Genomic DNA, 109,787 nt, shown 5'->3' with positions numbered 1-109,787 from the left:
TCGTCCAGCCGGGTGCCCTCGTCGATCGTGACGTCGGCCGACAGCTTCCCGCGCATCTCCTGGCGGATCAGCGTCGCCAGAGTGTCGATGGTGATCATTTCCGTACCTCGCACATTTCGACGGAACAAACGTTGAGCGGCAGGAATTTACCGCCGAAATTCGCTCGCCTGGAAGACGTGAAGTACGGATTCTTGAACCGCTTTCAACCCGCTGACGATCAGCCCGAAGAACGAGCACCGAACGGCTCAAGGGCCCGTGGAGAAGCTGGTTCGGCGCGCCCGCGCGTGACACACTTCGCGGCCGCGCCGAGAGCGGCGACCGGGGACGACCACCGGCACACACGACTGTGCGGGCGCGCGAAACCCAGCGCGCCCGCACAGTCGACGGGAAAGAGGGAACCCCGAAGGGCTCAGGCGGCCGCGGTCGCCGCCTCGACGAGCACCCGCTCCACCCGGGCGATCAACGACGCCCGGCGCAGGCACCACACCCGGAACGCGCGGCGGTCGTTGTTGTCGAGGGCCGCGTCGATCTGGGCCGCCGTGTTCAGGATGCAGATCTGCAGACCGCTGATCTCGGCACTGGCGTCGGGCTTGGACATCGAACGGCTCATCACGACCACCGCCAACTGGATCGGTGTGGAAATGTCTGTATCCATGGTGGCCGTGTCCGCTCAAGCCGAGCTTGAACCTCACTGAGGTGAGCCGGTCCCGGCCCTGGTCAGCCGGTGGTGTTCTCCGAGGTGACCGGCTCGGCGATCAACCGGGGACGGCGCATCCACGCCCCCTGCGGCCGGGCCAGAAGCTCGGTCAACGGCTCGGGCTTGCCCAGGTGGAAACCCTGCGCCACCCGCACCCCCAACCGGCCCAGCGCGTCGACCTGGGTGGAGCGCTCCACCCACTCGGCGACGACCGAGATGCCCAACCCGCGGGCGATGTCCACGATGCCCTGCACCAGCACGGTATCCCGGCTGCCGTAGTCGATCCCCCGGACGAACTCGCCGTCGATCTTCACCCCGGTGATCGGCAGCTTCTTCAGATGCACGAACGAGCCGAAACCCGCGCCGAAGTCGTCCAGCGAGATCCGGCAGCCGCTGGCCCGCAGCCGCTGCGCCAGGCTGCGCGCCGCCGCCAGGTTCGTCACCGCCGCCGTCTCGGTGATCTCGAACCCCAACCGACCCGGCGCGACCCCGGCCTTGGCCAGCCGCCGCACCACGAAGTCACCGAAATCGCCGTCCTCCAGGGTGCGGCCGGAGACGTTCACGTTGAACCGCAGGCCCGGGTACGGGTGGGCGACCAGCGCGTCGATCGCCGTGCCGATCACCCACCGGTCGATGTCGAGCACCAGGTCACCGCGCTCGGCCGCCGGCAGGAACTCCCCCGGGCTCAGCCTCGGCTCCCGGCCGTCCTCCAACCGCAGCAGCAGCTCGTGACCCACGACCCGGTTGGTGCCCAGCTTGACCATCGGCATCGCGTGCAGCACCAGGCCACCGTTGGCGATGGCGTCGCGAACCCGGTCCATGACCGTCACCCGCATCGCCGTGTCCATGTAGTGGCCCTGCTCGTAGACGGTGACCCGGTTGCGCCCGGCCGCCTTCGACGCGTACAGCGCGAGGTCGGCGTTGGCCAGCACCGCCTGCCAGGTGTCGCCCGAGGTGAACCCGGCCACCCCGGCGCTGACCGTGACCCGCGTCGTCGGACCGCCGCCGGTCAGCGGCAACGCCGCCACCGCCGCCCGCAGCCGGTCGGCCAGCGCGACCGCCGCCTCCTCCCCCGTGTCGGCGAGCACCACCGCGAACTCGTCACCGCCGAGCCGGCCCAGCGCGTGCCCCTCGCCCAGCCGCACCCGCAGCACGTCGGCGATGGCCCGCATCACCTGGTCGCCGGCCGGGTGGCCACGCAGGTCGTTGATGTCCTTGAAGTTGTCCAGGTCCAGCAGCAGCAGCGTGCCGGTGACCCGGTGGGCCAGGCGCCGTTCCAGCTCGCGGGTCAGCGCGCGCCGGTTGAGCAGCCCGGTCAACGGGTCCTCGTCGGCCAGGCGGATCAGCTCCGCCTGCCACTCGACACGCTGCTGGTCCTCGACCCCGTCGGCGCGCCAGCGGCTGACGTCGACCACCCGGTAGAGCAGCTGCGCCTCGGCGAAGACGGTGCACCGCACCTCCAGCCAGCGCTGGGCGGCGCCGTCGGCCGGCGAGGTGACCGCCTGGGACAGCACGACACCCTCGTGGGGCCCGTCCGGCGCGCCGACCAGCAGCGTCGGCAGGGAGCGGTCGCGGCACTGGTCGACGGTCAGGTCGAGGATCTCGGCCATCAGCCGGTTGACCCAGCGCACCCGTCCGCGCAGGTCGGTGACCGCGAACGCCGTGTCCGCGGTGTCAAGCACTGCGTCCAGCATCTCCACCTGGGAGATGCCGTCGGTTGTCATTCCGGAACGCCTCGTTCGCTTGAGGTGACAATAGGGCAGGAAGATTAGCCGAACGGATCTCTCAGCGCAGCCGTTCGAGACCATGTGCGGTTCGCACGACCTGTGCCGCCAGGGTGGTGAGCTCGTGCGGGGCGGCTCCGTCGTCCGCGGCGGTCACCAGGTCCTCGGCGGCACACCGCAGCTGGAACAGGCGGTCCTGTAGGTCGGCGAGTTCCGCCGCGGACAGTACTACGGCGTCGTCGGGCAACCCACCGCGCTGTACCGCGGAGCGTCGTTCGTAGGCGCGTTGCCGGCAGGACTGGGTGCAGTAGCGGCGGGGGCGGCCCACCCGGCCGTCGGCGGCCGGCGGGTCGGGCAGGTGCAGGCCGCACCAGCCACAGTGCCGGGGTTCGGTGCGCGACCGGAGTCGTTGGGGAGCGGTCATCACCGGCGACGCTATCTCGCCATGAATCGTGCACCCATTCGCCACGCCGCTGAGGCAGACTCGGCGGCGTGCGGTACAACGGTGGTGACCATGCCTTCTTCGCCGGCCCCTATCCGCGTGCGTTCGTGCACCGGGGCTGGCACTACGACGAGCTGAGCGGCATGGAGAACTCGCTGTCGGCGTTCCGGCGCGCGGTCGAGGAGGGCTACCAGTACCTGGAGACCGACGTGCACGCCACCAGCGACGGCGTGGTCGTCGTGCACCACGACCCGGTGCTGGACCGCACCACCGACGGCCACGGCGAGGTCGCGCGGTTGCCGTGGCGGACCGTGCGCGAGGCCAGGATCGGTGGTCGCGAGCCGGTGTCGCGGCTGGAGGACCTGCTGGAGGAGCTGCCGCAGGCGCTGCTGAACATCGACGTGAAGGCCGAGTCCGCGATCGAACCGCTGGTGGAGGCGCTGAAGCGGACCGGGTCACTCGGACGGGTGTGCGTGGCGTCGTTCTCCGAGGCGCGGCTGGCGCGGGTGCGGCAGCTGGCCGGCGGGGACGTCCTGACCTCGATGGGCACCCGCGCCATCGCCCGGCTGTGGGCCCACGGCCGGTTACCCCAGTGGCTGCCGCGCGGGCGCGGCGCCGAGCGCATCGCGCAGGTACCGGTGCGTCACGGTCGGGTGACCGTGGTGGACCGGCGGCTGGTGACCGTGGCCCGCAACCGGGGCGTCGAGGTGCACGTGTGGACCGTCGACGACCCGGCGCAGATGAACCAGCTGATCGACCTGGGCGTGGACGGCCTGATGACCGACCGTCCCGGGGTGCTGCGCGACGTGCTGCGGGAACGCGGCCTGTGGGCCACGACCAGCTAGTCCTCCAGCGACTCACCGATCGCCACGGCCTGCTCACGGGTCAGCTCGCCCTCGACACGGTAGGTGAGGTCGTCGCGTTCCCACACCAGCGTCGAGCCGGACAGGCGCGCGGACTGCTCGTGGCTGACGCCGTCGCGGTCGAGGTAGAACACCGGGTGCGGATCCGGCAGCCACACCGCCGGTGAGCCGTCGACCGTGGTGGGTTCGGCGTCGTCGTCACCGAGGAACTTGCGGAACATCGGGTCCAGCCCGCCGGCGAACTGGTCCACCCGCACCCCCGCGTAGATCAACGACACCACCCGGGTCGGCTCCCCCGCCAGCTGAACGGCGTCCGGATCACCGAGCGCGGCCGGCACCCGAAGGGGAAACCCGACCTGGTCACGTGCCAGATCCAACGACACCGTCCGCTCCTGGGGCAACGGCTCCGGCCCCGACGGCAACGGCGGCGCCGGGGCCTGGTTCAGCTCAACTCCCCCGACCCGCAGGAACTCCAACACCGAGGCCCGGACCCGAGGAGACACCGCCATCGCCACCCCCAGCGTGATCAGCAACGCCAGCACGGCCGCCACCAGCCGCGTCACCACCAGGGGCCGCCGAGGCACCTCGTCCAGCCGCCCCAGCACCGCCAGAGCGAGGACGTCGGGATCCGGGCCAGCCGGAACGTGGAGGTGCTCCCCGAGATCACGCAGGACGTCGTCGGTCACCGGATCAGTCACCAGCCACCTCCCTTGCCAGACCCGCCGGCAACACCCGGCGCAATTTGACAATCGCCCGCGACAACCGCGACTTCACCGAGCCACGCGGCCACGCGAGCACCTCGGCCGTCTCCGCCTCCGTGAGGTCGAGGAAGTACCGGCAGGTCAGCACCTGCCGGTCCCGGTCAGGCAGCGTGTTGACCGCCGCCAGCACCGCCGCCCGGGTGGCCGCGCTCACCGCCACCTGCTCCGGCACCACCGGATCGATGTCCGGTTCGACCAGCCGCAACTCCAGCGTCCGGCGCCGTCGGGTCGAGCGGTGCAGGTTGCTGGTCTCGTTGGCCACGATCCGCAGCAGCCAGGGACGGAACGGGGCGCCGTCGCGGAAGGTGGGCAACGCGCGGTAGGCCTTCACGAACGCCTCCTGCACCACGTCCTCGGCGTCGTCCCCCGCGCCGAGAAGGTAGGCGGTGCGGTGGGCGAGCGCGCCGTAGCGGGCGACCAGGAGCGCGTAGGCGTCCCGGTCGCCGGCGCGGGCGCTGGCCACCGCGTCGTGGTCCGGTGTCTGGTTGTCCGTGTCGGTCCTCCTCGGCCACCCGTTGATACACCGCCGGGCCGCGCCCGGTTCCACGTTTTTCTGGAACCGGACCCGGCCCGGCGGTGTACCGATGACATGAGAACGCGACGAATCCTCGTGATCACCGCGACCGCGCTCGCCGCCGCGCTGCTGGCCACCACTCCGGCCCACGCCGGCGGCTGGTCGGAAACGGTGCTGGACCCGCCCCCCGGGCACATCGAGCGAGCCGTGACCTACACGTTCGGTTTCTGGGTCCTCCAACACGGCTCGTACCCCATCAAGGCAGGAAACCTGGGCGAGGTAACGCTGACCGCGACCGACGACGACGCCACGAGGGTCACGTTCCCCGCCACCGAAAGCGCCACCGCAGGCCACTACTCAGCCGAAGTCGTCTTCCCCCACGACGGCGAATGGCAGATCGGGACCGAACACTCGACCCTGATGCCCGATCCGCTGGTCGCCGTGGTCACCGTGCCCGGCACGGTCGACATCATGCCCAGCGAGGTCGCCCACCGCGCCCCCCACGACTGGGGAACCGTGCGCCCCAGCTTCCCACCCACCACCGACAACGCCCAGGTCGCCGCCCCCGAGGGCTACAACCCCGAGGAACCCCAAGCCCTCATCGACCCCGGCCCCACAACCACCACGGCCGCCGCCCCCACCCCCGAAACCCCCGGCGGACCACCGATCGAACTGCTCGTAGCTGGTGGCCTGGCGCTGCTCGCCCTCACCGCCGCCCTCGCGCGCCACCACCGCCGCCGCACACGCGCCTGACCCACCGCAAGGCACTCAGGGCGACACCGACACGCCCTCCCAGGCCGCGCGCCAGGTCAACGGCCCCAACACCCCGGACTCCGTGATCCCGTTGGCCCGCTGCACAGCCAGAACAGCCACCCGCGTCTCCTCGTAGTAACACCCGGTCCCCGCGAAATCGAACCCGTAGGTGTTCATCCGCAACTGCCACACCCGCAACCCGCTGTGACAGTCCCCGTACTCGAACGCCACCCCCGGCCACGCCGGCGCCGCACCCCCGATGTAGGCCGACTCCGCATAGGACGGAACACGCTCGCTTCCGGCATCGGCGTCCTCGCTCAGCCCGTGCAGACCGGCGCAGGTCCACGGCTGCCAACCCCGCATGCGATACAGGTACAGCGCCCGGTAGTCCTGCTCTTCCGGTGTCGCCTCGTGCGGATATCCCGCGCCTCCCACGCTGCGCCAGGTCGCCAGGTCGAACTGGTAGGCCCCGTAGTACCCGCCGGAGGCGACCACGTCGTACCGCCCGCTGGACTCGCACTGGCGCAACGTCTCCCAATCCTGAGAGGACGGATCGGCGCTCGCGGCCGGCCCGCCGACAACGACCGCCCCCACCAGCAGCAACAGCGCCAGACCTCGCGCACCCCACCGTTCTCCGCTCATGATCAGTCACGGTAAGTGGCATTCCCAGGCGTCACAACCGCAACAGTGACCACAGTGTCCCCGAGAGTCACCGCAGTCACTTTTCGTTGTCGATATGCCGCCCCGCCGGGCCTGGTGTGACCGATAAGGTCCGCGTGCCACCCCCCAGTTGGAGGAACGATGAGTGTCGTGGACGAGGGCGCGGAGATGGTCGGCAGTGCGCCCGAACGGCGGCGCGAACAACGCGGCTGGGTCTGGTACGACTGGGCCAACTCGGTGTTCCCCACCTCGGTGGTCACCGTGTTCGGCTCCAACTACCTGGTGGCCGTCGCGACCGACTCGGCGAAGGCGAACACCGCGCTCAACGGGCCACGACCCTGTCTCGGGACCGACGGCCAGGACAGCACGCTGATCAACTGCCAGATCGACGTCCTCGGCTGGCACGTGCAGGCCGGCTCGATGTGGGGCTACCTGCTCGCCCTGGCCGCCATCGTGCACGTGCTCGTCGTGCCGCTGGTCGGCGCGATCTCCGACCGCACCCAGAACAAGCGGCGGATCCTGGCCACCTTCGCCTTCGGCGGCGCGCTGGCCACCGCCGCGCTCGGCCTGGTCTCCGACGGCAACTGGGGCCTGGGGGTCCTGTTCTTCGTGCTCGGCAACCTCGGGTACGGCACCTCGGTGGTCGTGTACTACGCGTTCATCCCGGAGATCGCGACCGCCGACGAACGCGACCGGCTCTCCACCAGGGGCTGGGCCTTCGGCTACCTCGGCGGCGGTGTCGCGCTGCTGCTGCAACTGATGATCTACCTGTTCCACGACAGCCTCGGCATGGCCGAGTCGACGGCCGTGCGGCTGATCTTCGTCATCTCCGCGGTGTGGTGGGCCGGGTTCGCGATCATCCCGCTGCGCGCGCTGCGCACCCACCAGCGACCCCACGGCACCGAGCACGGCGCCGGGTCGGTACTGGTGGCCGGGTTCCGGGAACTCGGTGAGACCCTGCGGGCCGCGCGGGCCTACCCGCTGACACTGGCGTTCCTGGGCATCTACCTGATCTACACCGACGGGATCTCCACGGTCGCCAACGTGTCGGCCCAGTACGGGCGCGAGGAGCTGAAGTTCGACGAGGACGTGCTGATCGTGACGATCCTGATCGTCCAGTTCATCGCGTTCTTCGGCGGGCTGGCGCACGGCTGGCTGGCCAGCCGGCTGGGCACCAAACGCACGATCATGATCAGCCTCGCGGTGTGGGTGCTGGTCATCGGCGCCGCGTACTTCGTCGAGGCCGGCCAGCAGCTGCAGTTCTACGGGCTCGCGGTGGGCATCGGGCTGGTGCTCGGTGGCACCAACGCGCTGTCGCGGTCGCTGTTCAGCCAGCTGGTCCCGCGCGGGCGGGAGGCGCAGTACTTCTCGATCTACCAGATCGGTGAGCGGGTGGGTGAGATCGCCGGGCCGGTGATCTTCGCCGGGGTGGCCGGCGCGACCGGCTCGTTCCGACCGGCGATCATCTCGATGGTGATCTTCTTCCTGGTCGGGCTCGTGCTGCTGTACTTCCTGCCCGTTCGCAAGGCCATCCGGGCAGCCGGCAACCAAGAGCCCACGGTCGTGTAGATAGGGTCCCGAACGTGGAGCCGACGCCGAACTTCGCCGACCCGACCGACGCGCTGTCCTCGGTGCCCGCCGCCGGGTCGCGGCGGGCCGTCCCCGTGGTGGGGCACCTGCGTTTCTACTACGGCCCGATGGACTGCGGGAAGTCCACGCTGGCGTTGCAGGTCGATCACAACCAGGCCCGCCAGGGCCGGCGGGGGCTGCTGCTGGTGCACCTGGACCGGTCGGGCAAGCCACAGATCTCCAGCCGGATCGGGATCACCCGCACCGCGATCGAGGTGCACGTCGAGGTGGACCTGCGGGACCTGGTGCGGCAGCGGTGGGCCTGCGGGGACCGCGTGGACTACGTGATCGTGGACGAGGCGCAGTTCCTCACCCCCGATCAGGTGGATCAGCTCGCCGAGTTGGCTGACGACGTTCAGGTCGACGTGTACTGCTTCGGCATCGCCACCGACTTCCGCAGCCGGCTGTTCCCCGGGTCGCGGCGGCTGTTCGAACTGGCCGACGAGCTGCAGCCGGTCCAGGTGGACGTGCTGTGTTGGTGCGGTCTGCCGGCCCGGTTCAACGCCCGGGTCCAGGACGGTGACGTCGTGCGTGACGGAAACACGGTTCTGGTCGCCGATACCGACGATACGGAACGTGATCTTCACTCTGTGGTCGCCACAACTACTGTGCGTTACCAGGTTCTGTGTCGTCGGCACTTCCGCCTGGGTGACCTGGGGCCTAGTGTGGCGGCACACGGTCAGCTCCAGCTGACCTGAGGGCCAACTCGACCAGGGCGATCCCCCAAGTGGGCGATGCTGGCGACTAATCGGGAGACGCGCGCGTCACGAACCGGTTCGCGGCGCGTCTACTCGGTGGAAACTTGAGTTGGAGGGATGTTGTAGGTCACCCTGAGCAACCGGACGCGGCGGGCGGGAACGAATCGTGGCGGCCGGGCGTTGCTCTTGGTAAGCATGACCCTGGCTCCAGCTGGAGCGGGAGCCGAACGAAAGGACGTCGCGATGGCCGACCGTGTACTCCGTGGAAGCCGACTTGGCGCGGTCAGCTACGAGACAGACCGCAACCACGATCTCGCCCCACGCCGCACCATCCGGTACGCGTGCCCCAAGGACCACGAGTTCGAGGTCCCCTTCTCCGACGACGCCGAGGTCCCGGCGATGTGGGAGTGCCGCCTCCACGGCACCGTGTCCAAACTGATCGACGGCACCGAGCCGGAGACCAAGAAGGTGAAGCCGCCCAGGACGCACTGGGACATGCTGCTCGAACGCCGCAGCATCCCCGAGCTGGAGGACCTGCTGGCCGAGCGCCTGCAGGAGCTGAAGGTGCGCCGCAGCCGCTCCGCCTGAGCGAACCGACCACCGCACCGATCACCGTGAATGCCCCGTCCGGGACCTCGTCCCGACGGGGCATTCACCGTCACGGACGCTTGGTGAACAGCGAACGGACCTGGGTGCCCCGTCGCCGCAGCCCCCACTTGGTCACCCGGATCAGCGCCTCGCGGATGATGTCGCTGCTCATCTTCGACTGGCCGCGCTCCCGCTCGGTGAACGTGATCGGCACCTCGACCACCGTGAACCCGGCCTCGATGGTGCGCCAGGCCAGGTCGATCTGGAAGCAGTAGCCCTGGGAGGCGACGTTGTCGATCCGGATCTTCTCCAGCGCCTCACGCCGGTAGGCGCGGAAGCCGGCCGTGATGTCCTTCACCTTCGCGCCCAGCGCCATCCGCGAGTAGAAGTTCGCCCCCCGGGACAGGACCTGGCGCTGCACCGGCCAGTTGATCACCTTCCCACCGGGCACCCAGCGGGAGCCGATCACCAGGTCGGCGTCGCCGAGCGCGTCCAGCAGCCGGGGCAGGTCCTCCGGGGCGTGCGAGCCGTCGGCGTCCATCTCCACCAGCACCGCGTAGTCCCGCTCAAGCCCCCAGTGGAAGCCGGCGACGTAGGCCGCGCCCAGCCCGTTCTTCTCCGTGCGATGCATCACGTGCACGCGGCCGGCCGAGTCGGCCTTGGCCAGCTCGTCGGCGATCTCGCCGGTGCCGTCCGGGCTGCCGTCGTCGACCACCAGGACGTGCGCCGTCGGCAGCGCGGCGTGCAGCCGGGCCACGATCGGCTCGACGTTGTCCCGCTCGTTGTACGTCGGGATCACCACCAGCACCGGCTCGAGCTGGTCTGCCATGCGTCGTTCTCCTCCTCGTCGGCGCGTGCGCCGGATACGTCGTGGCTACTTGGTGCGTGCGCGGCGCCGGGTGACGATCGCGGTGGCCAGCGCGGCGAGTCCGGCGAGCGCCATGACCCACTCCGGGCTCGAACCGAGTCGATCGGACAGCGTAGTCGTTGACCGTAACGCCACCCGCTCGACCGGAGCGGCGTCGGTGAACATGCCCGTCGCCTGGCTGACCGAGCCGTCGGGACGCACGAACGCGCTGACCCCGCTGGTGGCAGACACGACCACGGTGCGGCCGTGCTCCACCGCGCGCACCCGGTCCATCGCCAGCTGCTGGTAGGTCATCTCCGAGTGGCCGAAGGTGGCGTTGTTGGTCGGCACGGCCAACAGGTTCGTGCCCTCCGCCGACTCGCGCACCACGTCGTTGAACGCCACCTCGTAGCAGGTCGCCAGGCCCACCTTGGCGTTGGCCATGGAGAACACGACGGGCTTGTCGCCCGGCACGAACCGGCCGGCCCGGTCGACCGTCGAGGTGAAGATCCGGAAGAACGAGCGCCACGGCATGGTCTCGCCGAAGGGCTGGAGCTTGCGCTTGGTGTACTGCTCGACCGGGCCGCGTTCGGGGTCCCACAGCAGCATGGTGTTGCGCGGCAGGTCGTCGTCGCCGATGAGCACCGAGCCGACCGCGATCGGCGCGTCGATCGCCCTGGCCGCCCGTTCGATGCCCGCCCAGGCGTCGGCGTTGCGGTAGGGGTCGATGTCCGAGGAGTTCTCCGGCCAGATCACCAGGTCCGGCTGCTCCTCGCGGCCGGCGGCGACGTCGCGGGCCAGTCGCTCGGTGCGTTCGACGTGGTTGTCCAGCACGGCGCGGCGCTGGGAGTTGAAGTCCAGGCCGGCGCGCGGCACGTTGCCCTGCACGATGGCCACGACCGCCGTGCCGTCGTTGGCGTCGGTGCCGACCAGCGGGAGCGCGCCGAAGGCGGCCGCGACCGGCAGGACCGTGGCCAGGGCCGGCGCGAGCACCTCACGCACGGTCCGCTTCCGGTCCACGACGACCCGGCGGATCAGCGCGGCGGCGCCGAAGCCGGTGAGGGTGACGGCGAAGGCGATCAGCGGGGTGCCGGCGACACTGGCCAGCGGTAGGTAGATCCCGTCGGGCTGGGTGAACGCGATGTTGCCCCAGGGGAACCCGCCGAAGGGAAACAGCCAGCGCAGTACCTCGCCGGCCACCCACAGCAGCGCGCCCCAGACCGGCCAGGCGGGCAGACGCATGACCACGGCCAGCGCGGCACCGGACAGTGCCACCAGCAGGCCCTCGGCCGCGCTCAGCGGCAGCCAGGCGACCGGGCCGACGAACACGCCCGTCCAGGCGAGCAGCGGGACCATGTAGCCCAGACCGAACCACAGTCCGTAACCGAATCCGGCCCGTGTGCGACGGCCGTACACGACCAGCGCGAGCGCCGCGAAGGCGATCGGGGCCAGCCACCACAACGTGCGCGGCGGCCCGGACAGGTACAGCAGGAATCCCGCCGAGGCGGCGATGGCTGAGCGCAGGAGCACCCCGGGCAGGACGTGCCTGCGCGCCGGGGGCTGGTCCGGTTCGTCGGACAACGCCGGCGGTTCCGGCGAGAGAGCGGGGGCGACCACCTGGCCAGCGTACGGCGTCCATTGTTGACTCTTCGTCACCCCGACCACCAACGCCGTTCCCGCACCTGGTTTCGAATGCCCGTTCGAGCCGTCGGCGCAGGTCAGCCCGGGGGCCCGGGCGACCGGCGCGGGGGCGGTGGACGCGGGCGTGTCCGGCGTCCGGCGGTGCGCCCGCGATATCCGGATGGCCGGCGAAAAGAATTCCGCGAAAGAATCATCGGGCCGTGCGTCGGACGGGTCGTTATTGGTCCATTGTGGACGGACAGATCAGTCAGGAGTTCGACGGGGAGCGGGAATGCGTGTCGCCGCCTTCAGGGCGTCGGCGCGATCACGGCCGACGTCCACCCATTCGGCCCCGTTCCAGACGCTGTAGGTCCACTGACAGTCAGCGTCCACGTAGCCGGATATCACCCCGGGGACCAGTTCGTTACTCATGCCAGTAAGGATCCTTCAATACAAGGTCATTAGGGAGTACTGTCAACCGGACGGAGGCAACCTCTCTAAGGAGGGTCACCATGCGTGGCGGCTGTAACTGTGGATGCGGCGGTTGTGGCAACAGTGGATGTTGTGGCGGCTCCTGCGGCTGTGGCTGACATCCCCTGACGGGGCACTGATTGGGCCCCGATCGAGCACTGTTCGAGGCATGGTACGTGCCGCCACCAGCGGCGATTCAGTCAGGTTCGATGATGGCGGCACGACCACTCGAACAACTCGAGAACACCTGGAGCGGTATTCTCCCGAACGAAACAATCCGTCCCCATCGGACAAATCGCTCCCTCTATCAAATTGCTCCGATTTCTCCGGCGGGCCCATTTCTTTCTCGCCCCCGCGCATGCCCCCTCTCGGTTGACCAGGTACTTTCTCCCGCGGACGTGCCGACCACGTGATCGTCCGCTCGGTCCCCAACGGTGAACGGAGGGTGCACTGAACGTGGCGCTCCGGTGACGTGCGGCCATACTGCTGCCGACGATCATCGGAGGGAGGGCGTTGATGCGCCTGCGACTCAAGCCCCGGGACACCCGGTTCTTCGACCTGTTCAGCGTGGCCGGCACGAACATCGCCTCGGCGGTCGAGGTGCTGCGCGAGTTCGTCGCCGCGCCGACCGAGGCACGGGCCGACCTGGCCAAACGCATGCACGACGCCGAGCACGCCGGCGACGACGCCACCCACGACATCATCGAGCAGTTGGACCGCTCGTTCATCACCCCGTTCGACCGCGAGGACATCTACCGCCTCGCCGTGCGCCTGGACGACGTCATCGACTACATGGACGCCGCCGTCGACCTGGCCACGCTCTACGACCCCGAGGCCCTGCCCGACGGCGTGGGCCGGCAGGTCGAGCTGCTGGAGGAGATGGCCAAGCTCACCGCCTCGGCCATGCCCCGCCTGGCCACCCTGCGGCACCTGACCGACTACTGGGTCAAGATCAACGAGCTGGAGAACGAGGCCGACCAGGTCTACCGGCGCTTACTCACCTACCTGTTCAGCGGCGAGCTGGAGCCGCTGACGGTGATGAAGCTCAAGGAGATCATCGACCAGCTCGAGTCGGCGGCCGACGCCTTCGAGCACGTGGCCGACGTGGTGCACAGCATCGCGGTGAAAGAGTCCTGATCGGTGGAACTCCTCGCGCTCATCCTGGTCATCGCCCTGGTGACCACGTTCGACTACACCAACGGCTTCCACGACGCCGCCAACGCCATCGCCAGTGCCGTGTCCACCCGGGCGCTGTCGCTGCGCGGGGCGCTGGGCCTGGCGGCCGTGATGAACCTCATCGGCGCCCTGGCCGGCACGGGCGTCGCGGTGACCATCGCCAGTGGGGTGATCGCCACCCCCAGCGGCGACGCCGGCCTGATGGTCGTCGGCGCCGCGCTGATCGGCGCCATCCTGTGGAACATCACCACCTGGTACTTCGGCCTGCCGTCGTCCTCGTCGCACGCGCTGATCGGCGGCCTGGTCGGCGCCGCGCTCGCCTCGGCGACCCAGGTGCACTGGTCGGGGGTGCTGACCAAGGTCGCCATCCCGATGGTGCTCTCGCCGCTGGTCGGGCTCACCCTGGGCTACCTGGTGATGTTGGGCATGCTGTGGGCGTTCCGCAAGGTCAACGCGCACGCGGCCGGGCGGTGGCTGCGCCGGGCACAGATCCTGTCGGCCTCCAGCCTCGCGCTGGGCCACGGGCTGCAGGACGCGCAGAAGAGCATGGGCGTGATCGTGCTCTCGCTGGTCATCACCGGTCACCAGAGCGACTACTCGGTGCCGTTCTGGGTGATCCTGCTCTGCGCGACCGCGCTGGCGGCCGGCACCTGGTCGGGCGGGCTGCGGATCATGCGCACGCTGGGCCGGCGCATCTTCAACCTCACCCCCGCGCACGGGTTCGCCGCGGAGGTCTCGGCGTCGTCGGTGCTGTACCTGACGGCGTTCGTGTTCGCCGCGCCGGTCTCCACCACCCACGTGATGACCTCGGCGGTCATGGGCGTCGGCGCGACCACGCGGCGCTCGGCCGTGCGCTGGTCGGTGGCCGGGGACATCGCGATCGGCTGGGTGCTCACCGCACCGGCGGCCGCGACCATCGCCGCGCTGGCCTACGGAGTGGTCTCGGTGTTCTGACGGAAGTTCTCCGCGTAGCGGGCGCGCTGGAGGGCCTGGGCGTCGTGGTCGCGGGCCTCACGCACGGCCTTGGCCGCGCCCGGCTCGTGACCGTGCTTGACCGCCCGCAGGTCGGCGCTCTCCTCGACGTAGGACAGCGAGAAGTAGGCGCCGACGATGACCAGCAGCAACGCCATCGCCAGGCGCAGCCCGATCGGGCCGGGGACCAGCAGGCAGGCGGCGGACAGCGGCAGGACCAGCACGCTCATCCGGGCGACGTGGCGCCAGACCCAGGTCCTGGCGGTGACGTCGGCGAACACCCAGTCGTGCAGGGAGGTGGGCAGCCGGCCGCCCACGGCGTACCAGAGCCACTGGATCGGGTTCGGTCGTTCAGCCATGTTGCTACACTAACACTTAGTACGCTAATCGTTAGGGTGATACATGAAACAGATTGACCTCGGCGAGGACCCACTCGCACTGGAACGACAGGTCTGCTTCGCGCTGTCGGTCGCCTCGCGCAGCGTCATCGGGATCTACCGGCCACTGCTCGAACCCCACGGCCTGACCCACCCGCAGTACCTGGTGATGCTGGCGCTGTGGCAGAAGTCCCCGCGCACCGTCCGCGACATCGGCCAGACCCTGCGCCACGAACCCGCGACCCTGTCCCCCATGCTCAAACGCCTCGAAGCCCTCGGCTACGTCGAACGCCGCCGCGACACCGCCGACGAACGCCAACTCGCCGTCGGCCTGACCGACGCCGGCCGCGCCCTGCGCGCCGAGGCGGAGAAGATCCCCTACCGGGTCGTCGAACAACTCGGCATGGAGGTCACCGAACTGGAGGAACTGCACACCATGCTCTCCCGCGTCATCGCCGCCACCCGGCCATGCTGACCGTCGGCTCGGTCGTCCTCGGCGTCAGCGACCTCCCCCGCGCCCAGCGGTTCTGGACCCAGGCCCTCGACTACGTCCCCCGCGACACCCCGGAACCCGACTGGGTCGTCCTGCGCCCCCGCACCGGCGCCGGCCCCAACATCTCCCTGGGCACCAGCGAGACACCCGTCCAGCCACGCCCCCGCGTCCACCTCGACCTCTACACCACCACCCCCGAGGCCGAGATCGACCGCCTCCTCGGCCTGGGCGCCACCCAGGTCAACTGGCCCGACTACCCACCCGACGCCGACTTCACCGTCCTGGCCGACCCCGAGGGCAACCGCTTCTGCGTGATCGACACCCGCTAGCCGTCGGCGAGGAGGTGGCGGCGCATGACCTTGCCGGTCGCGTTGCGGGGCAGGGTGTCGACGAACACGACGTCGCGGGGGACGGCGAAGCGGGGGAGGTGGTCGTGGACGTAGTCGCGGATCGTGGTGGCGGTCAGGGCGGCACCCTGACGCAGGACCACGTACGCGGCGAAACGCTGGCCGAACTCGCGGTCGGGCACGCCCACCACCGCCGCGTCGGCCACCTGCGGCAGGGTCAGCAACAGCTCCTCCACCGGTCGCGGGAAGACGTTCTCCCCACCCGAGATGATCATGTCGTCGTCGCGGCCGGAGACGAACAGGCGGCCGTCGGCGTCGAGGTGGCCGACGTCGCCGGTGACCATCAGGTCGTCGTAGCGGCGGTTCGTGCCGCCGCCGGTGTAGCCCTCGAACAGCATGTCGTTGCCGACGCAGATCTGGCCGACGACACCGGGCGGCACCGGCTCACCGTCGGCGTCCAGGATGCCCACCCGGGTCCCCAGCGGGCAGCGGCCGGCCGTCGTCGGCGCGGCCCGCAGATCGGCCGGATCGGCGATGCTCGCCCACGACACCTCCGTCGACCCGTACAGGTTGTACAGCACGTCACCGAACTCGGTGAGGAACGCCGTGACGAACCGCGCCGACATCGGTGACCCGCTGCTGGCCACCACCCGCAGCGACGACGTGTCGTAGGCGCGGCGCACCCTCGCCGGCAGATCCATGATGCGCTGCAACATGATCGGCACCGCGAACAGCGACGTGCACCGGTGCCGCTCCACCAACTCCAGGGTCTGCTCGGCGTCGAACCGGCGCGCGAGCACCAACTGCGCGTGCAGCGGCATCCCCAGCTGCAACGCGGCCAGCCCCCACGTGTGGAACAGCGGCGCGGCGACCAGCATCCGTTCCCCGTCGCGCAGCGGGATCCGCGACAGCACGGCCGCCGCGGTGCGCAGCCCGTGCGGGTTGCGGCGCCGGGCGCCCCTGGGGTTGCTGGTCGTCCCCGACGTCAACACGATGATCTTGCCGGGGGCGGTCGGCGGGCGGACCCTGTCCTGGGACGCCGCGTCGATCAGCTCGTCCACCGTCGGACCGCCCTCACCCCACGTACACACGCGCGGCAGCGCCGGCGGCAGCTCGTGGGTCAGCGGCACGAACTCGTCGTCGAGCAGCAGCACCGCCGGGCGGTGGCTGTGCACGGTCTCGGTGACCTGGGCGGCCGACAGACCGGTGTTGAGCAGCAGACTGTGCGCGCCGAGCTTGCCGCACGCGATCAGCGCCTCCACCAACGCCCCGTGGTTGCGGCACATCAGCGCCACCCGCCGGCCCTGCCGCACCCCGAGCTCGGCCAGCGCGTTGGCCAGCCGCGTGGTGCGCGCGTCGACATTGGCGAAGGTCAACACCCCCAGATCGTCGGCGATCGCCACGGCCTGCGGGACCCGCGCCAGCGCCGCCTGGTAGCCACCGGCGACCGTCGCGCCCCACCGGGCCAACGCGTTGAGCTGTTTGAGAACCCGGTCCGGGCGACCCGGCGCCAGGATGCCCGCGCGGGTCAGCACCTTCGCCACCGCCAACTGCGACTTGCTGGTCGCCGTCTGGTCCAGCCGCGAACGCGACACGGTCAGCGGGGTGCCCGACAGGTGCGCGTCGATCAGGCCGATCGCCCGGCGGGCGCGTTTACGCAGCCAACCGGCGGTGACCACGGTCGGCGGCTGGATCGGCGGCAACGACAACGTCAACGACAACTGGCAGCGGCCATCGTCCAGGTCGGCCAGGCGCAGCGCCACGTGCCCGCCCGGCCAGTGCGGGCTCACCGCCACCAGGTGCTCCGGCGGGCGGTGCACCAGGATCTCGACGTCGTTGCGGTACACGGCACCCTGGCCGACGCACAACCGCATCTCGTAGCGGCTGCCGGCGCCGTGCTCGGCGTGCCCGGCGCGCTCCACCCAGCTGATCTCCCGCACGAACCGGGGCAGGGACTCCAGTTCGCACAGCAACGCCCACAGGCGCTCCCTCGGGTGGTCCAGGACCTCCACCACTTCGACCAGGTCTGCCGCCACCGCGCCCTCCGATCGCCAGCGAACACCCGGAGCCCTCTACCAGCAGCCCGCTCCGTGACGGAGCAAGATCCGGTTGCCGCGAAGCATCTCAGGCCGGGGCGGGAACCACCACGGTCGCGCTCGCCCTGGTTGCCACCAGCGGCGGATCGAGCACGTCGGCCGCCGACGGGCCACGCTCGGGCGCCGCCCGGCACAGCACGCGCGCCTCGAACGCCACGTCGCGGGAGCGGTTGCCGACCCGGGTCAGGGTCGCGGTCACCTCGACCACGTCACCGGCCTGGATCGGCGCCAGGAACTCCACGGTCGAGTAGCCGGCCAGCAGACTCTCGTCGCCGTCGGTGTGGATCGACAGATCCGTCGCCACGTCACCGAACAGCGCCAGCCCGTAGGCGCCGTCGACCAGGTTCCCGCCGTAGTGGGCGTGCGCGTAGGGCACGTACCGGCGGTGGGTCACCGAGAACCCGACAGTTGGACTCATGCGTTCCCCTTCATCGCGTGCACCAGGAAGGAGGCGACCTCGCCGGGGGTGGTGCCCCGGCCGAAGACCCGGTCCACCCCCAACTCCCCCGCCATCAACGGATCGAACCGGGGGCCGCCGGCGATCAGCACCGGCCGCCGCTCGCCCATGGCCTCGTTGAACGCCGCCGACATCTCGCGGGTGTTGAGGATGTGCGCGTCGCGTTGGGTGACGACCTGGGAGACCAGGACGGCGTCGGCCTTCTCCGAGCGGGCCCGTTTCACCAGCTCCGGGACGCTGACCTGCGCGCCGAGGTTGATCACGCGCAGCTCGCGGTAGTACTCCAGGCCCTTCTCGCCGGCGAAGCCCTTGATGTTGAGGATCGCGTCGATGCCCACGGTGTGCGCGTCGGTGCCGATGCAGCCGCCGACCACGACCAGCTTGCGGCGCAACGACTTGCGCACCGCGCCGTTCACCTCCGACGGCGAGAGCAGCGGATACTCGCGCTCCACCACGGTCACCGCGTCCAGGTCGACGATGTGGCTGGCCGAGCCGTACACGACGAAGAACGTGAACGAGTCGCCGATCCCGTGGGAGTGCACGACCATCGCCGGGTCCAGGCCCATCTTGGTGGCCAGCTGCAACGCCGCCCCGTCGGCCTTGGGCCCCGGCGGCACGGGCAGCGTGAACGACACCTGCACCATCCCGTCGCCGGTGGTGTCCCCGTAGGGGCGAACGTGCCGCTTGGTCATTTCGTGGCCCCCTCGGTGTTTTCTGGTCGCTCCCGCCCCTGCGCTGAGCCGGCGTCTTCCCTCTTCGCGTGCTCGGCGCTGGCGCGCCTGCGCGCGCTCATCAGTCCAGACGCCGACCGCTCCGGAGCTCCCGCTCCTTCCAGCAGGTCCGACGCCGGATTCAGGTAGCCGTCGGCCTTCTCGATCACGCCGTCGGCGCCCTTGCCGGCGTCCGGGGGGCGTTTCATCAGGCCGAACGTGCCGTCGGCGATGGCCGGGAGCAGCCCGTCGCGCACGATGCGGTCCAGCAGGTCGACGGCCTCGTCCAGGACCTGGTGGGCGCGCTTGACGATCAGCCCGCCGGGCGCGGGCCGGAAGTCCTCCCGCAGGCCCGCGGCCGCGTTCAGCACGTAGCGGACGTTGCCCAGCGCCAGGTCGCGGTCGGACAGGAACGGCGTCACCACCGCCTCGGTCATCATGCCCACCAGCAGGATCGACTGCCCGGTCAACAGGCCGGCCAGGTTGAAGAACCCGTCGAGCAGGTAGCCCTTCCACACGTCGCCGGTCATGTGCTTGGTCGGCGGCATCCACTTGAGCGGGGCGTCCGGGAACAGCTCCCTGGCCAGCAGCGCGTGCGCCAGCTCCAGCCGGAACGACTCGGGCACCTCCGGGTTGATCTCGAACGCGTGCCCCAGGCCCAGCAGCTCGTCCGGCAACCCGGCCTCGTGCGCGAAGTGCTCGTTGAGCAGCTGGGACACGGTCACCGTGTGCGCGGCCTCGACCGCGTCGGCGGTGGTCAGGTAGTTGTCCTCGCCGGTGTTGATGATGATCCCGGCCCGCGCGTGTACCTGCCGGGAGAACCGCTGGTCGACGAACGTGCGGATCGGGTTGATGTCGCGGAACAGGATGCCGTACATGGAGTCGTTGAGCATCATGTCCAGCCGCTGCAACCCGGCCAGCACCGCGATCTCGGGCATGCACAGGCCCGAGGCGTAGTTGGTGACCCGGATGTAGCGGCCGACCTCCTTGGACACCTCGTCCATGGCGGCGCGCATGATCCGGAAGTTCTCCTGGGTGGCGTAGGTGCCGGCGAACCCGTGGTGGGTGGCGCCCTCGGGCACGTAGTCCAGCAGGGACTGGCCGGTGGAGCGGATGACGGCGATGACGTCGGCGCCGGCGCGGGCGGCGTTCGCGGCCTGCACCACGTCCTCGTCGATGTCGCCGGTCGCCACGATCAGGTAGATCCACGGGCGTTGCGCCGGGTCGCCGTGCCGGGCGACCAGCCGGTCGCGCTGGGCGCGGTTGCGGTCGACGGTCCGCAGCCCGCGGGCGACCGCCGTGCGGCCGGCCTTGGCGGCGCGGCGGGCGTCGGCGCCGGTCGGTACCCGGTACCGGATCTGGCCGGCGGCGGTGGCCTCGGCGAGGTCGGTGAGCGTGGCCAGGTCGTGCTCGCGCAGCGCGTGGAACGCCGGCGTCACCACGCCGTGCTCCAGGCCGCACTGCTCGCGCACGGTGTCGACCACCCGGTTCACCCACGGCACGTCACCGGCCCGGTGGCCGGTGTCGGCGCCGGTGATCCCGGCCAGGCGCAGCGTCGCCCGCTCCACGGCGACCGTGGTGTGCGCCCTGGCGATGTCCACCACCGGCTCGGCGGCCAGCGCCGCCAGCCGCCGCGCGGTGGCCACCACGTCGGGGTCAAGGTCCAGCAACGCCACTCAGCTCACCTCAAACATCGTTGTTCCGTCGCGGACCAGCCGAACACAGCGGCGCTCGCGCCACACCGCGAACGTCGCCGGCGCGCCCGGGGTCAGGTCACCGGTCCAGTCCTGCCCGGCGGCGATCCGCCCGCCCCGGGTGTGCGCGGCGAACGCGGCCGCCTCGTCGATCCCCGAGCCGGGCGTGCGGTGGTGCACCGCCGCGTCGACCGTGGCCCACGGGTCGACCGGGGTGACCGGCGCGTCCGAGCCGAACGCCAGCGTCAGGCCGGCGGCGGCCAGGGTGGCGAACGGGTTGAGCGCGGCGGCCCGCGCACCGAGCCGCTGGGCGTACATGCCCTCGCGCCCGCCCCAGGCGGCGTCGAACAGCGGCTGCACCGAGGCGACGACCCCGAGCCGGGCCAACTCGTCCGCCTGCTCGGCGGTGATCATCTCCAGGTGCTCCAGCCGGTGGCGCGACCCGGCGAGTGCCTGCTCCCCCACGACCTTCTCCGCGCGCCGGAACCCGGCGACGACCTCGGCCACGGCCGCGTCCCCGATGACGTGGAACCCCGCCTGCCGGCCCGCCTCGGTGCAGGCGACCAGGTGGGCGGCGATCTGTTCGGCGTCCAGGTAGCGGGCGCCGCTGGTGTGTGGGGCGTCGGTGTACGGGGCGTGCAGCGCGGCGGTGCGCGAGCCGAGGGCGCCGTCGACGAACAGGTCACCGGCCAGGCCCCGGGCGCCGGGCGGGCACGGGCCGCGTTCACCCCAGTAGCCGACGACCTCGACCGGCGAGTCGAGGGCCAGCAGCTCGTCGAAGTCCTCGCGGCCGGCGATGTCCGGGCCGCCGCACTCGTGCACGCTGGCCACGCCCCGCGACGCGGCGTGGGTCAGGAACGCCCGTTGGGCGGCGTGCCGCTGCTCGGCGCTCAGGCCGGCGCGGGCCGCGCCGCGCACGTGGTGGTGGGCGTCGCGGGTCAGCGGGCCGTCGGGTGACCAGCCGGGGGCGGTGCGCGCGGCCGGGGCCAACTCGACCAGCGCGGTGCTCGCCAACGCGGAGTGCACGTCCACCCGCGACAGGTACACGGGCGTGTCGCCGGCGGCGGCGTCCAGTTCGGCGCGGGTCGGCGGGCGGTTGTCCGGCCAGGCGGTCTCGTCCCAGCCGTGGCCCCATACCGGTTCGGCCGGGGCGGCGGCGACCCGGTCACGCACGGCGTCGAGCACGTCGGTCAGTGAGGTCGCGGCGGTCAGGTCCAGGCCGGTGCGCAGCAGACCGGCGGCGGTGGCGTGCACGTGGGCGTCGACGAACGCGGGTGTCACCAGCGCGCCGGCCAGGTCGACCGTGGTGGTGGCCTGGCCGGGGTAGTCGTGGCCCAGCCAGGTGAGCAGACCGCCGGCCACGGCCAGCGAGGTGGCCGGCGACCCGTGGACCCGGGCGCCGGTGAACAGGGTCGTCATGTCCGGGAAGTGTGCCGTTCACGCCGTTCGAACAGCTCGCGCACCCCCGGCTCGGAGCGGATCAGGTCGATGGCGAACTCGGCGTGTCCCGGCACGTAGCCGTTGCCGATGAGCATCCGCACGTCGGCCGCCAGGCCCTCGGCGCCCAGCGCGGCGGCCGGGAAGGAGGTGGCCATGGAGAAGAACACGATCGTGCCGCCGTCGGCGGTGGCCAGCACCGCGCCGTGCTCACAGCCGGGTACGTCCACACACACCACGGTCACGTCGACCGGGGTGCCGACCGCGTCGGCCACGGCCAGCGGGTCGCGGGCGTCGGCGATCACGACCTCGTCGGCCAGGCCGGCGGACAGCACGTCGTCGGCCTCCCGCTCGGTCGGCACCAGCGCGACCAGCCGTTCGGCGCCGGCGCGGCGCGCGGCGGCCAGCGAGAGGCTGCCCGACTTGCCGCCGCCCCCCAGGACCAGGACCGACGGTGCCGGTCCGGCGGAGCGGACGACCCGGTCGGTGAGCGCGGGGGCGCCGCACACGTCCAGCACCGACAGGGCCAGCTCCTCGGGCAGGTCGGCGGGCAGGGTCGCGGCGATCGAGCGGCCGAACAGCACCGCGGTGCCCCGGCAGGGGACCTGCTCGCCCTCGCCGGACCAGTCGGCCAGCCCGTCCTCGATGCGCAGCGGGGTCAGGGTCAGCGACACCAGGGTCGCGATCCGGTCGCCGACGCGCAGGCCGAGCGGGGACTCCGGGCCGACCTCACGGACGGTGCCGAGCAGCATGCCGCCCGACCCGGTGACCGGGTTGTGCATCTTGCCGCGCGTCTCGACGATCTCCAGGACCGCGCGCCGGACCGCCTCCGGCGAGCCGTGCTGCTCACGCAGCTGACGGTAGGAGGCGGCGTCCAGGTTGAGCCGGCTGACGTCGACCAGGACCTCATCGGGAGACAACCGCGGGTCGCTCGACAGGCGCCACGCTTGTTGCGGGAGCACGCCGGCCGGTTCCACCACGCGGTGCAGCCCGTACGCCGAAGAAGTCACGTGGCCCGCCATCCTTCCGTAGGATTTGCGCTTACACTGGCTTGTGACAGCATATCTTTACGCAACACTAGCGTCGAGGAGAACAGATGACGGCGTCTTCATCGCACCAGAACCCCGCCGCCACCACCGTCTCCGATGCGGTCGAGGAGACGGTGCGCCAACCGTACGAGTACCGGCGCACAGAGCTGGTCGAGCCCGACTGGCGGCGCTTCCCCGGCTGGCGAGAAGTCACCGAGGCCCAGTGGCGTGACGCCCAGTGGCAGCGCGTGCACTGCGTGAAGAACCTCAAGCAACTCCGCGCCGTGGCCGGCGACCTGCTGGAGGAGTCGTTCTACGACGACCTGCTCGACGACCAGCAGCGGCACGCCACCATGTCGATGCTGCTGCCGCCGCAGATGCTCAACACCATGGCGCCCACCGTCGACGGGTCGTTCACCAAGGCCTTCCTGCACGACCCCGTGCGCAAGTACATGCTCCCGGTCGCCAGCGACCGCGACCCCACCTGGCCCAGCCACCCGCACTCCTCACGCGACTCGCTGCACGAGGCCGAGATGTGGGTCGTCGAAGGGCTCACCCACCGCTACCCGACCAAGGTCCTCGCCGAGCTGCTCTCCACCTGCCCGCAGTACTGCGGGCACTGCACCCGCATGGACCTGGTCGGCAACTCGACCTCCCAGGTCGACAAGCACAAGCTGACCCTCAAACCGGTCGACCGCCAGGACCAGATGATCGACTACCTGCGCCGCACCCCCGGCGTGCGCGACGTCGTGGTCTCCGGCGGTGACGTGGCCAACGTGCCCTGGCACCAGCTCGAGGCGTTCCTCATGCGGCTGCTGGACATCGAGACCGTCCGCGACATCCGGCTGGCCACCAAGGCGCTGGCCGGCATGCCCCAGCACTGGCTGCAGCCCAAGGTCGTCGAAGGCCTGGAGCGGGTCGCGCGCACCGCCGCCCGCCGGGGCGTCAACCTGGCCATCCACACCCACGTCAACCACGCCCAGTCGGTCACCCCGCTGGTCGCCGAGGCCGCCCGCACCGCGCTGGAGGTCGGCGTCCGCGACGTACGCAACCAGGGCGTGCTGATGCGCGGCGTCAACGCGACCCCCGACGACCTGCTCGACCTGTGCTTCGCGTTGCAGGGCGAGGCGAACATCCTGCCGTACTACTTCTACATGTGCGACATGATCCCCAACGCCGAGCACTGGCGGGTCGCCGTCTGGGAAGCCCAACAGCTCCAGCACGCCATCATGGGCTACCTGCCCGGCTACGCGACGCCCCGGATCATCTGCGACGTGCCCTACGTCGGCAAACGCTGGGTCCACCAGCTCGCCGACTACGACCGGGAACGCGGCATCTCCTACTGGACGAAGAACTACCGCACCGGCATCGAACGCGACGACCCCGACGCGCTGAGCCGCCGCTACCCCTACTTCGACCCGATCGCCACCCTGCCCAGGACCGGTCAGCGCTGGTGGGCCGACAACCCCGACGGCGGACTCGACCCCGAGTAGCCCGAGCGGCCACGACAGCGGCCACGACAGCGGCCACGACGTCGTCCGGCGGACCGCAGGGGGCCCGCCGGACGACCGCTGTCCGCACTCAGCCGAAGTGGTCCGGGTCCGGACCGGTACGCAGACCCTGGTCCAGGGTGCCGATCGCGGCCATGTCGTCCTCGCCGAGCGCGAAGCCGAACACGTCCAGGTTCTCCCTGATCCGCGCGGGCGTCACCGACTTCGGGATCACCACGTTGCCCAACTGGAGGTGCCAGCGCAGCACCACCTGCGCCGGTGTGCGGGCGTGCCGGCGGGCCACCTCGCCCACCACCGGGTCGGCCAGCAGCTCACCGCCCTTGGCCAGCGGACTCCACGCCTCGGTCACCACCCCCAGCTCGGCGTGCAGCTCCCGCAGCTCGGCCTGCTGCAGGTAGGGATGCAGCTCGACCTGGTTGACCGAGGGCACGGTGCCGGTCTCGGCCACGATCCGCCGCAGGTGCGCCGGCTGGAAGTTCGACACGCCGACCGCCCGGACCCGCCCGCCGGCCAGCAGGCTGACCAGCGCCCGCCACGTCTCGACGTACCGGTCCGAGGACGGCGCCGGCCAGTGGATCAGGTACAGGTCCAGGTAGTCCAGGCCGAGCAGCCGCAGGCTGGTGTCGAACGCGTGCAGCGCCCGGTCGTGGCCGTGGTCGTTGTTCCACAGCTTGGTCGTCACGAACAGGTCCTCGCGGGCGACACCGGAGGCACGCAGCGCCGAGGCGACGCCCGGTTCGTTGCCGTAGGCCTTCGCCGTGTCGATGGCGCGGTAGCCCGCCCGCAACGCCTCGGACACCGCCGCCTCGGTCTCCTCGTTGGGCACCTGGAACACACCGAAGCCCAGTCGAGGCATCGCGACCCCGTTGTTCAGCTCGACGGTGGGAATGTGGCCGGAGTTCATGCCCACTGATGTACCCGCCGGCGGCCCAGCCATTCGGCGCGCGGTGGGTGATCGTCCGCACACGCTCCGAAGTGCCGTCTTCTCGGGGTACCTCACACCCTCTCCCTGGTGAACACTCACCGCGACCGTCGTACACGGTGAGCGACCACGTGTCTACCGAGGAGAGTCGTGTCCATCCGAACAAGAACGGCCGTGCTCGTGCCGGCCCTCGCCGCCAGCCTGATCGGGCTGACAGCGGCGATCCCGGCGCACGCCGCCCCCGCGCCCGACCTCGCCGACCAACTGGAGGCCCTGCCCGGCGTCACGGTGACCGCCGAGCAGCCGCCACCCGCCGAGGGTTACCGGTTCTTCCTGCTGACGATCCGTCAGCCCGTCGACCACACCAACCCCGCCGGCGCCACCTTCGAGCAACGCTTCCAGCTGCTGCACCGCGCCCAGGACCGGCCGATGGTCCTGCACACCACCGGCTACAACATGCCCGAGTACGCCTTCCGGTCCGAGCCGACCGCGTTGCTGGACGCCAACCAGATCTCCGTCGAGCAGCGGTTCTTCAGCCCGTCGCGACCCGACCCGGCCGACTGGGACACGCTCACCATCTGGCAGGGCGCCACCGACCACCACCGGATCGTGCAGACCCTCGCACCGCTCTACACCCAGGCGTGGATCTCCACCGGGGCCAGCAAGGGCGGCATGACCTCGGTCTACCACCGCCGCTTCTACCCGCGTGACGTCGACGGCGTGGTCGCCTACGTGACCCCCAACGACGCGAACAACCGCGCCGACACGGCCTACGACCGGTTCTTCGACACCGTCGGCACCACCCCGGCCTGCCGCACCGCGCTCAAGGCCCTGCAGCGCGAGGCACTGAACCGGCGCACCGACCTGGTCACCCTGTACGACGCCTACGCGGCGGACAACGACCTGACCTTCGACGAGGTCTTCGGCTCGTCCGACAGGGCCTTCGAGATGATCGTGCTCGATCTGGAGTGGGTGTTCTGGCAACACTCCAGCGAGGCCGCCTGCGACACCGTGCCCGGCGCCGACGCCACCACCGAGGAGATCTTCGCGTTCATCGAGACCATCGCCGTCCCGAGCTTCTACTCCGACGAGGGCATCACGCCCTACGCGCCGTACTACTACCAGGCCGCCACCCAGCTCGGCTGGCCGCAGCCGAAGTTCCGCTACCTCAAGGACCTGCTGCGCTACCCGAACCTCTACGTCGCCAACTCCAGCCTGCCGGCCGACCTGCGTGCCCCGCACGACCCGTTGCCGATGTCCGATGTGGACAGATGGGTCAGCCGTGAGGCCAGCGAGATCCTGTTCGTCTACGGCGGCAACGACCCGTGGGGTGCCGAACGGTTCCACCCCGGCGGCCCGGACACGCACACGTTCACCGCACCCGGCGCCAACCACGGCGCCGACATCGAACTGCTCACCCCGGCCGACCGCGCCTCGGCCACCGCCACCGTGCTGCGCTGGGGCGGCGTGGAGGCGGTGACCGCTCCCCTGGCCTCCGCCGCGCTCGCCGAACTGGACCAGCGCGACCCGAGGAACCAGCGCTGGCCGATGTGACCCGTGCCTGCGCCGCTGGCCCCGGTCAGCGGCGCAGGCGGGCCGCCACCAGCAGACCCGACGCCACCACCAGCACCGGCAGCCCCGAGGGCAACACCATCAGCGCGGCCACCACCGTCCAGACGGCCAGCGTCCAGGTCACGTAACCCGGCAACGCGCGCCCCTGCCGCGCCGAACCCGCCAGCACCAGCCCCAGCAGCAGCGTCGGCACCGCGAAACTGCCCACCGACAGCCAGAACCAGGCCAGCGGCTGGCCCATCGTGTCCCCCGGCGACAGCGAGGTCCACAGCGGGCCGCCGGGCACCCAGTCCGGCAGGTGGTCCAGCGATCCGCCGACGAAGAACAGCAGGTGCATGGCCGAAACCACGGCGAACAACCCGCCGGCCCAGACCGTCATCGTGCGGGCACTTCCGGTCAGCGTGTCGGTACTCACGGTCCCCATGATCCACCGACGCGGTCGGGCACCGTCGGTGGGAGTCTCTACACTCGACGCCGATGCGACCGTCTGGATGGCGAGGCTGGTTCGCGCTCGCGCTCGTAGTCGTGCTCTGCAGCGTCTTCGTGTTCGTCGCGTCCCGACCCTCCGAGGAACCGACCCGACCACCCGGCCCCCCGCGCGACGCGCCCCGGGTGATCGTCGCCATGGGCGACAGCACCATCTCCGGCGAGGGCGCCGGCGACTACGAACCCGGCACCGACGGCGAGGACGGCAACTGGTGCCACCGCTCGCCACACGCCTTGATCAACAAGACCGGGATGCGGGCCGTGGACCACGCCTACAACCTCGCCTGCTCGGGCGCACCCTCCGCCCAGGTCGGCCTCGGTGACGCCGAGCAGTACACCGAACCGTCCCAGGCAGAACGCCTCGGCAAGATCGCCGAGAAGGAACGGGTGGTGGCCGTGGTGGTCGCCGCCGGCGCCAACGACGACCCCGCCTTCTCCCACGTCCTCAACTCGTGCGTCGAGGCGTGGACCGGCCGCGGCCAGGCGTGCAGCGACATCATCGGCCCCGAATGGGGAGAACGCGTCGACCGGATGGTGCCCAAGCTCACCGGCGCCCTCACCGACATCCGCTCGGTCCTGCACGACGCCGGCTACGACAACGACGACTACCAACTCGTCGTCCAGTCCTACGCGGCGCCGATCAGCCCGAACGTCGCCGACGGGCTGCAGGACCTGTCCGGCTGCCCGTTCCGGTCGCAGGACCTGCGCTGGGTCGAGGACACCGCCGTGCCGGTGCTCACCGCCGGCGTGCGCCAAGCCGCCAACGAGGTCGACGCCCGGTTCCTGGACCTGTCCCGCTCCGCCGCCGGACGCGAGGCCTGCTCACAGGCCAGCGACCCCGACAGCGAGTGGTTCCGCCGGCTGGCCGTGCAGTGGAACGACCTGCAACACGAGGACCGGGCCACCCACGCACTGCAGGAGTCCTTCCACCCCAACGCACTTGGCCACGCCCAGTTCGGCCGCTGCCTCGGCGAGTTCCTGGCCACCGCCGACCGGGCCGCCGCCTGCCTACCCGGCGACGACGGCGACCTGCACGCCGCCACCAGCGCCGGCTCCTGACCGGCCGCGCGGAGGCGGGGCACGACCGGCGAGGGGAACGTCCGAGCCGCACTGGCGCGGGTGGAACACCTCCACCACTCGCGACCGGGGTTGTCCACAACCCATCGGCCAAACCCGAAAACGCCCCTCTTCTCGACTAGCCTGGAAATCGGGGGGCCCCCGGCGCGCGGCCACTCAGGTGACGCCGAACCACGAGAGGGTCGGTCGCTGGGCTACGGCGACCGGGTCTCGCCGCGTGAACTGGCCGGCGAGTTTCGGACAGTCGCGGTGGTGGGGCCGACCGTGCCGGGGAGTGGGCACGGCCGGCCCGCGCGAACCCCCGACGTCAGCCGGTCAGGGAGATCTGGTCGCCGGTGACCCGCACCGCGCGCTCGGGCAGCGGGCTCGACGCCGGGCCGGCGGTCACCGACCCGTCCGCCACGGCGAACTTGCTGCCGTGACAGTCGCAGTTGATCGTGCCGGCCTGGACGTTGCCCACCAGGCAGCCCTGGTGGGTGCACACGGCGGAGAACGCCCGGAACTCGCCCTCGGTCGGCTGGGTGATCACCACTTCCTGGTCGGCGAACACCGTGCCGCCACCGACCGGGATGTCGGCCGTCGAGGCCAGTCCGGCCGGTACCTCCTCGGTCGTCTCCGGTGGCGCCGGCTGCGTGGTGTCCGGTGTGGTGGTATCGGCCGGGGCGTCGCCGGTGACGATCTCGCCGTCGGCGGTGACCGTGACCTGCTGGGACTCCAGCGGGCTCGGCGCGGGCCCGGCGGTCACCGCGCCGTCGGCCACGGCGAACTTGCTGCCGTGGCAGTCGCAGTTGATGGTGCCGTCGGCGACCTCGTTGACCAGGCAGCCCTGGTGGGTGCACACGGCGGAGAACGCCCGGAACTCGCCCTCGGTCGGCTGGGTGAGCACCAGTTTTCTGTCCTTGAGGATCGTGCCGCCGCCCACGGGAACGTCCTTGGCCAGCCCGAGGACCTCGCCGGTCGGCGGTGCCTTCACCGGTTCGCCGGTGTCGGCCTCGGCCGGACCGGCCGGGCCGCCGTAGCGTGCGCACGCCGACGCCAGGCCGCACACCGCGACCGTGCCGGCGACCGCGGTCCGCCTCGGCAGCACCGGGGTGTTGTCTTTCATCGATCTCCCTGCCTTCAGAAGGACACGCCGTACTCGGTGAAGAACCACACCGAGGAGGTCAGCCACAGCCCGGTGAGCCCGGTGAACACCACACCGCCGACGACCGGCAGCAGCCACGCCGGCTTGTCGTGCTTGGTGAGCACGATCATCTTGCAGACGAAGACGCCGTAGAAGAAGCAGCCGAGCAACGAGTGCACCAGCACCCGGGTGTCGAAGCCCTGGAACCCCAGGGCGTACAGGCAGTGCGCCGCCACCGGCAGCGACACCAGCACCGCCAGGCGCCCCGACCAGCGGTGCAGGATCCCGGCCACCCGGCCGTCACCGTGCACGCCGGGCAGCCGGCCCCACATGGCCAGCGACGAGACCACCTGCACCACGGCCAGCACGAACGCGATCGTGCCCAGCCAGGTTTTGGCGTGCAGCCCGGTGGAGAACCCGGCGAGGCTGAACGCCTGGTTGGTCGGCTCGTGCACCTTGCCGTACACGCCGATGGTGACCATGACCAGCGAGCCGATCGCCAGCGCCATCACCACGCCCCGGTAGCCGCCCCGCTCCGGTTCGTCCTCGTCCTCGGCGACGCCCCACTCGCCGGTGTTCCACGTCGTGGGCATCGCCGAGGGCCTGGACCAGTGTTGGGGTACCGGCTGGGTGGCGTCGCCGTCGGGTACCGGGCCGGTCGGCCCGAATTCCTGGGTCATCACGTACGTTCTCCCGTCTCCCGCTGACGTCGGATCCGCGTCAGAACGTGGTGTTCCCGGCGACCTTGTCCGCCTCGACGCGTTCGCCGCCGAAGGTCACCGCGCCCCTGGCCGGGTTCAGCGGCGGCGCGGGCTCCGACCGGCCGTCGCTGGTGGCGATACCGACCTGGGTGCCGTCGGGCAGGACGATCCAGCCGATCGTGGCCTCGGCACCCTCGCCCCGGTACAGCCCGGCGGGGGACTTCGCGACCGGCGCGGTGAACGGCAGTCGCCGGCCGGCGACCGTGACCGTGCCGGCCAGGTTCTTGCCGTCGAGGGATCCGACGACCCGGTTGGCGCCGTTCTTGGACCGCAGGTCGAGCTTCCCGTCGACGGCGGTGCCGCGCAGCCACGACTCGACCTGGGCGCCGTCGCAGATGTAGGCGGCGGCCTGCTCGCCCTTGATCGCCACGGCGATCGTCATCGGGCCGCCGTCGACCTCGCCGGCGTAGACCGCCTCGGCCGGGAACGCCGGCGCGGCCGGCGGTTGCTCGACCGGAGGTGCTCCGGTGCTGGTCTCCGCGGGTGCCGTGGTCTCCACGGGCGTGGTGGTTTCCGGGGGCGCTGCCGGGGTTTCGGTCGCGGTGTCGGTCGCCGTGTCGGTCGCTGTGGCCGCCACGTCGCGCGCGGCGGGTGGCTGCTCGGCCACGACCAGGCCGCCGACCGAGTTGACCGTCATCATCCCGACGAGCCCACCCAGGACGACCACGGCGGTCACCAGCGGTCCTCGCACTGCCATGCCAACTTCTCCTGTCCCCGCGTCCTGCCGGATGGTCTGGCGCGAAGTCGCGCTCAGCCACATACACGGGCGCCCACCCCGATCGGTTCAAAACTTGTTCCCACCGATCCGCGACACGCCGGCCCGGATCAACCACCCGCGCGGATTTCGGTGTGAGAATCAAGTGGCACAGCTGTTGGCTGACGGGAAGTCAAGGAGGATCCGGTGGCGGAGAACGACCCGGCGCACCTGGACCTGCTCGGCCGGCTCGTGCGGCCGGCGCCGCTGGCCGACTTCGCCGCGACCCTGTGCCGCTGGCTCCAGGACGCGCACGACGCGGCCGCCGAACTGCAACTCCACCGCCGCTCCAACCACCGGGGCGGCTGGAGCAACAACACCAGCTTCGGCACCGACCGCTACCAGTACCTGCTGGCCACCGCCGCCTCACTGGCCAACGACCTGCCCGGCCTGGAGGTCGACTCGGCGTTCCAGTCGGTGCTGCTCAAGCTGCCCGACGCCGGCGTCTACCAGATGCAGGTCGCCTCCGGGCCCGACGGCTCGCTCGCCCAGGCCAGCGACCTGCGCCGCGACCTGCTCACCACCAGCGGCGACCCCGGTCTGCTCTCCCGCCGCGACATCTGGCTCGGCCAGCGCCAGCTGCTGTTCCTGATCTGGTCGGGCACCGAGGACGCCGGGCTGACCGGCGCGTGGATCGGCCAGGGCGAGCTGTACGACAACCACATCGACTGGGACTGGAAGGCCAACCTGGTCGAGGTCGCCGACAGCGGCCAGGTCGGGCCTGTTCCCGCGCCCCGCCGGGCCGGGCAGCTCGACCCGACGATCTTCGACGTGCCGGAGCCGGTCCTGCCGATCCGGCCCCGGTCCCACCGACCAGCCGGCTCGACCGACTGATCACCAGCACACAACGCCATCCGCAGCACCGTCACGTTCCGTACTGGACCACCATGGGTCCAGCCGTACCGCCATGACCGCAGGGAGCCTTGTCGTGATCTCGGACGCCTTCGCCGTGGCGCGGGCGTTCGACCCCGCGCGGCTCACCATGGCCCGGGAACTGGCCGGCCTGCGCAAACGCGAGCTGGCCGAGTCCATCGACCGCACCGCCGCGGCCGTCACCCAGTACGAACTGGGCCAGTCACGGCCCAGCGGTGAGACCATCGAGCGCTGCGCGCGGGCACTGGACGTGCCGGCCGGGTTCTTCACCACCGGGCGACCGCATCTGCGGCTGGACACCGCCCACGCCCACTTCCGGTCGCTGCGCGCGACCACGACCGTCGGGCGCCAGCAGGCGCTCGCGCACGTCGAGCTGCTGTGGGAGATCACCGACCAGCTCGACCGGGTCATCGAGCTGCCCGCGGTCGAACTCGGCCTGCCGCTGGGTATCCCGCCCGGCGACCCGGCGACCACCGCGCGGCTGACCCGCAAGGCCTGGAACCTGCCGACCGGTCCGATCGTGCACCTGGTGCGCAACCTGGAGGCCAGGGGGATCGTCATCGCCCGGCTGCCGGCCGTGGACGCCGAGACGATCGACGCGTTCTCCGCCGCGCCGCACACCCGGCCAATGATCGCCTTGTCCCACAAGGGAAATCCGATGCGCCGACGGTTCTCCGTCGCTCATGAGCTCGGGCATCTGCTGCTGCATCCCGACCCCGCGCCTGGCTCGGGCCACCATGAGCGCGAGGCCAACGCCTTCGCCGCCGAGCTGCTCATGCCGGCCGCCGAGATCGCTGATCTGCTGCCCCGCCCGGCCGACGTCGCCACGCTCAAGGACGTCGCCGACGGCTACGGCGTGTCCGTCACCGCCATGGCCTACCGGGGCAAGGACCTCGGCCTCTACGGCGACTCGGCCGTGCGCCGTGTGCTGGCCACCATCACCCGCCTTGGCTGGCGCACCGACGAACCCGTCCGCGCCGACTATCCCGGTGAGGAACCGGAACTGCTGGCCCGCGCGGTCGAGCTGGCCGCCGCCCACGGCCTGCCGCTGCCCCGGCTGGCGGACAACCTGCGCATCGGGCTGCCCCGGTTGCGCGCGCTGATCGGCCTGCCCGACCGGCGCCCGCGTCTGCGCCTGGTCCAGGACTCACCCGAGGCGGGGCACGACCAGACCTGACTCGTAGGCGGTGACCACCGCCTGCGCCCGGTCCCGCACCTCCAGCTTGCGCAGCACCCGGCTGACGTGCGTCTTCACCGTCTCCTCGCCGACGACCAGCCGGCCGGCGATCTCCCCGTTGGACAGCCCTGCGGCCAGCAGCCGCAGCACCTCGGTCTCCCTCGGCGTCAGCTCCGCCAGCGCGGGCGAGGGCGGTCGGGGCCGCAGCCGGGCGAACTCGCCGATCAGCCGGCGGGTCACGCTCGGCGCCAGCAGCGCCTCACCGGCCGCGACCACCCGCACCGCGTCGAACAGCCGCTCGGCGGTCACGTCCTTGAGCAGGAACCCGCTCGCGCCCGCGGTCAGCGCGTCGTAGACGTGTTCGTCGAGGTCGAAGGTCGTCAGCATCAGCACCTTCGGCGGGTCCGGGGCGTCGAGCAGCCTCCTGGTGGCCGAGATGCCGTCCAGGACCGGCATCCGCACGTCCATCAGCACCACGTCCGGTCCGGTCGCCGCGCACACCGCCAGCGCCCGCGCGCCGTTCTCGGCGACCCCGACGACCGCCAGATCGTCCTGTGTGGCCAGCAGGGCGGCGAACCCGGCCCGCACCACCTCCTGGTCGTCCACCACGACCAGCCTGGTCGTCATACCGGCAGCACCGCCTCCACCAGGAACCCGGTCACCGGCGCGGCTCCGGTGCGCAACGTGCCACCGACCATGTCCACCCGCTCACGCATCCCCACCAGCCCGTGCCCGCCGGTGTCGCCGGCCGGACCCGGTCCGCTGTCCCGCACCGCGATCCGCACCGCGTCGTCGCCGTAGTCCAGCGTCACGTCCACCGCCGCGCCGGGGGCGTGCCGCCGGCAGTTGGTCAGCGCCTCCTGGACCAGGCGGTAGGCGGTCAGCTCCACCCCGGGATCCAGGGCGGTGACCGGGCCGCGCACGATCAGCCGGGTGCTGGCGCCGCCGGCGTGGCGCATCTCGTCGAGCAGTTCCAGCAGCTGCTGCAACCCTGGCTGCGGTGTGCGCCGCGTCGCGGTGTCCGGTTCGGCGTCGGCGCGCAGCACGCCCAGCAGCCGGCGCATCTCGGTCAGCGCGGTCCGCGCGGTGTCGCCGATCTCGCGCAGTCGCCGGGCGCCCTCCTCGGGCAGACCGGCGGTGGTCAGCCGCGCGGTCTCGGCCTGGACCGAGATCATCGAGATGTGGTGGGCGACCACGTCGTGCAGCTCGCGGGCGATCCGCGCCCGTTCGCCGCGTGCGGTCAGCTCCACCAGCGCGTCCTCCACCTCGCGGGCGGCCGCCGTCCTGGCCGCCGCCGCGCGGCGCACCCGCGACCACCGCCGCCGGCCCAGCAGTGCCCACACCACCACCGCGCCGACCAGCCCGGCGGTGAGCGCCCCGTGCAGCACCACCGACAGCACCGCCATCGGCGTCAGCACCGCCGCGACCGCCCCGGGGTGGGTGCGGGCGAACACCAGCGGCACGGTCGCGAACACCGCCACCAGCAGCGCCACGGCCAGCTGTCCGTCCGGGCGCAGCACGGCCTCGACCACTCCGGCGACCCCCAGCAGGGTGCCTACCACGGCGAACGGGTTCACCACGTCATTGTCCCCGGCCGGTGCGGTGGTCCGCGTCCCCCGCCGCGACCGCCGTCGTCCCCCACACGGGGGACGACGGAAACGGCTCCGGCGCGGGACGACTCCCCCGGCCCGGGTTCGTAGTGTTCCGGACCATGCAAGCCACCATCGAGGTCCGCGAGCTGCGGAAACGCTACGGGCCGACCCTGGCCGTCGACGGGATGTCGTTCACCGTCAGTCCCGGCCGGGTCACCGGCTTCGTCGGCCCCAACGGCGCCGGCAAGTCGACCACCATGCGGATGATCCTCGGCCTGGACCGGCCCGACGAGGGCAGCGCCCTGGTCGGCGGCGTTGCCTACCACCGGCTGCCCAACCCGCTGTGCCAGGTCGGCGCGCTGCTCGACGCCGCCGCCATCCATCCCGCCCGCACCGCCCGCGACCACCTGCTGTGGCTCGCGCACGCCGGCGGCCTGCCGGCCAGGCGGGTGGACGAGGTGATCGAACAGGTCGGGCTGACCAGCGCCGCGCGTCGCGCGGCCGGCGGCTTCTCCCTCGGCATGCGCCAGCGGCTCGGGATCGCCGCCGCGCTCATCGGCGACCCGCCGGTGCTGATGTTCGACGAGCCGGTCAACGGCCTGGACCCCGAAGGCGTGCGGTGGATCCGCGGCCTGCTCGGCTCGCTGGCCGGCGAGGGCCGCGCGGTCCTGGTCTCCAGCCACCTGATGAGCGAGCTGGAAGGCAGCGCCGACCACCTGGTGGTCGTCGGCCGGGGCCGGGTCATCGCCGACCGGGCGGTGGCCGACCTGCTGGCGGCGGCCTCCGGCGGCCAGGTCCTGCTGCGCACCGCCGACCGGATGGCCGCGATGACCGTGCTCACCCGGGCCGGCGCGACCGTCGCGGCCACCGACCGGGACGCGGTGACCGTGTCCGGTCTGCCGGCCGAACGGATCGTGGCGTTGCTCGGGGAGGCGGGGGTGTCCTTCTCCGGCATCGCCGAGCACCGCGCCTCCCTGGAGGAGGCCTACATGGAGCTGACCCGTGACGCCGTCGAGTTCGGGGAGGTGTGATGTCCTACCGGAGCACGATGTCCGGCCGGGCCACCTTCGCCGGGCTGCTGCGCGCGGAGTGGACCAAACTGCGGTCGGTGCGCCGCTGGGCGCTGGCGCTGGGCGCGCTGGTGGTGCTGACCGTGCTGGTCGCGCTGCTCAGCGCCGCCGGCTCCAACCGGGTCCGCAGCGACGACGGGGGCGGGGGCGGACAACCGGCGGTCGTCGACAACTCGGTCCAGGACGGCGGGGCGTTCACCCACCGGACCCTGACCGGTGACGGCACCGCCCAGGCCCAGGTCACCGCCCAGGACGCCAGTCACGAGTGGGCCAAGGCCGGGCTGATGCTGCGCGCCGGTGAGGCCCACGGCTCCCCCTACGCCGCGCTGGTCGTCACCCCCGGCCACGGCGTCCGTCTGGTGTCCACGGTGGACGACGAGATCGCCGGTGGTACCGGCGGCGCGCCCCGCTGGCTGAAGCTGGAACGCGCCGGGCCGACGGTCACCGGCTACGAGTCGGCCGACGGGACCGACTGGCGCCAGGTCGGCTCGGTCCAGCTCGACGACCTGCCCCGCGACGTACTCGTCGGGGTCTACGCAGGGTCGGCGCAGCGGGTCGAGGTGGTGCGCCAGTTCGGCGGCGAGTCCGTCGACGGGCGCATGACCACCGGTCGCGCGACGTTCGCCCAGGTCACGGTCACCGGCGAGGGCACGGACGAGTGGCGGACCAGGGACGGCGAGCCCGCCGACGTCGCCGGCCAGGTGACGCTGACCGGCGAGGGGGACCTCGGGCCGGACCTGTTCGCCGAGGACGTCACCAACATGACCCTCACCGGGATCCTGGTCGGGCTGATCGCCGTGGTGGCCGTCGCGGTCCTGTTCGTCACCGCCGAGTACCGCCGGGGCATGATCCTCACGACGTTCGCCGCCACCCCACGCCGGGGCCGGGTCCTCGCGGCCAAGGCCGTGGTGCTCGGTGGCGCCACCCTGGTCGCCGGGACGGTCGCCGCCCTGACCGCCTACCTGATCGCCACGCCGATCCTCGCGTCCAAGGGCATGCCGACCCGCTCGCTCGGCGATCCCGAGGTTCTGCGCGCGGTCCTGGGCACCGGGCCGATGGTGGCGGCGATCGCCCTGTTCAGTCTGGGCGTGGCGGCCCTGTTCCGACGCAGCACGCCCGCGATCGCCGTGGTGCTGCTGCTGTTGCTGGTGCCCCAGATCGTGGCGACCGGGCTGCCGGTGGCGGCCGCGGTGTGGCTGGACCGGCTGACCCCGGCGGCCGGGTTCGCCATCCAGCAGACCGTGACCCGCTACGACACCGCGATCGACCCGCTGCCCGGGTTCGCCGTGCTGTGCTGCTACGCGGCCGTGGTGCTGGCGCTGGCGGCGTGGCGTCTGCGTAGGCGGGACGCGTGAGGCACGCGCTGCGCGCCGAGTGGACCAAGCTGCGCACCCTGCGGTCCAACTGGTGGCTGGCGGTCGCGGTCGCGGTGTTCACCGTGGCCGCCAGCCTGACCACGATGTCCACAGTGGACACATCGAACTGCCCGACCCCGGCCGGCTGCCTGGAGGACGTCCCCGAACTGGCCCTGAGCGGGGTGTGGTTCGGCCAGATCGCGGCCGTACTGCTGGGCGTCGGGGTGATCGGCGGCGAGTACGGCACCGGGCTCATCCGGTCCACCCTGGCCGCCCGCCCCCGCCGCCACCAGATTCTGGCCGGCAAGGCCGCCGTGGTCACCGCGACCGTGTTCGTCGCCGGCACCGTCGGGGTGCTCGGCGCGCTGCTCGCCGGCCGGATCATCCTGCCCGGCAAGGGCTTCACCGAGGACAACGGCTACCAGCCACTGTCGCTGGCCGACCCGGCCACCCTGCGCGCGGCCACCGGCACCGTCCTCTACCTGACCCTGATCGCGCTGCTGTCCCTCGGCATCGCCACCGCCGTGCGGGGCACCGCCGCCGCGCTGAGCACCGTGCTGTCGATCCTGCTGATCACCCCGCTGCTGGTCAGCATGATCGGCGACCCCACCTGGCACGAACGCCTCGACCGACTCACCCCCACCACCGCCGGGCTGGCCATCCAGGCCACCACCGCCCTCGACCGGCTGCCGATCGCGCCCTGGGCCGGGGTCGGTGTCCTGGCCGCCTACGCCGCCGCGGCGGTCGCGACCGGCTGGTGGCTGCTCACCCGCCGCGACCAGTGACCTGGAGATCTCCCGTGTTCCGCCGCACCTTTCTGCCTGCCCTGCTGCTCGTGCTGACCGCCGCCTGCTCCAAGGAGCAGATCGTCCGGGGCACCCCGGTCGACCAGGTCATCGACGAGAACTGGCCCTCGGGCACCGACGGCGTCGTGGTCCTCGCCGACGGAACCGACCTGCTGACCTGCCGTGGACTCGGCTTCGCCGACCGCGAGGCCCGGACCCCGTCGGGCTGCGACACCGTCTACGACATCGGCTCGATCACCAAGGCGATCACCGGCACCGCCATCCTCAAGCTGGAGGCCATGGGCGCCCTGGACGTCGACGACCCGATCTCGGCCCACCTCGGCCCGGTCCCCGCCGACAAGCGCGACCTCACCGTGCACCACCTGCTGACCCACACCGCCGGCCTGCCCGAGTCCCTCGGCGACGACTACGACCCGCTCACCAGGGACGACATGATCGCCGCCGCGCTGCGCGCCCCGCTCACGACCGTCGGCGAGTACCGGTACTCCAACGTCGGGTTCAGCCTGCTGGCCGCGATCATCGAGAAGGCCAGCGGCCAGGACTACGAACGGTTCCTCGCCGAGCACCTGTTCACCCCCGCCGGCATGACCGCCACCGGCTACGTCCTGCCCGACCGCGACCCCACCCGCGTCGCCGTCGAGTACGACGAGCACGGCCAACCGCGGGGCAGGCCCTACGAGCACCCGTGGGCGGCCGACGGCCCGTACTGGAACCTGCGCGGCAACGGCGGACTGCTCAGCACACCGCGTGACCTGTACCGCCTGCACGTCGCCCTCACCGGCGACACGATCCTCGACGACCGGGCCAAGGAACGACTGTTCACCCCCAGGGTCGACAGCGAGGACTCCCAGGCCGGCTACGGCTGGAGCCTGCTGGCGCTGGGCGACGACCGGGTCGCCGCGCACACCGGCGGCAACGGCTGGTCCTACGCCGCGTACGCCCGGTTCCTGGGCTCGGGCCGCATGGTGTTCCTGGTCGCCAACCACGGCAGCGCCGCCCTGGAGGACAGCGTCGTCGACCTCACCAGCGCGCTCGCCACGGTCGAGTACCCGTAACAGGGGCAGGCTCACGGCGCCGCCGCGATGGACGATGGTCAGGTGATCAGCACAGCCACCGACCTGGGCGGCTTCCTCCGCAGCCGGCGCGAACGCCTCACCCCGGACACGGCCGGCATCCCGCCCGGGACGACCCGCCGGCGCGTCCCTGGCCTGCGCCGCGAGGAACTGGCCGACCTGGCCGGCGTCAGCCTCGGCTACTACACGCGCCTGGAACAGGGGGTGAGCGCCAGCGCGTCGGACGCCGTCATCGACGCGCTGGCCTCGGCCCTGCGCCTGGACCCCGCCGAACACGACCACCTGCGGGTACTCGCCGCCCCCCGGCGGCCGAGCCGGCCGCCGGTGCGGCGGTCCGTCCTGCGGCCGGCAGTGCGGGACCTGCTCGGCGCGCTGCCCGGCACCGCCGCGATCGTCATCGACCACCGCACCGACGTGCTCGGCTGGAACCGGCTCGGGCACGCCCTGCTGGCCGGGCACCTCGACGCCGCCGCCCCGGACTCGCCGCACCGGCCCAACCTCGCCCGGCTGCTGTTCCTCGACCCGCACCACCGGGCCCTGTACCGCGACTGGCCGGCCAAGGCCCAGGTCACGGTCGCCGCCCTGCACCAGGCCGCCGCCAGCCACCCCGGCGACCCCGGGCTGGAGCGGCTGGTCGGCCAGCTGGCCCTCGACAGCGCCGAGTTCGCGCGCCTGTGGGCCAGGCGACCCGTCCGCACCTGCGCCTACTACCTGCGCGAACTCGACCACTCGGTTGTCGGCCGGCTGACCCTGCACAACGAGACCGTCACCCTGCCCGACGACGACCAGCGGCTCGGTCTGTTCCACGCCCCGCCCGCCAGCCCGTCCGCCGACGCCCTGCGACTGTTGGAGAACACGTGAGGATCGTCGTTGTCGGCGGCGCCGGCACCATCGGCCGGCGGCTCGTGCCCGTGCTCCGCGCCCGCGGCCACAACGTTGTCACCGCCGGGCGGACCACCGGTGAGCTTCGCGTCGACCTGACCGACCACGCCAGCGTCGAGGCCCTGTACCGGGCGGCGGGCCGGGTCGACGGCGTGGTGTGCGTCGCCGCGCACGGCGCGCCCGACGAGTTCCGGACGCTGACCGTGGACGCCCTGCGGGACAACCTGGCGGCCAAGTTCCTCGGCCAGGTCGACCTGGTGCTCACCGGCCAGCACCAGTGTGCCGACGGCGCGTCGTTCACGCTGACGTCCGGGATCTTCGCCGACCGGCCGTGGCCGGGCGTCACGGGCGGCGGTGTGATCAGCGGCGCCCTGCACAGTTTCGTCCTGTCGGCGGCGATCGAGCTGCCGGCCGGGATGCGGGTCAACGTCGTCAGCCCGACCCTGGTGGCCGACTCCGTCGACACGTTCGACTTCGCCGGCCTGCGGCCGGTCGGGATGCCCGAGCTGGTCGCCCACTACCTCGACTGCGTCGAGGGCGACCGGACCGGCGGGATCGTCCGCGCCTACGGCTGAAGCAGGCTCGTCAGCAGCCGCGTCCGCAGATCCTCGTCGGGCGCGGGTTCGACCAGCACGTCACGCAGCCGCTGCTGCTGGCCCCGCAGCTCGGTCACGGCCGCCTCGGCCCGCTCCCGCAGCCGCCCGATCTCCCCGTCGGCCTCGCTGCGCCGCCGCGCCAGCTCGGTCCGCGCCTGCGTGACCTGGTCCCGGAGCTGTTCCAGCTCGGTCGCGGCGCGCCCGGCGGCCTCCTGTGCCCCGGCGCGTACCTGGACCAGCTGGGCCTGGGCCGCCTCCGCCCCGGCGCGCAGCTCGCTGACCCGCGCGGCGGCCGTTCGGACCTCGGCCTCGACGGTCTCCACCCTGGCCCGCAGCAGGGCGTTCTCCGACTCGGCGACCTCGGCCCTGGCGCGCTGGGCGGTGGCGTCCTCCTGGACGGCGCGCAGCCGCGTCGACGCCTCCTCGGCGCGCTGTCCCTCCGTCACGGCGATGCCCTCGGCGTGGGCCCTGGCCAGCTCCGCCTGCTTGGCCGCGTCCCGGGCCTCCTTCGCCTCGGCGGTGGCCTGGTCGCGGACCGCCCGGTGCCGGCGGACGTCGGCCTTCGCCTCGGTGATCGCCTCGGTGGCCGACTGCTCGGCGGCCTGGGCGGCCGCCACGGCCTGCCGGGTCTCGTCCTCGGCCGCCTCCCGCAGGCCGCGTTCCGTGGCGGCCTGCGCCTCGGCGGCGGTGGCCCGGTCGGTCGCCGAGGTCACCTCCTCGGCGAGCGTGCCCTTGAGGGCCTCGGCGAGCGTGAGCAGTTCACGCAGCGGGTCGACCAGCCGCCCCGCGGCCTCGGAGAAGCCCGACGTGGCGTCGGTGACCGGGGTGGTCTCCGCGCCGAGTGCCTCCACCAACGCGTCCTGCGCGGCCGCCAACTGCTTGCACGTGCGGCCCCCGGGCCAGGCCCGGTCGGGGCAGTAGGCGAACGGCCGGCCGCCTTTCGGCCCCGGCCCGGGCAACGGGGCCCGGCACCGACTGAACCCACACAATCCCGACGCGTCGAGCTGCACTTCCAGCATGATCCACAGTCTAGTAGAGGGTTATATATCTCGTAACTCGGGTTAGAGATTGTTCAACCTCAACATAACTTAGCTACAGAACTGTGCTTTTGTAGCTAAGCTGGGGGACGTGACGATCCTGGGTGGAAACGACCTCGTGCCGGCCGACGACCAGGGCCCCTGGCCCGCCGTCGCGCAGCCACACCGGCTGCTGGGCGAGATCACCGACTGGCTCAGCGGCTACGGCAACCACGCCACCCGCCGCACCTACGCCGAAGGACTGGGCCTACCCACCAGCCCCACCGACCTGCGCGAGTGGATCACCACCCCCGACGGCGACTGGGCCGCCGCCATCACCGCCTACGCCGCCCTGGTCACCACCGCGACCCGACCGGCCACCCACGCCCCACCCCCGGCCCCCCGTGGCCGGTTCCGCCCACTGCACTGGTTCCGCTGGTGCGCCAGCCGGGGCATCGACCCCCAGGCCGCCACCGCCACCCACGTCAAGACCTGGCTCGCCGACCTCGACACCGCCGGCGCCGCGCCCGCCACCCGCGACCGCATGCTCGCCACCGTCAAGGCCCTCTACACCCACCTCGCCGACACCGGCCTGGCCGCCGGCAACCCCGCCGCCCTCAACCGCCGCCGGCTCGGTCTGGTCGCCCCGACCGGCAGCACCGCCAGCACCGTCGTACTCACCACCGGACAGGTCCGCGCGCTGTTCGCCACCGCGTCGGCCACCCGCCGGGGCGCCAGCCTGCTCGACACCGCCCGCGCCACCGCCGTCGTCGGCCTGTTCACCCTCGGGCTGCGGGTCAGCGAACTGTGCGCCCTGGACCGCGACGACCTGCACGTCACCCGGGGCCGCCGGGCGCTGCGGGTCAGCGGCAAAGGCGGCAAGAACCGCGTCGTCTACCTGCACGAGACCGCCGAACGCGCCCTGCTCGGCTACCTGCGGCTACGCGACCACACCAGTACCGAGACCGCCCCGGCCACCCCGGACCGCACGGCCCCGCTGCTGATCACCCGCACCGGCGGGCGCTACCAGCGCCAAGGCGTGTGGCAGCTGCTGCGCCGGATCGCCGTCGCGGCCGGCGAACCGCTGCGCGACGTCGCCGACGCCATGCACCCGCACGCGCTGCGCCACTTCTACGTCACCACCGCCGTCGAGGCCGGCGCGCAGCTCGTGCACATCCAGGCCGACGTCGGACACACCAGCGTCGACACCACCGAGCAGGTCTACAACAACGCCGCGCGCGACCCCGGGCGCAGCGCCGTCGACCTGGTCGGCGACGCGCTCAGGACGTGACCGGGGCGCGGACCACCGCGTCCAGCTCGACCTCGCACCCGTAGGGCAGCTCGGCGACACCGACGACCGTGCGTGCCGGCCGGGGGTGGGCCCACAGGTCGATGAACTGGTCGTTGGCCACGTCACGCAACGAGATGTCGGTGACGAAGTAGGTCAGCTTGACCATGTCCTCCAGGCGGGCGCCGACGTGCGCCATCCGCTCCTTGAGGTTCTCGACCGCCGCGTCGAAGGCGGCCCGGCCGCCCTTGACGACCGTGCCGTCGGGCAGCAGCGGCAACGAGCCGGACACGAAGACCAGGCCGCCGGCCACGACCGCTGGGCTGTACGGGTGATTCGAATCGCTCACGCCGGACACCGTAGCCCGGGGAGTCGCTACCGGAGGCCGGCCACGCCTGGCTAGGCTCCAGGTGTGACGCTCGACAACGAGCTCGCGACGCGTGCCCGGCGCGGTGAGCCGGACGCGGCCGCGCAGCTGCTCGCGCGGATCCGCCCCGGCGTGCTCCGCTACTGCTGGGCACACCTGGGTTCGCTCGGCCGTGGGGACGTCTCCCCCGACGACGTCGCCCAGGACGTCTGCCTGGCCGTGTTCGAGGCGCTGCCCCGCTACCAGGACCGCGGCCTGCCGTTCACCGCGTTCGTCTACCGGATCGCGGCCAACAAGGTCGCCGACGCCCACCGCGCGCCCGCACTGCGCACCGTGGAGACCATCCCCGAACGCGCCGACGAGCGGTGGAGCCCCGAGGACAAGGCCGTGCACGCCGACCTGTCCCGGCGTCTGCTGCCGCTGCTGGACGACCTGACCGAGTCCCAGCGCGAGATCATCGTGCTGCGGGTGGCCGCCGGCCTGTCGGCCGAGGAGGTCGGCGCGGTCATCGGCAAGACCCCGGCGGCGGTGCGGATGGCCCAGGCCCGCGCGCTCGCGCGCCTGCGCGAGTGGGTGCGCGCCACCGACGGGGTGATCGTGTGAGTGTCCGACTCCCGCCCGGGGACCCCCGCCGCGACGACGAACTGTTCGACCGCCTCGGCCGCGGCGAACCCGTCGACGGCGGCGAGGTGGAGCGGCTGCTGTTCCACTGGCGTTCGGCCATGCCCTCGGCCGGCCCGACCGACGAGCGGCTGCTGGACGCGGTGACCGCCGCCGTCGCCCGCCCGTCGCGCGACCGGGGGCGGTGGCGCCGGGCCGGCGCGACCGTGGCCGCCGCGCTCGTGGTGACCTGCGGTGGGCTGACCGCCGTCGCCGCCCAGGCCGGACCTGACAGTCCACTGTGGCCGGTGACCGAGCTGGTGTTCGGCGGTATCGCCGAGTCCCGGGTCGCCCTCGAACGCGCCGACGGCGCGCTGCGGGACGCCAGGACCGCCGTCGACCAGGGCCGCATCCCCGACGCCACCCGGCTGCTCGCCCACGCCGACCACCTGGCCGACAAGGTCGACGAGCCGACCGCCGAACGCATCCGTGAGGACGTGGCCGAGCTGCGCGAACGCCTCGGCCCGGCCGGACGCTCGTCGAAGGCCACCCGCAACGCCGGTGTGCACACCTCGAGCGTCGCCCCGGCGACCAGCACCACCGACGAGGACGAGGACGAGGACGAGGACCGGCGGACGAACACGGCCCCCGACGATGACGACGCGCCGAACGCCGCCCAGCCCTCCGACCGCCCGTCGTCCACGGGCAGGTCCAAACCGAGCAAGCCCTCGTACAGCAGTCCGGACCCGTCGACCACGCCCTCCCGGGGCAACAGCGGCGGCAGTGGCGACGACGACGACGATGACGACTTCGGCGGCGACCCGGACGGGATGACCGGACGCTAGGCCGTACGGCGTAACCGAACTACACCGTTCGTGCGCACTTCACCTGATGGCCGTTGCACGGATGCCCCCTGGCCGATTCACGTGCGTCCGACGTCAGTGCTCTCCCCCCAGCACGACGTCGTGTGGTCGAGCCGAGAATGGTCCTACCGCCCCGTTGGACCGGCTCGACGTCGGTGGTGTCCTTCCCGGCAACCCCACCCGGGAAGGACACCACACCTAGCCGACCGGCGTGACCAGCGTGCCGTCGGTCAGGAACCGCGTCAGGTTCGCCAGCGCCAGCTCCCCCATCGCCTGCCTGGTCTCCCGGGTGCCGCTGGCGATGTGCGGGAACAGCACCACGTTGTCCAGCCCCAGCAGCTCCGGCGGCACGGTCGGCTCGTCGGCGTACACGTCCAGCGCCGCGCCGGCCAGCCGCCGCTCCACCAGCGCGGACACCAGCGCCGGCTCGTCGACGACGCTGCCGCGCGCCACATTGACCAGGTACCCCTGCGGCCCCAGCGCCGCCAGGACCTCCGCCGAGACCAGGGCGCGCGTCCCGGCGCCCCCGGCGGCGGCCACGACCAGCACGTCCACCTCGCGGGCCAGCGCCAGCGGCGAGGGCGCGTAGGCGTACGGGACGCCGGTCACCTCGTGGCGCGAGTGGTAGGAGATCGTCATGTCGAACCCGGTCAGCCGGCGGGCGATCGCCCGGCCGATGCGGCCAAGACCCAGGATGCCGACCCGCCGGCCGGTGACCTTCGTGGTCAGCGGGAACGTCCAGCCGCCGGAGCGGACCAGCCGGTCGGCCGCCGACAGGCCGCGCAACACGTCGATCAGCCCGCCGACCGCCAGGTCGGCCACGCAGTCCGACAGCACGTCGGGTGTGTTGGACACCAGCACTCCCCGCGAGCGGGCCAGGTCGAGGTCGATCGCCTCGTGGCCGACGCCGAAGTGCACCACCGCGCCCAGCCGGGGCATCAGCGCGAACTGCTCGGGCGTGACGCCGTGGCGGGAGCTGGTCATCACCGCGACGACCTGGTCGCCGTGGGTGGCGAGGTAGTCGGGGTGTTCGAACAGCCGCACCGGTTCATAGGGCTCCAGCGCCCGTTCCAGCGACTCCTGCAGTGGGCACACCTGTACGACGGTCCGCGCGTTCATGGTCACCATCGTGGCGCAGTGGGGTCGAAGCCCGGGTACCGGCGCCGGTAGTAGCCGGTGTCGTCGCGGGTGGTGTATCCGCAGGTGAGGTACTGCTCGTGCAGGCGGGCGAGCGCGTCGCGGTCGAGTTCGACGCCCAGACCGGGGCCGGTCGGGACCGTGACGGCGCCGTCGGTGAAGCCCAGCACGCCGGGCTCGACGACGTCGTCGGCGGGGTCCTTCCACGGCCAGTGCGTGTCGCAGGCGTAGGTGAGGTTCGGGGTGGCGGCCGCGAGGTGGGTCATGGCGGCCAGGCTGATGCCGAGGTGGGAGTTGGAGTGCATCGACAGGCCGAGGCCGAACGTCTCGCAGGTGGCGGCCAGGCCGGCGCTGCGGCGCAGCCCGCCCCAGAAGTGGTGGTCGGACAGCACGATGCCGACCGCGCCGGCCGCCACGGCCGGACGCAGGTGGTCGAAGGCGACCACGCACATGTTGGTGGCCAGCGGCATCGGGACCTCCCGGGCGACCCGCGCCATGCCGTCGATGCCGGCGGTGGGGTCCTCCAGGTACTCCAGCACCCCGGCCAGCTCCCGGCCGACGCGGACGGAGGTCGGCACCGACCAGGCCGCGTTCGGGTCGATCCTCAGTGGACGGTCGGGGAACGCGGCGCGCAGCGCGTGGACCGCGGCGATCTCCTCCTCGGGCGGGAACACCCCGCCCTTGAGCTTGAGCGCGCCGAACCCGTACTCGTCGACCAGCCGGCGGGCCTGCGCGACGATCCCGTCGGGGTCCAGCGCGGCGCCCCACTCGTCCTCGGTGTCGCCGTGGCCGGCCCACTTGTAGAACAGGTAGGCGCTGAACTCGACGCGGTCGCGGACCGCCCCGCCCAGCAGGTCGGTCACCGGGCGGCCGGTCGTGCGTCCCTGGATGTCCAGGCAGGCGACCTCGAACGGCGAGAGGACCCGGTCGGCGGTGGCGGCGTTGACCATGCCGGCGGTGCCGTCGCCGCCGGGTCCGCCGGCCGGCAGGGCCGCGATCCGCCGGGCGATCCGGTGGACCTGCCACACGTCCATGCCCCGGATCGCGGCGGCGGCCCGGTGTAATCGGTCGAGGTGCACGGCGTCGCCGTAGGTCTCGCCGAGGCCGAGGACCCCGTCCTCGGTGAGCACCTCGACCACCGCGCGCAGCGCGAACGGCTCGTGCACGCCGACGGCGTTGAGCAGCGGCGCGTCGCGGAAGGCGACCGGCGTGACGCGGACCTCGCGGATCGGGTCACCGGGCATGGCGTGGCGCCTTCGCCGGCTCGGGGCGGGTACGCGAGACCAGCCGCCACCCCAGCCAGAACGAGCTGACCAGGGCGAGCCCGGCCACCAGCGGCGCCTTCACCTCGGCCGGCGCGTCCAGCTGACGCAGCGCCAGCGCCAGCAGGATCAGCACCGGGCCCTGGATGACGAACGCGGGGAACGCGGCCCGGGAGCAGGCTTTCGCCAGCCGGCCGTTCTGGGTGAGATGGCGTTGGGCCAGGCCCAGCAGCCAGATCGAACCGGTCACCACCAGGATCCCTTCGACGATCGCGGTCGCGGCGGCCTGCCAGGTCCAGCCACCGAGGAACGGTCCGATGTCGGCCGCCAGGTCGGTGATCCCGACGGCGATACCCAGGATCGGCACCAGGCAGACGGTGATCACGGCGATGGTGGTCGAGGAGCGGCGGATCTTCTCCGGCACCTCCCGCGCCCACCCGTGCCGCGCACAGATCAGGCCGAGGACGAACATGAACACGCACTGCGGCCACTGCCACAGGTGCAGGTCGAAGATCTGGCCGCTCTTGGCCGGGAACACCAGGCGCACGAGGAACGAGGTGACCGCGATGCCCAGCGCCATCACCATCAGCAGGCCCATGCCCGGCGGCGGCGCGTCCTCGTCGGGCGGGGACAGGGTCCGCCACACCGCGTAGACCAGGGAGAAGATCAGCAGCACGAACGCGAACCACAGCGACCCGGCGTCCAGCAGCGGGTACCGGTGGGTGACGACCCACCAGACCGACTCGTCGTGGCCGGCGACCCGGTAGGCCAGCCACATCGTCAGCGGCCACACCAGCAACGCCGAGGCGGCCCAGGGCAGCCCGAGCCGCAGCAGGCGGTCGGCGGTGAAGCGGGACAGGCCCTTGCGGCGCAGCGAGGGCGGCGTGAACAGCCCCGCCAGGAAGAAGAAGCCGCCGATGACGAACAGCCCGGACGGCCCGATCAGCGCGGCCAGCACCAGCTCGACGCCGGGAGCGAAGGACACCTCGTTGACCTCGTCGTAGGGCCACCCGCCGACGGTGGTGTAGCCCAGCAGGGCGTGTGCCCCGATCACCCAGGCCACCAACGCGGTCTTCACGTTGTCGACCTGAGGCAGTCTGCTTCCGCTCACCCTTCGACTGTCGCCGACATCCCCGGATCTTGTCCACTCCAGCAGGGCCGCACCACCGGGCGTTTCCCGCGGCTGGGCACGGGTACCCACGCACAGTGGGTCGGCAGGGTCAGGCCCGCCACGAACGCGCGATCGTGCCGCCGCCGGTCGGGTGTGATGATCATCGCTGTGCGACAGGCTCAGTCCTCGCCCAGGGCGGCGGTGATCGGGTCGGCGCGCAGGCGTTGGCCCTGCTCGAAGTTCCGCAGTTCGGCGGCGGTCAGGGTGCGGCTGACGATCGGTGTGCCGGCCCGCTCCGGGGTCGTGACGAAGGCCGTCGAGCCGATGGTCAGGACCGCCCCGGGCACCGGTCGCAGAGCGGCCAGCAGCCGGGCGGCCGCTCCAACCGGGACCTCGGCGGTGGCGCCGGTGCGCCGACGCCACCAGCGCCGCCACGGGCGCCGGCCGGCCGAGAGCAGCTCGATGTCCCCGGCGACCTCGCGGAACGCGCGCTCGAACGTGGCGACGGCGGCGGGGTCGTCGGTGTCGAGGTAGTGGAAGCCGTGGTCGGCGGACCTGGCGAGCCGGGCGATCTCGCGGCCGGCGGCCAACTCCCCCGGGTTCGCACCGGCGACCGAGATCACCGCGCCGGGGACCTCGCCCAGTTCCGGCCACTCGGCGGAGTGGCCCGGCACGGTGTGCTCGGCCAGCCGGCGCGCGGACTCCGGGTCCAGCGGGCCGAGGGCGACGGTGCGGAACGGGTCGGGCCAGTCCGGCGCACGTGAGGTGACCAGCACGTTCACCAGGTCGCGGTCGAGCAGTACCGGCCAGAGACGGTCGCGGACGGTCGGATAGTCCGGGGCGCCGTCGACCACCAGCAGCGCCGGGCCCTTGGGCCGGGTGATGGCACGCAGCTGGTCGTCGGCGAAGCGCGCGGGGGTGGACCACAGCACGTGTTCCCAGCGGCCGCGGTGGGTCCGGACGAACCGGGCGGCCAGCGCGGACTTGCCGATCCCGTCCTCACCGGTGACCACGGCCGCGCGGTCGGCGAACAACGCCGTGTGCAGCCGCGCCAGCTCGCTTTCCCGGCCCACGAAAGGATCCGTCGTGGGAGGCGGGCGCCGCACGTGGTTGGGCCGCACCAGCCCGGTGTGCGTACCGTCCAGGGCCGCGCGGAGCCGGTCGGCGGCCGTGGCGAGCGGGACACCGGTGAGGTCCACGGCCGGCAGGTGGCCGAGCGGACGCGGGTAGGACGCGGGCCGGTCGTCGACGTGCACCGGCAGGAGCGGGGTGCCGGTGCGGTGCGCTGCGGCGACGGCCTCGGCGAGAAAATCCGGCCCGGTTCGGGAGAGCAGCACCACTACCTGTTCCGCCGCCCGGGTTTCGCGGTCGATGATGGTGGCGACGTCGAGGAAGTTCGCGAGCCCGTCCTGGAGCCGGGACACCGGGTGCCCGGTGTTCCGCGCCACGTCCGCCACCCAACCCGACCATGACTCGTCGACGCGGGAGTTCACGATCAGCACGTCGGCGCCGGTCACCCCCGGATGATGTCATCCCGACGGGTCGGCGGTCACGTACCCGGTCACCTCGGTTCGCGTCCGGTGGTGTAAACCCGAGCGAGTGGCAGTGGAGCAGGGAATGGATGCAGGGCAGGTTGTCGCGGGTCGGTACCGGCTGACCGAGCGACTCGGTGGCGGTGGCATGGGCGTGGTGTGGCAGGCGCATGACGAACGGCTTCGGCGGACGGTCGCGGTCAAGGAGGTGTTGCTGCCGCCCGCGTTGGACGAGTCGCGGCTGGGCGAGATCCGCCGCCGGACGATGCGCGAGGGCCGGATCGCGGCGAAGTTGCACCATCCTCAGGTGATCGCCGTCTACGACGTCATCGAGGACGACGACCGCCCCTACATCGTGATGGAGTACCTGCCGTCGACGAGCCTGTCCCAGGTGCTGTCCGAGCGGGGAACGCTGCCGCCGGCCGAGGTCGCGCGGATCGGTGCGCAGGTCGCGGCCGCGCTGGCCGCCGCGCACGCCCGGGGCGTGGTGCACCGCGACATCAAGCCAGCCAACATCCTCGTCGGTGAGAACGACACGGTGAAGTTGACCGACTTCGGGGTCTCGCGGGTGGTCGAGGACGTCACCGGGACCAGCACCGGCACGTTCGTCGGCACGCCGGCCTACCTGGCGCCGGAGGTGGCCCGGGGGCAGGACGTGACCTTCGCCGCCGACGCGTACTCGTTGGGCGCCACGCTCTACACGGCGGTGGAGGGCCGGCCGCCGGCCGGGCGCAGCGCGAACCCGATGCTGTTGCTGCACCGGATCGCGTCCGGGGAGTTCACGCCGCCGAAGAAGGCCGGCCCGCTGACCGGGCTGCTGACCAGCCTGCTGGCCGCCGATCCCGCGCAGCGGCCCAACGTCGCCGAGGTGAGCGCACGGCTGTTCGAGATCGCCGAGGGACGGGAGGTGCCCCCGGTCGCCGTACCAGCCGCCGTGCCCGTGGCCGCACCCGCCCCGGTCGCCGCGCCGGAGCCGGCGACGGCCCCGGCGGCTCCCGCCGACCCGCCGCCGGCCGGGCGGCGGCGGTGGCGCCCGATCCTGGCGCTGGCCGCGTTGTGCGTGGTGGTGGCGGTGACCACGACGCTGATCACCCTCAACGCCACCGGCAACGATGATCCGCCGGCCGACGAGAACGCCTCCGGTCAGGCCCCCAACGTGCCGGCGGCCTCCGACGACCCGCCGGCCGGAACCGACGAGGACGAACCGTCCACTTCGGACAACCAGACGTCGGAGCCAGCCACGCCGCCGACCTCGGCGCAGGCCCCGGCGACCTCCGGCGCGCCCCCGGCCAAGGAGACGCCCGCGCCGCCGGCCGACCCGGCCTCGGCGATCACCTCCTACTACGCGCTGATGCCCGGCGGCCTCGAACAGGCCTGGACCCGGCTCACGCCCAAGTTCCAGACCTCACCCGCCGGCGGCTGGAGCGGCTACACCGGCTACTGGGGCACCGTCGCGTCCGTGCGGGCCTCGGCGGCCAGCGGCCAGGGCTCGACCGCCGAGGTGACGCTGGACTACGTGTACAAGGACGGCCGCCGGATGCGGGAACGCCACCGCTACGGGCTGGTCAACCAGAACGGCACCTGGCTCATCGACACCGTCACCCACCTGTAGGCGGCTCAGCCGGGTGGGCGAGTAGCTCCAGCACCCTGATGGTTGGTTGGGACGTGACCGACTCCCGGACAAACACGGACCGGGCGGTGCCCCGGGCCGGTGGCAAGCCGGCCCGGGGCCGGGGGCGGACCGGCATCCGCCCCCGCACCTCGGCTAGCCGCGCAGTGCCCGCGCCACGGCCGCCGCGTCGGCACGCAGAAGCGCCTTGGCCTCCGCGTCGGGTACCAGCAGTGCGACCGAACCGCTGAACGCGTTCAGCAACTGGATCGCGCGGTCGGTGCGCCCGGCCACGACCTCGCGGCGCGCCTGGTCGAGCTGGGCCTCCAGCACCAGGCCGGCCAGCCAGCCGACCTGGTTGTCGGCCTGCAGCCGGTCGAGCATGGCCTGCAGGTCGGTGACCGACGTGCCCACGGTGAAGGTGATCGTCCGTTCGGTCACGTGCCCCGCGGTGTCCGGCGCGCGCACGACCAGCGTGTGCTCGCCCAACGCCAGCCCTGGCAGCGCCACGGTGGCGCCCTTGGCGACCGGTTGGCCGTCGAGCGTCGCGGCGACCTCACCGACACCGGACCCGTCGTCGGTGGCGGTCCAGTCGACGATCCGGTCCTCGCTGTGCCCGTAGGTCACGCCGTCGGTGAGGCCGGTGACCGCCAGCGCGGGTGCGGTGGCGTCGACCTTCACCTCGACCTGGCCGACCGGTGAGCTGTTGCCGGCGCGGTCGGCACCCCGGTACTCGACGGTGTGCGTGCCGTCGCCGGGGACGGTGAACGGCTCGGTGTAGGCGGTCCAGTCACCGCCGTCGATCCGGTACTCGGTGGTGGCCACGCCCGAACCGGCGCCGTCGTCGGCGGTGAGGGTCACCGTCGGCGCGGCGAGGTGCCAGCCGGACTCGGCGGGCTCCGGCGAGACGACGGCCGCCACCTCCGGTGCCGCGGTGTCCACACCGGACACCCGGAACCAGTCGAAGTCGACGGTCACCGGGCCCTGGGTCTGCTGTGGTCCGATGGCCATCAGGCCGAACTTCGGGTTCGGGATCTCGTTGGTCACCGCGTCACCCAGCGAGGTCCACTCGGTGCCGCCGTCGCTGACCCAGCCGCTGTAGGAGTTGCCGGACTTGGTCAGCTTCAGGTGCCACCAGCCGCTCTCCGGGCCCGAGCCCAGGGTGACCGACCGGTTGCCGCCGTTGCCGAACTGGCCGTCGTTCTCCGACACCAGCTCCGCCCGCAGGTCGACGGTCGAGCCGGCGCCGTTGAACGCGACGACGTCGAACTTGACGTAGTCGTCGTCGCTGCCGTGGACCATGAGCCCGGCGAGTTGGTACCGCTCGTGCAGCGGTGCCCGCAGCCGGGTCTCCAGGGTCCAGTCACCGCCGGGGGCGGCCCGCAGGACGAAGTTGTTCGGGTCGTCGTTGGCGCCGCCGTTGATGTCGCCGGGCAGCGTGTCCACGCCGAGCACCCCGTCGGCCATCCGCATGGCCGACAGGTCGGGCCGCAGCACCGAGTCCCACCGGCAGCCGTCGAGCCGGTCGCCGTCGAACTCGTCGCTGGGATCGACCGCGGCGTCGGGGTCGGCGCACTCGATCGGCGGCATCGGCGGCGTGCTCACCACCACCTGGGTGGCCACCGACTTGGCGCGGCCGGCCGCGTCGGTGACGGTCACCTCGGCGGTGTAGGTGCCGGTCTCGGTGTAGGTGTGGGTCGGGTTGGCCTCGGTGGAGGTCGTGCCGTCACCGAGGTCCCACGCGTAGGTGAACGGTTCGTCACCCTCGGGGTCGGTCACGGTCGTGGTCAGCTCGACCTCCAGCGGCGCGGGGCCGCTGGCCGGGGTGGCGTTCACCGCGACGTAGGGCGCTGCGTTGCTGGACACGCCCTTGCCGACGAAGTCGAACGAGTCGACGGTGAACTGGTTGTCGGCGGTGGTGCGGAACACCGCGTGCAGGTTGATCGTGCCGCCGGGGTCGGTCACCTCGGCCGGAGGCACGGTGACGTACCCACCGCTGGCCGGGACCGGGATGGTCGCCACCAGCGCGCCGTCGGGGGCACCGGCCCGCAGTTCGATCGAGCCGCCGGCGCTGGCGCCGTTGACCCTGGCCGCGATGCCGTCGATCTGGTGCAGGTTCACCGGGGTGAAGGCGATCCAGTCCCCGTCGGAGATCTCCCCGACGTGTTTGCCGGCCTCGGCGGCGGTGTCGGCCTGCACGGCCGTGCCCGACGAGGAGCTGTGGTACTCGGCCTGCTTGTGCTTGGGTTGGAGCACCGCCAGGTCCCGGCCGGTGAGCGCCGGCTGGCCGTTCGCGCCGCCGTCGGTGTAGCTGGACTCGGCGGTGTAGAACACGTTCGCGTCGGCGTGGCCCTCGTCGTGCTGGGTGGTGAACTCGCCGGCGCACGCGTTGATCGTGTCGATCAGGTGGTCGTGCGCGTCGTGGCCGAGCGAGACCCGCAGCACGGCCGAGTCGCAGTCGGTCTGCTCCTCGGGGTCGGTGATCGTGGAGTCGAACACCACCGTGTCACCGAAGTCGAAGAAGCCGCCGTGGACGGGCGCGGCCAGGTCGACGGTCGGTGCGGTGTTGCCGACGGTCACGGTCATGTTGGAGATCCCGGTCTTGCCGCCCGGGTCGGACACCGTGAGCTGGACGTTGTACACGCCGTTCTCGGTGAACACGTGGCTCGGGTTCGCCTCGGTCGAGGTGTCGCCGTCGCCGAAGTTCCACGCGTAGCTGACCTGCTCGCCCTCCGGGTCGCTCGACTCGTCGCCGGTGAAGGTGACCTCCAGCGGCGCCTGGCCGCTGGACGGGCTGGCCGTGCCGTGCGCGACCGGCCGGCGGTCGCCCCGGGTGTAGTCGATGCGGTAGACGCCGGAGTCGGGGTTGTCGCGGCCGTAGCCGCCGCCCCACTCCACCATGTACAGCGCGCCGTCGGGGCCGAACTTCATGTCCATCGGAGCGAGTGGCGTGTTGGACACGTACCACGGGTCGATGGTCAGCAGGCCGCCGTCGGAGTCCTGGTTGAACAGGAACATCCGGTTGCGGGCCCATTCGTAGAACAGTGGCTTGCCGTCGTAGAACTCGGGGAACTTGGTGTCGGAGTCGAGCTCCGGGTCGTACTCGTAGCGCGGGCCGGCCATCGGGGCCTCGCCGCCGTCACCCATCTCCGGGAACTCGTTGCCGTTGGCGCCGTTGCCGTACCAGACGGTCGCCGGCTTGGCCGACGGCAGTTCGGTGAGGCCGGTGTTGTTCGGCGAGTCGTTGACCGGGTTGGCGCAGTCGAACTTGGCGCCGGAGGTGTTGGTGGCGAAGTCGAAGTCGTTGAACGGGATCCCGTTGCCGACGCAGTACGGCCAGCCGTAGTTGCCCGGCTCGGTGATCACGTTCCACTCGACCAGCCCGGCCGGGCCACGGTTGGCGTTGTCGCCGCCCGCGTCCGGGCCGTAGTCGGCCATGTGGAGCGTGCCGTCGGAGGCCACCGAGAACCGGAACGGGTTGCGGAAGCCCATGGCGTAGATCTCCGGCAACGTCTTGTCGGTGCCGGGCGCGAACATGTTCCCCTCGGGGATCGTGTACGTGCCGTCCGCCTCGGGGTGCACGCGCAGGATCTTGCCGCGCAGGTCGTTGGTGTTCGCCGAGGTCTTCTGCGCGTCGAACAGGTCACGGCCGTCGCGCTCGTCGATCGGCGCATACCCGCTGGACTGGAACGGGTTGGTGTCGTCGCCGACGCCGATGTAGAGGTTGCCGCCCGGACCGAACTCCAGGTAGCCGCCGGTGTGCCCCGGCTCCTCGCGCCGCGACGCCGGGATGTCGAGCAGCACGACCTCGCTGGCCCGGTCGACGGTGTCGCCGGTGACGGTGAACCGCGAGACCCGGTTGATCTCCTCGTCGCCCGGTGGCGAGTAGTAGACGTACAGGTGTCCGGTGTCGGCGAAGTCGGGCGCGACCACCAGCGAGGTCAGGCCGTCCTCGCCGCCGGCGTACACCGGCAGGTCCAGCGCGGTGGTCACGGCGCCGGTCTCCGGGTCCCACAGGCGGATCTGGCCGAGGATCTCGGTGTAGAACACCCGCCCGTCGGGCGTGATGTCCAGCGCGGTGGGCGCCTTGGTGGTGTCGTCGAGGGTGACCTTCTCGAACCCGGCGTCCATGGTGGCCGAGCAGTCGGCCGGCACGGCCCCGGCCGCGGTCTGGATACCGCCCAGGACGTGCTGGCGGAACAGCGGCTCGGAGTAGGAGGAGATCGCGTGGCCCATGGCGGTGGCCCACACCCGGCCGCCCTCGGCGTCACGGCACCAGGAGATCGGGTGGTCGGTGCCCATCGCCTCGCCACCGGGGTCGTAGGTGTCCTCGTCGACCTCCAGCAGCGAGTGCACCTCGCCGCGCATGGTGGGGTGGAAGTTGTACCACTCCTCGGGCCGGTCCCAGCGGTCCGGCAGATCCTTGGTGGAGGGGTGCACGTCGTCGATGCGGTGGGTGGTGGCGGTCAGGCCGCCGGCGGAGTGCGCGGTCATGTGCGCGCCGCCGTTGACGAACTCGTCCCACCACGGGAAGTCCGCCTCGATGTTCATGTCGGTGGCGTTGTGCACCGCGGCGATGCCGCCACCGTTGTTGACGTAGGTGCGTACGGCCTGGCGCTGGGCGTCGGTGTCCCACACCATGCCGCCGTTCTGCACCATCACCACCACGTCGAAGGTGGCGAGGTCGGCGTCGTTGAAAACCGTCGAGTCCTCGCTGTGCACGACCTCGAAGTTGTTCTCGGTGGCGAGTTGGGTGACCATCTCGACGGCGGCGGGGATGGAGTCGTGCCGGTAGGCGCCTTGGGCGACCTTGGTGAACAGCAGCGCCCGGAACTCCGGGTCGGCCTGGGCGGCGGCGGCCGGCGTGAGCCCGCTCAGCAACACGCTCGCCGACAGCACTCCGAGGGCGGTCCGCAAAAGGGGTCTGTGCATCGTTGCTTCCGTTTCGCGTGAATGTCCACTACGGCGTGCCGGCGCCGTCGAAGGGCGAGGGGTCAGAGCGCGCGCATCACCTCCCGCAGGTGCGCCAGGCCGGTGAGGGCGAGGTCGTCCTGGGTGGGGGCCAGCGGCCGCCAGATCGACGCGGCGGTCGCGATGGTGGCGTTGTCCCCGGTGAACGACTCGATGCACAGGGGGCCGGCGTAGCCAGCGCCGGCCACCGCGCCGAGAATTCCCGGCCAGTCGAGGTGGTCGGCCCCCGGCGCGCCCCGGTCGTTGCCACAGACCTGGACGTGCGCGATCCGCCCGGCGGCGGACGAGATCGCGCCGGTGAGGTCGGCCTCCTCGATGTTCTGGTGGTACAGGTCCAGCCCGACCCCGCAGTGCGGCAGGTCGCCGATGGCCTCCAGGGTCTGGGCGACGGTGTTGAGCAGGCTGGTTTCGTAGCGGTTGAGCGGTTCCACGGCCACGGTGACGCCGGCCTGGCCGGCGTGCTCGACGACCGGCGCGAGGTGCTCGCGCAGTTCGGCGTAGGCGGCGGCCCGTTCGGCCACCGTCATCCGCCAGGTCCGGCCGACCGAGGCGTACGCCGGCCCGGCGATGACCGTGGACCCGACGGCGGCGGCCGCGTCGACGACCCCGCGCAGGTAGTCCTGGGTCGCGGTGACCGTGGACCGGTCGGTGCCGACCAGTTCGCGACCCGGCGGCATGACCAGGCACACGGTGGCCCCGAGCCCGAGGTCACCGAGCACCATGGCCGCGTGCGCCGGCGTCCAGTCCCCCGGGTTCTCCACGGGGAGTTCGAGCACGTCGAACCCCCACCCGGCGACCTTCCGGGCCAGCTCGACCAACATCCGGTCGGTCAGCGGTGAGGTCCACACCCACGTGTTGACCCCTACGGGACTCACTTCCAGGGGCCTGGGTAGCCGGGCATGTTCTCGCAGCCGCACATGGCGTAGTGCAGCGGCGGCATGTCCTCGGCGACGTAGGTCTCCACGTCGTCCTGGGTGATGGTCGGCTGCGGGAGGACCCACTCGCTCGGGACCTGCTCGCCGTTGAGGATCTTCAGCGCGGCGATGACCGGGGTGCGCCACTGGTAGGTCGGGTAGGTCGGGGCGACGGCGGTCAGGCCCTCGTCGACCCACAGGCGCAGAAAGTCCTGCTGGTCCTCGCCGACGAAGGCCGGCACGTCGACCCCGGCGTCCTGGAACGCCTCGATCGCGGCGACCGAGGTGGCGCCGGCGTCCATCCACACGCCGTCGATCTGGCCCTCGCGCTGGATGTAGTCGGAGACGATGCTCTTGGTCTTGGCGGCGTCGCCGTCGGTGAACTCGACGCCCACCACGTCCAACTCGCTGTCGGCGAAGATCTCGTTGGCCGCCGCCCAGCGCTGTTCCAGCACGTCGACGCCGGGCAGGATGCGCAGGGCGAGGATCTTGCCGCCCGCGTCGACCTTCTCGGTGAGGAACTCCGCGCCGTTGGCGCCGAAGGCGAACCCGCCGATCGGGTGGATGAACGTCACCGGGCAGTCGGTGTTCACGCCCCGGTCGAACACGATCACCGGCACCCCGGTCGCGCACGCCGCCTCGACCGCCGGGGTCAGCGTCGCGGTGGTGTTCGGCGAGATGATCAGCGCGCTGCAGTTCTGGCCGGACAGCGACTGGATGTCGCTGATCTGCTTGTCGTCCTTGGCCTCGGCGTCGAGCACGGTGAACTTGGTGATCTCCTTGTGCTGCTCGACCTCCTGCTGCATGGTGCGGAAGCCGACCTGACGCCACGGGTTGTCGACCGCCGCGTTGGAGAAGCACAGGTTGTAGCCGCCGCCGGGCTTGGCGAACTTCGCGGTGTCCACCAGCGCCGGTTCGATCATCTGCTCCCACGGCTTGTCCGCCGGGCCGTCGGCGCTGGCCTCGCGGAAGGCCAACTGGCGGTCGAACTCGGCCTGGTCGAAGAACTCCGACTTCGCGGCGTCGGTCGCCGACGACCCGCCGCCCCCGCCCCCGTCCTCGGCCGGCAGTTCGCTGGAGCACCCGGCGAGCACGAGCGCACCCACCGCCGCCACCGCGAGCAGTGTCCTGTTCATCGTCATGATCTCCTCGCCAACCTCTAGGGGGTGGATGCGGGCTGTCTGGGGTCCCGCGGTTCGCTGGTTGTGGTGGCTCGTCGTGGACGGAGCCGGTGTCGCAGCCCGGAGCCGAGCGAGGCGTAGGCGACCGCGGCGATGATGATCACGCCCTGGACGGCCGACTCCAGCGCGCCCGCGACACCGAGCAGGTTGAGCAGGGTGAACAGGGCCTCCAGCGACAGCGCGCCGGCCGTCGCGGCGACCACCGAGCCCCGGCCGCCGCCCAGCAGCACCCCGCCGAGCACGACCGCGGTGATCGCCCGGAACTCCAGGCCCTGGCCGACCTGGGCGGAGACGCCGGCGAACCCGCCGAGCAGGATCGCCGCGAGCGCCGCCAGGCCGCCGGAGAGCACGAACGCCAGCAGCCGCAACCGGTCGACCTGCCCGCCGGACAGCCGCACGGCCTGCTCGTTGTCGCCGACCGCGACCAGCGCGCGGCCGGTGCCGCCGCGCATGAACACCGCGGCCGCGACCAGCACCACCAGCAGGATCAGCACCGAGTACGGCACCTCACCCAGCAGCGGCACGTCGACCGAGCCCCGGCCGAACTGGCGGAACGCGGTGGACAGCGCGCCGCGCGGGGCGCCGTCGGTCCACAGGAACACCGCGCCGTCGAGCACCAGCAGCATGCCCAGCGTCACGATGAACGACGGCACCAGCAGCTTCGTCGTGATCAGGCCGTTGACCAGTCCGACCAGCAGCCCGAACGCCAGCACGAGCACGATCACCCAGGCGGTCGCCGACTCGTCGCCGCCGATGAGCCGGGCGGCGATCACCACGCCGGCGGTCACCAGGGCACCGACCGACAGGTCGAACCCGCCGGAGACGATCACGAAGTACTGGCCGATCGCCAGGATCATCAGCGGCGCGGCCCGTTTCAGCAGGGCCAGGTAGCCCTCGACCGAGTCGTAGGCCGGGCCGGCGATCGCCAGCCCGATCAGCAGCGCCACCAGCACCGCCAGCACCGGCGCGGTGCCCTCGGCCAGTCGCGGTCGCCAGGCCGGTCGCTTCATCGGGGCCTCCGCACCATGCCGCGTGCGTACAGGGCGACCGCGGTGATCAGCACGACGCCGCGCACCACGTCCTTGAAGAACGGGTCGACGGCCAGGTCGTCGAACACGGTGTCCAGGGTGGCCAGGATGAACACGCCGCCGATGGTGCCGACGATGCCGCCCCGGCCGCCGGCCAGCAGCGTCCCGCCCAGCACGACCGCGGCGATCGACTCCAGGTCGAACCCGGCGTCGGTGCCGACGTAGGGCGCGCCGGACCCGAGCCGGCTGGCCAGGTAGATGCCGGCCATCCCGGCGGCCACCGAGCACAGCACGTGCGCGGTGACGATGGTGCGGCGGGTGTGCACGCCGGACAGCCGCGCGACCTCGACGTCCCCGCCGACGGCGTAGATGTGGTACCCGGGCCGGGAACGGGACAGCAGCCACCAGCAGGCGCCGGCCACCCCGAGCATCAGCAGCGCCGCGACCGGCACCGGGCCGACCCGGTCGTAGCCCAGGTGCTGGAAGGTGCGCGGCACGTCACCGGCCGGGCCGGTGTAGTTCTGTTCGAGGTAGCCGCGCAGGATCAGCGCGACGCCCAGGGTGGCGATGAACGCGTTGGCCTTCAGCACGGTGATCACCAGGCCGTTGACCAGCCCGACGACCGCCGCGACGGCGAGCGCGAGCAGCACCCCGGGCACGATCATGCCGCTCTGTCCGGCCATCGTCTCGGCGGCGACCAGTGAGGTCAGCCCGACCAGGTAGGCCACCGACAGGTCCAGCGAACCGGTGAGGATGACGATCGTCTGCCCGATGGCGACCAGGCCGAGCGCGGTGGCCCTGGTGAAGATGTTGAGCAGTCCCGCCTGGTCGAGCAGCACGCCGCCCTGGAGGCCGACCAGCACGCTGCCCACGACCAGCAGGGCGACCAGCGCCACGTAGACGATCACCGTCGGCGTCAGGGTGAACCGGCGGGTGCGGGTCTGTGCCGGGACGGACCTGACCGGTAACGGTTTCTCGGTCGTCGAGCTCACGCGACCTCGCCGATCCCGTGTCCGGTGGCCAGCCCGACCACCGCGGCCTCACTCGCACCCGCCGGCAGCTCCCCCGCCGGGCGGCCCTCGTGCATGACCAGGATCCGGTCGCTCATCCCGATCAGCTCCGGCAGTTCGGAGGAGATCATCAGGATCGCGACACCGCGTCCGGCCAGCGCGCGCAGCAGCTGGTGCACGGTCTGCTTGGCGCCGACGTCGATACCCCGGGTGGGTTCGTCGACCAGCAGCACCTTGGGGTCGACGGCCAGCCACTTGGCCAGGACGACCTTCTGCTGGTTGCCGCCGGAGAGGAACCGGACCTCCTGGTGCTCGCCGCGCGCGACGACCTCGACCGACTCCAGCAGCGCGGTGAGGTCGGCGGCGACCCGGGACCGCGCGCCCCGCAGCGCGGAGCGGCGCACCAGCAACGTGTTGTCCCGCACCGACTGGCGCAACGCGAGCCCCTCGCCCTTGCGGTCCTCGGTGACGAACGCGATGCCGTGGCGCACCGCCCCGCGCGGGCCGGCGATCCGGCGCGCGACGCCGTCGAGCTCGACCGTGCCGGTGGTGAACGGCTCCACTCCGAACACCGCCCGCGCGACGGCCGAGCGGCCGGACCCCTGCAGCCCGGCCAGTCCGACGATCTCGCCGGCGCGGATCTGGAGGTCGAGGTCGCGGACGCGGGCGTTGCCGCCGCCGGTGATCCGCAGCCGGGTCTCGCCGAGGTCCTCGGGTCGCGCGCGGTCGGGGTACAGCGCGCTGAGGTCGCGGCCGACCATGTGGCGCACCAGGTCCTCCGAGGTCAGCTCGGCGGTGGGCGCGCAGACGACGAACGCGCCGTCCTTGAGGACGGTGATCCGGTCGCTGAGGTCGAACACCTCACGCATCCGGTGGGACACGTAGAGGATCGCGATGCCGCGTTCGCGCAGCCGGCGGACCAGGTCGTAGAGCAGCTCGACCTCGTGGTCGGCCAGCGCGGCGGTCGGTTCGTCCATGGCGAGCACGGTGGCGTCGGTGGCCAGCGCCTTGACGATCTCCACGACCTGCCGCTGGGCGACCGGGAGCGTGGACACGGCGGCGGTGGGGTCGATGCCGTCCTCGCCGAGCCATTCCAGCAGTTCGCCGGTCTCGCGGACCATCCGGCGGCGGTCGACCCGCAGGCGGCGCACCGGTTCGCGGCCCAGGTGGACGTTCTCGGCGACGCTGCGGTGCGGCAGCAGGGTGAACTCCTGGTGGATGATCCCGATGCCGGCGCGCTGCGCGTCGGCCGGGCCGGCGAAGGTGTGCGCGACGCCGTCGATCTCCACCCGGCCCTCGTCCGGGCGGTGGACCCCGGCGAGCACCTTGAGCAGTGTGGACTTGCCGGCGCCGTTCTCGCCCATGAGCGCGTGCACCTCGCCGGGCGCCAGTTCCAGGTCGACTCCGCGCAGCACCGGCACACCGAGGAACGACTTGCTGATCCCGGTCAGCCGCACGCTGGTGCCGGTCATGGCGCGACCTCCACCCAGGCCCCGTCGGCGGCCGACGAGGTGAGGACCGCGTCGGTGACCCGGACCGCGCGCAGGCCGTCGGCGAAGGTCGGCAACCCGTCGGGGGACTCGCCGCGGACGGCGGCGTAGGTGTCGGCGACGAACGCGTCGAAGCAGTCCTGGTAGCCCTGGGCGTGGCCGGCGGGGACCCGGACGTAGCGGGCGGCCGAGGGGTGCAGGGTGTCCGGGTCGCGCAGCAGGACCTGGCCGCCCTCGCGCCGGCCGACCCACAGCCGTTCGGGGTCCTCCTGGTCGAAGGCGAAGCTGGCGTCGGTCCCGGACAGTTCCAGATGCAACCGATTCTTGCGGCCGGCGGCGACCTGGGAGACGACCAGGGTGCCGAGCAGGCCCCGGGTCGTGGCGAACAGGACGGCGGCGAGGTCCTCGGTGGGGGGCGTGCGCTGGCCGTCGCGGCCGTGGACCACGGCGGTGCGGGCGCTGAGGCGGGCGATCCGGTCGCCGGTGACGAACTCGAACAGGTCCGACCAGTGGGAGCCGATGTCGCCGAAGGCGCGGGACGCGCCGCCCTGGCCGGAGTCGATGCGCCAGTTCTCGTCGGTGGCCCGGGACAGCCAGTCCTGCAGGTAGCCGCCGGTGACGGTGGTGAGGGTGCCGGCCTCGCCGGCGGTGAGCCGGGCGCGCAGTTCGCGGACCATCGGGTGGAAGCGGTAGACGAAGGGCACGGTGGCGATCCGGTCGGTGGCCGCGCTGACCAGCCCCCCGGCCTCGGTCACGCCGGTGGCCAGCGGTTTCTCGCAGACGACGTGGGCGCCGGCGGCGAGCGCGGCGGCGGCGAGCGGGGCGTGGGTGACGTTGGGGGTGCAGATGTGCAGCACGTCGATCTCGGCGGCGTCGAGCAGTTCACCGACGCCGGGGTAGCCGCGTTGGGCGCCGATGGCGGCGGCGGCCGCGTCGGCCCGCACGGGGCTGGAGGCGGTGGCCGCGACGACGGTGGCCCCGGCGCGGCGGGCGGCTTCGGCGTGGACCCGCCCCATGAACCCGGCTCCCACGACGCCGACTCGCAGCGTCCGGGACTCCGCCCCCAACCCTCGTCCGGAGGCTGTTAGGTGGGTCACAGACATACGGCGAACGTAATCGGTACTTATGGCGCGTGTCAATCAAAAGCCTCCTGATGGTCTGACCAATTGCGACGATTGGCACGTGCAACGGTGGTTTCCGCTGGCAGAAGTCAGCCCGTTGGGTTTAATTGACGGATGCAGGACGGGCACGCAACCACGACATCGCCTGGGTCGACGTCACCAGGCGAGCTGCTGCGCCTGCTGCGCGACGGACAGGCCCGCACCCGCGCCGAGCTGGCGACCGAGACCGGGCTGGCCCGCTCGACGGTCCGCTCCCGGCTGGACGCGCTGATGGACGCCGGCCTGGTCTCCGACTGGGGCAACGACGCCACCACCGGCGGCCGCCCGGCCAGCCGGTTCGTGTTCAACGCCAGTGCTCGGGTGGCCCTGGCCGCCGAGGTCGGCGCGACCCACGCCACCGTCGCGGTCACCGACCTGACCGGCGAGCCGCTGGCCAGCGAGACGCTGACGCTGGACATCGCCGACGGCCCCGACGCGGTCCTCGGGCTGCTCACCGAGACCTGGCGGCGGATGCGCTCCGAGCACGCCATCACCGCGCCGGTCGCCGGCGCCGGCATCGGCCTGCCCGGCCCGGTCGAGCACTCGACCGGCAAGCCGACCCACCCGCCGATCATGCCCGGCTGGAACGGCTACGACGTGCCGGCCAGGGTGCACACCGAGTTCCCGGTGTCGGTGCTGGTCGACAACGAGGTGAACCTGATGGCGCTCGGCGAGCACGCGCGGTGCTTCCCGACCGAGCAGAACATGATCTTCGTGAAGGTCGCGACCGGCATCGGCTCCGGCCTGATCAGCAACGGCCAGCTGCACCGGGGAGACGTCGGGGCGGCCGGCGACCTCGGCCACATCCTGGCGCCCAGCGCGGGCGAGGTGCCCTGCCGCTGCGGCAACAGCGGCTGCCTGGAGGCGGTCGCCAGCGGTCCGGCGGTGGCCGCGAAGCTGCGCACGGCCGGCATCGAGGCGCAGACCAGCACCGACGTCGTGTCGCTGGTGCACGGCGGCAACCTCACCGCCGGCCAGCAGGTCCGCCAGGCCGGCCGGGACATCGGCGAGGTGCTCGCGGCGGTGGTGAGCCTGTTCAACCCGTCGCTGATCGTGGTCGGCGGCCAGCTCGCCCAGGCCGGCGAGATGCTGCTGGCCGGGGTCCGCGAGTCGATCTACCGCCGCTCGCTGCCGCTGGCGACCGAGCACCTGCGCATCGTGCCGTCGCAGGCCGGCGCGAACGCCGGTGTCCTCGGCGCGGCCGCCATGGTGGTGCGCCACGCCCTCTCGCCCATGGTCCTGGACCGCGAGCTGGTCTGAGTTCCTGGTCAGGGACGGGCGCGTCCGCCCCTGACCAGGAACGGCTCAGAAGGCCGTGTTGGCGAACCCGTGCTGGGCCACCTTCGACATCATCGACATCCACACGCTGCTGGTGGTGTGCGGGTCGCCGGTGACGGCCAGTCGGGACTTCGCGGTGTTGAACGCGCTCGTGGTGAGCGGCCCCCAGATGCCGTCCACGGCCAGGCCGGAGTTCATGAAGTTGTTGCACATGGCCTGGACGAACTTGCAGTCGCTGGAGGACCCCTTCACGCACCGGGGCGGCAGGTCACCGAAGTCGGAGTGGATGTGGTCGGCGTGGGCGGAGTTGTACCAGCCGTCCAGCGCGTACCGGAACCGCCGCCGGCACACGGCGTCGACGGCGATGTAGCGGCGGCGGATCGACTGGGTTCCCGAGGCGTGCGCCTGGTCCAGCGGGGAGCAGGTGGTGCCGCCCGACCAGCGCACGTGGTCGAGGTCCATGGCGGTGCCCGCGCCGTGCTGGCCGGCCTTGTTGACGTAGAAGCCGGCCGACACCAGGTAGGACACGCTGCCGTAGCCCGAGGACAGGCTGCGCAGGTCACGCACCCAGAGCACGAGCCGGTCGTAGAAGGCCTGGGTGACGTACCACGTGCGCGGGGTGGTGTTGCCGCGGTTGGAGCGCCAGTAGTAGACCGGGGTGCCGTCGATGGTGCTGAAGCTGATCATGTCCGTCCTCCTCAGACCGTCGCCGACACGATGCGTCCGCCGGCCAGCCAGTAGGACTGGTCGCCGATGACACCGAGGGCCCTGGCCTCACCGGCCACCGGGACCGGCCGGCGGCCGGCACCGACGACACCGGTCAGCGCGCCGGAGCCGCCCATCGCGTTGCCCACCCAGCGCACCCCGGCGCCGGTGACGGCCAGCGAGCGGATGGAGGTGTCGACCAGCCCGGAGCTGGCCGTCCAGGTGACCCCGTCCGGCGAGGTGGCCAGCACACTGCCCGCCGAATCCACTGTGGACACGATCCAGCCGCCGGGGTCGCCGGCGGCCGCGGTGGCCGTCCACTCGTCGGTGTGCTCCAGACCGTTGACCGGTGAGACCTCCCAGCGGTTGTCCTTGTACCGCACGGCGATCCGTTGGCGCGGCGCGCGTTCGAGGGTGAGCAGCGAGCCCATCGCCAGCGCGTCGTGCTCGCGCACGGCCAGCGCGGTGAGGTGCCCGTCGAGTCCGCTCAGGCTGGTCATGGCCTGCCAGTCGAGCCCGTCGCGGGATTCCCAGACGGTCGGGATCGAACGGTCGCCGTCGGCCACCGCGCCGACCGCGATGGCGCCGCCGGGGCCGCCCGCCAGGTCGAGCACGTCGGCGCCGTCCAGTCCGGTCGTCGGACGGCTGGAACCGTTGGCGGCGACCAGAACCCAGCCCTGCGACCCCCGGCCGAGGGTGTACACCGAGGACCCGAACCGGGCGACGCCCACGGCGGTGTCGACCTTGGCCGCCGCCGAAGCGGAAGCCGACGTTGACGCGGCGGCGTTCGTCGCGGTGACCGCGCCGGTCGCGACGGCGGCGCCGATGGTGGTGACCGCGCCGACGAAGGTTCGTCTGGTCAGCCGGGATCGCGGTTGCTGCGGGGATGACATGTGTTTGCTCCTCGCGTTGGATGGCCCCGCGGACCGGTGTGCAGGGATGGGGCCGGAGAGCGTGGTCCGCTAGGGAGATCGAACCGCGCGCCGTGGTTCCAGGCAACAGACTGACCCGATGTTTTGTAAGGGAATTTTTAACCTTCCCAACTGGCCGTGTGCCGGGAACAGGGCGAGTACGGGGAGGCACAGCTGCTCTCGCAGACAGTTGTCGAGGGCAGCTGGTGAATCGCGAAAAATCTGGCCGCCGCCAACCACGATCGGCTGCGCCGGATGGACACCATCGACGAGTTCGACCTGATCCCCGCCGCGACGTCAGGGCCGTGGCCGCCCGGATCGGGCCGGACCATCCGCTGGTGGCGGCGGCGTGGGACTTGCTGGAGAGTCTGGAGACCGACATCGACCTGTTCGAACTGTGAGAGGGTGCCGGCAGCAGATCACCAGCAGGGAGGCTGAGCAGCACCGATGACCATCGACCTCACCGTCGCCGACGGGATCGCGACGATCACCATCGACTCGCCGAAGACCCGCAACGCGCTCAATCCGACGTCGTCCCGTCAGCTCGTGGAGGTCTGTGACCAGGTGGCGGCCGACCGGTCGGTCGGCGCGGCGATCGTGCGGGGCGGCGGTGGGACGTTCTGCTCCGGCGCGGAACGGGAGGTGCTGGCCAGGGCAGGTGAGGACCCGGCCGATCCGGAGCGGTTCGCCGAGCTGGGGGCGGTGTACGACGCGTTCGTGCGGGTCGGGTCGCTGCCGGTGCCGACGATCGCGGCCGTGCGCGGTGCGGCGGTCGGCGCGGGGGTGAACCTGTTGCTGGCGACCGACCTGCGGGTGGTGGCGACCGACGCGCGGATCCTGGCGGGGTTCACCCGGATCGGTATCCATCCTGGCGGCGGGCACTTCACGTTGCTCGGCCGGCTGGTCGGCCGGGAGGCCGCGGCGGCGATCGGGATGTTCGGTGTGGAGGTGTCCGGGGCGCGGGCGGCACAGCTGGGGTTGGCGTGGGAGGCGGTCGACGACGAGGCGGTCGACGCGCGGGCCCGGGAGCTGGCGGCCTCGGCGGCGCGTGATCCGGAGCTGTCCCGGCGAGTGTTGGGGTCGCTGCGCGCGGAGCTGGACCCGCCGGGTGTGTCGTGGCCGGCAGCGCTGGAGTTGGAGCGGGGTTCGCAGATGTGGTCGTTGCGTCGCCGCGCCACCACTAAATGATCACTACGCGTGACACTTTCGTTCAATAGGAGCGAAAGTTGGTTTGGTGTGAACAAAAGACCCTGGCACTTTTGTCGTTATGACGGAAAGATGATCTGACGTTGGCTGCTCCGTGCTCTTCGAGGAGGAAGAATGCACTTACGGTCGCGTCACCGGCGCAGACGAGGGCTCGTCGCCCTGCTCTGTGTCTCCCTCGCCGGATCCATCTCCGCGCTCACCGCCCCTTCCGCCTCGGCCCAGGACCTGCCACCCCAGGAACCCGGTGTCACGCTGCGGACCTACGACGTGCAGATCCCGTTGGACAACGTCTGCACGCTCAAACCGGGCCAGACCCCCAACGTCGACAAGCTGATGCCGTCGATCGACTGGACCACCGGCGAACAGTTCGGGTTCGAGAGCAACTTCGTCACCCACGCCCTGGCCAACATCAACATCCCGTCCGACGGCACCTACACCTTCAGGCTCACCAGCGACGACGGGTCCATGCTCTACATCGACGACCAGCTCGTCATCGACCACGACGGCCGGCATGCCGAGTTGTCCAAGGACGGGTCGGTGTCGCTGACCGCCGGCTACCACTCGCTGCGCACCGAGTACTTCGAGGTCGGCGGCGAGCAGGTACTGCGCCTGGAGTGGCGTCCGCCGGGCGCCGGCGCCTTCGAGGTCGTGCCGAACACCGTGCTGAGCACCGACGCGGGCGTGGTGCGGGTGACCGCGCCGGGCCGCAAGGAGTGCGAGGGCTTCACCGACACCCCCGGTGACGGCCTCCCGCTGACCGAGGTCAACCCCAACTACACGCTGACCAACCTGCGCCCGGAGGGTTTCCAGCCGCAGGTCTCGGCCATGGACTGGACCGAGGACGGCCGGCTGGCCATCGCGACCTGGGGCGGCAGCCTCAACACGCTCGGCGAGGTCTACCTGCTGGACAACGTCACCGGCGCCACCGACCCCAGCCAGGTCACCTACACCAAGGTGGCCGAGGGCCTGCGCGAACCGATGGGCCTCAAGGTGGTCGACGGGACGATCTACGTCTCGCAGAAGCACGAGTTGACCGAGCTCAAGGACCTCGACGGGGACGACGTCGCCGACGAGTACAACACGGTCGCCACCTGGCCGTTCAGCGGCAACTTCCACGAGTTCGCGTTCGGCCTGCTCTACCGCGACGGGAACTTCTACCTCAACCTGTCGGTGGCCATCAACTACGGCGGCGCGACCACCGACCCGCAGCCGGCCGTGGACCGGGGCACCAGCATCATGGTCAACCGGGCCACCGGGAAGGTCAGCTACGTCGCCGGCGGGCTGCGCACCCCGCACGGCATCGGCTGGGGTCCGCGCAACGAGGTCTTCGTGACCGACAACCAGGGCGGCTGGCTGCCCGCCTCGAAGCTGGTGCACGTCAAGCAGGACCGGTTCTTCAACCACTACACCAACCCCGACGGCCGCTGGGACGCCAACCAGCCCACCAAGCCGGTGCTCTGGATGCCGCAGAACGAGATCGCGAACTCGCCGAGCGCACCGATCACCCTGAAGTCGGGGCCCTTCGCCGGGCAGCTGCTGATCGGTGACGTGACCTACGGCGGGTTGCAGCGCGCGGCCCTGGAGAAGGTCAAGGGCGAGTACCAGGGCGCGCTGTTCCGGCACACCCAGGGCCTGGAGGTCGGCCTGACCGAGGTGAGCGTCGGCCCGGACGGGTCGCTCTACGTCGGCGGTCTCGGCGCGGACGGCAACTGGGGTCAGGAGGGCAAGCTCAAGTACGGCCTGCAGAAGCTGACCCCCAACGGCGCCAACACGTTCGACATGAAGTCGATGAACGTGACCCGCGACGGCTTCCGCGTCACCTACACCCAGCCGCTGTCGGACGAGACGGTCGCGGCGATCGCCGAGGACCCGGCGAAGGCCTACCAGCTCGACCAGTGGCGCTACGTGCCGACCGAGGCCTACGGCGGCCCGAAGGTGGACGAACAGACCCTGCGGGTCGCCTCGGCGCAGGTCTCCCCCGACCGCCGGACGGTGACCCTGGCGGTCGACGGGCTCAAGGCCGACCGGGTGGTGTACCTGCGTTCGCCGCGTCCGTTCTCGGCGGCCAGCGGTGAGCAGCTGTGGAGCACCGAGGCGTGGTACACGCTCAACACGCTGCCCGGCCCGCCGCCCAAGCAGGTCTTCTACGAGGCCGAGGAGGGCTACCGCGAGGGTGGCGCCGGGCTGGACAACGAGCACGCCGGCTTCTCCGGCGTCGGGTTCGTCGACCAGTTCGGCAACCAGGGCGCGTCCACCACGATGCACGTGGAGGTCGACGACCCGGCGACCTACGACGTGGCGCTGCGCTACTCCAACGGCCCCAACCCGTTCCAGGGCGACAAGACCGTGAGCGTGTACGTCAACGGCCAGAAGGTCCGCCAGACCGTGCTGCCGACGACGGTGACCTGGAAGCAGTGGGCGACCAAGACCGAGAAACTGCGGCTGCGCAAGGGAGTCAACACGATCCGGTACCGGGTCGACGAGGGCGACACCGGGCACGTCAACCTCGATCTGATCAGCGTCCGCGAGCCGGGCGAGCGGATCACCCTGTTCAACGGCGGCGACCTGTCGGAGTGGCAGCACACCGACGGCCGCCGGGCCAGCTGGCCGCTGGTCGAGGGCGGTGCGATGGAGGTCTGCTGCGGCGACCTGCGGACCAGGCAGGCGTTCGGGGACTTCCGGGCGCACGTGGAGTTCCGGGTGCCGCTGCTTCCGCCGGACGTCGTCGGTCAGGCCAGGGGCAACAGCGGGGTGTACCTGCAGGAGCGCTACGAGGTGCAGATCCTCGACTCCTACGGTGACACGACGCTGGCCGACAACGAGGCCGGCGCGATCTACACGAAGAAGGCGCCGGACGTGAACATGGCGACGGCGCCGGAGACCTGGCAGACCTACGACATCTGGTTCCGGGCCGCGCGCTACGACGCGGCGGGCACCAAGGTCGCCGACGCCAGGGTGACCGTGCGGTGGAACGGGACGGTCGTGCACGACGACGTCGCGATCGACGGGGTCACCGGGGGCAGCATCCCCGAGTCGCCGTCGACCGGGTCGATTCGCCTGCAGGATCACGGAAACACCGTGCAGTTCCGGAATGTCTGGATCGAGCCGCTGAGTTGAGCCGGCCGTGGGGCCCGGCGCCGCCGGGCCCCACGTGATCCGCCGCACAACCACGGTCCGGTTGAGACGTTGACTGATCGTCGCTCGACCGGCCGTCGGTAACCTCGGCAAAGCACTCGCTTTAATTCCCGAGGTTCCCCGGAGGCCGCCGACCATGCCCAACGCCCCAACCACGTCGAGGGCGAACACCGTCGTGGCGGTCCTGGCCTTCGCGGGCATCGTCGTGTCGCTGATGCAGACGCTGGTGATCCCGCTGGCCCCGGAGTTCCCCCGGCTATTGGACACCTCGCCGGCCAGTGCCGCGTGGGTGATCACCTCGACGCTGCTCGCGAGCGCCGTGGCCACGCCGGTGGTCGGGCGTCTGGGCGACATGTACGGCAAGCGTCGCATGCTGCTGACCAGCCTCATGGTGCTGGTGAGCGGTTCGGTGGTGTGCGCGCTGGCCGACTCGCTGCTGCCGATGATCGTCGGTCGGGCGCTGCAGGGACTGGCCGGCGGCGTGATCGCCCTGGGCATCAGCATCATGCGCGACGAACTGCCGGCCGAGCGACTCGGCTCGGCCACGGCGATGATGAGCGCCTCGCTCGGTGTCGGCGGTGCGCTGGGCCTGCCGGCGGCGACGTTCCTGGCCGAACGCGCGGACTGGCACCTGCTGTTCTGGGCCGCCGGCGGAGTGGGTGTGCTGGTCACGCTGCTGGTGCTGGCCCTGGTGCCGGAGTCCCCGGTGCGCAGCGGCGGGCGGTTCGACGTGGTGGGGGCGGCCGGGTTGTCCACGGCGCTGCTGTGTCTGCTGCTGGCGGTCTCGCAGGGCGCGACCTGGGGGTGGACCAGCCCGCTGACCACCGGCCTGTTCGCCGCGGCCGTGGTGGTGCTGCTGGTGTGGGGGTGGTGGGAGCTGCGCACGCCGCGGCCGTTGGTGGACCTGCGGACGACCGCGCGCCGCCAGGTACTGCTGACCAACCTCGCCTCGGTGGTGTTCGGGTTCGCGATGTTCGCGATGGCGCTGGTGGTCCCGCAGATCCTGTTGCTGCCGGCGGAGACCGGCTACGGCCTTGGCCAGACGATGCTGGTCGTGGGTCTGGTGATGGCGCCCAACGGGTTGATCATGATGTTCATGGCGCCGCTGTCGGCGTGGATCTCGCGGACCAGGGGCCCGAGGACGACGCTGATCATCGGCGCGGCCGTGGTCTCGACCGGCTACGCGCTGGGCATCGGGCTGATGTCCACGGTGTGGCAACTGGTGCTGGTGTCGTGCGTGATCGGCGCGGGTGTCGGCCTGTCCTACGGCGCCATGCCGTCGTTGATCATGGCGGCGGTCCCGGTGTCGGAGACCGCCGCCGCCAACAGCCTCAACACGCTGATGCGCGCCATCGGCACGGCGACCTCCAGCGCGGTCGCCGGGGTGATCCTGGCCCAGCTGACGACGTCGTTCGGTGCGGTCGCGGTGCCCTCCCAGGGCGGTTTCCGGCTGATCATGGCCATCGGCGCGGTCGCCGCCCTCGGCGCGATCGTGGTGGCGGCGTTCATCCCCGGCCGCGCCGGGCCGGCCCGGTCAGACCGTCAGACAGAACGGGTGCCCAGCGGGATCGGCGAAGACACGAAAGGTCTCGCCACCGCCGGGTAGCCGGGTCGCCCCCAGCTCCAGCGCGCTGGCCTGCCCGGCGTCCAGATCCGTGACCAGGACGTCGAGGTGCGCCTGCTGGGGCGCGGCGGGATCGGGCCAGCGCGGCGGGTTGTAGTCGCTGATCTGCTGGAACAGCACGTTGACGTCCTCGCCGCTGATCATCGCGCCTTCCGGTCCGTCGTAGGTGAGCTCCATGCCGAGCAGGGCGGCGTAGAAGCGGGCGAGGCCGGCGGCGTCGGGGGCGTCGATGGTGACCGCGAACAGCACGACCCGCTCGCCGAGCCCGTCACACTCGCACAGGTCGAACGGGTGACCGGCGGGGTCGGCGAGGGTGATCCAGGTGGGGCCGTCGGCCAGGTGGGTCGCGCCGAGGGCCTCGGCGCGACGCGCGGCGGCCTGGTGCCCGGTGACCTGCAGGTCCAGGTGGAACTGTTGGGGCCACCGCTGCCCGGGCCACTGCGGCGGCCGGTGGTCGGGCGCGCGTTGGAAGGCGACCTCCTGGCCGTCGTCGGCGCGCAGGGTGATCCAGTCCTCGACGTGGCGCACGGTGCGCCAGCCGGCGAGTTCGGCGTAGAAGGTCGCGAGTCGTTCGATGTCGGCGGCGTCGAGCGCGACGCCTGCGAGGTGCCCGGTGGCGGTCATGGGGGTCATCGTGCCCCCGGGCACCGACAACAGCAGGTCAGAACTCCACCGGCAGGGTCCGCAGGCGCTGACCGATCGGTGGGGTGGCGACCAGGACCGGGTCCTCGTCGGCGGCCGGGCGGATGTCCGGGAAGCGGTCGAGCAGCAGCCGGAAGCACTCGTCGGACTCGACCCTGGCCAGGGCGGCACCGAGACAGTAGTAGCCGCCCATCCCGAAGCCGAGGTGCCGGTTGTTGGTACGGGTGATGTCGAACCGCAGCGGGTCGGGGAACACCGCCGCGTCGTGGTTGGCGCTGTAGACCGACAGGAACACGTGCTCGCCGGCCGGGAGCTCGTGGCCCGCGACGGTCACCGGGTGGATCGTGTCGCGGATGACCGAGCCCACCGGGCCGGCGTGGCGCAGCATCTCCTCGATGGCGTGCCGGGTCAGCTCCGGCCGGGAGCGCAGCAGGTCGAGCTGGTCGGGGTGGTCCATCAGCATCCGCAGCCCGGCGGAGATCAGGTTGGCGGTGGTCTCGTGCCCGGCGAACAGCAGCAGCACACAGTTGGCGACGATCTCGTCCTCGTCGACCACCCCGTCACGTTCGGCGGCGACGAACATGCTGATCAGGTCGTCGGTGGGGTGTTCGCGGCGGTCGGCGACGATCTCGCGCAGGTAGTCCTGCATCTCCAGGACGTTGCGCTGGCAGACGAGCAGCTCCTCGACGGTGCCGTTCTGGAACACCACGCCGATGTGCTGGGACCACTCGCGCAGCCGGTGCCGGTCGTGGGCTGGCATGCCGAACATGTCGGCGATGATGTTGGCGGGCAACGGATAGGCCAGGTCGGCGATGACCTCCATCCGGCCCCGGCCGGCCACCGCGTCGAGCAGTTCACCGGTCAGTTCCCGCGCGCGGGGGCGCAGCCCGTTGACCGTGCCCGGGGTGAAGTAGCGCTTGAGCAGTTGTTGGAAGCGGTGGTGGTCCTCGGGGTTGGTGTGGCCCATCCACCGGTCGACCGACGCGCGCAGGGGCCGCAGGGCCTGCTGCTGGTCGGGTGACAGGCGGTGGAAGACGTGGGTGGCGTCGGCGGCGTGCAGCCCGTCGTCGCGCATGGCGGCCAGGACGTGGTCGTAGCCGGTCACCAGGTAGGCGTCGAACGCCGGCACCCAGCTCAGCGGCGTCCGCGCGCCGAGTTCCAGGAGCTGGGCCAACGGGTCCGGCGCGGTCAGCAGGTCGACGGAAGGCACGGTGGCGGTCGGGTTCCCCATGAGGCCAGTGTGCCGAACTTCACGATCGCGGGGGGATCATCGCCACCGGCGCCGGCAGGGGGTCGAACGAGACGCGGGTCGCTCCAAAAAGGTCCCGAGTCGCTGCATGTACGGCGGGCCGGGAGCGTCCATAGTGTTGGTCGCATGGTCCCCAACGGGCGTGATCGCCGATCGTTCACCGAACTTGATTCGCTGACCAGACGCCGTTTCCTGACCGCCGCGGGCGGCGGCGCGGCCGGGCTGGCCTTCACCCTCGGGCTCCCCGCGACGACCGCCGGCGCCACCCCGGAACGCGGTCGCCGGGAGTACCCGTTCACCCTCGGCGTGGCGTCGGGTGATCCTCTGCCCGACGGTGTCGTCCTGTGGACGAGGATCGCGCCTCGGCCACTCGAACCGCACGGTGGGCTCAATCCGAACGAGACCGTCGCCGTCACCTGGGAGGTGGCGTCGGACGAGCGGTTCGCCAGGGTGGTACGCCGGGGCAGCGCGCTGGCCAGGTCGGCCTACTCGTTCTCCGTGCACGTCGATGTTCGCGGTCTGCGGCCCGGCCGGCACTACTGGTACCGGTTCATGGCGCACGGCCACGCGAGCGAGGTGGCCCGCACGCGGACCGCGCCCGCCGACTCGGCGGTGGAGCCGATGCGGTTCGCGTTCGCCTCGTGCATGAACTACCGCGCCGGGTACTTCCAGGTCATGCGGGACATGGCCGACCAGGATCCGGACGCGGTGTTCTTCCTCGGCGACTACATCTACGAGTACCCGGTCGTCCAGTTGCCCACCGGTCGCCAACTGCCCGACCTGCCGCCGGAGGTGGTGCCGGAGACGGTCACCCTCGAGCAGTACCGGTTGCGCCACGCGCTCTACAAGTCCCAGCCCGAGGTGATCGCGGCGCACCGCTTCACCCCGTGGGTGATGATGTGGGACGACCACGAGGTGTCCAACGACTACCGTCGCGACACCGAGGCGGAGTTGCTGCGGCAGGCGGCGGGCTACCGCGCGTACTGGGAGCACATGCCGCTGCGGCAGCCGCAGCGACCGGTCGGGCCGAGCGCCCGGCTGCACCGGCGGTTGCGGCACGGGGCGATGGCGCAGTTCGACATGCTCGACGCACGCCAGTTCCGCACGCCGGAGCTGGCGTCGGGGACCATCCCCGACTCGCCGCAACGCCGTGACCCGGCGCGCACGATCCTCGGCGAGGAGCAGGAGAGCTGGTTCGCCAGGGGCCTGGGTGCCGAGCCCGCCCGGTGGAACATCGCACCCCAGGGCGTGCTGATGGCGGTGGTGAATACGGCCAACACGACCCAGGGGCCCCCTCCCCCGACGTACTCGTCCGGGAACTGGGACGGCTACCAGGCGTCCCAGCAACGGCTGCTGGACGCGGTCTCGGCGGCGCGGGACGCCGAGCGGCTGCGCAACTTCGTCGTACTCACCGGCGACGTGCACTGCGGCTACGTGTCCAACCTGTTGTCCGACACCACCGATCTCGGTTCGCCGAGCGTCGGTACCGAGTTCACCAGCCTGTCGGTGTCCAGTGCCCAGGACTTCGACCCGGTGGCCAACGAGCGGCGGCAGGTCCGCACCGTGGTGAACCCGCACATGCGGTGGGCCGACCTGCACTGCGGGTACGTGATGGTCGACCTGGACACCGAGCGGATGGCGGTGGAGTTCCGCGCGGTGGACAAGGTGAGCCGGCCCGAGGACCCGGTGTACCCACTGCGCCGGTTCACGGTCGCGGACGGGGTTCCCGAGGTCCAGCCCGGCTGATCACCGCTCCCGCTGCCGCCACTGTCCTGGGGCCACGCCGACGACGGCCTTGAACTGGCGGCTGAAGAAGAACACGTCCGGGTAGCCGTAGTAGCTGGCCACCGCGCCGATCGACTCGTCGGTGGTGTCCAGCCGGCGTGCCGCCGCGTGCACCCGGCTGGACACCAGCCAGCTCCGGGGCGACTGCCCGAACGTGGCGCGGAAGCGGCGGGCGAAGGTGTCCTGCGGCAGGCCGGCGACCGCGGCGAGTTCGCCGATCGCCGGCCTGCCCGCCGGGTCCGCGCGCGCGTGCGCCACCACGTCCGCCGTCTGGGTGTCGCTGAGTCCGGTGGCTCCGGTGGGGGCGGCGAGCATCCGTGACAGGGTGGCAACGAGCAGGGAACGCGCGCACAGGGTGGCCAGCTCGCCGCCGGCGTCGAGTTCCCGGACGGCGGCGTCGAGCAGTGGCCGCAGCGCCCAGGAGTTGGGCACCCGCAGGAACGGGGACACCGTCTCGGGTGCTCCGGCCGCGCGCGGCCGGAGCCGGTAGGCGATGCTCGGCGCGTTCACCACTTCGAGGGTGACCGCCACGTACGGCGGTACCCACAGTGCGTCGCCGGCGGCGAGCAGCACCGAGCGCCCCGACACGACCGCCCGACAGCAGCCGGCGACCAGCAGGCACACGAGGTGTTCCGGTTCACCCGCGCGATGCTGCGGTTCGACCGGCCCGTAGCCGTGGTCATCGAACAGGCCGCCGTCGTCGGACCTGGCCAGGGCGTCCAGCCAGTCCCGGGTGGACCGCCGGTTCCCGATCACCGCGCGGTGTCGCTCCACCTCCCGGCCCGGGCCGGCGTCACACCAGGCCCTCGACGGCCTTCTTCGCGTCGCGCATCGCGTCGGCCGGTGACGACTTGCCGATCAGGGCTGCCTGCACGTGCTCGGACACCGCGTTCTCCATCTGGGCGTACTGCGGAAAGCGCCAGAACGGGTTGGGGGTCGCGGTCGCGGTGACGCGCTCGTTGAACTGGGTGGTGAACTGGTCGCCGGCGACCTCGGGCGCGGCCAGACCGGTGTCGGTCGTCGGCGGCAGCGACACGTCCTTGAAGTAGCCGGCCGCCGCGGTGGGGTCGGAGGTGGCCCACTTGGCGAACTTCGCGGCCGACGCCGCGCCCTCGCCCTCGACCACCACCAGGATGTGTCCCCACTGCTGGGCCTGCGGGGTGTCGCCGGCGGCGACGACCGGTCGGGGGTGCGGCGCGATCTTGTTGATCAGCTCCTTGTCCGGCGACTGCTTGGCGACCACGTCCTTGCCGACCAGCGCGTCGTCGTACATCGCGGTCCGGCCCTGGGAGAACAGGGTGCGCGCGTCGGTGCGTTCCACGTCCGCCGCGATCAGCTTGCGGTCGTACAGGCTCTTGTACCAGGTGAGGGCGTCCACGCTCGCGTCGTCGCCGATGGTGATCTTGTCGCCGTCGATCAGTGAGCAGCCGAAGGTCTGCATCCAGATCAGCATGTCCTTGAGCTGCGCGACCTTGGTGGACGCGGCGTAGGGCAGGACGCCGGTCGCGGCGATCTCGACGAGCAGCGCCTCGAAGTCGGACACGGTCTCGGGCAGCGCGTCCGCGCCGACCTTGGCCAGGATGTCCTGGTTCACGATCATCCCGATCGCCGCGGTGGTCCACGGCAGGCCGTACTGTTTGCCGTCCAGTTGGCCGGTGCTCAGCGCGGTGTCGGTGTAGTCCACGCCCTGCGCCAGCGGGCCGAGGTCACGTAACTTCCCGAGCGCGGACACCGCGGACAGCCACGCGATGTCCAGCTGGGCGACGCCGGTGAACTGGCCGCCCCTGATCTGCAGCAGAAGTTGGTTGAGGTAGTCGGGGAAGGCGATCGGCAGGCCGGTGATCGTGCCGCCGTTCGCCTTCTGGTACGCGTCGACCAGATGCTGGGGGCCGATCTTGGAGGCGTCGTCGGCCAGGCTCCAGGACGCGAAGGTGAAATCCTTGGCCTCGGGATCGCCCGACGGGGTCGAGCCGCCCCCGCCGCTGGGCGCGCACGCGGACAGCGCGACCGCGCCGGTGCCGAGCCCGAGCATCCTCAACAGGGCACGTCGGTCGTAGCTACGTTGCATGGTGACCTCCAGGAAGAACTGTGGGCCTCAGCCCTTGACGGCACCGGCCGCGATACCTCCGACGAGGAAGCGCTGCAGCGCGATGAAGGCGACCACGACCGGGATCGACGTGATCAGCGACGCGGCCATCAGCGGGGCCCATTCGGCCGCCGCCTCGCCGACGAACGTGTTGACCAGGCCCGGCGGCAGGGTCTGCCGCTCGGGACCGGCGAGGGTGAGCGCGAAGATGAAGTCGTTCCAGCCGCGCACGAACGCGAACAGGCCGGCGGCGACGAGTCCCGGCGCGGAGATGGGCAGCACGATCGAGTGCACGATCCGCCAGCGGGAGGCGTGGTCGATCTGGGCCGCCTCGATGATCCCGTCGTCGATCGTGTCGAAGAATCCCTTGAGCATCCACACGCACAGCGGCAGCGTGAACGTGGTGAACGAGAGCACCAGGGCGGCGTAGCTGTTGAGCAGGCCGTACAGGTCGAACAGGCCGTAGAGCGTGACCAGCAGCAGCGACTGCGGGAACAGCTGGGAGGCCAGCACGAACGACATCAGGGACTTGCGGCCGCGGAAGCGATGCTTGGCGAACGCGTAGGCCATGTACGCGGCGACGATGACGCTCAGCACGGCGGTGATCAGTGAGACCACGACGCTGTTGACCAGGTAGGTCAGCAGTTGCGGGTTGTCGACCAGGCGGCGGAAGTTCTCCAGCGTGAGGTCGGTGGGGATCAGCTTGGGCGGGTACTGGAAGGTGCTCTGGGTCGGGGTGAACGAGGTGGCCAGCAGCCAGTACACCGGAAGCAGCGCGAACGAGCCGAACACCACGACGGCGATCCAGGCGGCGAGCCGGCCGCCCGCGCCCTGGCGACGAGCGCGGCGGCGCGCGGGTGGCGTCCTGGGCCGCGCCGGTGTGGTCGGGTCCTGGGTGGGCGAGGTGACGGTCATCGCGCACGCTCCGGGTCGGCGAATCGGACGTACACGGTGACCAGCAGCATCAGCAGCACCATCCAGAGCAGTCCGATGGCACCGGCCTTCCCGAGGTCCAGCCCGTGGAAGGCGGTCTCGTACACCGCGACGGCGAAGGTGCGGGTGGTGCCGGCGGGGCCGCCGCCGGTCATCACCCAGATGATGTCGAAGTGCTGGAAGTTCCAGATGAACTCGAGCAGCAGGACGACGCTGATGATTCCGCGCAGGTGCGGCACGGTGACCGAGAAGAACCTGCGGATCGTGCCGGCGCCGTCCACCTTGGCGGCCTCGTGGAGTTCGGGGGGCACGGTCTGCAGGCCGGCGAGCAGCATGACCATGACCCACGGGAAACTCGTCCACGTCTTGGCGATGATCAGCGCGACCATGGCTGAGGTCTCCTGGGACAGCCAGGCCTGGGGGGAGTCGATCAGGCCGAGGCTCTGCAGGACACCGTTGAGCACGCCGTAGTTGGAGTTGAAGATCCACAGCCAGAGGAACGACACCACCACGCCGGGCACCAGCCACGGCACCAGCAGCACGCCCCGCAGCACCCGTTGGCCGCGGATGCCGGTGTTCAGCGCCAACGCCAGGCCAAGACCGACCGCGAAGGGCAGCACCGTCGCGCCGACGGTGAACCACAGGGTCTGGTTGAGCAGTTGCAGGAAGTCGCCTTCCAGGACCGAGGCGATGTTGGCGGTGCCGGCGAAGGTGCGCCCGGGTAACACCAGGCTCTGTTCGAAGAAGGCCGTCACCAGCGCGGCGATCAGCGGGTACAGCACGATGGCCAGCAGCAGCGCGAGCCCGGGAAGTACCAGCATCACCACGAAGGCGCCGTCACCGAGGCGGCGGCCGGTGTGCCGCTGACGGGTGGTGGTCATCGGCTCGTCGCCCGCGACGGGGCGTGTTGGGGGCCGACGTAACCGAGGTCGAGGCTGATCGCGTCGGCGGTCTCGACGACGATGTCGGCCAGCGCCTGTTGCCGGTTGGCCAGGTCGAGCGCGGACAGCGGCCCCGAGACCGACAGCGCGGCGGCGACCTCGCCGTGCTGGTCGAGGATCGGCGCGGCGATGCACGCCCGGCCAAGGGCCAGTTCCTCGATCTCCATCGTGTAGCCCCGCGCGCGCAGGGTGGCCATCTCCTCGTCGAGCGCGTCGTGGTCGGCAACGGTGCGCTCGGTGAACCGCGGCAGCTCGTCACCGAGTAGTTCCCGGCGCTGTTCGGGGGTGGTGTGGGCGAGCAGGCACTTGCCGAGCCCGGTGGAGTGCAGTGGGTTGTGCTGTCCGGCGAGCATGAACGGTCTCGGCGCGTCCCGGCCCTCGAAGTTGCACAGGTAGAACAGGGTGTCGCCGCGGCGTTCGGCGACGTTGGCGCCCAGGCGCAGGTCGGCGGCGAGGTTCTGGGCGCGTTGGCGGGCGGCGCGGTGCACGGGGTGGTTGTTGAGCACCGCGGCGCCGAGGGTCACCAGCGCGGGCCCGAGGCGGTACATGCCCAGTCCGTCGCGTTCGACGAGGTCGACCGACTCCAGCGTGGCCAGCATCCGGGAGGCGGTGGACTGGCTGAGGTCGGCGCGCTTGGCCACGTCCGCGGTGCGCAGGGGGCCGCCGGGAAGGAACGTCGACAGCACGCCGGCCGCCTTCTCGACGCTCTGGTTGGTGCCGGACTCGGCCATTCACGCACTCCACATCGTGTGACTCGGCTTGCAGTGACCGGATGGTTCACCCGCAGAGTGGGGATTGTCAAGCAATGAATGAATGCTAAGTTCCACCCTGTGACTGACTTAGCGCCATCGCGGATCAGCCAGGACACGCGGGACCTTGTCGCCCGACCGCTGTGGAGCGGCTACGAGTTGCGGGCGCGGCTCACCGTCGCGGCCCCGCCGAGCGGATCCCTCGACTGTTGGGTCGACGTGCTGTTCGACGCCGAGGACCACGACACCTGTTACGCCCTACGACTGCGCGAACTCAACGGCGTGCGCTACCTGTCGCTGTCGCGGCGGGCCGACGGGCAGGCACGAACCCTGCTGGACATGGTGTTCGGGTACAGCTTCGACGTGCCGGTGGACCTGCGGCTGGTGGTGGACGGCGCGCGGATCGGCGTCCTGGTCGACGGCACCGCGGTCGGCGCCGTCAACGACGTGCACCGGCTGCGCCACGACGCGATCGGGTTCACCGCCCACAACACCAGCGCCACCGTCGAGGCGGTCGAGGTGGTGCGGCTGCACGACGACCCGCTGCCCTCGGTCACCCCGGCGCACCCGGGCGACCAGGGACGCCCGCTGGGCCACGCGCCGGGCCCGCACATCGCCAACGAGCGCTACCGCGTGGACTTCGGCACCGCGCGCCGGCCCGACGGCGAGACCATCACCGCGGCGCTGTCCATCCGCGACGGTGAGCGGTGGGTCGCGGTGAACGACGAGCTGGACGGGCTCGGCGAGTGGTTCGTGCTCACCGGCGACCACGGTGACCGCGCGGACCCGCACGGATCGCTGTCGGGGCAACGGCTGCGGTTCACCGAGCTGGAGCGGATCGACGACCGGACGGCCCTGCTGCGCGCCCACCCCGCCGGGTACGAACAGGTCACCCTCACCTGGTCGCTGGCCGCGACGCACCCGCGGGCGACGGTCGCGATCACTCCGCTGGCCGACGGTCACCACGTCGTGGCCTACCACGCCTTCGCCGGGATCGCCAACAACACCGCGATCGCCGAGGTGCTGTGCGGCTCCCTGCGCCATGCCCGGATCGTCGGCGGTCCCGAGGCGGTGGGCGCGAGTGAGCTGACCGCGCCACTGTGCCTGGTCGAGTCGGCGGGAGTGACCACCGGGTTGTTCGTGCCGGCCGAGGAACTGACGCTCGCCGACGAGGTCCACAAGGACCCCGACGACCAGCCCTTCGGCATGACGCTGCGCGGGCCCGGCGGGGTGCGCCCGACGGTGTTCCTGCCGCACTACGGGCGACGCGCGGCGCTGGCCGCGGGCCAGACCGCGCGGTTCGAGGTCGGCTGCGTGGCCGTGGCCGCCCCGCTGTACGACACCTACCGCGAGCTGCTGGTCGGCGAGTACGACTACCGCGCCTACCGGCACAACGTCTTCGGCGCCTCGCTCACCGACACCGTGCACAACCTGGTGGATCTGCTGGGCAGCGAGTCCGGGGCCGACGACTCGGTCGAGTACCGGGGTTCGCCGTCGGGGTGGTGGAGCCGGGCGAAGGGGTTCATCGACATCGAGAACGACCAGGCGGTGCGGACCACCACCACCTCGGTGCTGCTCTCCGCGGCCTACCTCACCGCGGACCTGGACCTCTACCACCGGCGGGCCCGGCCGACGATGGAGTTCCACCTGTCCCGCAACGCGTACGGCTGGACACCCAAGCAGGGCTACGACGTGTACGCCGACACGAGCAAACACCAGCTCGGCGCCACCCCGTTCGGGGTGACCGCCCTCGGCGCGTTGCACACCATGACCCGCGGCCGCAGTCCGGCGATCGGCGCGCTGGCGATGCGCGACATCGGCGCGGACCACGACTACTGGCTGCGCCGCGCCCCGATGTGCGTGCCGCTGGCCGCCTACCGGCTGACCGGTGACGTGGCCCATCTGGACCGGGCGCGGGAACTGGCCGACGACTACGTGGCCGCCGTCGTCGACACACCGGCGACCGAGCCGCTCGACGCCCACGACTTCGCCATCTACTACTGCGCGGACTGGGTGGGCCTGTTCGAGTTGGCCGAGCAGACCGGTGAGCGGCGGTACCTGGACGCCGCGCTCACCGAGGCACGCCGGTTCGTGACCCAGCTGTTCGTGCGGCCGGTGCACGAGGGCCGGGTCACCGTCCCGGACCAGGAGGTCTTCCACGACCGGCAGATCGAGCTGAGCCGGTGGTGGGACCCGGCGGCGCTGTTCGACTATCCGCGCACCGACATCGACCCCGAGGAGGTCGACGCCTGGCTGCTGTCGATCACCGGCCTTGGCTTCGAGGCGTTGCAGACCTACCGGTACAGCGGGCCGAACCTGAACCCGGCCTGGGCCGCCCACCTGCTGCGGCTGGCTCATCGCGCCGGTGACGACCTGCTGCGCGACATCGCCCACAACGCGGTGGTCGGCCGGTTCACCAACTACCCCGGCTACTACTTCCGCCAGCACACCGTGCACCACATGAAGCCGGACTTCCCGTTCACCGGGCCCTTCGACAACACGACCATCTACCACCACCACGCCCCGGCCCAGCTCGGCATGGCGATCGACTACCTGTTCGCCGAGCACGAGACCCGCTCCGACGGCGCGGTCAGCTTCCCCGCGGCGTTCGAGGAGAACTTCGTCTGGTTCCGGTTCCGTGTGTACGGGCACCGGCCCGGCCGTTTCCACGGTGAGCACGGCGTGTGGCCGTGGCTGCCGCGTGACGTGGTCTTCCTGGACAACCCGCTGGTGGACTGGATCGCCGGGATCAGCGGTGACCGGCTCTGTCTGAGCCTGGCCAACTCCTCGGCGGACCCGCAGCGGGTCGCGGTGCGCGTCGATCTTCCCGTCGACGGCGCGGTGGGCGTGGAGCTGATCACCGGCGAGGTCCGCCGCGCGGTACCGGTCACGGCGCCGGAGGTGACCGTGGAGGTTCCCGGGCACGGTGTTGTCGGCCTGGTGGTCACCGGCCTGCGGCTGCCGAGGGTGCCGACCCACCTCGACGCCCCACCGGTCGAGGACACCGGGGAGAGCTACCACTTCGACGGCGGGGACCGGGGTCTGCTGCTGTCGCGGCCCGACGGCGCCGGCGCCGACGCCTACGTGCAGTCGACCCGTGCCGTGCCGGCGCTGCTGCGGTACTCGGTCGACGGGGGCGCCTGGTGCGAGGAGCTCAAGGACGTCAGCCCCGCCGAGTGGACCGTCCCGGTGGCCGGACAGTCGTTGCGCTACCAGATCGTCGAGGCCGACGGGACGGCCACCGACGTCGTCGAACTGCGGGTGCCCGCATGATCATCGAACGCGTCGAGACGTTCCCGGTGAAGGTCCGCGCCCGCGAGGCGTACCTGGGCGGAACACCGGAGTCCGGCTACCACGTCCGGCCGCCGTGGCGCAGTCTCTACTCCGACCGGTACGAGACCCTGCTGGTGCGGCTGGTCACCGCCGACGGCACCGAGGGGTGGGGTGAGGCGCTGGCACCGGTGGGCCCGGAGGTGCCGGCCGCCGTGGTGGACCGGCTACTCGCGCCGGTCCTGCTGGGCGCGGACGCCACCCGCCCGCGCCCGCTCGTGCGTGCCCTGCAGGAGCTGATGCGCGAGCGCGGGCATCTGACCGGCCACCAGGCCGACGCGATCGCCGCGGTGGACATCGCTGTGTGGGACCTCGCCGCGCGGTGCGCGGGGGTCGCGGTCACGACGTTGCTGGGCGGCGCGTTCCGCGACAGCGTCCCGGTCTACGTGTCCGGGCTGCCCAAACCGAACGACGCCGAGCGCGCCGAACTCGCCGCGCGCTGGGCCGACCGGGGCGCCACCGCGGTGAAGCTGCACCTGGGGCACGGCATCGCCGCCGACCTGGCCACCGTGGACGCCGTGCGCGCGGCGGCTCCCGGGCTGCGGGTCGCCGTCGACGCGCACTGGGCCTACACCGTCACCGACGCGTTGCGCCTGGCCGAGGAGTTGGCGCGGCGGGACGTGTGGTTCCTTGAGGCCCCGCTGGCTCCCGAGGACATCCGGGGCCACGCCGAGCTGGTGGCCCGCTCGGCGGTGCCGATCGCGGTCGGTGAGACGCTGCGCAACCGGTTCGAGTTCGCGCAGTGGCTCGACGCGGGAGCGTTGCGGATCGCGCAGCCGGACGTGGCCCGCACGGGGATCACCGAGCTGCTCGCCATCAGCGAGCTGTGCGCGGCCCGTCACGTGCCCGTGGCACCGCACCACTCGGTCGGGTTCGGGGTGGCGCTGGCCGCCGGCGTGGTGGCGAGTGCTGCGGTGGAAGGGCTGCTCACGTTCGAGTTCCAGCCGACGTCGGTGGAGGTGGGCGCCCGGGTGCTCACCGAGCCGTTGCCCGTCGATCCCGCGGCGGTTTCGGTGCCGACCGGGATCGGGCTGGGCATCACCGTCGCCGGCGAGTCCGTCCACCACCTCGTGAAGGAGTCCTGACGTGTCCCAACAGCTCCGCGGGCTTGTGCCGATCCTGGCGACGCCGTTCACCGCGAACGGCGAGCTGGATCTGCCGAGTCTGCGCCGCCTGACCGAGTTCCAGCTCACCAGCGGTGTGTCCGGGACGGCGGTGTTCGGGATGGCCAGCGAGGGGTTCGCGCTGACCGCGCAGGAGCGGCGTCGGATCCTGGCGACGGTCGTCGAGGTGGTGTCCGGTGCCGTGCCGGTGGTCGCCGGGGTGAACGCCACCTCCACCGTGACCGCCCTGGAGCAGGCGCGCGAGGCCGCCGACGGCGGCGCGACGACGTTGATGGTGTTGCCGCCGTTCATGGTCCGGCCGAGCCCCGCGCAGCTCGTGGACTTCTTCGGTGAGGTGGCGGCCGCGACCGACGCCGAGGTGATGGTGCAGGACGCTCCCGGTGTGACCGGGGTGGCGATGCCGGTCCCGCTGGTCGCGCAGATCAGCGCACTGTCGGGGGTGACGTCGGTGAAGGTCGAGGCGCCGCCGACGGCGTTGAAGGTGTCCGGTCTGCGGGCCGCGCTGCCCGACGGGGTCGCGGTGTTCGGCGGCCAGAACGCCCAGTTCGTGCTGGACGAGTACGCGCGGGGCGCGGTGGGCACCATGCCGGCCTGCGAGTTCCCCGACCTGTTGGGTCCGGTGCTCGCCGCGTGGGAGAACGGCGAGCAGGCGAAGGCCCGCGCGGAGTTCACCCGGCTGCTGCCGCTCATCGTGTTCGGTCTCCAACCGGGCGCGGCCTGGGCGGTACACAAGGAGGTGCTGGTGCGGCGGGGCCTGATCGCCACGGCGTGTGTGCGGCGGCCGGCCAGTGACCTGGACGACCAGGCGCGCGCGTCGCTGGACACGATCCTCGACGACCTGGAGCTGGGTGTGGGCCGATGACGGGTCGGGGGGTGCTGGTGGTCGGTGCGTCGTCGGACATCGGGCGGGCGATCGGCCGGTGGTTCACCGATCGCGGCGACCGGGTGTTCGGTGTGTCGCTGGAGGCCGGTACCGATCCCGGCTACGTGCGGATGGTCGCGGGTGACTGTGCCGATCCGGCGGTCGCGGCGGCCACCGTCCGCGCGGCGGCCGCGGAGCTCGGCGGGTTGGAGGTCGTGGTGTGCGCGGCGGCGATCATGCCGGTCGCGTCCGCTCGGCGGACCACCGACGAGCAGTGGCGCGCGGCGTTGGGCGCGACACTGGACGGGGCGTTCTACGTGTGCCGGGCCGCGTTGGGTGTCCTGGGCCGGGGAGGGGCGATCGTGTCGGTGAGTTCGGTGAACGCCTCGCTGGCGGCGCCGGGCCTTCCGGCGTACGCGGCGGCGAAGGCCGGGCTGGAGGGCCTGACGCGCCAGCTCGCGCTGGAGTACGGGCCGGCGGGGATCCGGGTGAACGCGGTCGCTCCCGGCATGATCGGCAACCCCGACCTGCCGGCGGTGGCCGAGGGGTATCCGTTGCGCCGCACGGGTACGCCGCGCGACGTCGCCGAGGCGGTCGGCTTCCTCGCCTCGCCGCAGGCCGGTTTCGTGACCGGCGCGGTGGTGCCGGTCGACGGCGGCCTGTCGATCAGTTCGCCGGCGGCGTGGCTGCGCCCGGACCTGCGGCGTCGGTGGCTGGACGATGCCGGGGACCAGCGGGAATGAGTCCGGGCGGACGGGCGGGGTGGGTCGGTACCTGGGCCGCGTCGGCGTCGGGCACCGACCCCGGGTACGCGGGCCGGACGGTGCGGTGTGCGGTGCGCGCCAGCGTCGGTGGCCGGGCGGTGCGGGTGCGACTGACCAACGCCCTGGGCACCGGGCCGCTGCGGCTGGCGTCGGTCACCGTGGCTCTCGGCGTGCCGGGCACCGCGGCTGCGGTGGCCGGCACGGTCCGCGCGCTCACCTTCGGCGGTTCGCCGCCGGTCGTCGTCCCGGCCGGCGGCCAGGTGTGGTCGGATCCGGTGGCGCTGGCCGTGCCCGACGGGGGTGATCTGCTGGTCAGCGTCTTCACCGGGGAGTGGACCGGGCCGGTCACCCACCACGAGCACGCTCACCAGACCAGCTTCCTGTCCGGTGCCGGCGACCACACGGCCGACGAGTCCGGCGCGGTGTTCACCGCGACGATCGCGTCCTGGCCGCACGTGTGCGGCGTCGACGTGCTGGGCGAGGCCGTCGGCGCGGTGGTGGCCTTCGGTGACTCGATCACCGAAGGCACCTGTTCCACCCCGGACGCCCACCGTCGCTGGCCGGACCACCTGGCGCGCCGGCTGATCGCCGAACCGGGCCCGACACGCCTGGGGGTGCTCAACGCCGGGATCAGCGGCAACCGGCTGCTCACCAGCGTCACCAGCCCGAACGCGTTGTCGCGGTTGGACCAAGACGTGCTGTCGGCGCCCGGCGTGCGTGCGGTGGTGGTCCTGCTGGGCATCAACGACATCATCGGCGAGCCGCGTCACCGTGACCCGGCGCCGGTCGTCGCCGCGCTGGGTCAGGTGGCGGCCCGGGTGCGGGCACGTGGCCTGGTCGTCGTGGGCGGCACCCTGGTTCCCTGCGGGGGCGCGGAGAACCACACGGCCGAACTCGAGGGGGTGCGCCTGGCGGTGAACGAGTTCGTCCGCCACGGCGGCGCGTTCGACGCGGTCGTCGACTTCGACGCGGCGCTCAGGGATCCCGCCGCAGCGGGCAGGATGCGCCCGCGCTACGACTCCGGTGACCACCTGCATCCGGGCGACGCCGGGTACCGCGCGATGGCCGAGGCGGTCGATCTGGCCGTGTTGGCGGGCTCACCAGGTGGGGTGGGCGCTGACGCCGCCGTCGACGACGAGGTTGTGGCCGGTGATCCAGGTGGCGAGCGGGGAGGCCAGGAACACGCAGGCGTTGGCGACGTCGGCGGGGGTGCCCAGCCGGGTCAGCGGCGCGGCGGTCCGCCAGCGGTCGACGCCGGCCGGCCAGTCGGTTTCCAGACCGGGTCGGTCGATCAGCCCGGGTGAGACGGCGTTGACCCGGATGCCGTGCCGACCGTATTCGAGGGCGGCGGCCCTGGCGTGCATGACGAGCCCGGCCTTGGCGCTGCTGTAGTGGGCGTGGCCGGGCGCGGGCTGCAGGGCCTCGATGGAGGCGATGTGCACGATCGAGCCGCCGTGGCCGGTCATGATCCGCGCGGCGGCCTGGGTGCACAGGTGTGCGCTGGTGAGGGTGGTGTCGAGCATGGCGCGCCAGTCGGCGGCGGACAGCTCCGGCAGCGGCCGTACGGGTTGGATGCCGGCACAGTTGACCAGGGTGTCGAGCCGGCCGGCCCAGTCGGCGGCGGCCCGCACGAGGTCGGCGCAGGCGTGCTCGTCGGTGAGGTCGGCGGTCAGCGCGGTCGCGGTGGCGCCGAGGTCCTCGATCCGGCGGACCACGCTTTGGGCGCGGTCACGGTCACGGTGGTAGTGCACGGCGACGGCGCTGCCCGCCTGGGCGAAGCGCAGCGCGATGCCGGCGCCGATGCCGCCGCTGGCCCCGGTCACGAGGGTCGCGGTGCCGGTCAGGTCGGGCAGGGCGGGGTCAGGCATCGGTGGTCCCTGTCAGGCGCAGCGGGGCGTGTGGGCGGCACAGCGCGCGGATCCGGTCGGCGACCCTCGGGTAGGCGGCGCACAGCTGGTCGGCGTCGCCGCCCTCGTAGTCGGCGTCGACGAAACCGGGGGCCATCGTGGTGCCGCACAGTGCCCAGCGTCCGCCGGCGACGACCTGGGCGCCCATCCAGGTTCCGGCGGGCGCGGTGAGTTGGACGTGCTGGCCGGGCCCTGGTCCGAGGGTCTCGACGCGGTCCTGGCCGTCGGGGCCGAGCAGCAGCACCTCGACCGGGTCGCCCCGGTAGAAGTGCCAGATCTCGTCGATGGGCAGCCGGTGCATCGCGGAGAACAGGTCGGCCTCGTTGGCCAGCAGCAGGGTGATCGCCGAGCCGGCTGGCCGGCCGGTGGCGTCGGCCGGGCCGGCCCAGGTGCGGCGGAACAGCCCGCCCTCCACGGGCAACGGTTCGAGCCCGTGGCGGGCGGCGAGCGCGGCGATCTCGTCACTGAGCTGTTCGGGGGGCACGGGTCGATCCTGTCATCACCGCGGGCCCGGTGTCCTTGTGAGGACCCCAGGCCCTGAGCTACGTTTTCATCCGATCACTTCCGTCACAGGAGGACCGGATGCGCAGCGTTGCCACCACCTTTGCGCGCGATGTCGGCTTAGTCATCAGATCTATCGGCCGACGCGCTCGAAAAGCGACCGCTCTGACAGCGGTGCTCGCGACCAGTGTCGCGCTCGCCCCGCCCGCGGCCGCCCATCCACCACCGTCCACCGTCCCGGACTACGAGCCGACGCTCGAGTCGCTCAACAGCCACCCCACCCCCAGCTGGTTCAACGACGACAAGTTCGGCATCTTCATCCACTGGGGTGCCTACTCGGTGCCCGCGTGGGGGCCGCGCGGCAGCTATGCCGAGTGGTACTGGTACTACCAGAACCAGCAGGGCTGGCCGACCAACGGCCACCACCGCGAGACCTACGGCGAGCAGGCGGCCTACGACAGTTTCATCGACCAGTGGAAGGCCGAGAAGTTCGACGCCCAGGACTGGGTGAAGCTGTTCAACGACGCCGGCGCGAAGTACTTCGTGCTGACCTCCAAGCACCACGAGGGCGTGTCGCTGTTCGACAGCCAGGTCTCCGGTCGCGACACCGTCGACCTCGGCCCCAAGCGTGACCTGGCCGGCGAACTGTTCGACGCGGCCGAGGAGGACGGCAAGCTGCGGTCGGGCTTCTACTACTCGCTCTACGAGTGGTTCAACCCCAGCTACACCGGCGTGCCCGCACGCAACGCCTACACCGGCGAGGAGATCCCCTACGTCGGCGCGCCGGTGGTCGACGACTACGTGGACGACTACATGCTCCCGCAGCTGCGGGAGCTGATCGGCCAGTACGACCCGGACATCCTGTGGTGTGACGGGCAGTGGGACAAGCCGGCCGAGTACTGGCGGATGAACGAGCTGGTCGCCGAGTACTACAACCAGGCCAAGAACCGCCCGTCCCCCAAGGACGTCGTGGTCGCCAACCGGTGCAAGATCGACACCGGGGCGCTGGACAGCACCGAGCTGGACTTCCAGACCCCGGAGTACACGGTGAAGCCGGACATCGACCCCAACAAGTGGGAGTCCAGCCGGGGCATCGCGCACTCCTACGGCTACAACGCCAACGAGCCGGAGGAGGACTACCTGACCTCCGACCAGCTCGTCGACTCGCTGGTGGACATCGTCAGCAAGAACGGCAACCTGCTGCTCAACATCGGCCCGAAGGCCGACGGGACGATCCCGGAGCTGCAACGCCAGCGGCTGCTGGACATCGGGTCGTGGCTGGACATCAACGGCGAGGCGATCTACGGCACGACCTACTTCAACCACGCCGAGGAACGCGGCGGCCCCGACGACGTGCGGTACACCGTCAAGGACGGCACCCTCTACGCCACGGCGCTGAGCTGGCCCGGCGAGGAGCTGACCCTGGGGTCGGACCTGCCGGTGGACCACAGCACGAAGGTCACGCTGCTCGGTTCGGACGGCGCGAGCCTGCCCTGGCACCGCGACGAGCAGGGCCGGGTCGTGGTGAGCACCCCCGAGGCGGGCGCGGACGCGACCGACAGCGAGCACGCCTACGTGTTCCGGATCTCGACGCCGGGTGTCCACCAGGTGCTGCGCTCGCGCGCGGAGCTGCCCGACGAGGTCGCCCCCGGGGTGACCACGGACGGCACGCTGACGCTGACCAACACCGGCCGCTCGCGGGCGCCGGCGGCGCGGCTGTCGGTCGAGAGCCCGAAGGGCTGGCGGATCAGCCCCGGTTCGACGGTGGTCGACCCGCTGGCTCCGGGCGCGGACAAGGAGCTGCCGCTGCGGGTGACACCGCCGGCGGGGGCCGAGCTGGGTTCCTACGAGATCGACGTGACCGTGCGGTGGGGGCGGATGAGCACCACGACGACGGTGCCGGTCGAGGTGGCGCCGCCGAACCTGTCGCGGGGCAAGCCGGCGACCCAGCAGTCGACGGCGTATGACTCTCCGGCGAGCCGCGCGGTCGACGGGAACACCGAGGGCAACCACGGTGCGGGTTCGGTGACCCACACGGCCGAGCCGTCGAACCAGGCGTGGTGGCAGGTGGACCTCGGCGAGGTCCATGATCTGGCCTCTGTGGACATCTGGAACCGCACGGACTGCTGTTCGGAGCGGTTGTCGGACTACTGGGTGCTGACCTCGGACAGCCCCATCACGGCCGACTCGCTGGAGGACGCGAAGGCCACGCCGGGTGTGAGCGCGGTGCACCTGTCCGGCCAGGCCGGGCGCCCGTCGGTGGTGGAGCTGCCGCCGGGTAGCACGGGCCGGTACGTGCGGATCCAGCTGGCGTCGCCGAGTGATCCGTTGTCGCTGGCCGAGGTTCAGGTCCGCGGCCGGTAGGGGAACTGTGCGGCTCCGGCGTCGCGGGACGCCGGAGCCGTTCCTCACGGCCGGTAGGGCTCGACGGTCTCCGCGGCCGCGCCGATCACGCCGTCGGCCGCCCCTTCGGCGGCACCGGTCACCCCTTCGGTGACGCCGGTGGCGGCGTCGGTCAGCCCGGTGGCGGCGTCGGTCGCGCCGGCCACGGTCTCGGTGACGCCGCCGGTGACACCCTCGACGGCGCCGGTCACGGTGTCGGCGTTCGGCACTTCCGCACCGGTCAGCTCAGTGACCTGCTCACCGGCCCCTCCCAGCAACTCAGCAGCCTTCTCCCTGACAGCGTCGAACAAACCCATGAAGTTGACCTTTCGGACATACTATACGAACAGTTAAGATTCGGACACTACGCGCAGTCGTCGTGTGGGTCAAACGCGCCCAGGGGTAGTTTGTGTCGATGGCGCGTCTGCATGTCGGCTGCGCGATGTGGACGCACAAGTCGTGGCCAGGCCGATTCCTCCCGAAGTCACTGCCGCCCGGAGAACGCCTGCGCGCCTACGCCAGCTGGTGCAACGCCGTCGAGGGCAACACCACCTTCTACGCCACGCCCACCCGGGCCACCGTCGAAACCTGGGCCCGGCAGACGAACCCGGACTTCCGCTTCGTGGTGAAACTGCCCAAGGTCGTCACCCACGAGCGCCGCATCACCGGCGTGGATGTCGAGATGCGCGCGTTCCTCGACGCCATCGACCCCCTCGGCGACCGCGCGGTCCTCTGGACCCAGCTACCGGCGTCGTTCGGCCCCACCGACGTCGACACCCTCGCCCGGTTCCTGCGCCGGCTACCGGCCGACCGTCGCCGCGCCGTCGAGGTCCGCCACCCGGACTTCTTCCACTCCCCCCGGGAGATCGCCCACCTGGAGTCGACCCTCACCGCCCACGACACCGAGTGGATCCCGTTCGACACCACGGCGTTCTTCGAGCGGCCGCCCACCAGCGAGGCCGAACACGACGCCTGGGCCAAGAAACCGCGGCTGCCGCGCCGCACGCGCGCCCTCACCGCCCACCCGGTCATCCGCTACCTCGGCCGCGACTCCGCCGAGGACACCGCCGCCGGCTGGCGCCCGTGGACGAGTGTGGTCGCCGGCTGGGTGCGGGAGGGCCGCTCCCCCACGGTGTTCGTCCACACCCCCGACAACACCCACGCGCCGGCCCTCACCCACCGCTTCCACGAGGACGTCCGCGCGCTGGTCCCCGACCTCGCCGCCCTCCCCGAACCGGACCCGATCGAGCCGGCGACCCTGTTCTGACCGGGTCACCGGGTGGACAGGCCGAGGGTCTTGCCGGACGAAGGGCCCACCACCGTGCCGGTTCACCGTGGCCGGAGCGTGGCCGAAACGTGGTCGGGTCAGCCGTCGCGACGGTGCAGGGTCGCGGTCGCGACGCCCAGCGCGGCGGCGGTCCACGCGGCGGTCGTTCCCAGGCCGCCCCAAGGGGTGTCGGGGTTGAGGCCGAGGCCGGGGGTGGTCGACAGCAGGAGCTGGTGCCAGTACGGGTCGGCGATCGCCTGGGCGAGAAGGGGGATCAGGTGGAGCAGGGCGAGGAGCAGGCCGATGCTGGTCGCGGGGTCGCGCACGACGGCGGCGATTCCCAGGCCCAGCAACGCTGTCAGGGTGAGGTGTGGGGCCGCCGGGAACACGCCGAGCGCTCCGGTCGCGGCGACCAGGCCGGCGACGACCGTGGCCTTGGCGGCGAGAACCCTGCCACGGCGCGGTGTCGCGGTGAAGGTCGTAAGGATCAGGCCCGCGCGGTACTCGTCGGTGATGGTCCGGACGGCCAGGATCGCCAGGGGGGCCTGGCTGAGCGCGGCGCCGGTGAGGGAGTGGCCGGTGAGGCGCCCGGCCGTGATGACGGCGAGGGCGGCGAGCAGCAGCCACCACGGGGCGGCGACGGTGCGGATCTTCGTCCACTCCGCGTGTAGCGCCGGCCTCACGCGTCTCTCCGGCGGAGCACGGCGGCGGCGACGGCCAGGGCCACCGCGGTGTAGGCCGCGAGGACGGCCAGGCCGGCCCACGGTGGCAGCGGGTAGTAGTCGTTGTAGGGCGTGTACACGCCGCTGACCTGGTGGTAGGGCACCAGCGTCTGCTGGACGGCGAAGGCCGCGGCCGGGGTCACGGTCGTCAGCCAGTGGGCGGCGTCGGGCGGCAGGAACGGGAGTTGGGCGACCAGCAGGTAGGGCAGGACGACGAGCGTGAGGACCGTGGTGACGGCGCCGCGCCGGAACACGGTGGCGACGGCCACGGCCAGGATCGCGGTGGTGGCGAGCAGGGCGGCGGTGCCGAGTTCCACCCGCAGCTGGGTCCACGGCGACACGGGAAACACGTACACGCCGCTGGCCCTGGCCAGCGTCGAACCCAGGGGGACCGCGACGGCCGACCCGGCCAGGCCGGCGACGAACGTGACCGCCCCCAGCACCACGGCCTTGGCCGCGAGCACCCGACCTCGGCGTGGGGTCGCGGTCAGGGTGACGCGCATCAGGTCGTCGCGGTACTCGGTGGAGACGAACTGGGAGGCCAGGACGATGACGGCGACCAGGGCGGCGAACGTGCCGGTGAGGATCTCGCGGAGGGTGCCGCCGCTGCCGAGGCCGTCGCGGACGGCGGGGGCCAGGTCACCGGCGCCGGTCACGGTGAGGCGGCCGGCGGTCTCGGTGAACGACCCGATCGTGCCGCGCGGGTAGCCACCGAACGTGGCGGTTCCGGCGCCGATCTGTTCACCGGTCCAGTGCCCGGGCGGGACACGGACGTCGTCGAAGACGGCGGTGGACGCGCTAGGAACGGTGCCTCTCCCCCGCACGACCTGGGGGGAGGCGACGAACAGGCCGACGCGCGCGTCGCGGCCGGGCACCTGGGCGGTGCCGACGGTCGTCCAGTGGGTGCCGTCGGCGGAGGTGGCGCCGGTGACGGTGTCGCCGTCGCGGTCCAGGCGCAGCCAGCGGGCCGGGGCGGCCGGCACGTCGTGGACGAAGTCGTGTTGCAGTCGGACGCCGTGGTCGCCGGTCAGCATGATCGCGGCGTAGCGCGAGCCGGGGCGGGTGCCGTCCTTGACGATCAGTCCGGCCTTGGCCCACGGCGCGCCGTCGGGGGCGATGACCGACGCGGAGATGGTGCCGTTCCCGGGCAGGGAGCGGTGCACGAGGTAGAAGCTGTCGGTGACCGGCCCGCCTTCCGGGCCGACCGGCACGGGCGGGGCGTTTCGCTGGTCGGTGCTGATGCCGGTGAGCACCGCGACCGCCACCACCATCAGGGCCGAGGCGAGCAGGCCGGCGACCCAGGCGCGGACGGTGCGCAGCTTGGTCCACTCGGCGTGCGGTGTCACGGCGTCGGGGTGCGGTACTGGACCGCGTCGCGGGTGAGTTCCAGGTAGGCGTCCTCCAGGGTGGCGCGGTGCGCGGTGACCTCGGCGAACGGGATCCCGGCGCCGGTGAGCAGCCGCACGACCTGGTCGGGCGGCAGGCCGGCGACGGTGGCGGTGTCCTGGCCGGTGGCGGTCACGGTGGCGCCGGCGCGGGTGAGGGCCGCGGTCGCGGACGGCCGGTCGGTGGTGCGTAGCGAAACCCGGCGCCCGGCCACGGCGGCGATCAGGTCGGCGACGCGCGTGTCGGCCACGACCCGGCCCCGGCCGGCCACGACGAGATGGTCGGCGGTGTCCTGCAGTTCGCCCATCAGGTGGCTGGAGACCAGGACGGCGCGACCGCGGGCGGCCAGTGAGCGCAGCAGGCCGCGCATCCAGATGATGCCGTCGGGGTCCATGCCGTTGAACGGTTCGTCGAGCAGGACGGCCGGCGGGTCGCCGAGCAGGGCGGCGGCGATCCCGAGCCGCTGGCGCATGCCCAGCGAGAAGCCGCCGGCCGCGCGCCGGGCGGCGGCACCCAGACCGACCTGGTCGATCACCTGGTCGACGCGTCGCGCCGGCAGGCCCTGGGAGTGCGCGAGCCACAGCAGGTGGTTGCGGGCGCTGCGGGAGGGGTGCGGGGCGGTGGCGTCCAGCAGCGAGCCGACGTGGGTCAGTGGGCGGCGCAGCTCGCGGTAGGGCTTTCCGTTGACCAGCGCGGTTCCGGCGTCGACGGCGTCCAGGCCGAGGATCACCCGCATCGTGGTGGACTTCCCGGTGCCGTTGGGGCCGACGAAGCCGGTGACCAGGCCGGGCCGCACGGTGAAGGTCATGCCGTCGAGGGCCTGGGTGGATCCGTACCGCTTGCGCAGCCCGGTGACGGCGATCCCGGTGGGTGGTGTCATGCGGTTGTTGTAGCCAGGGGCGGGTTCCGGCCCGGTCTCGTCGGTTGCGACCTGGCCGCGACCCGCCGACTGGCATCGTGGGGGCGGTGAGGCGCGGAACGGGCGGTGAGCCGAGGTGAGGGTCCTGGTGGCCGAGGACTTCGAGGTGCTGGCCCGCTCCATCGGCACCGGTCTGCGGCGGGAGGGGATGGCCGTGGACGTCGTGCTGGACGGTGCCTCGGCGCTCGACCGGCTGGCGTTGACCCGCTACGACGTGGTGGTTCTCGACCGGGACCTGCCGGGTGTGCACGGCGACGACGTGTGCCGGCGGATCACCGCCGACCAGCGCGGCACCCGGGTGCTGATGCTGACCGCCGCCGGCACGGTCGAGGACCGGGTCGAGGGGCTCGGCCTCGGCGCCGACGACTACCTGCCCAAGCCGTTCGCGTTCGCCGAGCTGATCGCGCGGGTCCGGGCGTTGGCCCGCCGGGCGGCCGCGCCGCTGCCGCCCACCCTGTCCTGCGGCGACATCACGCTCGATCCGGCGCGCCGCGGCGCCACGCGGGCCGGGCGGCGCCTGGACCTGAGCCCCAAGGAGTTCGCGCTGCTCGAATGTCTGCTCGCGGCGCCGGGGGTGGTCCTGTCGGCCGAGGAGCTGCTGGAGCGGGTCTGGGACGAGGCGGCCGACCCGTTCACCTCGGCGGTCAAGCACACCATGCACCGGCTGCGGGCCAAGCTCGGCGACCCGCCGGTGATCGTCACGATCCGCGAGGGCGGCTACCGGATCGGGCCGCCCGATGGCTGACGCGCTGCCCCGGCGGTCCCTCCAGGCGCGGCTGACCCTGTTCTACGCCTCGGCGGTGTTCGGGGTGGGGGTCGTGGTGCTGGCGGTGGTCACCGTCCCGCTCGCCGGTCTGCGGTCGACCGTTCCGGCGCACAGTGCGGCCACGCCCGCGTTGACCGGCAACGGCGACGGGATCGGCCCGCGGGCGCTGCTGGCCGGCGCGGTCGTGGCGCTGGTCGTGCTCGTCCCGCTGTCGGCGGCGGTGGGGTGGGTGGTGGCCGGCCGGTTTCTGCGCCCGCTGCGGGCGATGACCGCCACGGCCAGGGCCATCTCGGCCGGGAACCTGCACCGGCGGCTGGATCTCGGGGCGCCGGCCGACGAGCTGACCGAGCTGGGCCACATCCTCGACGACCTGTTCGCCCGCCTGGAGACGTCCTTCGACGCCCAACGGCACTTCGTGGCCAACGCCTCCCACGAGCTGCGCACCCCGCTCGCCGGCCAGCGGACCCTGCTGGAGGTCGCCCTCACCGACCCCGACGCCGACGCCACCACGCTGCGCGCGGCGTGTGAGCAGGCCCTGGACCTCGGTGGGCACCAGGAGCGGCTGGTGAGCGGGCTGCTGGCGCTGGCGACCAGCGAACGCGGCGTGGCCCGCCGGGAGCCCCTGGACCTGGCCGGTCTGGCCGCCGGGGTGCTCGCCGCGCGCCGCGAGGTCGCGGTCGGGCGCGGTATCGAGGTCGTCGAGCGGCTCACGCCGTCGTCGGTGGCCGGGGACGTGGGTCTGGTCGAGAGCCTCGTCGCGAACCTGGTCGACAACGCGTTGCGCCACAACCATCCGGGCGGGCAGGTGGAGATCACCACGCGGGGCCGGGCGGTCACGGTCGCCAACAGCGGTCCGGTCGTCCCGCCCGAGTAGCTGCCGCGCCTGCGTCGGCCGTTCCAGACCGGCCGGCGCGGCGACGGCTACGGGCTGGGCCTGGCGATCGTGGACGCCGTCGCCACGGCCCACCGCGCCACGCTCACGGTGTTCGCGCGGCCCGGCGGTGGACTGTCGGTGACCGTGAAGTTCCCGTCCTGACACGGTTGCTGGGAGTTTCCTGGGAGATCGGCACCGTTCGCGCGGGTACGGGCCGTCACGTCCAGGGAACCGTCATCCGCGGTGGCCAGCCTGGGCGGCATGAGCGACACGATCGAGGCCACCGGCCTCACCAAACGCTACGGCGACCGGCTCGCCGTCGACGGGCTGACGTTCACCGTCGAGCCCGGCCGGGTCACGGGTTTCCTCGGGCCGAACGGGGCCGGCAAGTCCACCACCATGCGCCTGGTGTTGGGGCTCGACGCCCCCACCGCCGGGACGGTCACGGTGTGCGGGCGGCGGTATCCGGACCTGCCGCGCCCGCTGCACACGGTCGGCGCGCTGCTCGACGCGCACGCCGTCCACCCCGGGCGCACGGCCGTGAGCCATCTGCTCGCGCTCGCGCAGACCGCGGGTCTGGGACGCGGCCGGGTCGAGGAGGTGCTCGGTCTGGTCGGGCTGGCAAACGTGGCCGGCCGGCGGGTCGGCACGTTCTCCCTCGGGATGGCGCAGCGGCTCGGGATCGCGGGCGCGTTGCTGGGTGACCCGCCGGTGCTGATGTTCGACGAGCCGGTGAACGGGCTGGATCCGGAGGGCATCCGCTGGGTGCGCACCTTCATGCGGGGTCTCGCGGCCGAGGGCCGCACGGTGCTGGTGTCCAGCCATCTGATGAGCGAGATGGCGTTGACCGCCCACCATCTGCTGGTGATCGGCCGGGGGCGGCTCATCGCCGACACCGGTATCGACGAGTTCCTGCGTGAGCACGGCGACGAGGCGGTCCTGGTGCGGGCCGGCGAGCAGGACCGCCTCGCGCGGGTGTTGCGCCGCACCGGCGCCGAGCTTTCTGCCCACGACGACGGGCTGCTCGTGCGGGGGCTGACCGCCGGCGACGTCGGCAAGCTCGCCGCCGGCGAGGGCATCGCGCTGGAGGAGCTGTCCGCGCGGCGGCGTTCGCTGGAGGACGTGTTCATGGCCCTCACGGGCGATGCCGTTGAGTACGGGGTGGAGTACGGGGTGGGCGCGTGAACCTGCTCCGTTCCGAATGGACCAAGTTCCGTGGGCTGCGGTCCACCTGGATCACGGCCACGGTGACCGTGCTGGCCGCGGTCGGGGTCGGGTTGCTGGCCGCCAGCGGGCAGGCCCGCCAGTACACGCCGGACACCGAGGACTGGGATCCGACGGCGGTCAGCCTCACCAGCCTGTTCGTCGGGCAGCTGGCGATCGGTGTGCTGGGGGTGCTGGCGATGAGCGGCGAGTACGCGACCGGGCAGATCCAGCCGTCGGTGGTCGCGGTGCCCCGGCGGGGGCGGCTGCTCGCGGCGAAGGCGGGCGTGTTCGCGGTGGTCGCTCTGGTGATCGGGCAGGTCATCGGCTTCGTGTCGTTCTTCGGCGGGCAGGCGTTGATCGCGGCGGCGGGCGTGCCGCACGCGTCGATCGGCGAGCCCGGGGTGGTGCGGGCGGTGCTCGGCTGCGGGCTGTACCTGGCGGTGCTGGGGCTGATCGGGTTGGGGTTGGCGACCGCGCTGCGCTCGACGGCCGGGGCGATCGGCACGCTGGTCGGGATCACGTTGCTGGTGCGGGCGGTGTCCCGGGCGCTGCCCGAGTCGTGGGCGGAGTGGATGGAGCGGTACTGGCCGACGGCGGCGGGCGAGCGCATCACCCACGTGCTGACACCGGCCGGTGTGCTGACGCCGTGGGCGGGGTTCGCGATCCTGTGTGCGTTCGGCGCGGTCGTCGGGGTCGCCGGGTACACGCTGCTGCGCGTGCGGGACACCTGACGTGGCTGCGGGCGTCGTGGGGTCCTGGCAGAGTCGGCGGACATGAACCTGCTCGTGGTGGAGGACGACCCGACGTTGCGGGAGCTGCTGGCGGCGAGCCTGCGGTTCGCCGGGTTCGCGGTGTCCACCACCGCGAGCGGCACCGAGGCGGTGCTGCTGGCCGCGACCCGCCGGCCGGACCTGATCGTCCTGGACGTGATGCTGCCCGACATCGACGGGTTCGACGTGCTGGCGCGGCTGCGCGCCGGGGACTCGCCGGGCCGGGACGTGCCGGTGCTGTTCCTGACGGCGCGGGACACCGGCGAGGACAAGGTCGCGGGGCTCACCGGGGGCGGCGACGACTACGTGACCAAGCCGTTCCGGTTGGAGGAGCTGATCGCCCGGATCCGGGCGATCCTGCGCCGCACCACGCGTTCGGCGCGGGAGGTGCTGGTCGTCGGTGACCTTGAGCTGGATCCGGTGGCGCGGCTGGTGACCCGGGGCGGGGAGCCGGTGTCGTTGTCCCCCACCGAGTTCACGCTGTTGCGGTTCCTCATGGAGAACCCCGACCGGGTGCTGGAGCGCGCCCGGATCCTGCACCACGTGTGGCGTTACGACTTCGGCGGTGACGCGAGCATCGTCGAGTCCTACATCAGCTACCTGCGGCGCAAGGTGGACAACCGGGAGCCTCGGCTGATCCACACCGTGCGGGGTGTCGGGTACGTGCTGCGGGGGCCGCGGTGAGGCGGCTGTCGCTGCGTTCCCGTGTGCTGGCGATCGCGATGACGCTGCTCGTGGCGGGTCTGGCGGTGAGCGACGCGGTGATGCTGGTCGCGTTGCGCGGGCCGCTGGTGGAGCGGGTGGACACGCAGGTGGCGTTGGCCGCGAACGTGCTCGCGGCGGTGCCGGAGTCGTTGGTCGAGCGGGTGGGCGCCACCGCCCCGCCCAGCCGGGGGGTGGCGCCGGCCGGCGACATCTATCTCGCCTATCTCACCCCGTCGGGGCGGGTTTCCCTGTCCCTGCACGGCGAGCGGGCCCCCGCACTGCCCGATTTGGACAGTGCGGGGGTCGCCGCGCTGGACGGCCGGTCGTTCGAGGTGCCGGGGTGGCGGGTGTTGGCGCTGCCGCGCCGCTCGGGTGAGGGCAGTGTGGTGGTGGCCGGCGCGTTGTCCCAGGTGGACGACACGGTGAACCGGGTGCTGCTGCTGGGTGTGCTGGTCGGCGGCGGGCTGCTGGTGGTCCTGGCCGGGGTCGGCTGGGTGTGGGTGCGGGCGGGCCTGACCCCGTTGCGGCGCATCGAGGAGACCGCCGCGGCGATCGCCGGCGGTGACCTGTCGCGACGGGTGCCGGCGGCGGGGTCACCGGCCACGGAGGTCGGCCGGTTGACCGCGGCGCTCAACGGGATGCTCGCGCAGATCGAGTCGGCCGTCGCGGCGCGGGCCCGTTCGGAGGAGCGGCTGCGCCGGTTCGTCGCCGACGCCAGCCACGAGCTGCGCACGCCGCTGGCCGGGATCAGCGGGTTCACCCAGCTGTACCGGATGGGCGGCGCGGAGATCGAGGCGACCATGGACCGCATCGAGCGGGAGTCCCGCCGGCTCAATGACCTGGTCGACGACCTGTTGCTGCTGGCCCAGGTCGACGACCACGGCCTGGTCCTGCGCCGCGCCCCGATGGACCTGCGCACGTTGGCCGCCGACGCCCTGCACGACGCCCGCGCCCTGGACCCGTCCCGCGAGGTGACCCTGACCGGCCCGGGCGGCGGGGAGCCCGGGCCCGCCCCGGTCGAGGGTGACGAGGCGCGGCTGCGTCAGGTGGTGTCGAACCTGGTCGGCAACGCGGTCGCGCACACCCCGGCCGGTTCGCCGTTGCGGATCGGGGTCGGGAAGGCCGGCGGCGCCGCGATCCTGGAGATCGCCGACTCGGGTCCCGGTCTGCCGCCCGACCAGGCGCGTCAGGTGTTCGACCGGTTCTACCGCGCCGACACCAGCCGTGCCCGCGACCACGGTGGCGGCGCCGGTCTGGGTCTGGCGATCGTGTGGTCGCTGGTGACCGCGCACGGCGGCACGGTCGAGCTGGTGACGGCGCCGGGCGAGGGCGCGACGTTCCGGGTGGTGCTCGACGCTCAGGGGTGAGTCCAGCGCTCGGACTTCCACGGGACCCAGGTGGGGCCGGCGAACCGGACGAGGGCGCCGTCGACCTTTCTCGGGGGGACGGGGCTCGGTCCCAGGTCGTACAGGAAGATCCGTTCCCCGTCCCGGGCGCGGGTCACGTACAGCGCGTAGGTGTGGTCGAGGTCCGGGGTCCGGTGCACCGTGACGCGCTCGATGTCGTCCCAGGACAGCGACAACGGTGGTTCGTCGAAGCGTTCGATCCCGGCGGGGCCGATCCGCAGGCGCCGGTCCGTCGCCGGGTTCGATGGTCCGCGTCTGATCCGGAGAACCACCACGACGGGGAGGTGGACGAGCAGGGAGAGGCCCGCCAGTGCCCCGCCCACGATGTACAGCGGCACCCAGCCGGTGAGCAGGGCGGGCAGCAGGAGTATCGCCCCGCCCAGCAGCATCGTCGCGCCGAGCACGACGTGTGCGAGGTCGGCGACCACCCTGTCCCGGTCGACCCTCGCCGTCTCCAGCAGGTACCGCGAACCGGTGGGGTGGGGCGGGGCGAGGTGGCGCAGCAGGGTGGTGTGGCGGAACTGGTACACCCCGCCGTCCTGACGCAGCAGTCCCCGGTCGCGGGCTCCGTCGAGGAACCGCAGGGTTCGCCAGGGCAACCGGCCGGTCATCGCGAGGATGGTCCGCAGCAGTGTCCAGCGGCCCCACGGGGAGGACAGGAACACGCCCTCGACGACGGTGGTGGCGACGACGACGGCCACGGTGGCCCGGGGCAGGTGGTCCAGGACGCGCGCCGCGACCGGGAGGAACAGGACCGCGAGGACGGCCGAATCCACCACGAGCGCGCGGACCAGGAACACCTGACGCTCGTGGCGCATCAGCACGCGGGGGCTGGTCACGCCCGAGTCGGCCCGCGCGTGGAGCACGGCTGTGGCGGGCAACGCGACGAGGCACACCGCCACGGCGGGCAGTGCCGACGGGGCGGTCAGTCCGACGACGACCAGCACGGTCAGGGCGAGCACCCCCCAGGCGGTGGCCGTCCGCCGGCCCCCGGTGGTCCGCGCCCACCGGCCGGCCGCGCGGGCACGGTCTCGCAGGCTCGCGCCGGTGGCGGTCCAGGAGACGTGCGCGACCCCGACCAGCAGCAGGAACAGGTAGTTCGCCAGGCCCCACACGGACAGGAAGGCCAGCGCCGTCGCCATGGCCCGCGAGATCGTCGCCACCGGCGACGGCTCGCCGGTCCACAGCGACAGGCCCACGGCAACGGGCAGTTGCAGGGCGATCAGCCACAGCACCGGCCAGACCGCGACGCGCCGGTCGACCTCCCGCCAGTTGATCTCCGGGGTGCTCGCGCCACAGACGCGGGTGGCGAGTAACGTCAGCCAGCGCCGGGCCTGGTCGGGGCGCCACCGGGGACGGTCGCCGGGACGGTCGCGGTACACGGCGGGGATCAGCCCGGCGACCAGAGCCTCGGTGACACGGTCGGCCGGGCCGGTGTCGGCGAGGGCGATCAGGTCTGCCGGGTCGGTGTCGGGCCGGTCGTGCACGGTTCGGGCCAGCCACACGGCCCAGGGAGTGGACAGGGCGCGCGCCAGCGGACCGTCCAGGTCGGCGGCGAGCCGGTCGAGCACCGGTGTCCAGGCGGGCAGGCGTTGCGGTTTCACGGTCCGCCACAGGTACGCGGCGACCGTGTCGGACGACAGGGGATCGGCCTCGATCACGGCGGCCGACCCGATGGGGCCGGCCTGCCGCACCGCCTCGGCATAGTCGACGGTGCGGCAGGTCAGGATCAGCTGGGCGTCGGGTCCCAGCGTGCCGTTGATCTCCTCCAGGGCCTGGGCCTGCCACCGCCGGTCCACCTCGTCCAGGCCGTCGAGCACGGGCAGCACCCGCCGTTGGGAGACCAACTCCGGGAGTTCGTCGGCCAGCGCGGGATGCTGGGCGGTCAGGCGCGTGGTGATCCACTCGGGCAGGCGCTGGCGGGTCGGGTCCCACCCGGCCAGCCCCACCACGACGGGGACCGGGTCGCCCGTTCGCCGTTCCTGGATCAGCCGCAGGGTCAGCAGGGTCGCGAACGTGGTCTTGCCGGCGCCGGCCGGGCCGAGCACGACCAGACGCGGCCGGGGCAGTCGCCGGAAGGCTGCGGCGAGGTGGGCCGGGTCGTTACCGGAGACCTGGCCCTGGATGTTCTCGTGGTGGTCGGCCAGGTCCGCGGGTCCGTCCCGCCAGTGCACCGGCAGCGGCGTGGGCCGGAACAGTCCCTGGTCGGTGGCCTCGCGTGTCAGTCGCTCGTCGGTGGCCCTGGCCAGCCGCTGCGGCGCGCTGTCGGCGTCCGGCGGCGGCAACGAGAAGGTGACGGTGTTGTTGACGCCGTCCCGGTCCGAGGGCGGCTCGCTCACGGTTCCAGTATGGCTGACCGGTGCCCATCGCGTTGCGGTTCAACGGTTGTCGCCGATCAGGGCGAGGAACTGGTCGTGCAGGTGGCCGTTGGTGACCAGGACCGTGCCGTCGCCGGACAGGACGGGCCGCCCGGTGGTGTCGGTGACCCGGCCGCCGGCCTGGTCGACCAGCAGCGGGAGGCAGGCGAGGTCCTCGTAGGCCAGGCCGGTGGCGAGGATCGCGTCGGCGCGGCCGGTGAGCAGGCGTTGGACGGAGTGCACGCCGTCGCGCGGGCGGCACTGCCGGTGCAGGGCGGTGATCAGGGTCGTCGGCCAGGCGGCGAGGCCGTGGACGCAGACCACGGCGCCGGCGAGGTCGGTGCGGGTGCTCACGGCGGCGGGTGATGCCGGGAGTCGCTGGTCGCCGGTGAGCAGCCAGGCGCCCAGGCCCCGGCCGGCGGCGGTGACCAGGTCGCTGGCCGGCAGGGCGGTGACGGCGATGGCCGGGCCGTGGGCGTCCTCCAGGGCCAGGTCCACCGAGTAGAGCGGCACCCGGTGGAGGAAGTCGTGGGTGCCGCTGATCGGGTCGATGATCCAGCGGCGGCCCGAGGTTCCGGTGTGCGGTGGGCGTTCCTCGCCGGTGACGCCGTCGTGCGGGTGGTGGCGGCGCAGGTGCTCGCGGAGGTGGTCCTCGACGGCGAGGTCGGTGGGGGTCGCCACGCTGCCGTCGGGTTTGTGGTGGACCTCGCGGGTGCTGGCGTGGAACGCGTCGGCGGCCAGGCGGGCGGCGTCGCGGACCAGGCCGATGGCCTGGTCGAGTTCGTCGGCGGAGGCGGGTGGGGTCATGGCGGCCATCGTCGGGCCGAGGGCGTCCGGACGTCATTGATGTAGCGTTGTGCTACATGATCGAGTTCGTGTTGCGCGAGGCGGACCTGGTGGGTGTGCGGTTCGCGATCTCGCCGCTCAACGAGCTCACGCTGAGCCTGCGGGTACTGCGCGACCCCGGCCGGTACCCACTGCACCTGCCGTGGAGCCGCCGGCTGGCCGACCTGCGCCCGGAACTGGACCTGGGTGTGCTCGGCGCGCTGATCAACCCGCGCGGCTGGACCCCGGACTTCCTCAGCCCCCGCCCGGACACCCCGTTCACCCGCCTCGACGACGAGTTCGACCGGATCCTGGCCACCCCGCCGCGCGTCGTGCGGCGGGACCTGACCGCCATCCACGGCACACCGCCCGCCGTGGCGGACGGGCGGCGGGCACCCGAGCGCATCGTGGCGGCGCTGCGCGGCTACTGGGAGGCGGCGCTCTCGCCGCACTGGGAGCGGATGCGGTCGGTGTTGGAGGGCGACGTGGTGCACCGGGGCCGGGTGCTGGCCCAGGCCGGGCTGGGCGCGATGCTCGACGGCCTGTCCGAACGGGTGTCCTTCCAATCGCCGGTGCTGCGGGTGCGCATCCACGGTGCGCCGCCGCGCCGGGTGGACGTCGCCGGCAGTGGGATGACGTTGCTGCCCAGCCTGTTCGCGCTGCACACGGCGGTGCCGGTGGACCCGGCGGGGCCGCCGCTGCTGATCTACGCCGCGCGGGGCACCGGCACCCTGTGGGAGACCCACCGTCCGCGTTCGGCCGCCGCGCTGGCCGGGGTGCTCGGCCAGGTACGGGCGGACCTGCTCGACGCCCTGGGCGAGCCGGCGTCCTCGACCGAACTCGCGCGCCGCACGGGCGTGACGACCTCGGCGGTCAACCAGCACCTGCGGGCGCTGCGCGCCGCCGGGCTGCTCGTCGCGCACCGCCACGGCCGGCACGTGCTCTACGGGCGCAGCGAACTCGGCGAGGCGCTGCGGCTCGCGGCCGCCCGGTGAGGCGGATCGATGTCATGCTGATCCTCGTTCCCTGCGCGCCCGCAGCGACGGCAGAACGGGGTGGTTCGCGATGTCCGAATCCGTCAACGCCGATTCCAGCGAAACCGAGTCCAGCAGCGCCGATTCCGTGGGTGCCGAATCGGTCGGTGCCGTCAGAACGCGGGAGGAACGGCGCGTTCTCGCGAGCACGCTCGCCGGCACCACCATCGAGTGGTACGACTTCTTCATCTACGCCCAGGCCGCGAGCGTGGTCTTCGCCCCGCTGTTCTTCTCGCCGCTGAGCGAGCAGTCCGCCGGGCTGTCCGAGCTGGTCTCGCTGGCCACGATCGGGATCAGCTTCCTGTTCCGCCCGCTGGGCGCGGTCGTCGCCGGGCAGTTGGGCGACCGGTTGGGCCGCAAGCGGATGCTCGTGCTGACGTTGCTGCTGATGGGCGGTGCGACGACGCTGATCGGTCTGCTGCCCACGCACGCCGATCTCGGTGTCGCTGCGCCGGTCCTGCTGATCCTGCTGCGGATCGTGCAGGGTTTCTCGGCCGGCGGCGAGTGGGGCGGGGCGGCGTTGATGGCCGTCGAGCACGCCCCGACGCGGCGGCGTGGCCTGTTCGGCGCCTACCCGCAGATCGGTGTGCCGATCGGGCTGATCCTGGCCAGCGGCGTGCTGTGGCTGGTCAGCTCGACCACCACCGAGGACCAGTTCCTGTCGTGGGGGTGGCGGATCCCGTTCCTGTTCTCGGTCGTGCTGATCGTCGGCGGGTACGTCATCCGGCGCATCGTGGAGGAGAGCCCGGTCTTCCGGGAGATGCTGGAGCGCCGGGCGCACTCCTCGGCCCCGCTGCGGGACCTGTTCCGCTCGCACACCCGCAACGTGGTGCTCACCGCGCTGATCTTCGTGGCGAACAACGCCGCCGGCTACCTGCTCATCGCCTACTTCATCGGCTACGGCACGTCGCTGGGCCTGACCCGGCCCAGTGTTCTGGCGGCCACGATCGCCGGCGCCGTGGTGTGGCTGGTGTGCACGCTGTGGGCGGGGTCGCTGTCGGACCGGATCGGCCGTGTGCGGACCTTCCAGATCGGCTACGCGGCGCTGTTCGTGTGGATGATCCCGATGTTCCTGCTGATGGAGACCGGCCAGCTGGCGTTGTTCGTGGTGGCGGTGGTGGTGCTCTCGTTCGGGCTCGGCCTGTCCTACGGTCCGATGTCGGCGATGTACGCCGAGATGTTCCCGCCGCAGGTCCGCTACTCGGGGGTGTCGATCGGCTATGCCCTGGGCGCGATCCTGGGTGGCGCGTTCGCCCCGGCGATCGCGCAGGCGCTGGTGGGCTGGACCGGGACGGCGGTCGCGGTCGGCGGCTACATCATGGTGTTGTCGGTGGTGTCGCTGGTGGCGGTGTCGCTGGTCCGTGAGCCGCGCGGGACCGAGTTGGGGACGCGGTGACCGCTCAGGCGATCAGGTCGGACAGTTGGGTGTGGGCGAACGTGCCGGTGGCGGCGTCGAACAGGTAGACCCGGGCGGCGGCGACGTCGACGTACATCCCGGTCAGGCGCAGCGCGCCGCGTTTCTCGGCCTGGGCGACCTGCGGGTGGCGGCGCAGGTTGTCCAGTTGCTGGAGCACGTTGTGCAGCGCGAGCCGGTCCTGCGGGGTGTCGGGTTCGGTCCCGTCGAGGGTGACCGGTGGCCGGTCGCGTTGGCGCAGGGTGCTGGGTTCGCCGTGGCGCAGCCAGTGCGCCAGCAACGGCATCTCGTCCGGCATCTCGACGGGCGTGTCGGCCGGGGTCTGTTCGCGCAGGGCGGCCATCGCCCCGCACGCGGAGTGCCCGCACACCACGATCTCCCGCACGCCCAGGCCGGTGACGGCGTAGTCGATGGACGCGCCGACGGAGGTGTCGTGGTCGGTGGGCACGAGGTTGCCGACGTTGCGGACGGTGAACAGGTCGCCGCCGGTCAGCGGGTCGGGCAGGGCGCGGGCGTCGGAGCAGGTGAGCAGCAGGGTGCGGGGCCGGGCATCGGGGTGAGGGGCGGACAGTTCGGTGCGCTGGTCGGGGACCTCGACGCCACTGCCCAGGGTGCTGTCCAGGGTGCTGTCCTGGGCCATCCAGTCCGACCAGGGCGCGAGCCAGCGCGGCAGGGCCGGTCGGGCGTGGTGGCGGCGGATGGTCGGGGTGTCGGTCTTGCCCTTGGCGAACCAGGGGTGGCCGATCTCGTCGACGCGGACCCGGCCGCCGCCGCGTTCGTGGGCGTGCTGCCAGTTGGACAGGCAGTCGAACGCGGCGTGGTCGAGGTAGTCGACGACCAGCGCGACGGTCACCGTGCTGCCCGGCGGCAGCGAGGTGAGCACGGCGGAGAGCCGGGGGACGGACAGGAACGTCAGCGCGCCCTCGATCACCACGCGCCGCCGGTCGCCGTCGCCCTCGGCGTGGATGCCCGACCACATCGTGCGCCGCAGGGTGAGCGCGAGCGAGCAGGCGATGCCGGCCAGCACGCCGGTGAGCAGGTCGACGGCGACCACGCCGACGAGGGTGACCAGCAGCAGCCACAGGTTGCCGTGTTTGCGGATCTCCTTGACCTCTTTGAGGTTCACGAGTTTCGCGCCGATGTAGACGAGCAGCCCGGCGAGGGCGGCGAGCGGGATGGCGCCGATCAGGCCGGCCAGTGCCACGGTGAACAGCAGCACCCACACGCCGTGCAGGATCGCCGAGGCCCGGGTGCGGGCGCCGGCGGCGACGTTGGCGGAGCTGCGCACGATGACGCCGGTGACCGGTAGGCCGCCGAGCGAGCCGGAGGTCATGTTGGCCACGCCCTGGCCGACCAGTTCGCGGTTGAGGTTGGCGCGTGGCCCGTCGTGCAGCCGGTCGACGGCCACGGCCGAGAGCAGGGTCTCGACGCTGGCGATGAGCGCGACGGTGAGCACGGCGAGACCGAGGTCGAACCAGCCGCCGTCGGGCAGCCGGGCGACGAGGCCGATGTCGAGGATGTCCTCGGGCAGGGTCACCCGGTCCACCGACAGGCCGGTGACGGTGGCCAGCACGGTGACCGAGGCGATGGCGGCCAGTGGGCCGGGCACCCGGCGCAGGGTGGCGGGCAGCCGGCCCCAGCCCAGGAGGATGCCGATCGTCAGCAGGCCGAGCATGGCGGCGGCGTCGTGGTGGGCGGCGATCTGTTCTGGCAGGCCCAGCAGGTTCTCCACCGCTGAGCTGTTGGCCTCGCCGCCGAGGACGACGTGCAGTTGGCCGAGCACGATCGTGACGCCGATGCCGGCGAGCATGCCGTGCACGATGGCCGGGGTGATGGCCAGGGCGGCGCGCGCGATCCCGCTGAGTCCGAACAGGATCTGCAGCAGTCCGGCGGCGACGGTGATGCCGCAGGTGGCGGCCCAGCCGTAGCGGGTGATGGTTTCGGCCAGTACCAGTGTCAGGCCGGCGGCTGGGCCGCTGACCTGCAGCGGTGCCCCGCCGAGCGCGCCCACGACGATGCCGCCGATGACGGCGGCGATCAGTCCGGCGACGATCGGTGCCCCGGACGCGAGCGCGATCCCGAGTGACAGCGGGACGGCGACCAGGAACACCACGAGCGACGCGGACAGGTCGTGACCGAGGGTCGTTCCGCGTAGACCGGCCCACCGCGCCATGGCGCTCCCTTCTCGGTGTGGTCGATACCTCCTATGAGACAGGAAGACGCCCGAGAATGTCCGCAGTGGATTTAAGATTCCCCCCATCGGGTTCGCGGTCACGCTCCACCGCTGTCGCATGGGAAACAACCGTTGTATATCCCCGAATAGAGTGGATTCGTTCACCTACCCCCGCGCACTGACCGTGACGACATCAGGGTGTCGTCCGGGGAGCGGCGGGGGTGAGCCAGTCGAGAACCCGTTGTTGGCCCTCGCGCCAGTGGGTTTCCAGCAGTTCCGCGGCGCGGTCGGTCTCGCGGGCCTCGAGGGCGGCCAGGATGTCCCGGTGCTGCTGGTCGGCGTGCTCGCGGGTGGGGACCTCGCGCAGGTGGGCGAGTTCGTAGCGGGAGAGGTTGACCCGCAGTTGGCCGATCATGGCGTGCAGGTGTTCGTTCCCGCTGGCGGCGACGATCGTGGCGTGCCACCGGGTGTCGAGTTTCCAGCGGCGGATGGGGTCCTGGCAGCGTTCCAGTTCGGTGAGCGTGCCGCGCAGTGCCTTCACGGTCGGTTTCGGGACCGGGATGGCGGTGCGGACGGCCAGCGCCTCCAGGCCGGCCAGGATCGGGTACAGCTCCTCGACCTCGCGG

Annotated in this window: 98 protein-coding genes and 1 pseudogene (1 of these 99 only partly in view); 45 read left to right on the top strand and 54 right to left on the bottom strand. The window is 72.1% G+C overall.

Translation table 11 applies throughout. From position 1 onward, the window contains the following. Positions 1-409 precede the first annotated feature (409 nt). From BLA60_RS30455 to BLA60_RS30445, 3 genes are all read right to left on the bottom strand, one after another. Entirely contained in the window at positions 410-655 is a 246-nt protein-coding gene (locus tag BLA60_RS30455) for a hypothetical protein (RefSeq protein WP_154814730.1), read from the bottom strand. Between the two features lie 62 nt (positions 656-717). Further along, complete coding sequence (locus BLA60_RS30450) at positions 718-2,391, bottom strand: putative bifunctional diguanylate cyclase/phosphodiesterase (RefSeq protein ID WP_154814738.1); 1,674 nt, start codon at positions 2,389-2,391, stop codon at positions 718-720. Between the two features lie 91 nt (positions 2,392-2,482). Further along, positions 2,483-2,845 carry a hypothetical protein gene (locus tag BLA60_RS30445; protein WP_075136461.1) on the bottom strand — a complete coding sequence of 121 codons (363 nt, stop codon included), beginning with the start codon at positions 2,843-2,845 and terminating at the stop codon, positions 2,483-2,485. Positions 2,846-2,913: 68 nt separating this feature from the next. On the opposite strand from BLA60_RS30445, the gene BLA60_RS30440 reads away from it, so the two are divergent. Continuing rightward, positions 2,914-3,708: a glycerophosphodiester phosphodiesterase family protein gene (locus BLA60_RS30440; protein ID WP_075136460.1), complete on the top strand. Its 795-nt coding sequence runs from the start codon at positions 2,914-2,916 to the stop codon at positions 3,706-3,708. Here the strand turns inward: BLA60_RS30440 and BLA60_RS30435 are convergent. Together BLA60_RS30435 and BLA60_RS30430 are read right to left on the bottom strand one after the other, a co-directional pair. Beyond that, complete coding sequence (locus BLA60_RS30435) at positions 3,705-4,424, bottom strand: hypothetical protein (RefSeq protein WP_154814729.1); 720 nt, start codon at positions 4,422-4,424, stop codon at positions 3,705-3,707. The two genes, BLA60_RS30440 and BLA60_RS30435, sit on opposite strands and share 4 nt — an antisense overlap. Next, on the bottom strand, positions 4,417-4,950 hold the full coding sequence (locus tag BLA60_RS30430; RefSeq protein ID WP_075136487.1) for an RNA polymerase sigma factor: 534 nt from the start codon (positions 4,948-4,950) through the stop codon (positions 4,417-4,419). Before BLA60_RS30430 ends, BLA60_RS30435 begins: the two co-directional genes overlap by 8 nt. Positions 4,951-5,076: 126 nt before the next feature. Here BLA60_RS30430 and BLA60_RS30425 point away from each other — a divergent pair, with 126 nt between their 5' ends. Continuing rightward, complete coding sequence (locus BLA60_RS30425) at positions 5,077-5,754, top strand: hypothetical protein (RefSeq protein ID WP_154814728.1); 678 nt, start codon at positions 5,077-5,079, stop codon at positions 5,752-5,754. Positions 5,755-5,769: 15 nt separating this feature from the next. On the opposite strand, the gene BLA60_RS30420 is transcribed toward BLA60_RS30425, so the two are convergent. Beyond that, entirely contained in the window at positions 5,770-6,396 is a 627-nt protein-coding gene (locus BLA60_RS30420) for a transglycosylase family protein (protein ID WP_075136457.1), read from the bottom strand. Positions 6,397-6,555: 159 nt separating this feature from the next. On the opposite strand from BLA60_RS30420, the gene BLA60_RS30415 reads away from it, so the two are divergent. The 3 genes from BLA60_RS30415 (at position 6,556) to BLA60_RS30405 (ending at position 9,329) form a co-directional block, all read left to right on the top strand. Beyond that, positions 6,556-7,983 (top strand): MFS transporter, encoded by a 1,428-nt coding sequence (locus BLA60_RS30415; RefSeq protein WP_075136456.1) that lies wholly within the window; start codon positions 6,556-6,558, stop codon positions 7,981-7,983. 14 nt (positions 7,984-7,997) lie between these two features. Next, positions 7,998-8,741: a thymidine kinase gene (locus tag BLA60_RS30410; protein ID WP_075136455.1), complete on the top strand. Its 744-nt coding sequence runs from the start codon at positions 7,998-8,000 to the stop codon at positions 8,739-8,741. Between the two features lie 243 nt (positions 8,742-8,984). Further along, on the top strand, positions 8,985-9,329 hold the full coding sequence (locus BLA60_RS30405) for an RNA polymerase-binding protein RbpA (RefSeq protein WP_075136454.1): 345 nt from the start codon (positions 8,985-8,987) through the stop codon (positions 9,327-9,329). A 70-nt stretch (positions 9,330-9,399) separates the two neighbouring features. On the opposite strand, the gene BLA60_RS30400 is transcribed toward BLA60_RS30405, so the two are convergent. Both BLA60_RS30400 and lnt read right to left on the bottom strand, forming a co-directional pair. Next, positions 9,400-10,158 (bottom strand): polyprenol monophosphomannose synthase, encoded by a 759-nt coding sequence (locus BLA60_RS30400; RefSeq protein WP_075136453.1) that lies wholly within the window; start codon positions 10,156-10,158, stop codon positions 9,400-9,402. Between the two features lie 45 nt (positions 10,159-10,203). Continuing rightward, positions 10,204-11,793 carry an apolipoprotein N-acyltransferase gene (lnt, locus tag BLA60_RS30395; RefSeq protein WP_084735409.1) on the bottom strand — a complete coding sequence of 530 codons (1,590 nt, stop codon included), beginning with the start codon at positions 11,791-11,793 and terminating at the stop codon, positions 10,204-10,206. A gap of 990 nt (positions 11,794-12,783) precedes the next feature. On the opposite strand from lnt, the gene BLA60_RS30390 reads away from it, so the two are divergent. Both BLA60_RS30390 and BLA60_RS30385 read left to right on the top strand, forming a co-directional pair. Beyond that, the gene (locus BLA60_RS30390) at positions 12,784-13,404 is read left to right on the top strand and encodes a DUF47 domain-containing protein (protein ID WP_075136452.1); all 621 of its coding nucleotides are present in this window, start codon (positions 12,784-12,786) and stop codon (positions 13,402-13,404) included. Between the two features lie 3 nt (positions 13,405-13,407). After that, a complete protein-coding gene (locus tag BLA60_RS30385; RefSeq protein WP_075136451.1) occupies positions 13,408-14,397 on the top strand; it encodes an inorganic phosphate transporter in 990 nt (329 codons plus the stop codon). On the opposite strand, the gene BLA60_RS30380 is transcribed toward BLA60_RS30385, so the two are convergent. Beyond that, a complete protein-coding gene (locus BLA60_RS30380; RefSeq protein ID WP_075136450.1) occupies positions 14,373-14,774 on the bottom strand; it encodes a DUF5313 family protein in 402 nt (133 codons plus the stop codon). The genes BLA60_RS30385 and BLA60_RS30380 overlap by 25 nt on opposite strands. A gap of 43 nt (positions 14,775-14,817) precedes the next feature. Between BLA60_RS30380 and BLA60_RS30375 the strand changes: the two genes are divergently transcribed. Together BLA60_RS30375 and BLA60_RS30370 are read left to right on the top strand one after the other, a co-directional pair. Beyond that, complete coding sequence (locus tag BLA60_RS30375) at positions 14,818-15,267, top strand: MarR family winged helix-turn-helix transcriptional regulator (protein WP_075136449.1); 450 nt, start codon at positions 14,818-14,820, stop codon at positions 15,265-15,267. Further along, positions 15,261-15,614 (top strand): VOC family protein, encoded by a 354-nt coding sequence (locus BLA60_RS30370; RefSeq protein ID WP_075136448.1) that lies wholly within the window; start codon positions 15,261-15,263, stop codon positions 15,612-15,614. The genes BLA60_RS30375 and BLA60_RS30370 overlap by 7 nt, the downstream gene beginning before the upstream one ends. Here the strand turns inward: BLA60_RS30370 and BLA60_RS30365 are convergent. The 6 genes from BLA60_RS30365 to kdd form a co-directional block, all read right to left on the bottom strand. Beyond that, positions 15,611-17,668 (bottom strand): AMP-binding protein, encoded by a 2,058-nt coding sequence (locus BLA60_RS30365; RefSeq protein ID WP_075136447.1) that lies wholly within the window; start codon positions 17,666-17,668, stop codon positions 15,611-15,613. The genes BLA60_RS30370 and BLA60_RS30365 overlap by 4 nt on opposite strands. A gap of 88 nt (positions 17,669-17,756) precedes the next feature. Next, positions 17,757-18,146 carry a 3-aminobutyryl-CoA ammonia lyase gene (gene kal, locus BLA60_RS30360; RefSeq protein ID WP_075136446.1) on the bottom strand — a complete coding sequence of 130 codons (390 nt, stop codon included), beginning with the start codon at positions 18,144-18,146 and terminating at the stop codon, positions 17,757-17,759. Further along, positions 18,143-18,877, bottom strand: coding sequence for a lysine 5,6-aminomutase subunit beta (gene kamE / locus BLA60_RS30355; protein WP_075136445.1), 735 nt, complete (start codon positions 18,875-18,877; stop codon positions 18,143-18,145). The genes kal and kamE overlap by 4 nt, the downstream gene beginning before the upstream one ends. Continuing rightward, entirely contained in the window at positions 18,874-20,571 is a 1,698-nt protein-coding gene (gene kamD, locus BLA60_RS30350; protein WP_084735408.1) for a lysine 5,6-aminomutase subunit alpha, read from the bottom strand. The genes kamE and kamD overlap by 4 nt, the downstream gene beginning before the upstream one ends. Further along, positions 20,572-22,008 (bottom strand): amidohydrolase, encoded by a 1,437-nt coding sequence (locus BLA60_RS30345; protein ID WP_075136444.1) that lies wholly within the window; start codon positions 22,006-22,008, stop codon positions 20,572-20,574. It lies immediately after the preceding gene. Beyond that, a complete protein-coding gene (gene kdd, locus BLA60_RS30340; protein ID WP_245812232.1) occupies positions 22,005-23,036 on the bottom strand; it encodes an L-erythro-3,5-diaminohexanoate dehydrogenase in 1,032 nt (343 codons plus the stop codon). Before kdd ends, BLA60_RS30345 begins: the two co-directional genes overlap by 4 nt. An 86-nt stretch (positions 23,037-23,122) precedes the next feature. Here kdd and BLA60_RS30335 point away from each other — a divergent pair, with 86 nt between their 5' ends. Further along, positions 23,123-24,547: a KamA family radical SAM protein gene (locus BLA60_RS30335; RefSeq protein ID WP_075136442.1), complete on the top strand. Its 1,425-nt coding sequence runs from the start codon at positions 23,123-23,125 to the stop codon at positions 24,545-24,547. A gap of 88 nt (positions 24,548-24,635) precedes the next feature. Here the strand turns inward: BLA60_RS30335 and BLA60_RS30330 are convergent, their stop codons facing one another. Then, entirely contained in the window at positions 24,636-25,469 is an 834-nt protein-coding gene (locus BLA60_RS30330; protein ID WP_075136441.1) for an aldo/keto reductase, read from the bottom strand. A 168-nt stretch (positions 25,470-25,637) separates the two neighbouring features. On the opposite strand from BLA60_RS30330, the gene BLA60_RS30325 reads away from it, so the two are divergent. Further along, a complete protein-coding gene (locus tag BLA60_RS30325; protein WP_245812230.1) occupies positions 25,638-27,041 on the top strand; it encodes a S28 family serine protease in 1,404 nt (467 codons plus the stop codon). A gap of 25 nt (positions 27,042-27,066) precedes the next feature. Here the strand turns inward: BLA60_RS30325 and BLA60_RS30320 are convergent, their stop codons facing one another. After that, positions 27,067-27,474, bottom strand: coding sequence for a hypothetical protein (locus BLA60_RS30320; protein ID WP_154814727.1), 408 nt, complete (start codon positions 27,472-27,474; stop codon positions 27,067-27,069). Positions 27,475-27,536: 62 nt separating this feature from the next. On the opposite strand from BLA60_RS30320, the gene BLA60_RS30315 reads away from it, so the two are divergent. Beyond that, the gene (locus tag BLA60_RS30315; RefSeq protein ID WP_075136439.1) at positions 27,537-28,604 is read left to right on the top strand and encodes a GDSL-type esterase/lipase family protein; all 1,068 of its coding nucleotides are present in this window, start codon (positions 27,537-27,539) and stop codon (positions 28,602-28,604) included. 325 nt (positions 28,605-28,929) lie between these two features. Here the strand turns inward: BLA60_RS30315 and BLA60_RS45805 are convergent, their stop codons facing one another. Genes BLA60_RS45805 through BLA60_RS30300 form a run of 3 tightly spaced genes read right to left on the bottom strand, consistent with a single transcriptional unit; the run spans position 28,930 to position 31,203 of the window. After that, a complete protein-coding gene (locus BLA60_RS45805; protein ID WP_084735405.1) occupies positions 28,930-29,727 on the bottom strand; it encodes a Rieske (2Fe-2S) protein in 798 nt (265 codons plus the stop codon). A gap of 14 nt (positions 29,728-29,741) precedes the next feature. After that, positions 29,742-30,425, bottom strand: a complete 684-nt coding sequence (locus tag BLA60_RS30305) for a DUF6529 family protein (RefSeq protein ID WP_245812228.1) — start codon at positions 30,423-30,425, stop codon at positions 29,742-29,744. Positions 30,426-30,465: 40 nt separating this feature from the next. After that, complete coding sequence (locus BLA60_RS30300) at positions 30,466-31,203, bottom strand: hypothetical protein (RefSeq protein WP_154814726.1); 738 nt, start codon at positions 31,201-31,203, stop codon at positions 30,466-30,468. Between the two features lie 204 nt (positions 31,204-31,407). Between BLA60_RS30300 and BLA60_RS30295 the strand changes: the two genes are divergently transcribed. Next, the gene (locus BLA60_RS30295; protein ID WP_075136438.1) at positions 31,408-32,094 is read left to right on the top strand and encodes a hypothetical protein; all 687 of its coding nucleotides are present in this window, start codon (positions 31,408-31,410) and stop codon (positions 32,092-32,094) included. A 94-nt stretch (positions 32,095-32,188) separates the two neighbouring features. Next, positions 32,189-33,310 carry a helix-turn-helix domain-containing protein gene (locus BLA60_RS30290; RefSeq protein WP_162293031.1) on the top strand — a complete coding sequence of 374 codons (1,122 nt, stop codon included), beginning with the start codon at positions 32,189-32,191 and terminating at the stop codon, positions 33,308-33,310. Here the strand turns inward: BLA60_RS30290 and BLA60_RS30285 are convergent. Both BLA60_RS30285 and BLA60_RS30280 read right to left on the bottom strand, forming a co-directional pair. Further along, the gene (locus tag BLA60_RS30285) at positions 33,281-33,937 is read right to left on the bottom strand and encodes a response regulator (RefSeq protein ID WP_075136437.1); all 657 of its coding nucleotides are present in this window, start codon (positions 33,935-33,937) and stop codon (positions 33,281-33,283) included. The two genes, BLA60_RS30290 and BLA60_RS30285, sit on opposite strands and share 30 nt — an antisense overlap. Next, positions 33,934-34,887, bottom strand: coding sequence for a sensor histidine kinase (locus BLA60_RS30280; protein WP_075136436.1), 954 nt, complete (start codon positions 34,885-34,887; stop codon positions 33,934-33,936). The genes BLA60_RS30285 and BLA60_RS30280 overlap by 4 nt, the downstream gene beginning before the upstream one ends. Positions 34,888-35,021: 134 nt before the next feature. Here BLA60_RS30280 and BLA60_RS30275 point away from each other — a divergent pair, with 134 nt between their 5' ends. Genes BLA60_RS30275 through BLA60_RS43755 form a run of 6 tightly spaced genes read left to right on the top strand, consistent with a single transcriptional unit; the run spans position 35,022 to position 40,663 of the window. Next, complete coding sequence (locus tag BLA60_RS30275; protein ID WP_075136480.1) at positions 35,022-35,933, top strand: ABC transporter ATP-binding protein; 912 nt, start codon at positions 35,022-35,024, stop codon at positions 35,931-35,933. Next, entirely contained in the window at positions 35,933-37,327 is a 1,395-nt protein-coding gene (locus BLA60_RS30270; RefSeq protein WP_075136479.1) for an ABC transporter permease subunit, read from the top strand. The genes BLA60_RS30275 and BLA60_RS30270 overlap by 1 nt, the downstream gene beginning before the upstream one ends. After that, positions 37,324-38,112, top strand: a complete 789-nt coding sequence (locus tag BLA60_RS30265; protein WP_075136435.1) for an ABC transporter permease — start codon at positions 37,324-37,326, stop codon at positions 38,110-38,112. Before BLA60_RS30270 ends, BLA60_RS30265 begins: the two co-directional genes overlap by 4 nt. A gap of 14 nt (positions 38,113-38,126) precedes the next feature. After that, complete coding sequence (locus BLA60_RS30260) at positions 38,127-39,188, top strand: serine hydrolase domain-containing protein (RefSeq protein ID WP_075136434.1); 1,062 nt, start codon at positions 38,127-38,129, stop codon at positions 39,186-39,188. Positions 39,189-39,230: 42 nt separating this feature from the next. After that, on the top strand, positions 39,231-40,067 hold the full coding sequence (locus BLA60_RS43760) for a helix-turn-helix domain-containing protein (RefSeq protein ID WP_245812226.1): 837 nt from the start codon (positions 39,231-39,233) through the stop codon (positions 40,065-40,067). Further along, on the top strand, positions 40,064-40,663 hold the full coding sequence (locus BLA60_RS43755) for a short chain dehydrogenase (protein ID WP_075136432.1): 600 nt from the start codon (positions 40,064-40,066) through the stop codon (positions 40,661-40,663). Before BLA60_RS43760 ends, BLA60_RS43755 begins: the two co-directional genes overlap by 4 nt. On the opposite strand, the gene BLA60_RS30245 is transcribed toward BLA60_RS43755, so the two are convergent. Next, positions 40,654-41,703: a coiled-coil domain-containing protein gene (locus BLA60_RS30245; RefSeq protein WP_154814724.1), complete on the bottom strand. Its 1,050-nt coding sequence runs from the start codon at positions 41,701-41,703 to the stop codon at positions 40,654-40,656. The genes BLA60_RS43755 and BLA60_RS30245 overlap by 10 nt on opposite strands. A 109-nt stretch (positions 41,704-41,812) precedes the next feature. On the opposite strand from BLA60_RS30245, the gene BLA60_RS46305 reads away from it, so the two are divergent. Next, the gene (locus BLA60_RS46305) at positions 41,813-42,991 is read left to right on the top strand and encodes a tyrosine-type recombinase/integrase (protein WP_075136430.1); all 1,179 of its coding nucleotides are present in this window, start codon (positions 41,813-41,815) and stop codon (positions 42,989-42,991) included. Here BLA60_RS46305 and BLA60_RS30235 read toward each other — a convergent pair. Further along, complete coding sequence (locus BLA60_RS30235) at positions 42,981-43,337, bottom strand: RidA family protein (RefSeq protein WP_245812225.1); 357 nt, start codon at positions 43,335-43,337, stop codon at positions 42,981-42,983. The two genes, BLA60_RS46305 and BLA60_RS30235, sit on opposite strands and share 11 nt — an antisense overlap. Positions 43,338-43,400: 63 nt before the next feature. On the opposite strand from BLA60_RS30235, the gene shbA reads away from it, so the two are divergent. Next, entirely contained in the window at positions 43,401-43,958 is a 558-nt protein-coding gene (gene shbA, locus BLA60_RS30230; RefSeq protein ID WP_075136428.1) for an RNA polymerase sigma factor ShbA, read from the top strand. Then, entirely contained in the window at positions 43,955-44,800 is an 846-nt protein-coding gene (locus tag BLA60_RS30225; RefSeq protein WP_075136427.1) for a hypothetical protein, read from the top strand. The genes shbA and BLA60_RS30225 overlap by 4 nt, the downstream gene beginning before the upstream one ends. A gap of 216 nt (positions 44,801-45,016) precedes the next feature. Here the strand turns inward: BLA60_RS30225 and BLA60_RS30220 are convergent, their stop codons facing one another. The 4 genes from BLA60_RS30220 to BLA60_RS43750 all read right to left on the bottom strand — a co-directional run bounded on the left by BLA60_RS30220 (position 45,017) and on the right by BLA60_RS43750 (position 49,845). Next, entirely contained in the window at positions 45,017-45,937 is a 921-nt protein-coding gene (locus tag BLA60_RS30220) for a 2-hydroxyacid dehydrogenase (RefSeq protein WP_075136426.1), read from the bottom strand. Positions 45,938-45,939: 2 nt separating this feature from the next. Continuing rightward, positions 45,940-47,199 (bottom strand): glucarate dehydratase family protein, encoded by a 1,260-nt coding sequence (locus BLA60_RS30215; RefSeq protein WP_075136425.1) that lies wholly within the window; start codon positions 47,197-47,199, stop codon positions 45,940-45,942. Further along, positions 47,189-48,328: an acyltransferase family protein gene (locus BLA60_RS44335; protein ID WP_162293030.1), complete on the bottom strand. Its 1,140-nt coding sequence runs from the start codon at positions 48,326-48,328 to the stop codon at positions 47,189-47,191. Before BLA60_RS44335 ends, BLA60_RS30215 begins: the two co-directional genes overlap by 11 nt. Before the next feature lie 179 nt (positions 48,329-48,507). Next, the gene (locus BLA60_RS43750) at positions 48,508-49,845 is read right to left on the bottom strand and encodes an AAA family ATPase (protein WP_075136423.1); all 1,338 of its coding nucleotides are present in this window, start codon (positions 49,843-49,845) and stop codon (positions 48,508-48,510) included. A 100-nt stretch (positions 49,846-49,945) separates the two neighbouring features. Between BLA60_RS43750 and BLA60_RS30200 the strand changes: the two genes are divergently transcribed. Further along, positions 49,946-51,472 carry a serine/threonine-protein kinase gene (locus BLA60_RS30200; RefSeq protein ID WP_075136422.1) on the top strand — a complete coding sequence of 509 codons (1,527 nt, stop codon included), beginning with the start codon at positions 49,946-49,948 and terminating at the stop codon, positions 51,470-51,472. Positions 51,473-51,625: 153 nt separating this feature from the next. Here the strand turns inward: BLA60_RS30200 and BLA60_RS30195 are convergent, their stop codons facing one another. From BLA60_RS30195 to BLA60_RS30165, 7 genes are all read right to left on the bottom strand, one after another. After that, complete coding sequence (locus BLA60_RS30195) at positions 51,626-56,401, bottom strand: ThuA domain-containing protein (RefSeq protein ID WP_084735395.1); 4,776 nt, start codon at positions 56,399-56,401, stop codon at positions 51,626-51,628. A gap of 62 nt (positions 56,402-56,463) precedes the next feature. Next, on the bottom strand, positions 56,464-57,315 hold the full coding sequence (locus tag BLA60_RS30190; protein ID WP_154814721.1) for a sugar phosphate isomerase/epimerase family protein: 852 nt from the start codon (positions 57,313-57,315) through the stop codon (positions 56,464-56,466). Then, entirely contained in the window at positions 57,312-58,490 is a 1,179-nt protein-coding gene (locus tag BLA60_RS30185; protein ID WP_075136477.1) for a substrate-binding domain-containing protein, read from the bottom strand. Before BLA60_RS30185 ends, BLA60_RS30190 begins: the two co-directional genes overlap by 4 nt. Positions 58,491-58,513: 23 nt before the next feature. Continuing rightward, complete coding sequence (locus BLA60_RS30180; RefSeq protein ID WP_075136420.1) at positions 58,514-59,545, bottom strand: ABC transporter permease; 1,032 nt, start codon at positions 59,543-59,545, stop codon at positions 58,514-58,516. After that, positions 59,542-60,483 carry an ABC transporter permease gene (locus tag BLA60_RS30175; protein WP_075136476.1) on the bottom strand — a complete coding sequence of 314 codons (942 nt, stop codon included), beginning with the start codon at positions 60,481-60,483 and terminating at the stop codon, positions 59,542-59,544. The genes BLA60_RS30180 and BLA60_RS30175 overlap by 4 nt, the downstream gene beginning before the upstream one ends. A 68-nt stretch (positions 60,484-60,551) precedes the next feature. Then, positions 60,552-62,045 (bottom strand): sugar ABC transporter ATP-binding protein, encoded by a 1,494-nt coding sequence (locus tag BLA60_RS30170; RefSeq protein ID WP_075136419.1) that lies wholly within the window; start codon positions 62,043-62,045, stop codon positions 60,552-60,554. Then, entirely contained in the window at positions 62,042-63,166 is a 1,125-nt protein-coding gene (locus BLA60_RS30165) for a Gfo/Idh/MocA family protein (RefSeq protein WP_075136418.1), read from the bottom strand. Before BLA60_RS30165 ends, BLA60_RS30170 begins: the two co-directional genes overlap by 4 nt. A gap of 132 nt (positions 63,167-63,298) precedes the next feature. On the opposite strand from BLA60_RS30165, the gene BLA60_RS30160 reads away from it, so the two are divergent. Then, a complete protein-coding gene (locus tag BLA60_RS30160) occupies positions 63,299-64,483 on the top strand; it encodes an ROK family transcriptional regulator (RefSeq protein ID WP_075136417.1) in 1,185 nt (394 codons plus the stop codon). Positions 64,484-64,528: 45 nt separating this feature from the next. Here the strand turns inward: BLA60_RS30160 and BLA60_RS30155 are convergent, their stop codons facing one another. Beyond that, the gene (locus BLA60_RS30155) at positions 64,529-65,188 is read right to left on the bottom strand and encodes an extensin family protein (protein ID WP_075136416.1); all 660 of its coding nucleotides are present in this window, start codon (positions 65,186-65,188) and stop codon (positions 64,529-64,531) included. Positions 65,189-65,199: 11 nt separating this feature from the next. Further along, positions 65,200-66,099 carry a hypothetical protein gene (locus tag BLA60_RS30150; protein WP_075136415.1) on the bottom strand — a complete coding sequence of 300 codons (900 nt, stop codon included), beginning with the start codon at positions 66,097-66,099 and terminating at the stop codon, positions 65,200-65,202. Positions 66,100-66,564: 465 nt separating this feature from the next. On the opposite strand from BLA60_RS30150, the gene BLA60_RS30145 reads away from it, so the two are divergent. The 3 genes from BLA60_RS30145 (at position 66,565) to BLA60_RS30135 (ending at position 72,064) form a co-directional block, all read left to right on the top strand. Then, on the top strand, positions 66,565-67,305 hold the full coding sequence (locus BLA60_RS30145; RefSeq protein ID WP_075136414.1) for an enoyl-CoA hydratase-related protein: 741 nt from the start codon (positions 66,565-66,567) through the stop codon (positions 67,303-67,305). Between the two features lie 132 nt (positions 67,306-67,437). Beyond that, entirely contained in the window at positions 67,438-70,440 is a 3,003-nt protein-coding gene (locus tag BLA60_RS30140) for a 3-keto-alpha-glucoside-1,2-lyase-like domain-containing protein (RefSeq protein WP_075136413.1), read from the top strand. A 154-nt stretch (positions 70,441-70,594) separates the two neighbouring features. Beyond that, entirely contained in the window at positions 70,595-72,064 is a 1,470-nt protein-coding gene (locus tag BLA60_RS30135) for an MFS transporter (RefSeq protein ID WP_075136412.1), read from the top strand. Here the strand turns inward: BLA60_RS30135 and BLA60_RS45795 are convergent. Next, positions 71,993-72,706 (bottom strand): VOC family protein, encoded by a 714-nt coding sequence (locus BLA60_RS45795; protein ID WP_075136411.1) that lies wholly within the window; start codon positions 72,704-72,706, stop codon positions 71,993-71,995. The two genes, BLA60_RS30135 and BLA60_RS45795, sit on opposite strands and share 72 nt — an antisense overlap. A 37-nt stretch (positions 72,707-72,743) precedes the next feature. After that, on the bottom strand, positions 72,744-73,955 hold the full coding sequence (locus BLA60_RS30125; RefSeq protein ID WP_075136410.1) for a cytochrome P450: 1,212 nt from the start codon (positions 73,953-73,955) through the stop codon (positions 72,744-72,746). Between the two features lie 144 nt (positions 73,956-74,099). On the opposite strand from BLA60_RS30125, the gene BLA60_RS30120 reads away from it, so the two are divergent. Beyond that, positions 74,100-75,719 carry an alkaline phosphatase D family protein gene (locus BLA60_RS30120; RefSeq protein ID WP_075136409.1) on the top strand — a complete coding sequence of 540 codons (1,620 nt, stop codon included), beginning with the start codon at positions 74,100-74,102 and terminating at the stop codon, positions 75,717-75,719. Here BLA60_RS30120 and BLA60_RS30115 read toward each other — a convergent pair whose 3' ends face one another. Genes BLA60_RS30115 through BLA60_RS30095 form a run of 5 tightly spaced genes read right to left on the bottom strand, consistent with a single transcriptional unit; the run spans position 75,720 to position 80,449 of the window. Beyond that, complete coding sequence (locus BLA60_RS30115) at positions 75,720-76,514, bottom strand: helix-turn-helix domain-containing protein (protein WP_154814720.1); 795 nt, start codon at positions 76,512-76,514, stop codon at positions 75,720-75,722. 37 nt (positions 76,515-76,551) lie between these two features. Beyond that, entirely contained in the window at positions 76,552-77,826 is a 1,275-nt protein-coding gene (locus tag BLA60_RS30110; protein ID WP_075136407.1) for an extracellular solute-binding protein, read from the bottom strand. Between the two features lie 27 nt (positions 77,827-77,853). Then, entirely contained in the window at positions 77,854-78,759 is a 906-nt protein-coding gene (locus tag BLA60_RS30105; protein ID WP_075136406.1) for a carbohydrate ABC transporter permease, read from the bottom strand. Further along, on the bottom strand, positions 78,756-79,658 hold the full coding sequence (locus tag BLA60_RS30100) for a carbohydrate ABC transporter permease (RefSeq protein WP_075136405.1): 903 nt from the start codon (positions 79,656-79,658) through the stop codon (positions 78,756-78,758). Before BLA60_RS30100 ends, BLA60_RS30105 begins: the two co-directional genes overlap by 4 nt. Continuing rightward, on the bottom strand, positions 79,655-80,449 hold the full coding sequence (locus BLA60_RS30095) for an IclR family transcriptional regulator (protein ID WP_075136404.1): 795 nt from the start codon (positions 80,447-80,449) through the stop codon (positions 79,655-79,657). The genes BLA60_RS30100 and BLA60_RS30095 overlap by 4 nt, the downstream gene beginning before the upstream one ends. A 99-nt stretch (positions 80,450-80,548) precedes the next feature. On the opposite strand from BLA60_RS30095, the gene BLA60_RS30090 reads away from it, so the two are divergent. The 5 genes and pseudogenes from BLA60_RS30090 to BLA60_RS45790 form a co-directional block, all read left to right on the top strand. Continuing rightward, positions 80,549-83,740: a hypothetical protein gene (locus tag BLA60_RS30090; RefSeq protein ID WP_154814719.1), complete on the top strand. Its 3,192-nt coding sequence runs from the start codon at positions 80,549-80,551 to the stop codon at positions 83,738-83,740. Continuing rightward, on the top strand, positions 83,737-84,882 hold the full coding sequence (locus BLA60_RS30085; RefSeq protein WP_075136402.1) for a mandelate racemase/muconate lactonizing enzyme family protein: 1,146 nt from the start codon (positions 83,737-83,739) through the stop codon (positions 84,880-84,882). The genes BLA60_RS30090 and BLA60_RS30085 overlap by 4 nt, the downstream gene beginning before the upstream one ends. A gap of 1 nt (position 84,883) precedes the next feature. After that, positions 84,884-85,783, top strand: a complete 900-nt coding sequence (locus BLA60_RS30080) for a dihydrodipicolinate synthase family protein (RefSeq protein ID WP_075136401.1) — start codon at positions 84,884-84,886, stop codon at positions 85,781-85,783. Next, the gene (locus BLA60_RS30075) at positions 85,780-86,526 is read left to right on the top strand and encodes an SDR family NAD(P)-dependent oxidoreductase (protein ID WP_075136400.1); all 747 of its coding nucleotides are present in this window, start codon (positions 85,780-85,782) and stop codon (positions 86,524-86,526) included. The genes BLA60_RS30080 and BLA60_RS30075 overlap by 4 nt, the downstream gene beginning before the upstream one ends. Then, positions 86,523-87,611, top strand: a pseudogene (locus BLA60_RS45790) (SGNH/GDSL hydrolase family protein); the annotation flags it as partial. The gene BLA60_RS30075 and the pseudogene BLA60_RS45790, both read left to right, overlap by 4 nt. A 33-nt stretch (positions 87,612-87,644) precedes the next feature. On the opposite strand, the gene BLA60_RS30065 reads toward BLA60_RS45790, so the two are convergent. Beyond that, positions 87,645-88,415: an SDR family NAD(P)-dependent oxidoreductase gene (locus BLA60_RS30065; RefSeq protein WP_075136398.1), complete on the bottom strand. Its 771-nt coding sequence runs from the start codon at positions 88,413-88,415 to the stop codon at positions 87,645-87,647. Then, complete coding sequence (locus tag BLA60_RS30060) at positions 88,408-88,938, bottom strand: cupin domain-containing protein (protein ID WP_154814718.1); 531 nt, start codon at positions 88,936-88,938, stop codon at positions 88,408-88,410. Before BLA60_RS30060 ends, BLA60_RS30065 begins: the two co-directional genes overlap by 8 nt. A 191-nt stretch (positions 88,939-89,129) precedes the next feature. Here BLA60_RS30060 and BLA60_RS30055 point away from each other — a divergent pair, with 191 nt between their 5' ends. After that, positions 89,130-91,319: an alpha-L-fucosidase gene (locus BLA60_RS30055; RefSeq protein ID WP_075136397.1), complete on the top strand. Its 2,190-nt coding sequence runs from the start codon at positions 89,130-89,132 to the stop codon at positions 91,317-91,319. 44 nt (positions 91,320-91,363) lie between these two features. On the opposite strand, the gene BLA60_RS30050 is transcribed toward BLA60_RS30055, so the two are convergent. Then, positions 91,364-91,654 carry a hypothetical protein gene (locus BLA60_RS30050; RefSeq protein WP_075136396.1) on the bottom strand — a complete coding sequence of 97 codons (291 nt, stop codon included), beginning with the start codon at positions 91,652-91,654 and terminating at the stop codon, positions 91,364-91,366. A gap of 125 nt (positions 91,655-91,779) precedes the next feature. Between BLA60_RS30050 and BLA60_RS30045 the strand changes: the two genes are divergently transcribed. Then, a complete protein-coding gene (locus tag BLA60_RS30045) occupies positions 91,780-92,604 on the top strand; it encodes a DUF72 domain-containing protein (protein WP_075136395.1) in 825 nt (274 codons plus the stop codon). 98 nt (positions 92,605-92,702) lie between these two features. Here BLA60_RS30045 and BLA60_RS30040 read toward each other — a convergent pair whose 3' ends face one another. Genes BLA60_RS30040 through BLA60_RS30030 form a run of 3 tightly spaced genes read right to left on the bottom strand, consistent with a single transcriptional unit; the run spans position 92,703 to position 95,592 of the window. Continuing rightward, the gene (locus tag BLA60_RS30040) at positions 92,703-93,287 is read right to left on the bottom strand and encodes a hypothetical protein (RefSeq protein WP_075136394.1); all 585 of its coding nucleotides are present in this window, start codon (positions 93,285-93,287) and stop codon (positions 92,703-92,705) included. Beyond that, positions 93,284-94,672: an ABC transporter permease subunit gene (locus BLA60_RS30035; protein WP_075136393.1), complete on the bottom strand. Its 1,389-nt coding sequence runs from the start codon at positions 94,670-94,672 to the stop codon at positions 93,284-93,286. The genes BLA60_RS30040 and BLA60_RS30035 overlap by 4 nt, the downstream gene beginning before the upstream one ends. After that, the gene (locus tag BLA60_RS30030; protein WP_075136474.1) at positions 94,669-95,592 is read right to left on the bottom strand and encodes an ATP-binding cassette domain-containing protein; all 924 of its coding nucleotides are present in this window, start codon (positions 95,590-95,592) and stop codon (positions 94,669-94,671) included. Before BLA60_RS30030 ends, BLA60_RS30035 begins: the two co-directional genes overlap by 4 nt. 115 nt (positions 95,593-95,707) lie before the next feature. Between BLA60_RS30030 and BLA60_RS30025 the strand changes: the two genes are divergently transcribed. The 7 genes from BLA60_RS30025 (at position 95,708) to BLA60_RS30000 (ending at position 101,319) form a co-directional block, all read left to right on the top strand. Then, positions 95,708-96,376, top strand: coding sequence for a response regulator transcription factor (locus tag BLA60_RS30025; protein WP_075136392.1), 669 nt, complete (start codon positions 95,708-95,710; stop codon positions 96,374-96,376). Next, positions 96,369-97,271 carry a sensor histidine kinase gene (locus BLA60_RS30020; protein WP_211288898.1) on the top strand — a complete coding sequence of 301 codons (903 nt, stop codon included), beginning with the start codon at positions 96,369-96,371 and terminating at the stop codon, positions 97,269-97,271. Before BLA60_RS30025 ends, BLA60_RS30020 begins: the two co-directional genes overlap by 8 nt. Next, positions 97,272-97,433 (top strand): sensor histidine kinase, encoded by a 162-nt coding sequence (locus BLA60_RS46455; RefSeq protein ID WP_342744788.1) that lies wholly within the window; start codon positions 97,272-97,274, stop codon positions 97,431-97,433. It begins immediately after the preceding gene. Positions 97,434-97,532: 99 nt separating this feature from the next. Beyond that, positions 97,533-98,456 carry an ABC transporter ATP-binding protein gene (locus BLA60_RS30015; protein ID WP_075136473.1) on the top strand — a complete coding sequence of 308 codons (924 nt, stop codon included), beginning with the start codon at positions 97,533-97,535 and terminating at the stop codon, positions 98,454-98,456. Next, a complete protein-coding gene (locus BLA60_RS30010; protein ID WP_075136391.1) occupies positions 98,453-99,208 on the top strand; it encodes an ABC transporter permease in 756 nt (251 codons plus the stop codon). The genes BLA60_RS30015 and BLA60_RS30010 overlap by 4 nt, the downstream gene beginning before the upstream one ends. A 42-nt stretch (positions 99,209-99,250) precedes the next feature. Further along, positions 99,251-99,931 (top strand): response regulator transcription factor, encoded by a 681-nt coding sequence (locus tag BLA60_RS30005; protein ID WP_075136390.1) that lies wholly within the window; start codon positions 99,251-99,253, stop codon positions 99,929-99,931. Continuing rightward, positions 99,928-101,319, top strand: coding sequence for a sensor histidine kinase (locus tag BLA60_RS30000; protein WP_211288897.1), 1,392 nt, complete (start codon positions 99,928-99,930; stop codon positions 101,317-101,319). The genes BLA60_RS30005 and BLA60_RS30000 overlap by 4 nt, the downstream gene beginning before the upstream one ends. Here the strand turns inward: BLA60_RS30000 and BLA60_RS29995 are convergent. Next, a complete protein-coding gene (locus BLA60_RS29995; protein ID WP_075136389.1) occupies positions 101,310-103,697 on the bottom strand; it encodes an NACHT domain-containing protein in 2,388 nt (795 codons plus the stop codon). The genes BLA60_RS30000 and BLA60_RS29995 overlap by 10 nt on opposite strands. 39 nt (positions 103,698-103,736) lie before the next feature. Beyond that, complete coding sequence (locus BLA60_RS29990; RefSeq protein WP_084735392.1) at positions 103,737-104,522, bottom strand: inositol monophosphatase family protein; 786 nt, start codon at positions 104,520-104,522, stop codon at positions 103,737-103,739. 56 nt (positions 104,523-104,578) lie between these two features. On the opposite strand from BLA60_RS29990, the gene BLA60_RS29985 reads away from it, so the two are divergent. Next, positions 104,579-105,535 carry an ArsR/SmtB family transcription factor gene (locus BLA60_RS29985; protein WP_075136387.1) on the top strand — a complete coding sequence of 319 codons (957 nt, stop codon included), beginning with the start codon at positions 104,579-104,581 and terminating at the stop codon, positions 105,533-105,535. Between the two features lie 70 nt (positions 105,536-105,605). Then, entirely contained in the window at positions 105,606-106,970 is a 1,365-nt protein-coding gene (locus tag BLA60_RS29980) for an MFS transporter (protein WP_084735390.1), read from the top strand. 4 nt (positions 106,971-106,974) lie between these two features. Here the strand turns inward: BLA60_RS29980 and BLA60_RS29975 are convergent, their stop codons facing one another. Both BLA60_RS29975 and BLA60_RS29970 read right to left on the bottom strand, forming a co-directional pair. Then, entirely contained in the window at positions 106,975-109,161 is a 2,187-nt protein-coding gene (locus BLA60_RS29975; RefSeq protein WP_075136386.1) for a SulP family inorganic anion transporter, read from the bottom strand. Between the two features lie 193 nt (positions 109,162-109,354). Next, positions 109,355-109,787, bottom strand: partial view of a GntR family transcriptional regulator gene (locus tag BLA60_RS29970; RefSeq protein WP_211288896.1) — the 3' portion only. It continues 281 nt past the right edge of the window; 433 of the gene's 714 nt are visible here — the last part of the coding sequence; the start codon falls outside the window, past its right edge; its stop codon occupies positions 109,355-109,357.

This window comes from Actinophytocola xinjiangensis (genome assembly GCF_001921215.1).
GTDB lineage: Bacteria > Actinomycetota > Actinomycetes > Mycobacteriales > Pseudonocardiaceae > Actinophytocola > Actinophytocola xinjiangensis.
This window is presented reverse-complemented; position numbering and strand designations above follow the sequence as displayed.

Excerpts from the sequence above, each read along its gene's own strand:
- BLA60_RS30455 (WP_154814730.1), bottom strand. The coding sequence starts at position 655 with ATGGATACAGACATTTCCACACCGATCCAGTTGGCGGTGGTCGTGATG.
- BLA60_RS30450 (WP_154814738.1), bottom strand. The coding sequence starts at position 2,391 with ATGCTGGACGCAGTGCTTGACACCGCGGACACGGCGTTCGCGGTCACC.
- BLA60_RS30445 (WP_075136461.1), bottom strand. The coding sequence starts at position 2,845 with ATGACCGCTCCCCAACGACTCCGGTCGCGCACCGAACCCCGGCACTGT.
- BLA60_RS30425 (WP_154814728.1), top strand. The coding sequence starts at position 5,077 with ATGAGAACGCGACGAATCCTCGTGATCACCGCGACCGCGCTCGCCGCC.
- BLA60_RS30420 (WP_075136457.1), bottom strand. The coding sequence starts at position 6,396 with ATGAGCGGAGAACGGTGGGGTGCGCGAGGTCTGGCGCTGTTGCTGCTG.
- BLA60_RS30415 (WP_075136456.1), top strand. The coding sequence starts at position 6,556 with ATGAGTGTCGTGGACGAGGGCGCGGAGATGGTCGGCAGTGCGCCCGAA.
- BLA60_RS30405 (WP_075136454.1), top strand. The coding sequence starts at position 8,985 with ATGGCCGACCGTGTACTCCGTGGAAGCCGACTTGGCGCGGTCAGCTAC.
- BLA60_RS30400 (WP_075136453.1), bottom strand. The coding sequence starts at position 10,158 with ATGGCAGACCAGCTCGAGCCGGTGCTGGTGGTGATCCCGACGTACAAC.
- BLA60_RS30390 (WP_075136452.1), top strand. The coding sequence starts at position 12,784 with ATGCGCCTGCGACTCAAGCCCCGGGACACCCGGTTCTTCGACCTGTTC.
- BLA60_RS30380 (WP_075136450.1), bottom strand. The coding sequence starts at position 14,774 with ATGGCTGAACGACCGAACCCGATCCAGTGGCTCTGGTACGCCGTGGGC.
- BLA60_RS30375 (WP_075136449.1), top strand. The coding sequence starts at position 14,818 with ATGAAACAGATTGACCTCGGCGAGGACCCACTCGCACTGGAACGACAG.
- BLA60_RS30370 (WP_075136448.1), top strand. The coding sequence starts at position 15,261 with ATGCTGACCGTCGGCTCGGTCGTCCTCGGCGTCAGCGACCTCCCCCGC.
- kal (WP_075136446.1), bottom strand. The coding sequence starts at position 18,146 with ATGAGTCCAACTGTCGGGTTCTCGGTGACCCACCGCCGGTACGTGCCC.
- kamE (WP_075136445.1), bottom strand. The coding sequence starts at position 18,877 with ATGACCAAGCGGCACGTTCGCCCCTACGGGGACACCACCGGCGACGGG.
- BLA60_RS30345 (WP_075136444.1), bottom strand. The coding sequence starts at position 22,008 with ATGACGACCCTGTTCACCGGCGCCCGGGTCCACGGGTCGCCGGCCACC.
- BLA60_RS30335 (WP_075136442.1), top strand. The coding sequence starts at position 23,123 with ATGACGGCGTCTTCATCGCACCAGAACCCCGCCGCCACCACCGTCTCC.
- BLA60_RS30330 (WP_075136441.1), bottom strand. The coding sequence starts at position 25,469 with ATGAACTCCGGCCACATTCCCACCGTCGAGCTGAACAACGGGGTCGCG.
- BLA60_RS30315 (WP_075136439.1), top strand. The coding sequence starts at position 27,537 with ATGCGACCGTCTGGATGGCGAGGCTGGTTCGCGCTCGCGCTCGTAGTC.
- BLA60_RS45805 (WP_084735405.1), bottom strand. The coding sequence starts at position 29,727 with ATGAAAGACAACACCCCGGTGCTGCCGAGGCGGACCGCGGTCGCCGGC.
- BLA60_RS30305 (WP_245812228.1), bottom strand. The coding sequence starts at position 30,425 with ATGACCCAGGAATTCGGGCCGACCGGCCCGGTACCCGACGGCGACGCC.
- BLA60_RS30300 (WP_154814726.1), bottom strand. The coding sequence starts at position 31,203 with ATGGCAGTGCGAGGACCGCTGGTGACCGCCGTGGTCGTCCTGGGTGGG.
- BLA60_RS30285 (WP_075136437.1), bottom strand. The coding sequence starts at position 33,937 with ATGACGACCAGGCTGGTCGTGGTGGACGACCAGGAGGTGGTGCGGGCC.
- BLA60_RS30275 (WP_075136480.1), top strand. The coding sequence starts at position 35,022 with ATGCAAGCCACCATCGAGGTCCGCGAGCTGCGGAAACGCTACGGGCCG.
- BLA60_RS30270 (WP_075136479.1), top strand. The coding sequence starts at position 35,933 with ATGTCCTACCGGAGCACGATGTCCGGCCGGGCCACCTTCGCCGGGCTG.
- BLA60_RS30245 (WP_154814724.1), bottom strand. The coding sequence starts at position 41,703 with ATGCTGGAAGTGCAGCTCGACGCGTCGGGATTGTGTGGGTTCAGTCGG.
- BLA60_RS30220 (WP_075136426.1), bottom strand. The coding sequence starts at position 45,937 with ATGAACGCGCGGACCGTCGTACAGGTGTGCCCACTGCAGGAGTCGCTG.
- BLA60_RS30215 (WP_075136425.1), bottom strand. The coding sequence starts at position 47,199 with ATGCCCGGTGACCCGATCCGCGAGGTCCGCGTCACGCCGGTCGCCTTC.
- BLA60_RS30200 (WP_075136422.1), top strand. The coding sequence starts at position 49,946 with ATGGATGCAGGGCAGGTTGTCGCGGGTCGGTACCGGCTGACCGAGCGA.
- BLA60_RS30195 (WP_084735395.1), bottom strand. The coding sequence starts at position 56,401 with ATGCACAGACCCCTTTTGCGGACCGCCCTCGGAGTGCTGTCGGCGAGC.
- BLA60_RS30185 (WP_075136477.1), bottom strand. The coding sequence starts at position 58,490 with ATGAACAGGACACTGCTCGCGGTGGCGGCGGTGGGTGCGCTCGTGCTC.
- BLA60_RS30180 (WP_075136420.1), bottom strand. The coding sequence starts at position 59,545 with ATGAAGCGACCGGCCTGGCGACCGCGACTGGCCGAGGGCACCGCGCCG.
- BLA60_RS30170 (WP_075136419.1), bottom strand. The coding sequence starts at position 62,045 with ATGACCGGCACCAGCGTGCGGCTGACCGGGATCAGCAAGTCGTTCCTC.
- BLA60_RS30165 (WP_075136418.1), bottom strand. The coding sequence starts at position 63,166 with ATGTCTGTGACCCACCTAACAGCCTCCGGACGAGGGTTGGGGGCGGAG.
- BLA60_RS30160 (WP_075136417.1), top strand. The coding sequence starts at position 63,299 with ATGCAGGACGGGCACGCAACCACGACATCGCCTGGGTCGACGTCACCA.
- BLA60_RS30155 (WP_075136416.1), bottom strand. The coding sequence starts at position 65,188 with ATGATCAGCTTCAGCACCATCGACGGCACCCCGGTCTACTACTGGCGC.
- BLA60_RS30150 (WP_075136415.1), bottom strand. The coding sequence starts at position 66,099 with ATGTCATCCCCGCAGCAACCGCGATCCCGGCTGACCAGACGAACCTTC.
- BLA60_RS30145 (WP_075136414.1), top strand. The coding sequence starts at position 66,565 with ATGACCATCGACCTCACCGTCGCCGACGGGATCGCGACGATCACCATC.
- BLA60_RS30140 (WP_075136413.1), top strand. The coding sequence starts at position 67,438 with ATGCACTTACGGTCGCGTCACCGGCGCAGACGAGGGCTCGTCGCCCTG.
- BLA60_RS30135 (WP_075136412.1), top strand. The coding sequence starts at position 70,595 with ATGCCCAACGCCCCAACCACGTCGAGGGCGAACACCGTCGTGGCGGTC.
- BLA60_RS45795 (WP_075136411.1), bottom strand. The coding sequence starts at position 72,706 with ATGACCGCCACCGGGCACCTCGCAGGCGTCGCGCTCGACGCCGCCGAC.
- BLA60_RS30125 (WP_075136410.1), bottom strand. The coding sequence starts at position 73,955 with ATGGGGAACCCGACCGCCACCGTGCCTTCCGTCGACCTGCTGACCGCG.
- BLA60_RS30120 (WP_075136409.1), top strand. The coding sequence starts at position 74,100 with ATGGTCCCCAACGGGCGTGATCGCCGATCGTTCACCGAACTTGATTCG.
- BLA60_RS30110 (WP_075136407.1), bottom strand. The coding sequence starts at position 77,826 with ATGCAACGTAGCTACGACCGACGTGCCCTGTTGAGGATGCTCGGGCTC.
- BLA60_RS30105 (WP_075136406.1), bottom strand. The coding sequence starts at position 78,759 with ATGACCGTCACCTCGCCCACCCAGGACCCGACCACACCGGCGCGGCCC.
- BLA60_RS30100 (WP_075136405.1), bottom strand. The coding sequence starts at position 79,658 with ATGACCACCACCCGTCAGCGGCACACCGGCCGCCGCCTCGGTGACGGC.
- BLA60_RS30095 (WP_075136404.1), bottom strand. The coding sequence starts at position 80,449 with ATGGCCGAGTCCGGCACCAACCAGAGCGTCGAGAAGGCGGCCGGCGTG.
- BLA60_RS30085 (WP_075136402.1), top strand. The coding sequence starts at position 83,737 with ATGATCATCGAACGCGTCGAGACGTTCCCGGTGAAGGTCCGCGCCCGC.
- BLA60_RS30075 (WP_075136400.1), top strand. The coding sequence starts at position 85,780 with ATGACGGGTCGGGGGGTGCTGGTGGTCGGTGCGTCGTCGGACATCGGG.
- BLA60_RS30065 (WP_075136398.1), bottom strand. The coding sequence starts at position 88,415 with ATGCCTGACCCCGCCCTGCCCGACCTGACCGGCACCGCGACCCTCGTG.
- BLA60_RS30050 (WP_075136396.1), bottom strand. The coding sequence starts at position 91,654 with ATGGGTTTGTTCGACGCTGTCAGGGAGAAGGCTGCTGAGTTGCTGGGA.
- BLA60_RS30045 (WP_075136395.1), top strand. The coding sequence starts at position 91,780 with ATGTGGACGCACAAGTCGTGGCCAGGCCGATTCCTCCCGAAGTCACTG.
- BLA60_RS30030 (WP_075136474.1), bottom strand. The coding sequence starts at position 95,592 with ATGACACCACCCACCGGGATCGCCGTCACCGGGCTGCGCAAGCGGTAC.
- BLA60_RS30020 (WP_211288898.1), top strand. The coding sequence starts at position 96,369 with ATGGCTGACGCGCTGCCCCGGCGGTCCCTCCAGGCGCGGCTGACCCTG.
- BLA60_RS30015 (WP_075136473.1), top strand. The coding sequence starts at position 97,533 with ATGAGCGACACGATCGAGGCCACCGGCCTCACCAAACGCTACGGCGAC.
- BLA60_RS30005 (WP_075136390.1), top strand. The coding sequence starts at position 99,251 with ATGAACCTGCTCGTGGTGGAGGACGACCCGACGTTGCGGGAGCTGCTG.
- BLA60_RS29990 (WP_084735392.1), bottom strand. The coding sequence starts at position 104,522 with ATGACCCCACCCGCCTCCGCCGACGAACTCGACCAGGCCATCGGCCTG.
- BLA60_RS29985 (WP_075136387.1), top strand. The coding sequence starts at position 104,579 with ATGATCGAGTTCGTGTTGCGCGAGGCGGACCTGGTGGGTGTGCGGTTC.
- BLA60_RS29980 (WP_084735390.1), top strand. The coding sequence starts at position 105,606 with ATGTCCGAATCCGTCAACGCCGATTCCAGCGAAACCGAGTCCAGCAGC.
- BLA60_RS29975 (WP_075136386.1), bottom strand. The coding sequence starts at position 109,161 with ATGGCGCGGTGGGCCGGTCTACGCGGAACGACCCTCGGTCACGACCTG.